At 36.8% G+C, this 115,343-nt stretch carries 85 protein-coding genes and 1 pseudogene (2 of these 86 cut by a window edge); 43 read left to right on the forward strand and 43 right to left on the reverse strand.

Features of this window, described 5'->3' with window-relative positions; all coding sequences use genetic code 11:
- The 9 genes from ABD676_RS09330 to ABD676_RS09370 form a co-directional block, all read right to left on the reverse strand.
- Window positions 1–381, reverse strand: partial view of a hypothetical protein gene (locus tag ABD676_RS09330; RefSeq protein ID WP_344674400.1) — the 5' portion only. Its footprint begins 348 nt before the window's first position; only the first 381 of its 729 coding nucleotides appear in the window; the start codon lies at window positions 379–381; its stop codon lies beyond the left edge, outside the window.
- Between the two features lie 12 nt (window positions 382–393).
- Window positions 394–1,971, reverse strand: a complete 1,578-nt coding sequence (locus tag ABD676_RS09335; protein ID WP_344674401.1) for a RagB/SusD family nutrient uptake outer membrane protein — start codon at window positions 1,969–1,971, stop codon at window positions 394–396.
- 5 nt (window positions 1,972–1,976) lie between these two features.
- A complete protein-coding gene (locus ABD676_RS09340) occupies window positions 1,977–5,114 on the reverse strand; it encodes a SusC/RagA family TonB-linked outer membrane protein (RefSeq protein ID WP_344674402.1) in 3,138 nt (1,045 codons plus the stop codon).
- A gap of 27 nt (window positions 5,115–5,141) precedes the next feature.
- A complete protein-coding gene (locus tag ABD676_RS09345) occupies window positions 5,142–5,828 on the reverse strand; it encodes a DUF5007 domain-containing protein (protein ID WP_344674403.1) in 687 nt (228 codons plus the stop codon).
- Window positions 5,829–5,859: 31 nt separating this feature from the next.
- Window positions 5,860–6,195 carry a DUF5007 domain-containing protein gene (locus tag ABD676_RS09350; RefSeq protein WP_344674404.1) on the reverse strand — a complete coding sequence of 112 codons (336 nt, stop codon included), beginning with the start codon at window positions 6,193–6,195 and terminating at the stop codon, window positions 5,860–5,862.
- On the reverse strand, window positions 6,195–6,857 hold the full coding sequence (locus ABD676_RS09355; RefSeq protein WP_344674405.1) for a hypothetical protein: 663 nt from the start codon (window positions 6,855–6,857) through the stop codon (window positions 6,195–6,197). The genes ABD676_RS09350 and ABD676_RS09355 overlap by 1 nt, the downstream gene beginning before the upstream one ends.
- 16 nt (window positions 6,858–6,873) lie before the next feature.
- Window positions 6,874–8,415, reverse strand: a complete 1,542-nt coding sequence (locus ABD676_RS09360) for a RagB/SusD family nutrient uptake outer membrane protein (protein WP_344674406.1) — start codon at window positions 8,413–8,415, stop codon at window positions 6,874–6,876.
- A gap of 10 nt (window positions 8,416–8,425) precedes the next feature.
- Window positions 8,426–11,374, reverse strand: a complete 2,949-nt coding sequence (locus tag ABD676_RS09365) for a SusC/RagA family TonB-linked outer membrane protein (RefSeq protein ID WP_344674407.1) — start codon at window positions 11,372–11,374, stop codon at window positions 8,426–8,428.
- A gap of 605 nt (window positions 11,375–11,979) precedes the next feature.
- Window positions 11,980–13,464 carry a TlpA family protein disulfide reductase gene (locus ABD676_RS09370; RefSeq protein WP_344674408.1) on the reverse strand — a complete coding sequence of 495 codons (1,485 nt, stop codon included), beginning with the start codon at window positions 13,462–13,464 and terminating at the stop codon, window positions 11,980–11,982.
- Window positions 13,465–14,169: 705 nt separating this feature from the next.
- Here ABD676_RS09370 and ABD676_RS09375 point away from each other — a divergent pair.
- The 3 genes from ABD676_RS09375 (at window position 14,170) to ABD676_RS09385 (ending at window position 17,864) form a co-directional block, all read left to right on the forward strand.
- The gene (locus ABD676_RS09375; RefSeq protein ID WP_344674409.1) at window positions 14,170–14,340 is read left to right on the forward strand and encodes a hypothetical protein; all 171 of its coding nucleotides are present in this window, start codon (window positions 14,170–14,172) and stop codon (window positions 14,338–14,340) included.
- Window positions 14,341–14,350: 10 nt separating this feature from the next.
- Window positions 14,351–16,120 carry a hypothetical protein gene (locus tag ABD676_RS09380; protein ID WP_344674410.1) on the forward strand — a complete coding sequence of 590 codons (1,770 nt, stop codon included), beginning with the start codon at window positions 14,351–14,353 and terminating at the stop codon, window positions 16,118–16,120.
- A 718-nt stretch (window positions 16,121–16,838) separates the two neighbouring features.
- Complete coding sequence (locus ABD676_RS09385) at window positions 16,839–17,864, forward strand: LacI family DNA-binding transcriptional regulator (protein WP_425565283.1); 1,026 nt, start codon at window positions 16,839–16,841, stop codon at window positions 17,862–17,864.
- Here ABD676_RS09385 and ABD676_RS09390 read toward each other — a convergent pair.
- Complete coding sequence (locus ABD676_RS09390) at window positions 17,851–19,425, reverse strand: MFS transporter (protein WP_344674412.1); 1,575 nt, start codon at window positions 19,423–19,425, stop codon at window positions 17,851–17,853. The genes ABD676_RS09385 and ABD676_RS09390 overlap by 14 nt on opposite strands.
- 305 nt (window positions 19,426–19,730) lie before the next feature.
- Here ABD676_RS09390 and kduI point away from each other — a divergent pair, with 305 nt between their 5' ends.
- The 15 genes from kduI (at window position 19,731) to ABD676_RS09465 (ending at window position 43,677) form a co-directional block, all read left to right on the forward strand.
- Window positions 19,731–20,576 (forward strand): 5-dehydro-4-deoxy-D-glucuronate isomerase, encoded by an 846-nt coding sequence (gene kduI / locus ABD676_RS09395; RefSeq protein ID WP_344674413.1) that lies wholly within the window; start codon window positions 19,731–19,733, stop codon window positions 20,574–20,576.
- Window positions 20,554–21,705 (forward strand): DUF4861 family protein, encoded by a 1,152-nt coding sequence (locus ABD676_RS09400; protein WP_344674414.1) that lies wholly within the window; start codon window positions 20,554–20,556, stop codon window positions 21,703–21,705. Before kduI ends, ABD676_RS09400 begins: the two co-directional genes overlap by 23 nt.
- 9 nt (window positions 21,706–21,714) lie before the next feature.
- Window positions 21,715–22,485, forward strand: a complete 771-nt coding sequence (locus ABD676_RS09405; RefSeq protein WP_344674415.1) for an SDR family NAD(P)-dependent oxidoreductase — start codon at window positions 21,715–21,717, stop codon at window positions 22,483–22,485.
- Window positions 22,486–22,551: 66 nt separating this feature from the next.
- Complete coding sequence (locus ABD676_RS09410; protein WP_344674416.1) at window positions 22,552–23,772, forward strand: glycoside hydrolase family 88 protein; 1,221 nt, start codon at window positions 22,552–22,554, stop codon at window positions 23,770–23,772.
- A gap of 931 nt (window positions 23,773–24,703) precedes the next feature.
- Complete coding sequence (locus ABD676_RS09415) at window positions 24,704–27,682, forward strand: SusC/RagA family TonB-linked outer membrane protein (RefSeq protein WP_344674417.1); 2,979 nt, start codon at window positions 24,704–24,706, stop codon at window positions 27,680–27,682.
- Window positions 27,683–27,700: 18 nt separating this feature from the next.
- On the forward strand, window positions 27,701–29,299 hold the full coding sequence (locus tag ABD676_RS09420; RefSeq protein WP_344674418.1) for a RagB/SusD family nutrient uptake outer membrane protein: 1,599 nt from the start codon (window positions 27,701–27,703) through the stop codon (window positions 29,297–29,299).
- Window positions 29,300–29,320: 21 nt separating this feature from the next.
- Window positions 29,321–30,019: a hypothetical protein gene (locus ABD676_RS09425; RefSeq protein WP_344674419.1), complete on the forward strand. Its 699-nt coding sequence runs from the start codon at window positions 29,321–29,323 to the stop codon at window positions 30,017–30,019.
- Between the two features lie 7 nt (window positions 30,020–30,026).
- The gene (locus ABD676_RS09430; RefSeq protein WP_344674420.1) at window positions 30,027–31,028 is read left to right on the forward strand and encodes a DUF5007 domain-containing protein; all 1,002 of its coding nucleotides are present in this window, start codon (window positions 30,027–30,029) and stop codon (window positions 31,026–31,028) included.
- 32 nt (window positions 31,029–31,060) lie between these two features.
- Window positions 31,061–34,225: a SusC/RagA family TonB-linked outer membrane protein gene (locus ABD676_RS09435; protein ID WP_344674421.1), complete on the forward strand. Its 3,165-nt coding sequence runs from the start codon at window positions 31,061–31,063 to the stop codon at window positions 34,223–34,225.
- Window positions 34,226–34,242: 17 nt separating this feature from the next.
- Window positions 34,243–35,760 (forward strand): RagB/SusD family nutrient uptake outer membrane protein, encoded by a 1,518-nt coding sequence (locus ABD676_RS09440; protein ID WP_344674422.1) that lies wholly within the window; start codon window positions 34,243–34,245, stop codon window positions 35,758–35,760.
- Between the two features lie 4 nt (window positions 35,761–35,764).
- On the forward strand, window positions 35,765–36,478 hold the full coding sequence (locus tag ABD676_RS09445; RefSeq protein WP_344674423.1) for a hypothetical protein: 714 nt from the start codon (window positions 35,765–35,767) through the stop codon (window positions 36,476–36,478).
- Between the two features lie 33 nt (window positions 36,479–36,511).
- Complete coding sequence (locus tag ABD676_RS09450) at window positions 36,512–38,215, forward strand: DUF5008 domain-containing protein (RefSeq protein WP_344674424.1); 1,704 nt, start codon at window positions 36,512–36,514, stop codon at window positions 38,213–38,215.
- A gap of 21 nt (window positions 38,216–38,236) precedes the next feature.
- A complete protein-coding gene (locus tag ABD676_RS09455; protein WP_344674425.1) occupies window positions 38,237–39,973 on the forward strand; it encodes a LamG-like jellyroll fold domain-containing protein in 1,737 nt (578 codons plus the stop codon).
- Window positions 39,974–39,979: 6 nt separating this feature from the next.
- Window positions 39,980–41,917 carry a M60 family metallopeptidase gene (locus ABD676_RS09460; protein WP_344674426.1) on the forward strand — a complete coding sequence of 646 codons (1,938 nt, stop codon included), beginning with the start codon at window positions 39,980–39,982 and terminating at the stop codon, window positions 41,915–41,917.
- A 65-nt stretch (window positions 41,918–41,982) separates the two neighbouring features.
- Entirely contained in the window at window positions 41,983–43,677 is a 1,695-nt protein-coding gene (locus ABD676_RS09465; RefSeq protein ID WP_344674427.1) for a LamG-like jellyroll fold domain-containing protein, read from the forward strand.
- Window positions 43,678–43,847: 170 nt separating this feature from the next.
- On the opposite strand, the gene ABD676_RS09470 is transcribed toward ABD676_RS09465, so the two are convergent.
- Complete coding sequence (locus ABD676_RS09470) at window positions 43,848–44,051, reverse strand: helix-turn-helix domain-containing protein (RefSeq protein WP_344674428.1); 204 nt, start codon at window positions 44,049–44,051, stop codon at window positions 43,848–43,850.
- Window positions 44,052–45,010: 959 nt separating this feature from the next.
- On the opposite strand from ABD676_RS09470, the gene ABD676_RS09475 reads away from it, so the two are divergent.
- Entirely contained in the window at window positions 45,011–45,187 is a 177-nt protein-coding gene (locus ABD676_RS09475) for a hypothetical protein (RefSeq protein ID WP_344674429.1), read from the forward strand.
- A 49-nt stretch (window positions 45,188–45,236) separates the two neighbouring features.
- Window positions 45,237–46,814, forward strand: a complete 1,578-nt coding sequence (locus ABD676_RS09480) for a hypothetical protein (RefSeq protein ID WP_344674430.1) — start codon at window positions 45,237–45,239, stop codon at window positions 46,812–46,814.
- Between the two features lie 475 nt (window positions 46,815–47,289).
- On the opposite strand, the gene ABD676_RS09485 is transcribed toward ABD676_RS09480, so the two are convergent.
- Entirely contained in the window at window positions 47,290–49,536 is a 2,247-nt protein-coding gene (locus ABD676_RS09485; RefSeq protein ID WP_344674431.1) for an alpha-L-fucosidase, read from the reverse strand.
- 388 nt (window positions 49,537–49,924) lie between these two features.
- Between ABD676_RS09485 and ABD676_RS09490 the strand changes: the two genes are divergently transcribed.
- From ABD676_RS09490 to ABD676_RS09505, 4 genes are read left to right on the forward strand one after another with little or no spacing between them, the layout of a single operon-like run.
- Window positions 49,925–50,626 (forward strand): ABC transporter ATP-binding protein, encoded by a 702-nt coding sequence (locus tag ABD676_RS09490; RefSeq protein WP_344674432.1) that lies wholly within the window; start codon window positions 49,925–49,927, stop codon window positions 50,624–50,626.
- Entirely contained in the window at window positions 50,607–51,554 is a 948-nt protein-coding gene (locus tag ABD676_RS09495) for an HlyD family secretion protein (protein WP_344674433.1), read from the forward strand. Before ABD676_RS09490 ends, ABD676_RS09495 begins: the two co-directional genes overlap by 20 nt.
- Window positions 51,555–51,559: 5 nt before the next feature.
- On the forward strand, window positions 51,560–52,693 hold the full coding sequence (locus tag ABD676_RS09500) for an ABC transporter permease (RefSeq protein ID WP_344674434.1): 1,134 nt from the start codon (window positions 51,560–51,562) through the stop codon (window positions 52,691–52,693).
- A 2-nt stretch (window positions 52,694–52,695) separates the two neighbouring features.
- Window positions 52,696–53,973: a TolC family protein gene (locus ABD676_RS09505; protein WP_344674435.1), complete on the forward strand. Its 1,278-nt coding sequence runs from the start codon at window positions 52,696–52,698 to the stop codon at window positions 53,971–53,973.
- 61 nt (window positions 53,974–54,034) lie between these two features.
- Here the strand turns inward: ABD676_RS09505 and ABD676_RS09510 are convergent, their stop codons facing one another.
- Complete coding sequence (locus ABD676_RS09510) at window positions 54,035–54,253, reverse strand: hypothetical protein (RefSeq protein WP_344674436.1); 219 nt, start codon at window positions 54,251–54,253, stop codon at window positions 54,035–54,037.
- 231 nt (window positions 54,254–54,484) lie between these two features.
- On the opposite strand from ABD676_RS09510, the gene ABD676_RS09515 reads away from it, so the two are divergent.
- Window positions 54,485–54,679: a CsbD family protein gene (locus ABD676_RS09515; protein ID WP_344674437.1), complete on the forward strand. Its 195-nt coding sequence runs from the start codon at window positions 54,485–54,487 to the stop codon at window positions 54,677–54,679.
- A gap of 88 nt (window positions 54,680–54,767) precedes the next feature.
- Here ABD676_RS09515 and ABD676_RS09520 read toward each other — a convergent pair whose 3' ends face one another.
- Both ABD676_RS09520 and ABD676_RS09525 read right to left on the reverse strand, forming a co-directional pair.
- Entirely contained in the window at window positions 54,768–56,105 is a 1,338-nt protein-coding gene (locus ABD676_RS09520) for an SWIM zinc finger family protein (protein WP_344674438.1), read from the reverse strand.
- A gap of 5 nt (window positions 56,106–56,110) precedes the next feature.
- Entirely contained in the window at window positions 56,111–59,242 is a 3,132-nt protein-coding gene (locus tag ABD676_RS09525) for a DUF6493 family protein (protein ID WP_344674439.1), read from the reverse strand.
- A gap of 177 nt (window positions 59,243–59,419) precedes the next feature.
- On the opposite strand from ABD676_RS09525, the gene ABD676_RS09530 reads away from it, so the two are divergent.
- Window positions 59,420–60,430, forward strand: a complete 1,011-nt coding sequence (locus tag ABD676_RS09530; RefSeq protein WP_344674440.1) for an aldo/keto reductase — start codon at window positions 59,420–59,422, stop codon at window positions 60,428–60,430.
- A 37-nt stretch (window positions 60,431–60,467) separates the two neighbouring features.
- Here the strand turns inward: ABD676_RS09530 and ABD676_RS09535 are convergent, their stop codons facing one another.
- Both ABD676_RS09535 and ABD676_RS09540 read right to left on the reverse strand, forming a co-directional pair.
- Window positions 60,468–60,677, reverse strand: a complete 210-nt coding sequence (locus ABD676_RS09535; RefSeq protein ID WP_344674441.1) for a hypothetical protein — start codon at window positions 60,675–60,677, stop codon at window positions 60,468–60,470.
- A gap of 63 nt (window positions 60,678–60,740) precedes the next feature.
- Window positions 60,741–62,225, reverse strand: coding sequence for a glycoside hydrolase family 130 protein (locus tag ABD676_RS09540; protein WP_344674442.1), 1,485 nt, complete (start codon window positions 62,223–62,225; stop codon window positions 60,741–60,743).
- Between the two features lie 171 nt (window positions 62,226–62,396).
- Here ABD676_RS09540 and ABD676_RS09545 point away from each other — a divergent pair, with 171 nt between their 5' ends.
- Both ABD676_RS09545 and ABD676_RS09550 read left to right on the forward strand, forming a co-directional pair.
- Entirely contained in the window at window positions 62,397–63,617 is a 1,221-nt protein-coding gene (locus ABD676_RS09545; RefSeq protein ID WP_344674443.1) for a glycosyltransferase family 4 protein, read from the forward strand.
- 15 nt (window positions 63,618–63,632) lie between these two features.
- The gene (locus tag ABD676_RS09550) at window positions 63,633–64,709 is read left to right on the forward strand and encodes a hypothetical protein (RefSeq protein WP_344674444.1); all 1,077 of its coding nucleotides are present in this window, start codon (window positions 63,633–63,635) and stop codon (window positions 64,707–64,709) included.
- On the opposite strand, the gene ABD676_RS09555 is transcribed toward ABD676_RS09550, so the two are convergent.
- Complete coding sequence (locus tag ABD676_RS09555) at window positions 64,706–64,897, reverse strand: hypothetical protein (RefSeq protein WP_344674445.1); 192 nt, start codon at window positions 64,895–64,897, stop codon at window positions 64,706–64,708. The genes ABD676_RS09550 and ABD676_RS09555 overlap by 4 nt on opposite strands.
- A 155-nt stretch (window positions 64,898–65,052) precedes the next feature.
- Entirely contained in the window at window positions 65,053–65,931 is an 879-nt protein-coding gene (locus ABD676_RS09560) for a DUF808 domain-containing protein (protein WP_344674446.1), read from the reverse strand.
- A gap of 234 nt (window positions 65,932–66,165) precedes the next feature.
- On the opposite strand from ABD676_RS09560, the gene ABD676_RS09565 reads away from it, so the two are divergent.
- The 3 genes from ABD676_RS09565 to ABD676_RS09575 all read left to right on the forward strand — a co-directional run bounded on the left by ABD676_RS09565 (window position 66,166) and on the right by ABD676_RS09575 (window position 68,705).
- Entirely contained in the window at window positions 66,166–66,858 is a 693-nt protein-coding gene (locus tag ABD676_RS09565) for an SOS response-associated peptidase (protein ID WP_344674447.1), read from the forward strand.
- Window positions 66,859–67,017: 159 nt separating this feature from the next.
- Entirely contained in the window at window positions 67,018–68,166 is a 1,149-nt protein-coding gene (locus tag ABD676_RS09570) for a calcium:cation antiporter (RefSeq protein ID WP_344674448.1), read from the forward strand.
- 83 nt (window positions 68,167–68,249) lie between these two features.
- Entirely contained in the window at window positions 68,250–68,705 is a 456-nt protein-coding gene (locus tag ABD676_RS09575) for a GyrI-like domain-containing protein (RefSeq protein ID WP_344674449.1), read from the forward strand.
- A gap of 55 nt (window positions 68,706–68,760) precedes the next feature.
- Here ABD676_RS09575 and ABD676_RS09580 read toward each other — a convergent pair whose 3' ends face one another.
- Both ABD676_RS09580 and ABD676_RS09585 read right to left on the reverse strand, forming a co-directional pair.
- Entirely contained in the window at window positions 68,761–71,292 is a 2,532-nt protein-coding gene (locus tag ABD676_RS09580; protein ID WP_344674450.1) for an ABC transporter permease, read from the reverse strand.
- Window positions 71,289–71,957, reverse strand: coding sequence for an ABC transporter ATP-binding protein (locus tag ABD676_RS09585; RefSeq protein WP_425565284.1), 669 nt, complete (start codon window positions 71,955–71,957; stop codon window positions 71,289–71,291). The genes ABD676_RS09580 and ABD676_RS09585 overlap by 4 nt, the downstream gene beginning before the upstream one ends.
- Before the next feature lie 40 nt (window positions 71,958–71,997).
- Here ABD676_RS09585 and ABD676_RS09590 point away from each other — a divergent pair, with 40 nt between their 5' ends.
- The gene (locus ABD676_RS09590; RefSeq protein WP_344674451.1) at window positions 71,998–72,684 is read left to right on the forward strand and encodes an arylesterase; all 687 of its coding nucleotides are present in this window, start codon (window positions 71,998–72,000) and stop codon (window positions 72,682–72,684) included.
- Between the two features lie 65 nt (window positions 72,685–72,749).
- Here ABD676_RS09590 and ABD676_RS09595 read toward each other — a convergent pair whose 3' ends face one another.
- Window positions 72,750–73,202, reverse strand: coding sequence for a hypothetical protein (locus ABD676_RS09595; RefSeq protein ID WP_344674452.1), 453 nt, complete (start codon window positions 73,200–73,202; stop codon window positions 72,750–72,752).
- Between the two features lie 172 nt (window positions 73,203–73,374).
- On the opposite strand from ABD676_RS09595, the gene ABD676_RS09600 reads away from it, so the two are divergent.
- A complete protein-coding gene (locus ABD676_RS09600) occupies window positions 73,375–74,913 on the forward strand; it encodes a SulP family inorganic anion transporter (RefSeq protein WP_344674453.1) in 1,539 nt (512 codons plus the stop codon).
- 181 nt (window positions 74,914–75,094) lie between these two features.
- On the opposite strand, the gene pstB is transcribed toward ABD676_RS09600, so the two are convergent.
- From pstB to ABD676_RS09675, 15 genes are all read right to left on the reverse strand, one after another.
- A complete protein-coding gene (pstB, locus tag ABD676_RS09605) occupies window positions 75,095–75,841 on the reverse strand; it encodes a phosphate ABC transporter ATP-binding protein PstB (protein WP_344674454.1) in 747 nt (248 codons plus the stop codon).
- Entirely contained in the window at window positions 75,831–76,688 is an 858-nt protein-coding gene (gene pstA, locus ABD676_RS09610; RefSeq protein WP_344674455.1) for a phosphate ABC transporter permease PstA, read from the reverse strand. The genes pstB and pstA overlap by 11 nt, the downstream gene beginning before the upstream one ends.
- The gene (gene pstC, locus ABD676_RS09615; protein ID WP_344674456.1) at window positions 76,678–77,568 is read right to left on the reverse strand and encodes a phosphate ABC transporter permease subunit PstC; all 891 of its coding nucleotides are present in this window, start codon (window positions 77,566–77,568) and stop codon (window positions 76,678–76,680) included. Before pstC ends, pstA begins: the two co-directional genes overlap by 11 nt.
- On the reverse strand, window positions 77,558–78,433 hold the full coding sequence (locus ABD676_RS09620; RefSeq protein ID WP_344674457.1) for a PstS family phosphate ABC transporter substrate-binding protein: 876 nt from the start codon (window positions 78,431–78,433) through the stop codon (window positions 77,558–77,560). Before ABD676_RS09620 ends, pstC begins: the two co-directional genes overlap by 11 nt.
- 822 nt (window positions 78,434–79,255) lie before the next feature.
- On the reverse strand, window positions 79,256–79,726 hold the full coding sequence (locus tag ABD676_RS09625; RefSeq protein WP_344674458.1) for a DsrE family protein: 471 nt from the start codon (window positions 79,724–79,726) through the stop codon (window positions 79,256–79,258).
- A 4-nt stretch (window positions 79,727–79,730) separates the two neighbouring features.
- Window positions 79,731–80,297 (reverse strand): TlpA family protein disulfide reductase, encoded by a 567-nt coding sequence (locus tag ABD676_RS09630; protein ID WP_344674459.1) that lies wholly within the window; start codon window positions 80,295–80,297, stop codon window positions 79,731–79,733.
- Between the two features lie 18 nt (window positions 80,298–80,315).
- Entirely contained in the window at window positions 80,316–81,407 is a 1,092-nt protein-coding gene (locus ABD676_RS09635; protein WP_344674460.1) for an efflux RND transporter periplasmic adaptor subunit, read from the reverse strand.
- An 8-nt stretch (window positions 81,408–81,415) separates the two neighbouring features.
- Window positions 81,416–84,568, reverse strand: a complete 3,153-nt coding sequence (locus ABD676_RS09640) for an efflux RND transporter permease subunit (protein ID WP_344674461.1) — start codon at window positions 84,566–84,568, stop codon at window positions 81,416–81,418.
- Between the two features lie 10 nt (window positions 84,569–84,578).
- The gene (locus ABD676_RS09645) at window positions 84,579–85,928 is read right to left on the reverse strand and encodes a TolC family protein (RefSeq protein WP_344674462.1); all 1,350 of its coding nucleotides are present in this window, start codon (window positions 85,926–85,928) and stop codon (window positions 84,579–84,581) included.
- Window positions 85,929–86,122: 194 nt separating this feature from the next.
- Window positions 86,123–86,521, reverse strand: coding sequence for a hypothetical protein (locus ABD676_RS09650; protein WP_344674463.1), 399 nt, complete (start codon window positions 86,519–86,521; stop codon window positions 86,123–86,125).
- Window positions 86,522–86,665: 144 nt separating this feature from the next.
- On the reverse strand, window positions 86,666–87,292 hold the full coding sequence (locus ABD676_RS09655) for a Crp/Fnr family transcriptional regulator (protein ID WP_344674464.1): 627 nt from the start codon (window positions 87,290–87,292) through the stop codon (window positions 86,666–86,668).
- A gap of 11 nt (window positions 87,293–87,303) precedes the next feature.
- Entirely contained in the window at window positions 87,304–88,683 is a 1,380-nt protein-coding gene (locus tag ABD676_RS09660; protein WP_344674465.1) for an MBL fold metallo-hydrolase, read from the reverse strand.
- Window positions 88,684–88,736: 53 nt separating this feature from the next.
- Window positions 88,737–89,042: a rhodanese-like domain-containing protein gene (locus tag ABD676_RS09665; RefSeq protein ID WP_344674466.1), complete on the reverse strand. Its 306-nt coding sequence runs from the start codon at window positions 89,040–89,042 to the stop codon at window positions 88,737–88,739.
- A gap of 72 nt (window positions 89,043–89,114) precedes the next feature.
- Complete coding sequence (locus ABD676_RS09670; RefSeq protein ID WP_344674467.1) at window positions 89,115–89,528, reverse strand: DUF6691 family protein; 414 nt, start codon at window positions 89,526–89,528, stop codon at window positions 89,115–89,117.
- 3 nt (window positions 89,529–89,531) lie between these two features.
- Window positions 89,532–90,080, reverse strand: coding sequence for a YeeE/YedE family protein (locus tag ABD676_RS09675; protein WP_344674468.1), 549 nt, complete (start codon window positions 90,078–90,080; stop codon window positions 89,532–89,534).
- 161 nt (window positions 90,081–90,241) lie between these two features.
- On the opposite strand from ABD676_RS09675, the pseudogene ABD676_RS09680 reads away from it, so the two are divergent.
- From ABD676_RS09680 to ABD676_RS09710, 7 genes and pseudogenes are all read left to right on the forward strand, one after another.
- A pseudogene (locus tag ABD676_RS09680) lies at window positions 90,242–91,024 on the forward strand (sulfite exporter TauE/SafE family protein).
- 161 nt (window positions 91,025–91,185) lie between these two features.
- Window positions 91,186–91,509 carry a DUF4342 domain-containing protein gene (locus ABD676_RS09685; protein ID WP_344674469.1) on the forward strand — a complete coding sequence of 108 codons (324 nt, stop codon included), beginning with the start codon at window positions 91,186–91,188 and terminating at the stop codon, window positions 91,507–91,509.
- A 584-nt stretch (window positions 91,510–92,093) separates the two neighbouring features.
- On the forward strand, window positions 92,094–97,367 hold the full coding sequence (locus ABD676_RS09690) for a translocation/assembly module TamB domain-containing protein (protein WP_344674470.1): 5,274 nt from the start codon (window positions 92,094–92,096) through the stop codon (window positions 97,365–97,367).
- On the forward strand, window positions 97,333–99,660 hold the full coding sequence (tamL, locus tag ABD676_RS09695) for a translocation and assembly module lipoprotein TamL (protein WP_344674471.1): 2,328 nt from the start codon (window positions 97,333–97,335) through the stop codon (window positions 99,658–99,660). The genes ABD676_RS09690 and tamL overlap by 35 nt, the downstream gene beginning before the upstream one ends.
- A gap of 155 nt (window positions 99,661–99,815) precedes the next feature.
- Window positions 99,816–100,760: a malate dehydrogenase gene (locus tag ABD676_RS09700; RefSeq protein WP_344674472.1), complete on the forward strand. Its 945-nt coding sequence runs from the start codon at window positions 99,816–99,818 to the stop codon at window positions 100,758–100,760.
- Window positions 100,761–100,944: 184 nt separating this feature from the next.
- Window positions 100,945–101,580 (forward strand): hypothetical protein, encoded by a 636-nt coding sequence (locus ABD676_RS09705; RefSeq protein WP_344674473.1) that lies wholly within the window; start codon window positions 100,945–100,947, stop codon window positions 101,578–101,580.
- A gap of 138 nt (window positions 101,581–101,718) precedes the next feature.
- The gene (locus tag ABD676_RS09710) at window positions 101,719–102,171 is read left to right on the forward strand and encodes an aspartyl protease family protein (protein ID WP_344674474.1); all 453 of its coding nucleotides are present in this window, start codon (window positions 101,719–101,721) and stop codon (window positions 102,169–102,171) included.
- Here ABD676_RS09710 and ABD676_RS09715 read toward each other — a convergent pair.
- The gene (locus tag ABD676_RS09715) at window positions 102,138–103,367 is read right to left on the reverse strand and encodes an MFS transporter (protein ID WP_344674475.1); all 1,230 of its coding nucleotides are present in this window, start codon (window positions 103,365–103,367) and stop codon (window positions 102,138–102,140) included. The two genes, ABD676_RS09710 and ABD676_RS09715, sit on opposite strands and share 34 nt — an antisense overlap.
- Window positions 103,368–103,633: 266 nt before the next feature.
- Here ABD676_RS09715 and fsa point away from each other — a divergent pair, with 266 nt between their 5' ends.
- The 3 genes from fsa to rnr all read left to right on the forward strand — a co-directional run bounded on the left by fsa (window position 103,634) and on the right by rnr (window position 107,504).
- On the forward strand, window positions 103,634–104,293 hold the full coding sequence (fsa, locus tag ABD676_RS09720) for a fructose-6-phosphate aldolase (protein WP_344674476.1): 660 nt from the start codon (window positions 103,634–103,636) through the stop codon (window positions 104,291–104,293).
- A gap of 89 nt (window positions 104,294–104,382) precedes the next feature.
- The gene (locus tag ABD676_RS09725) at window positions 104,383–104,847 is read left to right on the forward strand and encodes a Fur family transcriptional regulator (protein WP_344674477.1); all 465 of its coding nucleotides are present in this window, start codon (window positions 104,383–104,385) and stop codon (window positions 104,845–104,847) included.
- A 527-nt stretch (window positions 104,848–105,374) separates the two neighbouring features.
- Complete coding sequence (gene rnr / locus ABD676_RS09730) at window positions 105,375–107,504, forward strand: ribonuclease R (RefSeq protein ID WP_344674478.1); 2,130 nt, start codon at window positions 105,375–105,377, stop codon at window positions 107,502–107,504.
- 104 nt (window positions 107,505–107,608) lie between these two features.
- On the opposite strand, the gene ABD676_RS09735 is transcribed toward rnr, so the two are convergent.
- The 5 genes from ABD676_RS09735 to ABD676_RS09755 form a co-directional block, all read right to left on the reverse strand.
- Window positions 107,609–107,770, reverse strand: a complete 162-nt coding sequence (locus ABD676_RS09735; RefSeq protein ID WP_344674479.1) for a hypothetical protein — start codon at window positions 107,768–107,770, stop codon at window positions 107,609–107,611.
- An 88-nt stretch (window positions 107,771–107,858) separates the two neighbouring features.
- A complete protein-coding gene (locus ABD676_RS09740) occupies window positions 107,859–109,457 on the reverse strand; it encodes a discoidin domain-containing protein (RefSeq protein ID WP_344674480.1) in 1,599 nt (532 codons plus the stop codon).
- A gap of 187 nt (window positions 109,458–109,644) precedes the next feature.
- Window positions 109,645–111,486, reverse strand: coding sequence for a RagB/SusD family nutrient uptake outer membrane protein (locus ABD676_RS09745; protein WP_344674481.1), 1,842 nt, complete (start codon window positions 111,484–111,486; stop codon window positions 109,645–109,647).
- Between the two features lie 11 nt (window positions 111,487–111,497).
- Entirely contained in the window at window positions 111,498–114,911 is a 3,414-nt protein-coding gene (locus ABD676_RS09750; protein ID WP_344674482.1) for a SusC/RagA family TonB-linked outer membrane protein, read from the reverse strand.
- 129 nt (window positions 114,912–115,040) lie between these two features.
- Window positions 115,041–115,343 carry the final stretch of a FecR family protein gene (locus tag ABD676_RS09755; protein WP_344674483.1) on the reverse strand. It continues 852 nt past the right edge of the window, so only the last 303 of its 1,155 coding nucleotides appear in the window; the start codon falls outside the window, past its right edge — the gene reads right to left on this strand; its stop codon occupies window positions 115,041–115,043.

The raw sequence follows: 115,343 nt of genomic DNA on the forward strand, positions 1-115,343 counted from the left end.
ATCTTTTAGGAATAATACCTTATTGAAAATGTATAAGGAGAGGTAAGATTTCCAGATATCTGGATGAATCTGCTCTAAACGAACAACTGTATCTTTACCATTATCATATAAAAACTTATTTAAGGCATTTACCGAACGTTGAATGGTATAATCAGGAGCAGCAAAGAAACTGTTTGGGTTCTTATCTATGAACTCCTCCATACCTGCTAGTTTTATCACCTTGGAAAGGGAGTCAAACAAATCAGGTCGGCTATGTATAAATTCCAATGAGCTACCATCAAAAACACCCTTTTGTACTCCGGTATCATGGAAGTAATCCTTCTTACAAGCTACTCCTAAGAATAAGGTTCCAAAAAATAAGATTGCTATTATCTTTTTCATAAGGTCAAATAATTAATTGTTCCAAAAGGTATTTAATACCATTTCTGGATTGTTTAATAATGCTGATCTATCAATTGGCCAAGTCCAAGCTCCCTTAGCAAAGTCAGAAGATAAAATCGGGTTTGTTGTATAAGCTGGATTTGTTGCCTTTTTCGTACGAACTAAATCAAAGAAGTAATGGCTTTCACCAAACAATTCTCGACTTCTTTCAAACCAAATGGCATCCTTAAGTTCATCCAAACTCATAGCACTGTTCAATGCACTTGCTTCCGCACGATTACGGATAACCATTAATTTTTCATATGCTGGTCCTGGCTGATTTAGGTTAGCATAAGCTTCTGCCTGCAATAAAATACAATCAGGTAGTCGAAAAACAATCTGGTTATTATTAGGCACTAAATCATTGATTGCCAATTGGGCTTTAGTATGGAATTTTTTACAATCAAAATAAGTAGGATTATTAGGAATAGAAGGATCCATATCGCCGTTAAACCACAAAGCTTTTCGCTTATCAGGTTCGTTTAATGGATATAATTTATTCATATAATCGATATCATATTTTACGATTGAGTAAAATATTTGGGCAGTATTGGATACCCTACGAGATTTAACCATCTGCGCAAAAGTCAAAGCCCTATTGAATACTTCTCCTGAGAAATTTGAATTTTGGGTAATCTCAAACAATCCTTCTTTTGAACGCCCCTGGAAGACCGTCTCAATGTTGTCTATGTTCACCAAACCATACGCATTTTGGTTCTCATTCAGTAGTTCATCACCTAAAGTAATGGTACGTTGGTAGTATTCATCCTTTTTAGATTCTGAAAACCCAGCTAACCACATATTGGTATGCATCATTAAAGCAATTGCTCCACCACGTTGGGCACGACTCCCTACTTGTGCATTGTTTGAATATGTCCATGGAAGATCTTTATAATATTCAGACATATCCTTGTCGATGTTGGCTAATACTTCCAACATATTGGTACGACCAATAACCTTATCAAAATATGCTTCAGTATAATAAGGTACATCTCCGAAAACACGAACTAAAAAGAAATAACATAGATTACGGACAAATACCGCTTCAGCTGTGTATTGCTTTCTTTCACGTTCAGACAAATCAGGTCCACCCTCTTTATTTATCTCAACTACAGCAATATTTGCTTTTTGAATAATTTGATAAAAACCAGACCAACGCTTTACAAGATCAAAGCGGGCAAAATCTCTATGAGGAAAAGCAGGTAAGTAATCATATTCAGATATATTGTAATAATTATATATTTCATCTAAATCATTAGTTCTCAATAGAGAAAACATTTTATAGGCCTTTAAATCATCGGGCAAACTGGGATGGGCAAACACGACAGGTGCAGCACGAAAATCGCCAGTTGCTGCTAAAAAGATGCTTGAAGTCGTTGTCGCTCTGAAATCATAAAATAAGCCTTGCATATACATCTCCACATCATTACGATCTTTCCAGAATTCATTCCCAACTAAATCATCGTAAGAACGAACATCCAAGAAACTCTTTGTACATCCTCCGAACACTAATAAGGAGAACAGGCTAAGTGTGATTATTAATTTCTTCATAGCTCTTAAAATTGAATGTCTAAACCAAATGAAAATGTTCTTGCTCTAGGGTATCCATTAGAGCTATCGTATCCTAATGATGTCATCAACTCCGGGTCTGGACCAGAATACCTGGAAAAAGTATAGATGTTGTTAGCAGTTAAGGATAAACGTGCAGAAGAAATGTTCCAAATTCTTCTTAATAATTCTTTCTTGAAATTATAGGACATGGTCATGGTATTGAATTTAAGATATGACCCATCTTCCTGGAATAAAGTAGAGTTATGACGGAATGCATCAACAATAGTCGCTCTACGGAAATCAAATGGATAAGGAAAATCAGGATTACTAGATCCATTTCCATAATAGTTATACATATCGATAGGCACCAAGGAAGTTGAAGCACCAGGATTATAATAATTCTTAAAACGATCTGCTAATGCAGAGTTAATCACATCACGTTTCATCAAATAAGAAAAATTGGATAACAAGGACCATTGCTGATATTGTAGCGTGATGCTAAAACCACCAACAATTTTCGGCTGAGAGTTACCTGCAATTACTAAATCCCGTTCATCTAAAATATAATCTTTATTCAAATCTGTAAATATTGGATCACCGGCACGGAAGAAGTTATCCGCTCCAGTATTAGTTCCAACCCGATATCGCAAGCCTGTAGCAGGGTTAACCGGTACATCCTCATCAGTTAAATAAACACCACGGTAGTGATAAAGCACATTAGATGTCGTATTACGTCCTAAACGTTTCAAAATATTGGTATAACCACCTGCTCCAAGCATCTCTTGTCTGCTATCATTTGCTAAACGCGTCAAATAATCATTGTTAATCGCTACGTTAAAATTGATCGATCCTCTCCAGTTGGTATTTTTAAAATTAGGACGGTAAGAGAATGAAAACTCATTACCAATATTTACCATCGCTTGGGTATTCAATTTTATAGCTGAAAATCCATTCACATCAGTTAATGGCACATTTACCAACTCATCATCTGTCTGTTTATAATAAAATTCATAAACGAAGTTGAAACGGTTATTAAACATCGAAATGTCTGTACCAAGGTTAAACGTGGTGTTTGTAACTGGCAATAAATTGGTGTTTGGAAGAGTTGCTAAATTCAATGAAATAGCTGGATCACCATTATAAGTTCCTTGAATTAAAGAATAACGGCCAAATGCATCATACCTTGTACCAACTGGCACAATATTTCTACCAAGTGAAGTACGAATGGAAGCTTCATTTAACCAATCAATTTCTTTTACAAAATTCTCACGATGAATATTCCACCTTAATCCAACAGAAGGGTTGATAGTCCATGGTTTTTCAATGCTTCGAAGCGATGAACCATCCATACGATAGGATCCTTCCACAATGTATTTATTATCATATTGATAAGTGAAAGCAGCAGCATAAGATAGAGATCTTGATTCCGACTGGTTCTCTAATGTTCCTCCAGTAGATTTTGTACTGCTGTATCCAATACCCGATTGAATATGGTCATTTCCTGTTCCAATAATACGCATGGCTTCTGAAATATTATTGGCAATACGCATCTCGTGGAATGCATAAGCAGATATATTGTGTTTCGGAGATAAATCCTTACTGTATCTTAATAAGTTACGGTTGTAAATACTATTATTATTGGAACGGAATACATACAATAAATTACTTCCTGCATTTAATAGTTCAGGCGTAAATTTATCTTGATGCTGAATATTATAGGCATATTGACCTGTAGTAGAGAATCGTAATCCTTTCAGGATTTCATATTCTATATTAATATTGGTTGATAAATTTCCAGTCTTATTATCCGATTCCATTGCTGTTGCCAACAAGGCATCATAACTACCCGCGAAAATAGAAGGTGAAGGCAGTAGCGATGAGGTATTGGCACTACTAGCCACCCCCTTTTGTTGGTAAGCATTTCCAGATCCTAAACTATTGCGTACTAAGCCTCCATTTACATAAGCTGAAATCAAAAATTTATTATTAGGGCGGAATTGCATATTAGAGTTTAGGTTATACCTGGTAAACCCTGTATTTGCTATAATTCCATATTCTTTCGAATAACCAGGTGCCAGCTTATAGTTAAAGTTCTGGTTACCACCACTGATATTTAAGTTTTGATTTGTATTAAAAGTGTTCCCATAGAAATAAGACTGCCAATTGGTGGCATTATTATAATAAGGGTTAATTGAATCGGCTAACATAGGTGTGTTATGGATCAACTTTAAGCCATTCAAATAAGAAAGGTCATTATTTAGAATAGAATAAATACGAAGATCTCTTTCTCCTTTACCTCCAATAACATCACGTAACCTAGGAACAGTATTCAAGAAATACCTAGATGTATAAGAGATCATAGGAATTTGAGAATTTCCACGTTTAGTAGTTACCAAGATAACACCATAAGCACCTTGCGCACCATACAATGAAGTTGCTTGAGCATCTTTTAAAATGGTCACAGATTCAATATCATCAGGTGGAATCATTGCCAATGGAGAAATACCTGTTCCCTGAGTTTGGAATCCATATTCGAAGTTATCTGTATTCTCGATTGGCACCCCATCTATTACGAATAATGGCGATGTGGAGGTCACATAAGCATCCGGTCCCTCTCCTACGATATTTGCCGTATTTACACCTCGAATATTAATACTGCCTGCCATACCAGGTGTACCTGTATTTAATTGTACATTTAAACCTGCAGCTCTACCTTGTAATAAATCAGTGAAGTTAGCTGCTGGAGCATCTTTAATATCGTCCATCTTAATCACAATAGCAGATCCTGTAAGTGTTTCTTTCTTACGACCCACATATCCAACAACAACCTCTTCTATCACATCCGTTCTGGATTTCATTACAATCTTTATCTCCTTTTCATCTGTAGGAACTGTGATGGTCCGTGTAACATAATTTAAATGTCGAATGGTAACAGTTTTTATATTCACTGGAACTGAAACACTAAACTTTCCATTTAACCCAGTATAACCATATGCTTTAGCATTATTAGTTGTCGCAATGGTAATATCTGAAATTGGATCACCATTTTCATCCACAATAACACCATGGAATTTACGCATTTGAGTTTGCGCAAAAGTTGAAAAAAAGCAACCTAGTAGAACTATTAATAGTAATTTTTTCATAAATTAAGTAGTCTTTAAATGGTCAGATTAATCGTTTTCAAATTTTGGACTTTGTCCTCTGAACCAAAACTGGATTTCCCAGTTCCCCTCTTGATAGATTGCAAATTGATGTCCCAAACTTGCCTCTATATTCTTCCCATCCTTCCCTAGACGGTCATACCGCAATTTAAATCTTGCCTGATCTCCAGTAGTATTGGTAAATTGCGTAGGTATACTCACTAAAGGAATGGGATAACACACCTCATAAATCACTTTGCCACCCTCGAACCTTGGATTAAAACCATGCACTAAATTCTTAAAGTCTGTCTTTGAGAACTTTTGGATATCAATCACTTTCCCAACTGAATCAATCACAGAAATGGTTAATGTTTTTGAACCACTAGTTTCAGATACATTTCTTAAAAAATAAACCTCTACTTCTAGATCAGCACCTTCTTGATGTCCAGAAATATTTTCCTTAATTCCTGGATAAACAAATGGATTTCTTAAAATTCCAGAATTCTCATCCATATCAATAGGATTATAAGGCCTTGCTCTTTTAGCCTGAAGTTTTAAATTTCTAAAATGCTGTTTACCACCAGAATTTTCATATTCTATGTCGAATAGATAACCCTGATGAGGATAGGTATGTATTTCAGGATAATTAGGTGTGTTCCAAAATGTTAAATTGCCATTTTTCTCACTAATCTCCATAAAGGAATGATATTCTACCACTCGCTTCTTTTCGATCTCTTCAACCGAAGTTTCATTTGCCAGTATATTGATTCTTCCAGATCTTTACGGCATATTTCTCTTGCAATTCTGGTGCTGGCAATCCTTCAAAGGTGCGAACATTTTGTAAACGAAAAGTCAATGGTAATGAAGAATTCTTACCTACATTAACTAGATTTTGAAAGTATTCAGTCTTACCTAAGAATGGTTCAAATTTGGTCCTAGAAATGGATATATCCTTTCCTAGATTATCTAAATCTTCTGGAATATTTGACATACAACTATTCAAGAAGACGGCAAATAATAATGGAAGCGAAGTCCATACAATTGCCTTGCAAATATTTGGTTTCAAATTGGTCTCTTTCATCATTATTTAATTAATGTCTTAGCAATTTTTCCATAACCAAATTCATGGTACGGGTTCAATACATGTAGAATTCCGTTGTTACTTTTTATATCCACCAATTCTGTAGTAGCTTTCAACCAATCCTTTTCAGTTGTTAAACCATTGGTATCATTTAAATCAATTTGTAATTGTCCGATATTTTGCAAACCTGAAGCTGTAGAATTAAATGCTCGAATATTCATGACGTAGTCCTTCTTATAAGAAGGGATACTAAGTCCATCTTTTGATTCTAACAAGGTATTTGTGGAATACTCCTCCACCATCATATAACGGTACAGTAAACTATCTATCAATTCAATGGGAATATCCTCTAAATACATTGGACCTAATTGTCTTTGCTTTCGCTGGGCGTTAAGATTGTTAATGGCAATCTCAAAGGATTTATTTGATGGAGCGAAAAAACTAATCCCTTTTTCTGAGTCAAGGAAAGTCTTCAACTCAGGTAAATAATCCAAAACAAGAATTAGAGAATCGAATTTATGTGGCTGTTTAGAAAGGTAGCTATAAATAGACCCATCAAAAGTTTGCTTTTCATTGTAATCATAATAATGATCATCTGATTTCTTACAACTCCCAATAAAGTATAAACAGGCTATTGGAAACAGTATATATAGTATGTTTTTCATTTTCATATTTCTTCCTTTATTTCCAATATTCATTTTGAGTAATTTCTGAGTTATTCTTTATCACGACAGGAGCTATCGGCCAAAGGAATTCACCTGAGGCTATTTGATTCAGTCTTTCCGGATTGCTCTTCAACTTGTAGAAACGTTGTAGGTCATAAAAACGCCATCCCTCTCCTAGTAGCTCTTTACGACGTTCTTTAAATATTTCATCCATTAAAGGTCTTCCAGGTTCCATGGAGATGGAATATGGTGTCGCCTTACGCATATTTTTAATCCTATTTAACATCACCACCGATTCTCCTGTTCTACCCATAGCAGCTAAAGCCTCTGCGCGTAGTAAAACGATCTCCTCTAAACGAGTAAAAATCAAATTAGAACCAAACTCTGCGAACTTACCATCCTTGATGATATTGATCTTGCAGAACACCGGATACAATGATGCTATGTTCTTGAAATAAGCTTCATTATATAATCCAGAGGATGCAATAAATCCGAATCGCTCATCATATAAGTCTTGGAAAATGGAGGTGATACTATCGCGGCTTACATATAGGTCTGGTTGAGTCTTATTAATAAATGGTGCTGCTAATACCAATTGTTCAAAATGTCCGGTATTAGATGCTTCCAAATTGGTATAGGAACCTGAGATACTAAACAATTGTGAAGGCTCATACGCATTAGAGAAAACCCCTGTAATACCCGTTAATTTGTCAATTCCGATATCAGAGGTATTTAAATTCCCATTATATTGAAGATTGGCAGAAACAACATTATCAAGAATGAACTTAGTGTAAGCATCTACATCAATGTATTTCCCTTGCCATGCTGCAATATTTGCCATGATGGCATAAGCTGTAGACTTATTAAAAAGGATGTTTTTCCAAGTTTTTGCCAATTCACCATAATACTGCTGATTGTCAATACCATATTGAAAAGGTAAATATTCTGTAGCCTCCATCAATTCATTTTGTGCAAACTGTAAGACTTCTGTGGCATTGGTTTTCTTGAATTTTGGGAAACCCTCCGAATTGTCAAAAGAAGCAGTAATCAATGGAACATCTCCCCAAATCCGCACCATGTAAAAATATGTGAAGGCACGAATTAGTCGAGCTTGCGATACATCGATAGCCAGGTTATCACGCGTATAACGACTATCTGTTTTGATCACCTCAGGAGCACGTTCAATAAATAAATTTGCCGCATTGATGACCGCATAAAAACGCTTCCAGTTGGAAAGATCTTCAATTAATGGAAAAGACTTCTTTAAATCATTTTCAACAACAGCTTTCAAATCTTGTCTTGCAGTAGACTGAAAATCTCCCATTCGAACTTCCCCATATATCCAGTGTGCATTATTGCCAACCATAGCTGAGCGGAGTAGACCATATATACCTAATAGTCCACCTTTGGTATCGGAAATACTTTCCCAATGTTTAGCCTCTGGTGCAATTTCATAACTTGCAATATCCAATTTCTTATTACAGGAAATAAAACTTGCACTGCATAAAAATATCAGGAGGAAAAAGCAAATAATCTTATTATAAACCATGTTATTCATAACTTTAGGGTTAAAAATCTAATCTAAATCCTGCAATTAAAGACTGCGTTATTGGTAATCCATAGCCATCATAGACGCCATTGAAATTGACCATTTCTGGGTCATTACCGGAAAACTTAGTCAAGGTGAACAGGTTATTAGCAGTTAGGTAAATGATACTCTTTTTAATACGCGCCTTCTTTGGAAAAGCACTAGCCAAGTCATAGCCTAGGCTTACTGAACGTAACTTCAAATAGGATGCATCTTCCAAAAAGAGATCTTGATTTACTTGATATGGCATGGTGCTACTCCATACGTTATAGATTGGGTAGTTAGCTGTCTCTATTTCCTGTTGCCATTGGAAGATTTCACGAACAGAGCCCATATCATTCTGTCTTGCTCCGTCAATAAAGTTGTAGAAATTAGAAGCACGCTTGTTTAGTGCCTTATTTCCAAGCGAGAATGCTAAAGAAACATCCAATGTGAATTTATTATAGCGGAAAGCATTTTGGAAACCACCATAGAAATAAGGTGTAAATCTTCCTTTTAAGACTTTATCATCCTCTGTAATACTGTAGTCAGCATTTTGGTCAACCCATTTTGCATCACCTACGGAAAAAGCATTACCACGGTAAGATAAGGGTAGATTTGTTTGAGGATTCACAGGTACATCGGAAGCAGAATTGAATATTCCATCGTTTTCATATAACCAGAAAGAATCTATTGGTTTTCCAACCTTAATTAAATGTCCGCCATTTTCTATTTCTTGTAAGCCTGATGGCAAAGCAGAAACTTTATTACGATTTAAATTGGTAGACAAATAAGAAACCCAACCGAATCCTTTATCTGCTTCTTTTTGCCTTACAATATCAGCTTGAACAGAAAAATCAATACCCTCATTGCGAACAGTTAATCCGTTTAAGAACTGTCCTGCATATCCATATTCTTGCGCGATTGGCACTAGAGTAATTTGATTTTTAGTGTCCTCACGATATACAGAAAGATCAAAATTCAAACGATTCTGTAGAAAAGATTTCTTGACGTTTACCTGATGACGATCAGCATAAGCCCATTTCAAATCGTATCCAACCCATCCAAAAGAATAACCTCTAGATAAAGTCGCATAACCATAATATGAAAATACACTAGGGTTTTCTTGCCAACCTAGGTCAGATTGGTATTGAGGTCCTGTTGCAAACTTGCTGCTAAAATTAGGCTTACCAATTCTAGAGAACCCATAGCTTAATTTAAATGCTTCGTTACTATTTAAATCTTTCGATAGATCATATTCTATTCGAGCTGCCGGACTAAATAACCAACGGCTATCCGGTTGAACAGTAGAAGCACCATCACTACGTAAAATCGCTTTTAAGGATAGTTTCTTTTGATAAACATATTCAAACTGTCCATATAAAGAATGTAAATGGAACCTTTCTCGATTATTCCAACGATAAGTAGTTAATGCAGAATTACCAGTCAACTCTTCATTCTGTCCACTTACTATATTTTTACGGATATAATCACTTGGACCATTATATACTCTAGAATATAAATAACGGTATAAATCTTCTGAATAGTCCGAACCTACCGTCGCATAAAAATCATGACCTGCAGCTAATACCTTATTATATTTCAATTTATTGGAGAACACATATCGTTGTGTATAGCCGTTATAAGCGGACATATAATTCACACCATCCATTAAAGCTTTTGGATAGAATAAATTCCTATTCCCCTCTTGATAATCCAACATGAAGGAAGTTGAAAACTGAAGGTTTCTAAGAATGTCAGCAACAATATCCAATCGACCTTGAATAAAATTGGTATTATTATCATCAAGACCTAGCTCATCATAAACATTCAACATATTACCATAAGCAGCCTTGTTTGGAGAAATAGGGCTTGATAAATCTGGTATGTAATCCATCTCTGAAAGACGGTCTCTAATATTTTTATTGCGATTGCGATCTAGTTTTCGGGCATTTATATAAGAACTTGCTTTAAGCCATGTAAATGGCAACATTTTGATACCAAATAATACATTATAACGTTTCAACTGCGTTTCATCAGCAGTACTTCCATTCTTGGTATGGCCTGCATAAAAGGTAAAATTCGCTCGTTGATTTCCACCTGACAAATTAAAATCAACGTTATACGAAATAGGATTTGAATAGTACAAATCACGCCAATTTGAAGGACCATAATAGACTTCGCTATTTTTATCCTTCAAGTAATTAGGTGTTTTTTCTATCTCTTCTTGCGTAGCATATCGCTCATAAAATGTGTTTCTAAATTGACTTTCATAATCAGCATTAATAGGTGTAACTATTGGTTTTGAACCCATACCAAAATAGGAATTCACACTAAACTGCGTTCTTCCTGAAGTAGGCTCAACTGTTGTAATCCAAATTGCACCATTTACTGCCAAGGGTCCTAATTCAGCTAATCGAACAGGATCCTTTATAATTTCAATAGATTTGATGGAACCAAAATCGATGGAATTTCCATAATCTATTGCAGGGCCAATACGATTGAAATCATAGCGTTGAATATCATAAGCAAAATTGCTTTCATATGGAACAGGAATTCCATTGACAAAAATAGCAGCTTGATTATTAATAATATCCTTATTATTGAATTGAGGCGATCTTATGCCACGGATCAACATGTTTTGATAGGCTCCGGGCTCACCAGTTGGTGTTTGATTATACAAGCCTGAAACGCGGCCTTTTAACATCTCTGCCAAACTAGAAGAAGTCGTTTGTTTTAAATCCCGAATGACCACTCGCTCTGGAAGGTAGTTGAATGTTGTTCTTCCAGGACTGTTTCTATCTTGACTTACAACATTTCCTAAAGAATCCTGTACAGAATTCCCTGCTCCTGAGCTTTCTTGGATTTGACCAAACAAAGGACTGGAAAGAATCGTAAAATGAAACAAGCTTATAGCAAGTCCTCTTTTCAAACTTTGGGATCTTATCATAATTTGGTTAATTTTTTTAGGCAATACAATCTGCTAGGTTAGTAGCTTAATCTGTATCTCGAAACGTTAGTGTGAACTTTTCGATTTAATTAATTTCGATAAAAGTACATTATAATCAGCTTTTCACAAACCGCATTAGTAAATTCGATAAATATTTCAGTTTTATATTTTAAATTAAGCTAGTTGCAATAATTTTTCTTAAATTAATGCCATATTCAGAAATATTTATCGTAAATGATTAACATCAAAAGAATTTTTATCAGAAAAAGGTGTTAAAAGCAAATTTATACAACATTGTTAATCTAAGCGCAATAAAACACTAATATTAGGTTAATTAAATACTAATTATTTATTTATAAAAGGATTGAACTTGATTTTATTAAATATCAAAATCCAAAAGCCTACTAAAAACCACCCATCTATTACTATTTCTCATAAACATTTAGCAATTCAAGCCCTTCGGATACCTCATAAAAAACAAGTCCAGAATCCATAAGTGGACATATTCGAAAATTTCAATTCTAATTCTTGGACATCCACCTAGCAACAAATAAAAAGAGCACCCATAAAGGGCGCTCTTTTTCAACTTAACAACGATTTAAACTTTAAATCGCTTTTAAAATATTGATTTTGGCGTCTGTTTCTGACACGACACTTTTCACGTCTGAAGTTGATCCCGAATATTTGAAACGAATTTTTCCATTTTTATCAATCATGACTTTGGTCGGCAAAGCCTGCACTCCATAAAGATTTCCAACATTCGGTTTTTTAAACTCTTTGTTATCCAACAAAACATGGAAGGAATAATTATTTTTAGTCATTAATGCTTCTACATTCTTTTTATAATTAGCATCAGATTCAGAAGTATTTATAAAAAGAAAAACAACATCTGAATCATTTTTATATTTATCTACTGCTGCCTGCATTCCAGGGAATGAAGCGATACATGGAACACACCAAGTTGCCCAGAAATCCAATACGACAATCTTTCCTTTGTAAGCAGAAAGCGAAACCTCTTTACCACTTAAATCAACCAAGGTGAAATCAGGAGCCACCTCATCAACCATAGATGCCTTTACCGCAGCAAGTTTATTCACTTCCGCATTCGCTTTCAAAGCGTCCGTGTATTCACTAAAAGCTTTATTTGGATACAATTTTTTATACACCGGCTCTAACATAGCAAAGTATGCTGCATTATCACCAGTAGACCCTTTCAACACCTCATCCAAAAACTTAAAGGCCTCTTCATTGCGATTTAATTGAGCTAGAGATTTAAAAATCGTCTCATTAGTTGCCCAAGAACCCATACCCTGACCCATATTCTTCATATCCTCTACTCTTGCCAAAGCCTCTTCTGGTCTATTGTTGCGCATTAAAGCCTGTGAATAAACTGATAAAGCGCTACCCAAAAACACCGTTTCATTGGCCTTACCCGTTTTCCCGCTTGCAATATCATAAGCAACCTGGGAAATGCGCAATGCTTCTTTATCCTCGTTTTTTCTTAACAAAGCACTTGTTGCTTGGATTCTAAGAAAAACCTCTGCATTGGTTCTACCTTCAAAATCCTTTAAAATCTCATCTATCTTCCCATAATTCCCTTCACTCACATATTTACGGATCACATCTGCTGCAAACAAGTCATAGGGATGCTGTTTTGCACCTTCTGCAAAGGTATTTCGAGGGAATGTAGTTAAAAACTTTCGGTACTCATTCTCTAAGTCAGCTCCACCTAAGGTCTTCCTTTTAGGTTCTATTTCTTTCAAATAAGCCGCTCGAGCTTGAATGCCTTTTGGAAAACGCTGAAGAAGCTCAGCTTTAACAGAATCAGCAGTCGCATCCTGTCCTAGCTTCTTATACAACATAGCAGCATAATTAACATATTCTTCGTTCGCATTTACACGCATTGCCTGTAATTCCTTCATCAAAGAAGCAGACTTCGCTGGATCTGAACGCTGGTTATACAAATTCGCAATCTGAGGCATTAACTCAGTCACCGGCAAGTTCTTGTTCGTGAGCTCCTGCCCAGACAACAAGTTAACCCCTAACAGCATTGGTACAAAGGCCAAGGGCTTCATAAATTTTGTAATCATCAGTTTATAATTTTAAAAGCATCAAATGTAGAAACTTCCAATGACTATTATTAACCGACCATTAATTTGTTACACAATCTATTAATTTTTAAAACGAAACATCAACGATTAACCATAATTATAATAATATTTCTGATTTAAATATATTTATTAATCAAATTGTTATTTTTAAACTATTAATACCATTTCAGAATTTGGCTATCTCTCCTTCAAAACCTCGCTAAAACATAACTTATCCTAAAGCAAAACCTAAAGAATATTTATTAAAATTATTAATAAACAAAGATACTTTATGTAAAATTTAAATAATAAAAATATACATAATATAAGGCTCAATCAACTATTAAAGGTGTTTTTCTAACAAATTGATTTCCCTACCCATACCTTTTGTTACATAAAATAATACGGTTAAAAAAACATGAAATTACTTTATTTCAAATTTTAATAAAGCAGATAAAAAAGCCCCTACCATATGTTTAAACAGATATTAAAATTCTATAATTTTTATCCAATGTGAAATTTTTTCATTAAAAAACATCAAAATCAAGTGTAAAAAGCAATTAAAATGTAATTATTTGCTTACAAGTTTATAAAACAAACTGTTACATGAGTTAATATTATATAATTTTGTAAAAAAAATAAAGGTATCATCACTAACAATGTAACCAGGGTTTTGGTCACATTAAAAAACCATCCAATAAAAAAATGAAAGAAAAATACATTAGACCTGAAATAGTATTAGTAAAAATTTATTTGGAAGACTCATTGGCAGCAGGGTCAAAGATTTCTGTTTCTGGGGGCAAAAACACGGATTATACACCAGAAGTAGAGGATTGGACGACTCCTGACACAGAAACTAATGGCTTTGAATTTTAATCTACCTAATATGAAATCAAACACAATAAACCAAATAGCGATTTATACTTGCTTTTTTATTTTATTTACCTGCTCCTGTAAAAAAGAAAATGGAAATAGAGGTGTAATTCCCAAAGGAGATTTAATAGGTCTATCATTTTCTTCAAGCATTGAAGGTGAACTACAAGACCATGAACTTGGCCTTAAAGCCTCAAATAGAAATTCGACAAACCCTTATGAAGCGCTAGGTACTTTAACTGGGAATTTTCAAAATCAGGATTTCGAAGTCGCTACTTTTGTAAAAAACCCGAATTTACCTACTAGTAATTCGATGGATAAAAAGGCGCAAAACAGCAATCAATTATCGGATAAAAAGAATTCAATTAAAGCAAGTACACCCATGAATACAGGGGTTAAATACCGAGTTTATCTACGCAATAGAACAACTGGTCACTGGCAAACCAAGGTATTTTCTTCTAATTCAACGTCCAATCAAGACACTATTGGAATCTACAATTATTACAGCTATGATTGGTATGCCTACTCTAATAACACAACATCAAACAACGATGTTCCTGACATCCGCTCAGGAGACAACCTTGAAGTCATGAGTGATAACAAAGACCTGCTTTGGGCAAAGGGCGAAATATTAGCAAGTACAGCAACTACCAATCAAAGGCTAGGCATCACATTCCAACATAAGCTAGCTCGAATGCAAGTAAATATTGATTATAGAGGTCTCTTTGTCAACAGCATGGCAAGCTATGATTTCAATTTAGGTCTTACTGGTTCAAGCCCTACCTTTAGAAAAGGAAAGCTGAATCTCACAACTGGAAATTTTGTTTCTGGAAGTCATCAAAATTATGCTCCAGCGGTAACTCCAACATTCCCTGAAGCTGGTTATTTGGATAGACAAACTTTTTATTTTTATTCTTCCGAAGCTAAAACTTTTGGATCTGTAAAAGTAAGTTACACCAGCTTAGATTACACGACATATGATGGAAAAAACATTACCTATGAAGAACTTGACAACAAAGTGTTTTCGGTAATTGGCACTGGACCGAATAACATTGTCACCACTATCGGAGGAAACACCATCATCAATTTTATTTTTATTGAATCTTCTGTAAGATCGGGGACTGGTACAACAAAGTGGGCTCGCGCGAACCTGTATTACGAAGGAGATAATGCACGTAATCCATATCGTTTTCATAGACAAACAACACAAATCGGGAGTCCACCAAACAACAGTCACGTACCTCGGTTAAATAAAGTTCCAAATAGGGATATGTTTATGAAAAATCATAAAAAACCAGACACCTACGCCAACCGGCCAGCAAACGACAGAACCAATCAAACAATTTATCCCCTAGGTGATCCCTGTTCTGAAGTTTTACCAAAGGGAGCTTGGAAAAAAACAAGTCATGAAAACTTTACAGAATTCGTTAATTCGGTACCAAAACCTTTAGGAAATTATAATGGCGATTATTTTAAAGGTATTACCCATGTGGTAGGTGCGTATAATGGTAGTAACGCATCTTATCCTTTTGATTCTCCTTATGTTATTTTTGAGCGTAACGGCTATATAAATAATGCAGATTTAGTTGTCACCACAAACAATGGCTATTACTGGTCTGATCGGAATCCAGGCGATGGAGCTGGCCAAATCGGAAGTCTGTTATATATTGTAGGAAACAATTTTTGGCCAATTGGCAGTCCAGCATGGAATATTAGTGTGGTTGATCAAGGTAGTCATACGGCAGCAAGTATTCGTTGTGTGAGAACATCTTTATATCAATAAAGAAAACACACAACCGAACTTAAAGTGAAAAAAAAGGCTATGGCGAAAATTCATAGCCTTTTTTCGTTTATTAATTTTGATAGTGTTTTCCGGAAAAGCAACACTTTTTATTTGGAAACAAAAAAGACTTGAAAACAGAACTTCAACCTCCCCTTTCTTTCAAATTTCATTTGTATTTAACTGGGGTTTGGCTTGACTTCGCTTCGATACTCTTAGGGAATTTCTAAGGATCTGATAGGGATCTCCTTCGGATCTCGTTCGCTTCTAACCGAACGAGATCCGAAGGAGATCCGAACAAGTTCCGAAGGAGATCCGTTAGAGTATCGAATAAAACCCCTAGAAAAGTACTAGAAAAGCCCTATTATCCCCAAAGATTAATAGTACAGACAACTTCTTAACTAAACTCCAGTAAATCCATGTTTAAACATTGAACCTAGAGATTTGCGTATTGTTTTGAAGGCTTTCCAAAACAAATAGTAGTTTAAGGATTAACGAAAATTCTTGTTTAGTAGGATGAATTTGTATATTTATTTCGTCTGAAAGAAAACAACTAAATAAATCACGGTATTTCCACAAGAAACAATAAATCACGCCATCAGGTAATATCACAATGATATAGTAAGATTTCCAGGCCCTATTTAAAAACAAACATTCGGATTGAAGCCAACGGAATGAGCTTCAGGAAGAGCTTTTCATTTTGACGATTATTTTTTCAAGCATGAAAAATATCACCTTAAAAGAATTAGCTAAACAGTTAAATCTATCAATATCTACTGTTTCAAAGGCCATCAATGACAGCCACGAAATCAGTAACGAAACAAAACAGAAAGTAAAAGAATTAGTAAATGAGCTGAATTATAGACCTAACATCGTTGCAAAAAACCTCAAAACTGGCAGAAGCAATACCTTAGGTTTGATCATTCCCTTTATTACAAATCCTTTTCAAACCCAGATTTTAGAGGGTGCACAGCAAGCTGCAGTTGACCATAATCTAAATTTGATTTTCATGCAAAGCAGTGAGAATACCAAATTGGAGGAAGAGGCAGTTAATTCTATGGTACAGCAAAACATTGACGGAATTATCATTTCGGCCAGTGCAAATACCAATGAACAATTCCTGCATAAAATGATCAAGCAAATACCTACTGTTCTTGTTGACCGTATCGACTTTGATGTACCTACGCATAGGATAGGTGTAAACAGCGAAAAAGGAGCATTTCTAGCTACCCAACATCTTATAGAAAAAGGTAGGAAAGAGATCGTAGCGATTACAGGAAAAAATATTGGGGTTAACCAAAAAAGGCTTTCAGGTTATAAAAAAGCACTATTGGCAAATTATATTGAATATAATCCGGCCAATGTGATCAATGTAGAATATGGACAGCACACCAAGGATATGGTGAAAAATCTTTCCATTATTTTAGAACGTAAAATGAAAGATTATAAAAACCCGATTGGTATTTTAGGTATTACAGACACATTGACTGTTAACACCTTAGGGATACTTGCAAAATTAGGCTACCGTGTACCAGAAGATGTAAGCGTCATTGGATTTGCAAATACCGAATATGCCGAATCATTAAATCCGTCTTTATCCTCTATTTTTCAACCAGCAAATGCCATGGGCTATCAAGCAGTTGAAAAATTATTGGAATTAATCAATCACAAAAATTCGGATATGGATGATTTTGATACCCTTTATTTGGAGACCGAATTAATCTTACGCAATTCTACTTCAGATTAACTGTTTTCATTTTCGGTACGAGCAATTTCATAACGACCCAAGCCATTAAATAGGCTACGGCACAAATGGTAAAAATGATCATATATCCTTTTTCAATACCATTTTGCACAAGTGTGCCTTGTTTTTCGAGTAGTTTTAAGAATTCGTCCAAATTACTTACATGATGACTTTGGAATAGGGATTTAGCTTGCTCAGCATTTGCAATTTGTGGGTAAGCTTGAATTAGTTTTTGACCATCTACACTGGTCCAATTTTTCTCTGCGAAATCGAATAATCCGCCAGATATCTTATTGATGAGGTAAGCACCGATACCACCAGCAAGACCACCAATACCTGTAACAGTCGCCACGGCACGTTTTGGAAACATATCACCTACTGTTGAGAACAAGTTAGCAGACCAAGCTTGGTGAGCAGCACCCGCTACACCGATACACAATACAGGAATCCAAAATGATATATGTCCGAAGGGTTGAGCAAAAAGTACAACTAAGGCAAAAAAAGCAAAGATTAACATAGCACGCATACGTCCTGCATAGGGATCCATACCTTTTTTCTCGACAAAATAGGTAGGCATCCATCCTCCAATTATGGATAACAAAGTAATCAGATAAAGGACGAACAAAGCAATTTGACCTTCAAAGTCAGAGGATTTAATGCCATAAACAGAACTTAAATAGGCAGGCATCCAAAACAAATAAAACCACCATACACCATCGGTCAAAAATTTACCAAGTGCAAACGCCCAAGCTGGCCGGTGCTTTAGAACACTGCCAAAAGTCACCTTCTCAGTTTTTATGGGAATAACCTTTTCTGGGTTTGCTGTTTCTGTTTCTTCATCTTGAAGGATATACTTTAGCTCCTCTGCATTCACCCGTTTATGGTTTTCGGGCCTGTCGTACATAAATTTCCAGAAAATCATCCAGACAAAGCCTAAGGCGCCAATAATGACAAATGACATCTCCCACCCATAGTACTTGGCAATCGTAGGAATGGTCAAAGGTGCCACCAGTGCTCCTATGGTTGCTCCAGAATTGAAAATACTGGTCGCGAACGCACGATCTTTCTTCGGAAAATATTCCGCAGTAACCTTTATGGCAGCCGGAAAATTCCCTGCTTCTCCAATAGCTAAAATCAATCGAGCGATAATGAAAAAGGTTACACTCACCGAAACGACGCTGGATATATTCGCAACGGTACTGATAATATCAGCAGCTTCTTTAAAACCCACTAACCATTGCCCTGTGAGAATACCCGATGTAACCATCCCTGAGAAGGCATGTAAGATCGCTCCTACTGACCAGATACCGATGGCCCACATAAAACCTACCTTCGTACCTAATCTATCAATTATACGGCCTGCAAATAGCATGGAGACAGCATAAAAAATAGAGAAAAGGGCGGCAATATCACCATAATCCTCATTAGTCCAATGATATTCTACGGCTATAAAATCTTTCCAGGTTAAGGAAAGTACTTGTCTATCTAAATAATTGATGGTCGTAGCAAAGAAAAGCAACGCACAGATGTTCCAACGGTATTTACTGATTTTATCTGATATCATATGGTTCGGATGTACATCCTTATTTTATGGTTAAAAAGCATCCGCATCCCTCATTTTTTGAAATAATATTTTCATGAATGATAAGTCTCATTACACCTTAAATCATAGGAATTTCTAGTTTTTAGGGAACGATACGGTTTATAATATGTTCAATAATATACATTACAATTTGAATCTACTAATACTTTTTACTCAATCGTTTTCGAAGGTTCATAGAAACCGTGATTTAAAGCGATCTAATTGCTCGAAATCGTTTTCGTAGTTATTGTACCATTTGCATCATAAAGCCTCCTATATTTAGAATTATGACATTAAATTTTGAAAATAGGTACGCCCTGGGACCTAATGAAACCAAAAACCTAGATACAAAGGGACTAAGAGATAATTTTCTTATTGAGAATTTATTTCAGCCAGGTAAAATTAGCTTTACATATAGCCATTATGACCGTTTTATGGTGGGTGGATGTCAACCCATAGAGACGGCTATCACCTTGGAAACCATTGACGAGTTATTGAAAATGCCAAACTTCTTAGACAGAAGAGAAATGGGCATTATCAATATCGGTGGAAATGGGAAAATCATTGTTGATGGAGAGGAATATGAAATTGCTTTTAAAGATGCGCTTTATATAGGTAAAGGTGCAAAAAGTGTTCAATTTAGTAGTAAGGATGCTACGAATCCTGCCAAATTTTACTTGAACTCTACCCCTGCTCATCAAGCATACCCAACACGAAAAGTCACCAAGCAGGAGGCTAATCAAATACGTCTTGGGACAGTGGAAAATGCCAATAAGAGAACAATAAACCAGATTTTATTACATAAAAACATTGACACCTGTCAGCTTCAAATGGGATTAACCGAATTGGATTTAGGTTCAGTTTGGAATACCATGCCTGTACATACCCATGATCGCAGAATGGAGGCATACCTTTACTTTGAATTGGATTCAAGTCAAGCAGTGTCCCACTTTATGGGAACCATTGAAGAAACACGCCATATTTGGGTAAAAAATGAAGAGGCGGTGCTTTCTCCACCTTGGTCCATTCATTCTGGTGCCGGCACAAGTAATTACTCGTTCATTTGGGGAATGGCAGGTGAAAATTTAGATTATGATGATATGGACAAATATGAGATTTCTGCCATTAAATAAAATCAAAAATCGGATATGCTCTGTAGCAGCTTTGTGCCTAATTTTATTTCTAACCAAGGATGTACAAGCCCAGAAGAAAATCGCCTTACATAATCCTACAAATGCGAGTCGGGAAGAACTGATTTCTATTCCATATAAAAAGTATAGTCAGGCATTTGGTTTAGATAGCAATTTCCAAATTAAAGATGACAAAGGAAATTTCTATCCACATCAGTTGGAGCGATTAGGAGAAAGCAATGTTCAAAATGTTTTGATTCTGGTGAATATCCCTGCAAAAGGAAAATTGGAATTGCACCCAGACTTTTCAGAAAGTACCTCATACCCGCCAATGACCTACGCTAGGAAAGTTCCTGAACGATTTGATGATTTTGCTTGGGAAAATAATGTTGTAGCTTTTCGCATTTATGGCCCTGCCTTAGAAGGTAGACCTGATGATGCACAAGGTATAGACTTTTGGGCTAAGCGGACTCCTAATCTCATCATAAACAAATGGTATAAATCGGAAGATTACCACCAGGATCATGGTGAAGGTTTGGATTATTATAGTGTGGGAAAAAGTCTAGGATTAGGAGATGTAGCCGTTTACTTGCAGGATTCCATAATTTACGGTAAGCATTATCGAACACATAAAATTTTAGATAATGGTCCTTTGAGGACGACATTTGAATTGACTTATCCGGAGGAGAATTATCAAGGTCAACGAATTCAGCTAAAGAAGACTATAAGCCTAGATGCAAATAGTAGATTTAATCGAATACAAATTGAAGTCAACAACAAGGACAAATCATCTACAGCAATTGTTATTGGTCTTGTAAAACGAAAAGAAAAAGAGCCAATTTTTCTGTTAGGGGACAAAAATAATTATTTGGCCTATTGGGAACCTAATATGAATAAAAATGGCCATACGGCTACTGCAATAGTTTATCCAAGCAAAATAAAAAGTAACTTTATTAATTCACCTCTTCAATTCTTAAATAGAATTGTTGTTTCCAACAAGACTCCAATAACCTATTATTCTGGAGCGGCATGGGACAAAGAAGGTAAAATAACGGATAGTAATACTTGGTTTGAATATGTAGATCAATTTGCGCGTTCAAGAAAAGAAGCTATTCGAGTAAAAATAAAATAACAATCAACCATGAATACCTTATCATTATTCGATTTACAAGGAAAAACAGCCTTGGTAACGGGCAGTAAAAGAGGCATTGGAAAAGGAATGGCAGAAGCATTAGCGGAGGCTGGTGCTGATATCATTGCGGTATCTGCAAGTTTGGAATTAAAAGACTCTGCGGTCGAAAAAGCCATCTTAGCTCGAGGTCGTAAATTTTGGGCTTACCAATGCGACTTTTCCAAAAGAGCAAATCTTTATGCTTTTATAGACCAAGTAAAAAAGGATCATCCTAAAATCGACATTTTAGTTAATAACGCTGGCACCATATTAAGGGATCCTGCGGCACATCATTCTGACAATTATTGGGATGAGGTCATCGAAATCAATCAAACAGCACAATTTATCCTTACAAGAGAAATAGGTAAGGAAATGCTAAGTAGAAAATCGGGAAAGATTATTTTTACAGCTTCCCTATTATCCTTTCAAGGAGGAATAAATGTTCCAGGCTATGCAGCCTCAAAGGGGGCAATCGCTTCTTTGACGAAGGCATTTGCAAATGAATGGGCAGCGCAAGGTGTAAATGTTAATGCCATAGCTCCTGGTTATATCGCGACAGATAATACGGAAGCATTACGAGCCGATGAAGATCGTTCAGCCAGTATATTAAGTCGAATACCAGCAGCACGCTGGGGAAATCCAGAAGATTTTAAAGGCCCCATAGTTTTCTTGGCATCGGAGGCCTCAAATTATGTTCACGGTACGATACTAACCGTAGATGGAGGTTGGATGGGTCGTTAAATCGCATAACCCTGATTCAATATCCTAAAAATGAAATAAATAAAATAATTACCTTTTATAATCCACATGAAAAAGATAAAACAGATTATGCTCTTTTTGGCATTAGCAGGTTGCACACAACCTATTTATGCACAAAAACAGGCAAAATATGCACTCGATAAAACCTTTATCGATCAACAATTAGTTAAATCTGCAGAACAGATCAAAACCTTAGCTGCAGTCACTCCAGTTGATAAATTCCCGCAAACTTTCCGCAATGGGAAAAACGTATTCTCCAGTTCCAGTTGGTGGTGTTCTGGATTTTACCCAGGAACCCTACTCCTACTTTCTGAAGGCACTCATGATGCATCATTATTAAAGCTCGCCCAGGAAAAATTAAAGTATCTTGAGAAAGAACAATTTAATAAAGGAACGCACGATTTAGGATTTATGCTGTATTGCAGTTTTGGCAATGCCTTAAGATTAACGAAGGATACTGCGCAATATAAACCCATCTTATTAAATGGTGCTGCATCCCTAGCCTCTCGTTTTAGTACGAAAACCCAAGTTATTCGTTCATGGGATCATGGCCCATGGAAATATCCTGTGATTATCGACAATATGATGAACTTGGAGTTCTTGACTCAAAGCAGCAAGCTAAGTGGCGACCAAAAATATTATGATATTGCCGTTACGCATGCAGATAAGACGCTTAAAAATCATTTCCGCAAGGATTTCAGTTCCTACCACGTCATAGACTATGATCCGAATACCGGAGAAGTACATGCTAAAAAAACGCATCAAGGAGCTTTTGATGAATCAGCTTGGTCTAGAGGACAAGGTTGGGCTTTATACGGATTTACGATGATGTATAGAGAAACTAAAAAGAAACCATACTTAAAAAGAGCTCAAGAGGTTGCTAATTATATTTTGAGTAATCCTAATCTACCTGAGGATTTAATTCCATATTGGGATTTTGACAAGGATAAAATATCCAGTGACAACAAAATGTATAAAAATAAAGATTTAAGAGATGCTTCAGCTGCAGCCTTATACGCCTCTGCGTTGGTTGAGCTAGCTGAATACAGTAAACCAAAACAGGCTAAGCACTATTTACAAGCCGCTGAAACCATTATTAAAAACCTTTCCTCCGATGCTTACTTTGCGAAAAAAGGTGAGAATGGTGGCTTCTTATTGAAGCATAGTGTCGGTGCTTTACCTCTAAATTCTGAGGTGGATGTACCATTGAGCTATGCCGATTATTATTATGTGGAAGCCTTATTGAGGTATAAGGAATTATTGAAATAACTCATTTGCTTTTAGGGGAATTGAGATACTTAAAAAAATCTTAAAACAAAGGAAGGCAAAAGCCTTCCTTTTTTGTGCTTAATCCATACTCCAAAACTGGACAAAGACTTCTATTTTGCTAAAATTTCCTTACTCTTTTTCAATAAAAATTCAGCCAATTTAGTGCTCTAATTGCTCTCTAAATTTTGAACTAATTGGGTAAAATTACTGATTAAATATATTTCCCAAAGACAGAATCAAAACATAGCTTAACTCACCTACAATTAAAATAACAATATTGGGAATAAACTTTTATAACTCATCTACTATAATTCACTAGTAATTCTAGCAATTTCAACAAAAAAAATTTTCTTAGAATTGATAGCTTTTACACGTTACAATATTATGTCATACATAGTCAAGCAATCGTTTGCGTTATTTTACGCAAACGATTTCGTTGCTAAAATTTTAGGTATTTATGTATAACTTATAGTATACTTGTCTAAGAAGCCTAAAGATTTGGACCGAATTTTCGACCTAAAGCTAACCTGGAAAAATTGAAAAATCACCGAAGGCTTTAATAACTTGATTAAAGAATTGCAATAGAAAAATTGTATTAAAAAGAGAGATTAAAACGAAGGATTTAAGCAACTAACCGAAATAAATAACCACGAAAAAACAAGAAACATAATACCGAATAAGAAATAAGGTTCCTAAGAAGTAATTTAAACACTCAACCTAAACCCATTTTATTTTACTTGCTCTTAACACGACTTCTTAGACCTTTAAACAAATAAACAAAACAAATAACCAAAACTAATTTAAAAGCACATTATGAAGAAAAACCAAGAAAGAGAGCCAACTGGATAAAGAACAAACCTAAAGTTACCAGAGTAACAACCTAACTACTGGTAAGATCTACAATTTATTAACAATACATAAACTGGAAAAAATGGTAAAAACTTCCATAAGTCTTTCTATTGCCTTGTTTTTAGCAGTTGGAGGTCTCGCACATACGCATGCTGCAGACAAACCAATTTTTCGGAGTTCAAATAGTACGTATAGATCCACCTTGGAGACATCAGCTATTGACACATCCAAATACAATGCAAAAACAGACACCATAGGCCAGATGATGAAGGCCTTACAAAAGTTCAAAACAGCTAAAGATAGTATTAACATTCGGGAGGCGATTGCTGTTCCGAATTTGTCATTACAACAGATTGTCAAGGGTCATTTAGCTGGACTTTATGTTCAAGAACCGAATGGAGAACCGGGGACTGAACAAAGCATGATTATTCAAGGCCCATCGGGCATCTTGTTCTCGAAAAAAGACATCTATGCATTACAACCTGCGGTATACCTGAATGGTGTCCCTCTAGTACAGGATAATCCTTTTGCATTTGATGTTCAGAAGTATGATTACAACCGTGTTGGTCCTGCCAACAACTTATTGGCACAAGTCAACATCAGTAACATTCAATCTATAGTTGTAGTAAAAGATCCATTCGAATTGGCGAAATTGGGTCCAAATGCAGCGAATGGAGCGGTTTATATCACGACAAAGAATGCCAAAGCAGGCGTTCGTGATATCAGCTTGAATAGTTACTTCGGGTATGTGACAGCACCGAAAGTATATACCGTAAATGGTGAACATGAAAATAATTTCAGAAGACCATTCTATCAACAGTACGCCAGCAAGGAACAATATGATAATTACTCCTTGTATTTACGTGACTCAACAAATCTAGCCTATTTTGGTCCTTCTAATTGGAACGATTTGTATTACAAAAATACGCCTACCTTTTCGGCGGATTTAGGTATTACCGGTGGAAATGATCGTGCTAACTTCCGCTTTTTTGGTTCAGGAACTAAAAACGCTGGAAATGCCGATGATACAAACATTGATCGATACAATGTGTTTTTCGGAATCAACATGGCACCATTTTCTTGGTTAACCGTATCAAGTAATGTCAATGCAGTACGCTTGGATAGAACCCGTAATAAATCCTTGCGCGATAGATTTGCAGAAACACGTTATATACCAGATTTATCCACTCCGCTCTCCCCTAACAAAGACAACTTTGGAGTTTACTTAGATGAGAGCAAGAAAAATGTCGATAATAACCGTACCACTACCTTAAATGGAAACGTGACTTTAAGTTCTAAGCTTGACAAACTAACACTAGCATCAAGCTTGATTTTCGATTATAATGAGGGAGTTCGGGATTACTTTACACCTTCAACATTAATGGATGGCGTAAGTTATATCTCAACTTATTTCGGTTATAATCAACGTTTAATTTTCCAGAATACCATCGGATATGATTTTGAATTCAATGAAGATCATAGCTTGGATTTAGAAGCAGGACATGTTTATCAAGGCGACACATACAAATATAATTATGCTCGTGCTTATAATGGGCCAAATGATTATGTAAAATTGGTATTCGTGAATCCGGGAGAACCTGGAGACGGTTACTTAAATGCCTTAAATGCAGGTAACTTCTATGTATTCCGTTACATTGACAAAGAGGTAAACAACCTACTTTCTTTCTATGGCTCAGCGAGATACAAATACAAGGATTTATTTAGCATCAATGCATTAATCCGTCGTGATGGAAGCTCAAATGGTCAGCCTGATAGCCGTTGGTTAACTACTCCAGCAGTGAGTGCAACCTATAATCTAAAAGAGCAATTCTTAAAGGACAACACTTTCTTCAATCAATTAAGTTTAAATGCAGGTTGGGGCCGCAATATCCGTATTTTCTTGGATGACCGTTATGCTGCAGGTCCGCAATACCGCACAGAAAGTGGTTGGTATGAAGAGCCAACTATTCCAGGATATGGAGGTTTAGTAGGAATTAATAGACCTTATAACAGTGGATTTATTGGTTATGGAATTAAACTTCCATATGCAGATAGAACCAATATCAGCTTAGATGGAACGTTTTTTAACAACCGCATGAATGCCGCTATTTCTTTATACAACAGAAATGACAAAAATCAGTTGGTTGGAGTGCCAGTTCCATTGGAGTCAGGTTATAGCTTGAACTACAAAACAGGAATGGAAGTCAATAATAAAGGATTAGAATTCTTACTGAATGGACAAATTTTACAAAACCAAGATAAGTTAAGATGGAACTCTTCCATCAATTTAAACTACAACAAAAACGAAGTTACAGCATTACCTGATGGCTTAACTGAGCTTATCAATGGCGATAACAAGTTAGAAGTTGGTAAACCTATAACGAGTTACTGGATCTATAAGAACCAAGGTATTTACAATAGTGATTCAGAAGTTCCAAACGGACATACTTTCCACGGAATTCCTATGTTTGCCGGTGACCCAAGATGGCAAGACCTAAATAACGACAATCGTGTAGACAATAATGACAAAGTCTTAGAGGGAAATCGTATTCCTACTTTGATTGGAGGCTGGAGCAATACATTCTCTTACAAAAACTTTGATTTAAACTTCCATTTCTTCTTTGCGACTGGACATAAGATCTTAAATCAATACCAATCGACTAAGTATGACTTCATTAACCGTGAATCTGGAAATGATATCACAGCTGTAAAAGAAGTATCCTCATGGCAAACTTCAGATAAGGAATTAAGCTACCCGATTTATAATCCTTGGAGTGATGTTAGCCCGTACCGCTTAGATCAAGATTTATTCTTGGAAGATGCGTCGTACTTAAAGCTTCGTTCCATCACTTTAGGTTATGATTTCAAAAATATGCCATTCCTAAAGAATTCAGCAGGAAACTTCAGACGAGTTTATCTATATGCTACAGCCCAAAACGTATGGACCCTATCGAAGTTCTCAGGTGTAGATCCTGAATTAAGCAATTTCAACGGTGTATATGATGGCGCGAATTTGACTATTCCAAGAACATTTGTTTTGGGATTGAAACTGGATTTATAAGAATAAACAAGTACTATCATGAATTTATCGATTAAAAACAATTTATATATCCGTAGAGTATTTGCTGGTGTCGGCATGGGCCTATTGCTATTAAGCGCAGGGTCATGTAGTAAAATTGACGACGCGCCTTCTACCCGTCTAGCTACTGAAGAAACGAACTGGAAGACGTTGGAGGATGGCAAGGCAAACTTGATGTCCATCTACGGCCTATTGCGTTCAGCCACAGTTGCCGATAATGGCCACTGGCTAATGGGGGATTTACGTGAAGGTGATTTTACCATTACTACTCGTGCGGACCTTAAAGCCATTGTAAAGGGGCAATTAAACGCTTCATACCCGGTAATAGACCGCATCACAAATTGGCGTCGCTTTTATGCGGCTATCAATGCTGCAAGTCTATTCATCGAACGTTCAGGTGAAATTCTAGAACTTGACCGTCGATACACCAAATTAAACCACGATGTTGATGTGGCTCAAGCAAGAATGCTGCGTGCATTTGCTTACTTCTACATGGTAAGGATATGGGGCGATGTGCCATTGATTACATCATCACATGATGGCAATTTCATCAAGACCGAACGCACCTCGCAGGAGCGAGTATTAGGATTTGCGACTTCCGAGTTATTAGCAGCAGCAAAGGTTGTTCCTTTCCGTTACGGAGGTACAGACCCTATCTATCCTGGTCAGTATTATGGTGGTGGATGGGCTAGCTGGAATGGAAACGTGTATACCCGTCTTTCAGCGTATATTCTATTGGCTCATATTGCCGCTTGGCAAGGAAACTATATTGATGCAGCTACCTATTCAAAATTTGTATTGGACAATCAATCTACGCAATATTATGTAGATGGTGCCAATCCATTAGATTACATCAATATGGATGCCCTTACTGAAAACCAAAATAACATGAGTCCATTTGCTTATAAGCGTGCGACAGTTATGGTGGGTTTTCCATTTGAAGCAGGTAACGGACTTTCAACTGCCAATGGTCACATTGAGCAACTTATCCTAGCCTCTCCTTTTATTCCAAAATCAAAGCCGGAGATGTTTGTCAACAAAGACAGCATCATCAACATCTTCACCAATCCTAAGGATTTACGCTTTAGTAAAGATCCGGTATCTGGTTTTTATAGAACAAATTACTTCTATGGTTTTGAAACCGAGATGCCAATCTTCAATAAAATCAAGGTGTTATACCCATCAAATACATCAGGAAATGTAACCTTATTCTCTTCTTCCTTAGTATTCAGCCGCATGGAGGAAATCACCTTGTTAAGAGCTGAGGCCTTGGCAGCATTAGGAGATATCTCAGGGGCATACGATGCGTTGAACAAGGCATGTAACTTAAGAGGTATCGTCTATTCTACAGAAAATTCTCCAGATGTTTTAAAGGCAATTTTTGAAGAACGTAGGAAAGAATTAATGGGTGAAGGTTGGAGATGGTATGACATCATCCGTTACCAACGTTTGAAAAAATCCAATCAGGTATTTGCAACTAAAAATGGAAAAGACATGACCTTCCAAGAGTTTGAATCAGCCGGAGGTATCTACTGGCCAGTTTCAAAGGATGTGATCAATGCCAATTCCTTAATCACGCAGAACCCTTATTGGCAATAATAAAACCTAAAAATGATGAGTATGAAATACCTAAATATAAGAAATACGTTGGCCATTTTGCTGGGTATGGTTGCTTTATGGTTTTCCTCTTGTTCCAAGAGCGATTCTCCATATTATGATTATGAAAATCAGGTGCAATCTTTCGACGGAACTGCATTAGCATACCTCAAGGCTCAACCTGAAGGAACATTTGATTCTTTGCTTTTGGTCTTAAACCGTTTTCCAGATTTGGAAGACTCTTTAAACAACCAGAAGGTTACTTTATTCGCTCCGGTGAATGAAAACTTTGTAGCGGCTCTAAAGTATTTGAATTTATCACTTAAAGCTGAAGGTGAAGCACCTTTGACCCTGAGCACAGTAGATGCCGATCAGTTGGATACCCTAATCTGCCGTTATATCATCCGTGATGTAAAAACTACAAATGATTACATCCAAGAGTTAGACGGATTGCCTTTAATGTCCATCAAGTTTAATTATCCAATGCATGCCCGTTATGTCAAATTAAGCGCATCAGGCTTTGTGCAAGGAGGAGCAAGTTCATTGGACTTTAGTAATCCCTTTGGATCTGACTTGGTAAAAGATTGGATTACGAGCAGAGCGACAACAGTTAATATCAAAACCAACAATGCAACCATCAACATCCTATCGCCTACGCACAACTTTGGATTTGATGAATTTACGGATCGTATGAAATTAATTGAAGATGAAGATAACTTATAATAACCTTATGAAGATTGGTGCATGCTTAGGTATAGCCCTCTTGGCATTTTCATCTTGTAGAAAGAACTTGCCGGAAGAGCGATTATCAATCGCCAATGACTCAAAATATACGCAGACGATATTTAAACCTGTACTGGGGAGAAATACCTTATTTAACAATATTTTTCAATATGGTAACTCCAGTAAGCCATTGGACTTCAAGATCGTCAATATGCGAACTTTCGATGGAAGCCCAGCACCTGAGCTGACAGAGACTTATCCTGTTACGGTGTGGAAGGGAATCTATAATGGAACCGAAAAATCCATTGAGGAAATCGAGGCAAAACGTACCATAGAGAATCATCCATTATTTGAGATTAGACCTCATTCAGGTGATTTTATCATGTGGGCAGCAGCAAATTCCAATATGATCAAAGCACAACCTGATTCAGGTTATGTATTTGATGTGGAAATGTCGAATTCAGGAGGTCGTCGTTACTTCCAGAATCTACGTGTTATGCCATTGCGCGAACGCCCTTATGAACCTTCCAATTTAGACCCGATTACAGGGCAAGGAACATCCATCTCAGTAAACCCAACGAGTATTTTTATGATGGGCGAACGTGGTCAACCGCTTAATACAAGAGATGATGTACAAGTGCTTTTCAAGAAAACTGGTAAAGGAAATAGTTTGACATTCAAGTTTATTGACTCCTTGTCTAATCCTATTGACCCGAACTTATTTGATGAGACAGATTGGGCCAACTTAGTCCATGGCTTTAACATGAAGAAGGATGATAAAATGGTTCGTTATGACGTGGCTTATCCTATTCCATTGAGTAGTTACCCAACGCGCTACACGATTCCATCTGGAGATCAGGCTCAAGTAGTTTTCCGATTCAGTAGAATGGCTTTCGGAAATGTCTTCCAGAAGAACTACATGACCTTCAATTTCAAGATTTTCGAGAAAGCAGATTGGGAATTGACATTTTGGTTTAAAAGGGACAAACCGAAGTTTGACAACGATTAGTTTCCTATCCATTCACATTTAAGACTATTTCAATGAAATATATCAAATACATCATAGTTTTACTGCTTTTCCATATGCATGATGCGGCTCTTGCTCAACAACGCATAACGGTAAAAGGAACAGTATACGATAGTTCTACCTCCAGAAGGGAAGCAGTAGCTGGTGCTACTATCCTCAGCAATGGCTCTTCTGTGGGAAGTACAGATAAAGATGGTAAGTTCAGCATCAATGTACCTAATAATGCTACGCTGACCTTCCGTTTTGTAGGTTTTGAACCGAAATCTGTTAAAGTAGAAAATCGTACTAATATCATGGTCGGCTTAAGTCCTTCCAGCAATACAATTGAGGAAATCACGGTAACATCGGGTTACCAAACAAAGAGTAGAACCTTAAATACCGGTGCTGCAGTTACCATTTCTGGTAAAGACATTCAAGGTCAACCAGCAGGTGATGTAATCAGCTTACTACAAGGTAAAGTTGCAGGTTTGAATATCCAGAACAATACAGGTGCTCCGGGTTTCCGTGGTTCTGTAACTATCCGTGGTATCTCTAGCTTAAACGTTACTGGCGAAGGTAACTCGGCATTCTTGACACCTACTTCACCATTATATGTAATTGATGGGGTTCCAGTAGATGATAATGCTGACTTCTCTTATGGTTTCCAACAAGCAGGTCCAGGTGTATCACCAGCATCACAGATTCCACCTGAGGATATCGAAGATATTACCGTATTGAAAGATGCAGCAGCTACTTCCATGTATGGATCTAGAGGTGCCTACGGTGTAATTCTAATCACCACAAAACGTGGTAAATCCAGAGTACCAGTAGTTCGCTATAATGGTTCTGCATTTATGTCTTCAGTGCCTCAATTGCGTTCTGTAATTGGTGGTAAAGAAGAACGTATGCTACGTATTCGTCAGATCTTGATGAATGATACTTCGTATAACCATGGTTTGGATTTGGTGAACTCTACGCCTTTCCTATCCGATAGTTTGAATGCTTATTATAACAATTCTACGGATTGGCAGTCTTACTTTTATCGCCCAACATATAACCAGAACCACAACTTAAACGTATCTGGTGGTGATGTAAAGTTCAACTATAAAGTTGCCTTAGGTTTATATGATGAAAAAGGTATTCAAGAAAACACGGGTTATGCTCGCTATAACTTGAATATGAACATGATTTATAATCCTGTTACGAAGTTTAAATTAGAAGCTTTATTGAACAATTCCATACAGCGACAGCGAATGGGAAGTGGAAATGGATTATTGAACCAAGGGGTTGCATCAGGGGGAGCTTCTTCATCCTTATTACCTCCACCATCCTTATATTCTTCTGTAAACTCTGTTTTAGGAGCCCTTAAAACCGATGATGACAATAAGGTATTGGTAACTTCTGCTACTATGAATATTTCTTATGATTTCTTTAAGAACTTTAAGGCAGCATCTTATTTGAACTATAATGGCCAATCGGGAACTAAAGATAACTTCTCCCCTGCTGCATTAAATTCAAATCAAGCTCAGTATTATACTTATAATGATCGCGCAACAACACTTTATAACCGTAATCAATTATCGTATGTATTCGGGTTTAAGGATAATTCAAAAGATGAAGAAGATGCGCATAGCTTCTCTTTATTCGCATTCTCTGAATTAAGAGCATCTTTCTTTAAATCAGATGCCATGCTGAATGACCGTGTGGTAAATGATCAATTGCGTGGTCCATTCACCAACATGACGAATTACTTAAGTTCAAAAGGTGGTACAATTGGTTACACTGACTTGAGAACAGTTGCTTTTGCAGGTCAATTCTCTTACAACTACAAGCAACGTTATGTATTGGATTTGAATTACCGAATCGACGGTCTTTCAACCAACGGCCCTAATGCAGGTTATAAGAAAAACCCTTCCATTGCGCTTAAATGGAACTTTGATAAAGAGAAATTCATGGACAACCTGACTTGGTTAGACTATGGTGATTTACGCTTTAGTTATGGTTCCAACATTTCTCCAAATGGTAATATCTACCAAGCTTATGGTAAATATGTAGGTGGTAACAGATACAACAACAACAACACTGTTATTTCTGATTTAGGGACTTTACCTAACCTAAGTTTAGAGCCATCAAAAGCGACAACTTATAACTTCGGTATTGACTTTTCGATCTTTAATAACCGTTTCAACATCATGATGGACAGTTATTACAAGCAGAATGACCACATCTTTAAGAAGAAACAAATTTCTGAGGCGAATGCCTTCCGTGAGATTGCTTCTACCGAGATTAGTAACGTCAATTATGGTTGGGAATTCCAAGCTACTGCGAGACCTTTAAGTCCTACTAGTCCATTTAAATGGTCACTTTCAGGAAGTTTCGCTATTAACCGTGAAGTGTTGGCTAAATTACCAGATGGTTTAAGAGAACAAATCTATGTTGACCCAGGATTAGGACAAGATATCTATTACCGCTTAGGACTTAACTCCCTATCAAACTTCTTGTTCAATACAAAAGGAGTTTATGCAAATAATGCAGATGTTCCAGTTGACCCTGTAACAGGTCTTCCATATCGCGTAGGATCGAATGGTCTTTTGAATTACTTCAAAGCAGGTGATCCAATTTTCACTGACTTAGATGGTAACTACATCTTGGATAACAATGACCGTGTTATTGCAGGTAACTCACAACCAGCTATTACTGGTGGTTTGATGAACTTGGTTCAATTCAAAAACTGGAGTTTAGAGGTTAACACGTCTTTTACTTTGAAGCGTGACATTCTAAACAACAACTTGGCTTCTCAGTTTGCCATGTTTGGAAATCCTACAGGAATGGGTGGTTTAGTGCCAATTTCGGAATACAGCTACTGGCAAACAGATGGCGATGTGGCAACCTATCCTAACCCATTTGACTTTGTGCGTAATGCCTTATTAAATCCATTCCGTATTAACCAGACCTTATTCCAAGAGGACGGATCTTATTTTAAATTAAACTCGGTGAAAGTTTATTACAACTTTAACCAAGACATGACGAGAAGATACGGTATGAACAGAATCAGTGTCAACTTTACAGCAGCAAACTTAGGATACATCTCTCGTTATTCAGGTCCTAACCCGGAGAACGTATCAGCATTAGGTAGAGATTTCTCAGGTGGATATCCATTACCTAAGCAGTTTACATTAGGTTTAAATGTTGAATTCTAACAATTAGTATGATGAAGATGAAAAAATTAACAAAGCTCATTCTCTTAGGGTCCTTGATGTTTGGATTCACAGCATGTGATAACTTCCTAAATGTGACACCAATCGATGCCCTATCCGGAAATAATTTTTGGAAGACCAAAAAAGACGCAGAAAGCTATATGGGTGGAATCTATACCAGACTACGTTCAAAGGTTGGTAATAGCATACTAATCCCAGCATTGGACATGCGCGCTAACTTTGTAAAAGTAGTTGGAACCATTGATAACAGTGGAAATGGTCCTGTAAATAATGTAATCAACAATAACTTAAAACCAGTATTCAGTGGAGGTTCAACCTATGACAACCGCTTTAAGGATGTCATGAACTGGAAAGGATGGTATGATGTTATTGCCGCAAGTAATATCTTAATTTTTGAAATCGATAAAATTCCATCATCGGAGTTATCGGATAAAGACAGAAGACAATATAAAGCAGAGGCTACTTTCACTAGAAACCTAAGCTATATGTTCTTAATCAAGATATTCGGCGATGCTGTGTATTATACCGATGCTTATCACAGCGAGGCTTTACCAAGGATGAATCAAGTTGAGGTTGCTAAACTATGTATTGAAGATGTCAAATCGGTAATAAACGATTTACCAGTGAAATATTCTGACAATGCTTCTACAGGCTTTAGGCCAACTAAAGGTGCTGCCATAGCCTTATTAATGCACCTTAATATGTGGGCTGCTGCTTGGGATGAGACGGATAAGAATCAGTATTATCAAGCAGTCGTAGACTTAGGTCAAGAACTTGCTTCTTATACCGATTATCAGTTATTGCCTCTAACCATTGAGAATACCAAGAAAATCTTTAAAGGTAAAACATCAGAGAACTTGTTTGGTGTGTTGCAGGAGTATAACTATGGAGAGACCTTTGCAGCGTTTGCAAATCCTTCATTTTTCTTCTCCCACTACCCCTATCGTGGCCAAACTTCCAAGACTACGAGCTTTATGGCCTATGAAAAGGAGTACATTGAGAAGTTATTTCCTGTAGCAACTCCAGATGAACGTAGAGCTATATGGTTTGAAAACATGAGCTCAGACAACAACACCTTCCAATTGAAGAAATTCATTAATATTTATTCAACAGGTACAGGTGCTAACCTAACAGTTAATAATGATGATTCAGCTATCATCTTCCGCTTGCCGGATGCCTTATTACTCGTGGCAGAAGCACATGCAGAATTAGGAAATGAAGATGAAGCAAGAGGCTATGTTAACCAGGTTAGAAATGCCGCAGGAGCACCAGCATTTACGTCCAGTGGCCAAGGATTGAAGGATGATATCTACAAAGAGCGCTCGAGAGAGTTAATCGGTGAAGGCCATTTCTTCTTTGACTTAGTAAGAACCAAGCGTGCCGTTAGTACAGAGTTCTCCAATGCTATTATTCCTGTAGGAAACTTCAATAGTGGAGCTTGGACATGGCCATTGATTATTTCTTCTCAGGAGGCAAGTGCGAACCCAAGTTTAATCGGTAATACTTTTTGGAACTAAACTTATGAAAAAACAGCATTTTAATATAGGAATATTAGCGGTAGTCATGATAATCTGTTTTACAGGTTGTAAGAAGTACTACTTTGACTCAGGCATACATGATCCAAAATTTGAAGGTAATACCATTCAATATATGGAGCAGAAGAAGCCATTCTTCGATAGTACCTTAATGGTTCTTGAACTGGCTGGTATGAAACAGGTCGTTCAAAATGAGGAAGTAACCTTTTTTGCCCCTCCAAGTGGATGTATTACCCGTGCCGTATTGGGTTTGAACAAGTATTTACAATTCAATGGTAAGGACACAGTGAAGCAATTGGATCAAATTAAACCAGAAGTATGGAAGAATTTGATCTCCAATTATATCTTCAAGGGTAAAAACCTATTGAAGGACTATCCACAACGTGATACCATCTCTTATGTAGCTTATCCGGGGCAGAACTACACCAGTTATGGAGGTCGAATTATGAATATTGGTGTCATCTTCAATGATGCAGGAGGCGTTCAATATGCAGGTTACAGACAATTGTTTTTAGCCTATATACCGGACTTATCCAATCCACAGATTGCTTTACGCAATATCCCTGTGGCTACATCCGATATTCAGACGAATAATGGGGTTATGCATGTGCTAAACAGAAAGAAACATACCTTCGGATTCTTTGTAGATTCCTTTATCGATCAAGCGATCTCCGCAGGTATCACTCCCTTAACCCCTTAAGAAAACAGGTATTAACATAAATATTATGATTCCATGTTAACATTAAAGAACTATAAATTAAACCTCTTTTCCGCTGCTATCCTTCTGTTTAGCTGTACCTTCTTTGCATGTACAAGAAAAACAGAGCTTGCAGAAGACCCATATGCTGGTGGTAAGCAGGTACTCGACATCAACTTTGTGACGAAGTCCACAGAGCTTGGTACCATAAATGCCGGATCTCAAGTATCCTTAAAGGTCAAAGGCTTAATGAAATACAAGGACAACTTCAAATTATTTGTCAATGAAATTGAAGCCGAAGTATTGAATTTTACAGATAGCACCATTGCTTTCCAAGTTCCACTTACTGCAAGTACAGGAAGTGTATGGATCACTGCGATGGATCAAACCTTCTTTGGTCCTATTCTAACCGTAGGTGGAAAAGTATCGGTAGATCGTTCATTTAAAGTAGTGAATGGTGCTGGTCGCCTGAATGGTGGTGGAGCATCCACTGTATTTGACATCGAGCAATTACCTTCAGGACGCTTTTGGGTAACCGGTGCCTTCAATAACTTTGAATTAAAAGCCACAGAAGAAAAACCTAATGCTGGTATTGCTCAGACCGATGCCGATGGTGCTTATATTACCAACAATATTGACTTTGGTAAAGGTGTTGTAGGTGGTGCTGGTATCATTTACTCCATCAGCAGAATTACTACGGGACCTTATAACGGTAAATTTATTATTGGTGGTAGCTTCACAGCATTCAATAGTACAAAACCAAATAAGCAAATCATCAACAATGTTACCCGTTTAAATGTCGATGGTAAGTTAGATACCATGAAAACTTCCGATCGTGATATTGCTGGAAATTCATTGGTACCTATTGTGAACCCTAAACCAGAGGAAACATGGAAGAATAATGATACTGTTCCTGCCTTCAATGCAGGTGTAGATGGTATGGTCCGCAAGGTTTTTACTTTCGGTGAGAAGGTATATATCTTAGGAAACTTCCAAAACTTCAAACGTATCTATTATCCAAACTCTACTTATGACGATAAGGTATATGACTATACCCGTATGCGTCAAATGGTTCGTGTCAATGCCGATGGCTCTCTAGACTCTACATTTCATTACCTGAAAAACATCAACCAAAGTGGTATAGCTGGGGATGGAGCTATTATTGATGCAACCATGCAAGCAGATGGAAAATTAATATTGGTGGGTAACTTCCAAAACTACAACGGTGTATCTGCAAAACGTATAGTACGTCTAAACTTGGATGGATCAGTAGATCAATCTTTCCAGACAGGTACAGGTGCTGATGGAGACATCTCCTCTATCCGTTTTAATAGTACCACTAACAAATTTGTCGTTACTGGTAATTTCACAAAGTTCAATGGTAAAAGTGTATCTGGCGTATGTTTATTGAATGCCAATGGTTCTGTAGTTGACTCGTTCAACACACAAGCCATTACAGGTGGTGGAGTTACTTGGGCAGGACAATTAAATAATGGTAAAATCATTGTCTCTGGTACTTTCAATAAATATGGGGATTACCTACGTCAGGGATTTATGATCCTTGAAGATGATGGAACATTAAAACCAGAATATAACAATACTGGTGGTTTCCAAGGTAGAATTTACGATATGGTTGAGACCTCTGTGGCCAATGGAACTAAGGTTATCCTAGTTGGGGATATCGTTCGTTTCAACGGTACATTGCCTAAAAACCTGTTGCGTATAACCATTGCCAACTAATTACATCTTAATATACTAGATATGAAAAAAAGAAGAAATTTACTTCAAGGGATCAAGTTGTTTAGTGCATTAACGGTGGCTATTACAACTTGGAGCTTATCAAGCTGTAATAAAGAATTTGCTAATGTGCTCCCTGAGCCCTCTGAAAACGACACAACAAACGTCAATGACGGTTCTAAGCGTGTCTTATATATCATTATGGATGGTGTTAAAGGATCTGTTGTTGAAGAGATTGCTCCCAACAACTTATCCTTAATAACCGAAAATTCTATTTACAGTTATGATGGTCTTGCTGATAATCACCGAAATGCATTAACCTATGCGGGTGCATGGACTTCCATGATGACTGGATTAGATTATACTGTTTCAGGTGTTACGACAGAAGATTTTGCCGGCTTTAATAACAATACCAGCCCTTCGATCTTCACGCGATTAAAGAGTGAAAAAAGAAACTTGGAAACTGTTTCCATCAGTTCTTCAGCTAGCTTCAATGACCATTTAGCTATTGATGCCACCACTAAGAAAACACTTGCTAATGATGAGGAGGTAAAATCAGCAGCTATTGAACAAGTATCCAATGGCAATGCATCGGTAGTATTGGCTCAATTCCATTCTGCTGAACTTGCTGCAAATAATGATTATAGCCGTAACAACGACGCTTATGTAGATGCTATCAATAAATTAGACACCTACATTGGTGAAATTCTTACTGCATTAAATAACCGTAAAACCTTTCATAAAGAAAACTGGTTAGTGGTAGTAGCCTCAAGTAAAGCTGGTGGTCCATCAGGTGGTCCTAATGGTTCCAATATCTTTGCAGACGGCTCAAGAAATACCTATTTGGCATTTTATAACCCCAAATTTATTCCAGTGGCTTATGAGAAACCAAATGTAAATGCTTTACCATATTCCGGTACTACAGCAAAATATGTAGGCGCAGGATCAAATGCAACACAATCAGATCCTAATGTTGGAAACTTTGGTGCTGACAAGGATGCTACCATTCGTTTCAACATCCGTTGGGATTACGGTTCAACCTTCTACCCTAGCTTTTTAACTAAAAGAGCATCTTTTAGCCCAGGTGTGGTCGGATGGACATTCTTCATGGAATATGGAGGTACAGTTGGATTGAACTTTAGCCAGTCTGGACAAGGAAACACGCAACGCGTGCATACCAAATATATTGCAGATAATAATTGGCATACCATCGCTGCCCGTTTTTATAAAGAAGGAAGCACAAGATATGTTGCCATATATGTTGATGGTGTGCCTGCGCCAGGAGGTCCCTTAAATATTACAGGATTAGGAAATATCAATACCACTAGTCCATTGCGCCTAGGTTCTATTGGCGATGGAAATGTTAACTGTATGATTGCTGATTTAGCGATCTACGATATGGCCATTCCAGAAGCAGATTTATTATCTAAAATTAAAATCACACCTATCACCTCAGAGGTTGACCCATACTATAACAGACTTGTTGGCTATTGGCCAGGTATGGAAGGTTCTGGAAAAACCCTTTCAGATGTTACAGGAAAATCTGCTCCATTTAATTTAATGGGAGCTATCAACTGGGCATCTTTCAGTGACATTTCACCGAATATTTCTCCTGCTATCTCTCCATCAGCATTTCGTGCAGTACCAAACAATGTGGATATCCCAACCATGATTTACTCTTGGATGAATATTGCCATTCCACAAAATTGGGGATTAATGGGTAAGTTTTATATTCCATCGATCACATTACCTAAAGATTAACCGACCATGAAAAAGAAAAATTATCTCTATAGCTTACTACTAATTACCTCGCTACTGGGTGTTTCCTCATGCGAGAAATACGGTTATTTTGTTCCAGATGGTTACCCAGAATATGATGGTAATACGCCTGGCGGGGTCATTGACACCAATATGAAGCAGATTGACAAGTCTATGTATGCTAAAGCTCGTGTATTCCCTGGTTTAGTTGATCAATCTGAACCGCGCGTACAGAATGCTAAGTTTACCTTAGACTTGAATTTCACTAAGCAGACTACACAAAACCTAAAGATTAATGTGGCACCAGAGCCTCAATTTAGTACAGGTTATTATGCTGCACCTGGTGAATTAATTAAGATTGAAGTCCCTGAAGGTATTGAAGGATTGACCGTTCAAATCGGAGGACATACAGATAACCTAGGAGGTAAATACCCACTATTGCGCGATCCAGTAATCTACATGCGTCAGCGTCTTTATGCCGGTGCAAACTATGTGAGAAACCTATATGGTGGAACCATCTACATTCGTGCAGATAGAGCTTATGCAAACCCTGTTGAATTTACCATTACCAATGCCGTAGTATCTCCTGACTTTGTATTAGGGCAAAGTACAGATGCGGATTGGGTAACTAAAGTAAAAGCATCAAAAGTTCCTTGGTTAGAATTACGAACAAAACGTGTTGTATTCCTTATCCCGCGTGATCGTGTTATTAAAACGTTCAGCTCACAAGAACCATTTACTAATCCTACTGCTGTCTTGACAAAATGGAATGATGTTTTTGATCATGACTTCAACGGATGGATGGGCCTATCAGATGATGCTGCGGACGAGAAAGATCGCAGTCCTCAAGGTGCTTGGCGTGGCGTATTGGATATTCAATTATCTGCAGGATATGGCCACAATGGTTTCCCATTTGTTGGTTTAAATGATGCTGAATGGTTTGGAGCCATGACAAGTTTGAACTCCATTACTTCTAGCAGAGGTATGTGGGGATCCTACCACGAGTTTGGACACAACTGTCAACAACCAAGTGTGTGGTCTTGGAGTACATTAGGTGAAACAACCAATAACCTTTTCAACTTCAAAGTAGCTAATCGTATTGGTGCAGATTACAAAGTGATGCACCCTGCGGTAACCAGTGGATTTCCACAAGCAATAGCTTATGCAAGTACGGCTGGTGGATCTAAAAACTTTGATGCCGATGCTGCTATGAACGACCCATTCAAACGAATGACTCCATTTGTACAGATCTTTGAGAAATACGGATACGGTGCCATGACACACTTATATACCGAAGCAAGACATGCACCTCGTGGAAATCCGAATGATATTACGAAGCATAACTGGGTCTATGAAAAGCTTTCTGACTATGCAAAAGTAGATTTATCACCATTCTTTGATGCTTGGGGAATCAGCTATAGTGATATCGTGGCTCAACGTGTAGCATCAAAATATCCGCTATTGAAAAAAGCAATTTGGGAATATAACCCATTGACTAAAACCGGAGGAGATAATGATATCGTTTACAAAACCTCGGTAACCTATGTGAGCTGTCCAGCTCAGGAAGGTTCCGTAGCTAACTTAGTAGATGGAGATCCAAACACTTTCTACCACTCCAAGTATAGTAATATCGGCCCTACAGAGTCTTATCCATTCTCTTTTGTGTTGAATGCTGGTGCTAATATGCCAATCAAAGGGATATATTTTAATGCTCGCCCAGGAGGCAATAGACAAGGTGACGGTAAGGAGTTCGAGGTGTATTACAGTCGGAACAACATAGATTTCACCATGGTTGGAGCTGGTGTATTACCAAACAACAATAGTCGATTTGAATATATCTTCCCGAATGGTAATATCAATGCAAAATACTTCAAAATCATTGTGAAAAATGGATATACCGGCAACGCATATGTGGTATTTGGAGAAATGAATTTAATAAAACCATAAAAACTTGCATGAAGAGCTGTTGATTAATTTTATCGATCAGCAGCTCTATTTAAACAGCTATTCAAATGAAAATATATAATAAAATTCTAACCAGTATTTGTCTACTTTCCGCACTTGCCATTGCAAGTTGTACCAAGTATGACAATCCTCCTCCCGTGTTTGAGGAACTGAAAGACATGACGAAGGCTCAACGTAAGGTACTTTTGATAAGTATAGATGGGCTAAGCGGTCCAATGCTTGAAAAAATAGCTCCGCCTCAGATTTCTGCATTAAAGAAAAACTCGAAATATGCTTACAATACCATTAGGACAGAAACTCCAGCAGCGGGTTGGGCATCTATATTAACGGGAACTGCCTTGGCAAAGCATCAAATTGTCAATAATGACTTTGAAAGAGATCAAAACGACGATAACCATGAACATGGAGATGTCACCTCTTACCGTAATGTATTGGACTATGTCACACAATACAAAACGGTAAAAACAGCAATGGTCTCGCCTTGGGATGAATTACGCAACTATGTTAAAGTGGCTGATTATGCACCAATTGTCAATACGGATCAAGCAGTTAAAGACAGCACCATCGCATTAATTAAAAACAATAAAAGCTTAGGAACCATCTATGTGAACCTAAGAGATGTTGTAAAAGCAGGCGATCAAGGCGGTTATTCAGAAGAAAATAGCAGTTTTAAAGCTGCAGTATTAAAATCTGATGAATATGTTGGTGAAATCATCAATGCCATGAAAGCAAGAGAAAGCTATGCTAGTGAAGAGTGGCTAGTGATCTTGACTACCAATATGGGTAAGCAGAACACCGATATTGACGATGGATTTATTATGCTATATAATCCATTGTTCAAAGAATTCAAACTGGAAAAATCAGGCTTCAATCCAGTGCAATTCGACAACAAGACAGGTAGAGCTACCCTACATGATCCTGACAATCGTTATGATGCAGGAGAAACGAAAAGTTTCACTGTGCAAATGGATGTCAAATTCAATAACCCCGTACCGAATGGTTATTCCAGCTTCTTTAGCAAGAGTACAAACTTAGGTGGTCAGAACATCACCGGATGGCAATGGAACTTCTACCCTAGTAATGGTCAATGGGCTGTAACTGTCGGTGGATCGAATAACGGTGGAAGTGGAAAGCAGCAAATTAACTCACCTAACAATCCGGGAACCGGAGTGTGGAGAAATCTAATTATGACGGTGGAATATGTGAATGCTAGCACCAGAAATTTAAGTCTTTATATGGATGGAGTGCATCAGGCCACAGCTAACATCAGTTCCAGAAAAAGCCTAAGCAGTTTAGAAGATCTACGTGTGGGTCATCGCCCAGGAGATAATGACGTGCCAACGAACTTCTCAGCGGCTAACTTAACGTATTATAATACAGCTTTATCTGCAACAACCATTAAAGATAATTTCGGATTAAAGGATATCAGCAAACACCCGAATTTTGCCAATATCATCGGTTATTGGCCAATGGATGAAGGCACTGGTAGTCAGTTCTTCACAGGTATCCCTGGAGCACCAAACTTATCGTTGTCCGGCAAATACAGCTGGATAAATCTCGGAGAGAACTATCCTTCAGGAACCGTAAATCTTCCTGTAACATCCAATATTTCAATCCCTACTACTGTCAATGATATTGCTCCATTAACCCTTTACTGGATGCGAATTGATGTATTAAGTGATTTTGGTATGGACGGAAACTCCTACCTAAACAATTTTGAACTGGAATTCTTAAATGATTAAGGGCTGTTTTATTAGTGGTTTAATGATTGTCCCAATTTTCTAATTATTATTAGATTCCTTTTCAAGAGCCCCTCTGTTTTCAGTCAACCGAAACATTGGGGCTTATTTTATGCTGTCCTACCCTTACTTAGGAATGTCTATCAAATAATCTGGTTCCCTTTCTATCTAAATCAATCTCTATATTCTAAGAGATCTCCCGGTTGACATTCTAAAACTTTACATATTGCTTCTAGGGTCTCGAACCGAACCCCTTTAGACTTCCCTGTTTTCAAGATCGACAAATTAACTGTAGTTATTCCTAGTTTATCGGCTAAATCTTTACTCAACATCTTTCGCTTTGCAAGCATGACATCTAAATTGACAATTATTGGCATATATATATTTAAGATCTTGATTGATTTACAAATCTAAGCCTTGTAAACCCTAATCCAAAGGAAATAAATTAAATTTTATTAAAAATATTAACAAATCATAAAACAATATGAAGCGTATAGGTTTCAAAATAACAACCTAAAATTAAAACCAGCATTATATCAAACTTATAGTGCAAAGTCAATTTCCTAATTAACAGTATGCATCAAATTCACACAGGTAGCCAATTAATACAAGTTAGCAAAATAGTCAACGGAATAAAGGATGAAAAATACAATAAGACCAATTATCAAAAAATTAGCTCAAAATACAGTAGTATTATATCTACAATTTTTAAGGCTCTGCTAAACCGAATTGGCAGTTTCTGTTAACATTTATTTTCCAAATAAGAACACAATAAGTGTTTTAAAGTTAATTTAAACAAACTATAACGAAAGCATATATCATATTCTGATCCAAAAAATGTACCTCATTTTAGGTAACAAGGTATTTAATTTGATAGCATCAAAACCTTCTTTTATCTGAATTTTAAATCACAAGATTTATTTATTTTTAGTCAATAGAATCTTCTCATAATCAAACTAAAAACAACAGACTTTCATAATCAAAAACCCCTATTTTTCCCTATTTGACAAGTCTATTGTTATGTTGATTATAGTTGAAAGTTAAAAAACTCATTAAATGAAATTTTTAATAATACTTCCAAATATTTATACAAATATTAAGTAAACATCCTCTCCATTAAGAGACTATTAATATCAATTTTAAATGAAGTTAATATCACTGTAGATTAAAATATCCTAATAATTAATAATAAAAGTTTAAACTCACACTACAAATAGAAGACAAACAGCTACAAATAGTGACAGTCATCATTTTTAACCACTAAAAATTGCCGAAAATTGTATCCGTTAATCACACGTTAACAGCTATTATTTTAGAATACAATTTCATACTAACGATGAAAAAAATAAGTAATCAGGGGATTTATAAATCACCTACCATTCAGATGATCAAGATCTATACAGAAGAAGGATTTGCTGCTGGATCTGCAAAAGTACGCCCACACGACGATAAGAATAAAGTATATGAAGAGTGGCAGGATCTACCGGATGACAATCGTAATATAGATTGGTAAACCCATTCAAATTATTTTTTTACTCTAACTATTAATTCGATTACGCTCCATGAAAACGAACATAAAAAATTTTAATAAATACAGCCTATTATTGGTATTAGGCTTTATATTCTTAAGTTCCTGTAATAAAGAGGTCGAGACGGCAGTTTCAAAAGGTGATGGTCTTGTGAAGGTATCCATGGCTTCCTTTGAATTTGAAGAGAGTGATGAACCCAAGGAATCAGGCAATCAATCTAGAAGCAACGGTTTATCAGCTAAGGCTCAAACATTAAGTTTGGGCGATGACATGAAAATGGAAGTTTCGCTTGAAAGAGACAGCTCTTCCTTGACAAATACACCAAGACCTCGTGGGATGAAAGCTGCAGCTGTAACCAAACCCCTTGAAAAAGGTGTGCAATATAAACTTTTAGTTTATAATGAAAATGGGACATATAATACATCCAAAACTTATACTTATGGTAATGAGTCAACAGATGCTCCTATTCTTTTAGATGCAGGTAAAACCTATATTTTTGTCGCTTTTTCTATAAATGACAAGACTAAAGTTCCAGAAGTTACTGGTCATACAAATTTATCAACTGCTACCATCCCTGATGTCAAGACAGCATTAATGTATTTTTATAAAAAGCTGAAATTAGTTGATGGAGAAAATTTGTTAAATATTGTATTAAAACACCAGTTCAGTGCGGTTACTACCAGTTTAAATATGAACCCGAATATGACAGGTGCCATTACGACTATTACATCTCCATTTTTTAAACCTACGAATGCCTCAGCATCTTTAAAATTGGAAAATGGAGCATTGACTTATGGGGCACAAAATACCACGGCTGTAAAATTTGGTGATATACCTACCGGAGGACTCCGTTCCATTAAAAGTGAACAAACTTTCATTATTAGTCCAAATACTAGCACAGCTAGTTTGAATTTCAAAAATCTAGTTATTGATGATGAACCGAAGAGTAATTTCAGCATCCCTAACATTAAATTCGTACCTGGAGCCCGCTATAATCTAAATATCACTTTCCAAGCTTGTACACAGGATGTAACAGGGGGGCAGCTCTTAAACTGGGATTTTGATTATTATAAGGAAAAATATTATCCATACAGAACGTATATAATAAAAGACGGTAAACGTTATTACCGCGGTGATGTTATTGATATGACAATTACTGCTCCTGCTGCTGATTATGGTTTTGTTTTTGACATTACAGAATTGGATAACTCCATGAACATGGAATTGAATAATGTAACGATGGCTACACAAGAGATTCAATTTGAAAAAGGGGCATCCTCACCTCAAAATATCCGATTCAAAGATGGAAGTTATTTTCAGGGCGTGAATGTTGAAGGTGGAACCGTTCCTGCGATTTATAACCTAAGAGGAGCAAAAGCAACTCCTATGGTAAAAGTTGTAATCAGTAAACTCGGAGAAGTAAGATTGTTTGCATCCAAGGTAAACAATGGCCCACTTTACGAATTAGAATTATTCAATGGAAATACTTTTAACAAATTCGTATGGAATAAAACCGGTCAAAACGTTGTGAAAATCACACAAAAAGTCGATCAAAAAACAGTTCTAAAAGGATATGGCTCGGGTAAAACTAAAATTCCTTGTAGTAAATAAGCATCCACCTTTGCAAATAAGATAAAAGTTTACAAAGTATATATTAAAAAAATAGAAGAGCGAAACGATCGCTCTTCTATTTTTTTTTGCGGATTATTTCTTGCTACCAAACTCCATTTTCCTCCTATATTCCTTTGATATTGCTTTGATACACTTACGGAATTTATTAGGATTTCATAGGGATCTCCTTCGGATCTCGTTCGGTCGGAACCGAACGAGATCCGAAGGAGATCCGAACAAGTTCCGAAGGAGATCCGAATAAGTGTCGAAGAAAACTCCTGTAAGAGACGTTTAGACATCAGACTAAAGACACCTGAAATAGATGTGAGATATGAGACCACTTCGCTGTTAGATATGAGATAGAAGAAAGGATAAAGGGGAATGGAAAAAGGAAAAAACAGACTTGTCATTTCCGACTCAGAATAACAAGAAGAGTTTCTACATTCTTTTTTAAGCCTTTGGACTTTTTCCCTTTTTACTTATATACTTCCCATTCAGCAACGCTCAAGGTGTTGTCTCCACCTGCTATTTCTATGGCTTCAACCTTTAGATATCTTGCTTGGACTGACTTCCCAAATCGGAAGGTACGTGTGGATGGATCATTTATTAAGTTACCAAATTCAAATATGCCAATAGTCTCCCAGTTCTTTCCATCCAGGCTTGAAAGTAATTTCCCTTTCGCCAACATCCCTTTCGTGTTTTGCTTTTGTGGGGTATATGCAATAGCTGAAAACTGCTCCTGCTTTCCTAGGTCTAAAGTAAAGGAATGTGTGCCTGCAGAAGAAAGGGACTTCCAATAGGTTTTATCATTCTCATCGAAAAGGAATTCTCGCTTATATTTTGGATCTTCAGAACTGACTTCTATAAGCCTCCAAGCATGCTTAATCAACCCTAATTCCTTTTGGCTTATTACTCCCCTATCACCATCTTTTGTAATCGCAATTGCTTTTATTTCTCTTGCATCACTAATAAATGGTCCGGTATATAATGATGATTTTTCATCAGGTGTTGCCCCATCAGTGCTGTAATAAATTTGATAATTGGCTTTCAGGTTTTCCAGGCTATTTTGGCCATGAGGTTTCCATCCAAAATCATGTTGTTTTGGTGAAATGCTAATTAAGCCTGATGCATTACGATGAACACTTAATTCTGGTGGACGGCTGTGCGCATAATAAGCCCCTACTTCGGCTAAAACAGGGATAGCACGGCTTTCTAATATTCTTAAACGGAACTTTTTAGCTTGAATTTCTTGAAATCTTAAGATCCTTTTATAGCCGACGTTACTGGAAAGTGCAACTTCCTCCCATTGACCATCGACCCAAGCATCCAGCGCAAATCGTTCAATCCGTTCCCCATGTTTATCTATCGCTTCTTGAATGACAAATCGATTCGTCAGAATTGGCTTTGCAGCCTCTAAAATAATTTCACCCGTATTTTGTTTCAGGCTATAATGACTTGATAATTTGCCATCAACTAAAGAAAAAGGTAATTTTCCTTTTAACAGTAAATTCTTAGAATAAGTATTTCGGATACGGTCACCGACCTCTTTTAATACCCGGACATCCTCATCGGAGAATTTTCCTTCCCGATTTGGCGGTACATTTAACAGAAAAATAGAGTTTCCTCCTACCGAACGCTCATAAATATCAAACACATCATCCGTACTTCTGACCTTCTGAAATTTGTCATCACGATAAAACCATCCTTCACGAATGGAGGTGTTTGTTTCCGCCGGTTGATAATGAAGAAATTTGGCATTTGCCAATTGCTTTCTACTGCCTAGATCCTCTTCTCGCATATCTTTATGAGCTGCTAAGCCATGAGGGTCGGCTTGGAAAGGAATAACATTCCATTCGGTCTTTCGAGTTGCCCCAGCCTCATTGCCGCACCACCTTAAATCCTCCTTACCAAATATAATGGCCTTCGGCGCCAAGGTGTGAATCAATTCACGCCAAGCAGGATAATTATATTGCTGACCACCCTTTGTTTTAGGATGAGCACCATCAAACCATACTTCATGAATTGGACCGTATTCCGTCAGCAATTCAAATAATTGATTAAGAAAATATTCATTATAATCATCCAGTTCGAACTGGAAAGTCTTTTTATTAGCAAAAGGTCGACCTTCTATTTTGCGGGGTATTGTTCTTAATGTGGCTTTACTCAAGTTTCCGTATAAGCCTTCGGGATTTTCGATCTGGTAAAGATCTGCTGGAGATAGATACACACCTAATTTTAGACCATATTTCTGACAAGATTTAGAAAGATCTTTCATAATATCACCTTTCCCACCTTGAAATCCAGTAGACATAATTCCTTGTTTGGTGTATCGACTTTGCCAAAGCACAAAGCCATCATGATGTTTTGCTGTGAATATCACTTTTGTAATCCCAGCAGCCTTCATGCTCGCACACCATTGATCGGTATCTAAAGTCTTAAGATCAAATATTCGAGGATCTTCTTTTCCGTCTCCCCACTCCATTCTCGTAAAGGTGTTTGGTCCAAAATGAATAAAACTTATAAATTCATCTTGGAGAGCTTGATATTGAATAGCTGTAGGCACTACATGAGCAGCCTTTTCCAATAGTTTCTCTGGACTATCCTGCGGCTCAATAGCGTAGGTGTTTTTCAACGGTAATGTATTTCCAGGAAGGATGTTTTGGGCATGTACAATAGGTAAGCCTATTCCTAATAAGGCAATTAAGGTTAAGCGAGATTTCATCGTATGGTAATTAAACTAAGCATGAAAATAGGTAGATGGTTAGAAATCTACCTTATGAACCACAGCTCGACTCGACATTACACAGCAAATCCTAGAATTTGATTAGTCGAACAAGAGCACAACAAAAAGGAAAAAGGGTTTAGGTTGTTATGCTTTATTTTGAACTCATCATTGATAATGTGGTTCATAAGATAATTTCTAAGTGTAAAGCTAGAAAATAGCATATTTAAAAAAGTACATTATTTTACCTATTTAATAAACTTTATTACCATGTCATACATAACAATAATTTAAACAATCCAGAAACAATCGATTAAATCGGTTAAAAGGAGCAGAAATACCTTGTAAAAGATCGTTTAGAACGTTTTATTTCCTAATTTTAGAGAATATGTCTACAGAAATTGTACGCTTAGAAGCTGTAGAGAAGATCTACCAAACTGGGGAGAATTACATTACTGCTCTGGATACAACCGATTTGGTATTCGAATCGAATAAGCTCACACTGATTATGGGTCCTTCAGGATCAGGTAAAACAACGTTATTATCAATTGTTGGCTGTATCATCTATCCGACCAAGGGTAAAGTCTTTTATAAAGATAAGGAAGTGACTAAATTGTCTGAAGATGAATTGGCGGATTTACGTCTGCATGAAGTTGGATTTGTGTTTCAGCAATTCAACTTGATAGAACCTTTGAATGCTTTAGAGAATGTAGCACAACCATTGATACTTCGTAATATTCCAAAAAAAGAAGCAAAAGAAAGAGCAGAAGGTGCTTTAAAAGCTGTCGGTTTGGAGGATCGTATGGGCAATCTACCTAAGAAATTAAGTGGTGGACAGAAGCAACGAGTAGCAATTGCTAGAGCCTTAGTGGGTAATCCATCGATGATTCTCTGTGATGAGCCTACCGCATCATTGGATGCGAAGAGTGCAGGCATTATCATGCAAGAATTAAAAGAGTTAGCAGAAGAAGGCAAGGCCGTAATCATCGTCACGCATGATCTTCGTTTAAGAAAATATGCTGATCGTGTAATTTATGTGGAAGAAGGTAAAGTTTCAAATACCATTAAAAATGAAGAAGATTATAAATAAGCAATTCATCTATATACTTATACTATTTTTTACGTTATCAGCCTGCAAAAACAAGGAGAAGGATAAGGTTCAAAAAAGTAATGAACAGATCCTAAAGGAAGTAAATGAGGTATTAGGAATTGGAAAAGTTGTTCCAGAGGCAGGCTGGCAACAGGTTTCCAGTACAGAATCTGGAACAATACAAGAGATATTAGTGGAAGAAGGCGATTCAATTTCAAAGAATCAAGTATTGATACGCCTGAAACCTAATTTAGAGAAGCTCGATATCGAAGAGGCAAAGGCAGCATTGAATCGAATAGTAGCCAGCAATCAAATAGATGTAAAAGATTTAGAGCGTGAGGAGATCAAATCAAAACAACTGAAAGAGCGCTACGATATCTCCAAAAGACTGGTAGAAAAAGGTGCCGAAACACAGGAAGTATTAAATGATGACCTTCGGAATTGGCAGATACAGGACAAACTTGTTTCTGGATTACGAGCTAAATTAAAGGCTAACCAGGCTAGTGAGCAAGAGCAGATCATCAACATTAAAAAAAGTAAAACCAATTTAGATAACAGGCAGATCCTAGCCAGTGCATCTGGAATAATAACAGAGTGGCATGCCGTACTTGGTGAATCCATTCAAGCAAATAGTATATTAGGAAAAATAGCTGACCCTAGCCAATTAATTATAGAAGCAGAAGTAGATGAGTTGTTCGCTGATCGACTGGCATTAGGTCAGCAGGTTCGATTGACTGTAGTAGGTGGTGGAAAGCAATTAGCTGTGGGTAAAATAAGTTATCTAAGTCCTACACTTTCTAATAAGTCTATTCTCTTTGAGTCAGCAAATGAAGGTGAAGACCGTCGAGTAAGAAAAATAAAAATCAGTCCAGATCAGCTCAATAATTTGATTATTAATGCTAAAGTGGAGTGTCACATTAAACTATAAGAAGCATGTTATTATTGGCATGGAAATTCATTCGTTTTGATCGAGCAAAGAGCATCGGTATTATTACAGCAATTGTAATAAGTATCTTTTTGATTGGTCAGCAATTGAGTTTACTTTTCTTTTTAATGGGGTTAATGGGTAATCTGGTTAGGAATGCTCCAACAGCAGATGATCAGGTTTGGGTCATTGAAGGTCAAAGTAGAAATATCAATTCTATAAATGCCATAGACGCTCGACTTGTACAAGAAATAGCCTCTTTGCCTGGAATAGCAAAGACAGAGCCTATTATCCTTGCTCCTGGACAAGCTACCTTCTTAGATGGTAAGACAGCAGGAATAACTTTAGTTGGTGCTTCAGCTCCTGGATTCTTAATGGGTCCTAAAGAAAGCCGGATAGAAAAAGGAAACATAGAAGATCTCATGCAGCCCTATAGTGTTTCGGCAGAATATTTTAATGCACAGACTTGGGAAACGGATTTGTTCATTGGAAAGCCAATTGAAATCAATGGAAAAAGTGCCAAAGTAAGTGTCATTACCATGAACGCTCAAGCATTTGGAGCTTCATTTATGTATACAGACATCAAAAATGCCCGTTATTTTGGAAATGTCCCCAATTCGCAGGTAAGTATGATCATGGTCAAATTGAAAGATAAAAAGCAAAAAGAAAAGGTCATCCAAACCATTAATCAGGTGTACCCTCAATTAAGGGCTTGGGATGTTGAAAAACTCAAGAACTCTACAGTAAAGGAAATATTAGTTTCATCTAACATGGGGATGAGTTTTGGCACTTTAGTCGTTTTTGCGATGATATCTGGCTTCTTCATTATTGGTTTGACCTTATATTCTTCTGCATTGGATCGTATTAAGGATTATGGGACACTAAAAGCTATCGGAGCTAAGAAAGGCTATGTCAATAAACTTATTGTAGCACAAGCCTTCCTATATGCCTTCATCGGATATATCATTGCTATGATGCTTATTTATGGATTTAAGTTTGGCGTCGCACAAAGTGGATTACAAATCAATGTATCGTTTTTATTTGCCTTATTTTTACTCATCCTAACGATGATTATATCTATCGGTGGTTCTCTATTTGCTGTCCGGAAAATTGCTAAGCTCGAACCGGCCTCTGTATTTTAAACATGAAAAGAGTTATTATTTACATATTCGCAATTCTACTTCTCCCAGGTTATAGTCTGGGCCAATCTTTAAGTATTGAGGAATTATGGCAACAAGCTAAAACAAGCATAGGCTCTCAGCAAAAGGATGTAGAACTTGCATCAAAAAGACAAGAAGAACTTGTATTGCGTAATAATCGTCTACCCTTAGTTTATGGAGATGTTAATTTACAGCGCAATATCATTATCCCCACTACTCCAGTACCTGCCATAGCATTTGATCCAAATGCGCAAGAGGGTGCAATACTCCCCTTAAAATTCGCTACAAAATGGAATTCCCGGGCGGGAGTACAATTGGAGTGGGATATTTTTAACCCGAGTAAAAATGCTGATTTGAATAAGGCTAGAATTGAAACGAAGCGAGCAATTTTGAATCAAGAACTAGCCCTAATTCAATGGAAGAAGGATGCTACATTAGCTTATTGCGCCAGTGTACTAGCCAGCGAGCAATATAAATTGGCCTTAGAAGATTCCATTACCCAAGCATCATTAGTAAAAATCATGAATACACGTTTTGAAGAAGGTCGCGAAAAACAAACAGATTTATTTGCCGCCTTTCAAGAAATGGAACGTAAGATTATTCAACGACATGAAGCATGGTCAGTTTTAATGGAAACAGATCTCGATTTAAGAAAGATGTTAGCCAATCAAAACTTGACACATTTAAGTTCTGATTTATCCAGTATTCAAAACCTCTTGGAAAAGGAAAGATTCCCAGATCAGCAATTAGAATTATTGCAGTTAGATCAACAATTAGCAACTTACGAAATCAGGGAGACCAAACTTGCTAAACTTCCAACAATTACACTCAACGGATTTTTTGGAGCTCAATTCTTCAGCAATGAATTTGATCTTTTTGAACGAAATCATTGGTATGGAAACAGCTTTGCCAACATAGGTGTAAAAATCCCTATATCAGCATATTTCACCAATTCTGCTTCGGTTAAGAAGTCACAATTACAAGAACAATTAACGGTATTGAAAATAAGGGAACAGGAAATTGAAGAAGCGACAAAAGATAAAAAAACAGCAGCTAAAATATGGTCAGCAAAACAAAAGATTGCAGGATTAGAAAGAATAGTTGATTTAGCTGAGAAGGAAAAAAACCTACAACTAGAAGGCGTTCAGATTGGAAGAACAATACCTACTGAATATTACCGAGCAAATCATTCATGGATTGCAGCAAAGAAAGAATTGTGGCAGGCAGAATTTGATTTAGTTCAGGTATTATTGAAGCAATAATGTACATCAATAGAAATGGAAAAAGCTCAATATGTTGAGCTTTTTGTGTTTTGTGGAACAACTATTCTTCATAAAGTCGTTCAGCGCTAATCCCCATGTCTATCAATTGCTGGATTAGTGAAGCACCCAAAACATTAATTCCTCGAATGGATAATAAATAACCATCAATGTAAGGTGCAATCTGCCATTCATTAACATTATGGTATCCTTCCATAACATTTTTTACTTGCGCCAGCTGAGATTGGGTAGCGGTCATGATCTCGATTTTTAAGCTTTCCATGATAATATTCTCCTATGTAATAAATAATAGTGGTCTTGTCTAATTGAGTAAACCGGAACCAAAACCAATCATACTCAACAGTTTAGCGTACATTAATTTATTAAAAAACCCTCAAGCTCACAAGAAAGTGTGAAAAAAATTACAATTATATGCAGATTCAATTTTTTAAAATAATTTGAACTAAAAGCGTTCAAAGTGCATTCAACTATTAAAAACGAAAGGAGAATTATTATGGAATCATTAGATTTTAAAGGCAGATGGGACATCATCAAAGGCCGGATTAAAGAGGAACATCCTGATCTAACCGATGAAGATTTATCATACGAAGAAGGTAAAGAGGAAGACGTATATGGACGTTTTCAACAACGTTTTGGTAAATCAAGAGAAGAAATTCAAGATTGGTTTAATAAGTTAGATAAACGTTAAGATTTAGGAGTAAGCTTGATGTGAAAGTTGCAAGGCTAGAAGATTCTTCTAGCCTTGTAATGTTATGCTAATAAAGCACATCCTTAACTTAGGACTGAGCTGCCATTTTTACGGCTAAAATATGTTTACACAGTCCTCTCTTACCTTGATGATTAGTAAACCAATTGCAGGTACAGCGACTTTGATCTCCTTGAATAATAACTGTATGTTTTACGCCTGTACCTTCTACCCTAGCCTCTATATAATCCGGTGATTTTTTAATAAATTCTATAGCTTCTGTACTGAGTAATCTCTTGGCATTCTTTAATCTCGGATTTAAGGATAATATTCTTTCCATTTTGAAAGGCAATCGGCGATAATAATGCTGCTGTTGTGCTAAGTCATAACCTAATAAACCAATTGAAGAAAGTGAACCGGTAAGTGTATCCATGCTGGCAAAATCAACATCATGCTCAATAGACAACATGGTTGGATCAAACAACTCATTAGATTTCAATAGGGAATTAACTGCCATGACCCATTCATCAGGAACTGCCTGAATCATATTTTCCAAGACATTTCCTTCACCAGAGAATCCTCGATAACTGTCAGGGGAAAGCGATAAAGTCAAGCGCATATTTCCAAAGTCAGCCACAAAGGAACAGCTTTCTCCATTCGTTTCCTGATAGACTATTAACTGTTGAATGTAAGGCAATATCCCTTCTAATAAGCGTAGTCGTTGAATGCCACCAATACGTACTGCATCTTTGCTAGCAATAGGTGATAGTACAAATCGATTAGCCCGTTGAATTAGATAAAATTCTCCTTTTACATTTCCCTTGGGTATAGCTTGAAATAGTTGAATTACTTGTATCTTATTCAATCGAAATTTTTCTTCCATCCCTGCAAGGTATAATTGTACGGATGTTAAGCCTTTTATCCAACGAGGTGGCAAGGTTACTTTTTTCTCCTTTACCGTGCCTTTATCGGTACTGATGGAAACATCTTTACTGCCAACACCTAAGACCATTTTCTCCGTTTTCTTTACAGCATTTAAGGCATTTAGCATAGGTTCATTGAAATCAACATTGGTAGTTCCGCTAGCTAGAAACTCGCCATCAATAGCATCCTCCAGCAAATCTAATCGAGCATATACGCCATTACAGGAGGAAAATCCCTCAAAGCGTATCTGATCAGTTCCCGCAGATACAATTGGATCACGCAGGCTTGGAGGTATGGGACCAAAACTTGACCGTACAACCTTGGATAGTGTCAGTAGACATTTAGAACTGGTTAAAGGATCAGTCAGGTTACCCCAAAAGAAACAAGGCACATTATTTATCTCGGTAATTTCTGCTTGATGCGCTAGAACCAATTGTTGAATACCAGATGATTGTTGTAAGCTAGAATGCTGTTTATAGGTAATATCAAGATCAACTGTTGCCATAGTAATTAGTTTAATATTTTCTTAAGTAGACTGTTTAATGATTTGTAAGCCTCAAATTTCTGAATACCGGCTCTTAGCTCATTGGATAATACATAATTTTCCTTCTGTTGCAGATCGTAGAAAATTTCAATCAATTTCTTTAGGTTGGTAGGCATAGTTTCTTTGATTTGTACACCTTCAAAAACTTGACCTAAGATCAATAGAAGTGCATGATTGTGTTTGCTGGAGATATCCTTTACTTGCGAAAGTATATCAGCAAAACGTCCTAAAGGTCCATAATCATTATTTAGTAAGGTAATTAGATGATCGGCAAAATCTTCATTTGGTAATCGATTAGACTCAATTATTTGAATCAAAGTTTCAACAGCGTGAGCCCGTACCTCCTTTTCAAGGGCAAAACAACTACAAGCCAAAAAGAGACAGCTTTGTTTATCAAAATTATAAAAAGGATAAAGCATCTCTTGAAGCATATACTTGGCATCTTTAAATCCCCAAGTCGACAACGTATTATAGCAGGTATTATAAAACAAAGCCATAGCTTCTGCATTTAAGGGCATGACGCTATGAACAAATTGTGTATCCAACCCATGAATATAATAACCTATGACACCTTTCTCACCTCTGAAGTAAATATCCTTGCTATACAGAAAGGTATTAGGGTATTTTTCATGCTTTGGGAACTCCAATGTTAATTTATAACCATCAATTGTCATTTCATTCTTTTTGGTGGAGTAGTTATACACTTGATGGTAATCTGGTTGGAACTCTATCTTTGGGCGGAATGGTTTTATTGCGAAGGGAGCTTTTGCCAAGCGGTGACCTTGAAATTCTTCAAAAATACCTTCAGGATATTGACTTCTAGCTACCGTAGCCCACACCCCTGACATAAACACATCGGCTTCGTCTCCTACAATATTCTTCAACCAGGATGATTTGTGAAGTTCCAAATCATCTGACAAGCCGAAGCTATATTGTAATACTGCTTTTATTTGATCATTTTTTATTTGCTCTAATTTATCGTTTAGCCCTTCTACTTGCTCTTTTGGACATCTGCTTAAGGCAATAGATAAATCCAATAAATCTATTTGGATAGCAGCCTCTTGATAAGCTAAAATACGATCTAAAAGTACCTCGGCAGCCACCCAAAATGGGGCATGAGTGGGCAAGCTCAATAAGGGTAAATTAATCCCCTTAGCAATTCTATTTTGAATGAGAAAACCAAGATCATTAAAAGAGCCAACTACTTTAGAATAATTGTAATATTGTTCTTGAAAATATTTAGGTGCATTTGGTTTATAATAGATTTGAACAAAATTAGATACGAATGCCTGAAAAATTGTAGATGATTTGTTGTTGTTATTCAACTGCTTAATAAATGGCTCTAGTTGTTTTTTAAAGTCTTCTGGAAAGTCTGCATAATTCATCATCCATGCATTCATCAAGATTTCTATTTGAACAAAATCCACTGAATGAATGACTTCCCCTACCTTAAACAATATCTCATTCCAATCGCTAGGATAGCTTAACTCATCTTGTAGCCGAACAACCGGTTCAGGCGCAAAGGTATAAGTATCCTTTTCACCAGGATTTAAGACTGCTAATAACTCCTCTTCGGTATAAGAGGTATCATTAGACTGCATCAACCCTTTTAAATCGGTGCTTATGGAACCCAGCATCTGCGAAGAATATAGCATTAATTTATCCGACAGTTCTGAAGATGCTTTTTTCTGATGTTTTAAGATAAATTTAGCAGCACGATCTTGTAAACCTAAATCAGGTATCATAAAGGTATCGGCTACTAAATCATTAATAGCTTCTGTATATTCTGGTCTCGTCTTTAATAGCTTATCGAATTGAATCATTAAGGTTTTCACTCCTGTTTTAATATCTGTCCGCATGAAGACTGGTTTTACCCAATTTATGAATTCTTTCAAATCAAATTTTGGATGTGATATAACAGGCTTTAGAAGATTAATCGCAAAGTTTATAGGTGCATTATGATCCGAATGGAATAGTGGAAAAACCTGATGTTGATGATTAATTACATTATCATCATTTTCTATCAAACGTTTAATCAAATCTCTATAGTATGATTTTAAATTATTATTCCAATCCTTCGTTTGGATCTCTAGTGAAGATGAAATAATAAATGCTCGATCAATTTTATTTTCAGCAAGTAATCTATCAAAGATCAGATCCCAAAATAAGATTTGTTTTTCTTTCTCATATTCATAGAGGTAATAACTATTTTGAATGGCACTTTCATAGTTAAATATCAATGGAACATCACGTGTATAAAAAGTCTCATCGGCTATTAATCGATCAAGGATGCTATCTAATACCTTTGGGTTATTTGATATACGGAAATTCTGCAAACTACGGACATAAATTTCTGGGTCATGGTTTAAATGACCAGCATCTTCCAACTCACGAAATCCATAATATTCAAAACTTAACCATTCATTCTTTCGCATTTGGTCCTTCATGTATGTTGTAATCCATTCAGGTTTTGCCCAAGTTAGAATGTCCTGTATATCTTTATCCTTATATGTTTTTAAAATATCAAATATTTCTGTCCATGACCCTGTATCTGTTTGACTAAAAGCGGCAAGAGCAATGGATGCTATCCATCGTTGTTGTTCATCTGTACCACGCTGTCCCCAGGTGTAGCGTTTATCTGTTAAATATTGAGGTTCTGCCTTTAAATCAATATAACTTAAGTAAAAGCGTTTTGCGGCTTTAATCTCTTTCTTGATGAATTCCATATTCCCCTTCCCATACTCCTCCAAGAATGGGATGATATCTGCAATATTGGGACGTTTAATTAATTCATTAAAACTATTACGAACGTCTTCCTTACTATATTTTGAAGAACTGCTCTTACTATTGGGTTTGCTGTTCGTACTTTTCTTCTCTGACAAATCAACAGTACCATCCTCCGAATAACCTTTTTTGGTTTTTTCAGCTATCAGTTTCTCCGCATCTTTAATACACGCTTCTTCAGAATCAAAGCTTTTGGTTTTACTTTGACCATCAGTACCATTTCTTCCATAAGTAACGGTGTGCTGTACACCATCAGTTTGAATCTCCCAGAATTTATCGGAATTTCCATCAACGTATTTTAGATGCTTGAACATGTAATTGATTATTTGGTTTCTATACTACTAAAGATAACGAATTCACCTTTCCTGTAAGTATATAATCACAACTTTTTTTCCTTCAAATTAAGCTTAGTTTAAAACAAAACTTTATAGAACATACTGAGCATAAAGTTGTTCTAACATTAATCACTTTAATACTTAAAACACATACGCATGAATAACAAAATCAACATGAAATATAGACCGAGTAGTAAAATAGGATTAGGAGGAGTGGCTATTGGAAATGGTTTTGCAGAACATAATGATCAAGATTGCTTAGCGGTTATGGAAGCAGCATGGGCTGCTGGAGTACGATATTTTGACACCTCTCCGTGGTATGGTTTAGGCATCAGCGAACATCGAATGGGCATTTTTCTTAAAGACAAAGCAAGGGATCAATATGATCTTTCCACTAAAGTAGGCCGTATACTAGAACCGCATGAAGACTTTAAGAAAGATGGATTGATGTGGAAAGGCAAAATGAACTTTACCTACCGCTACGATTATACAGCAGAAGGTACTCGAAGAAGTGTCGAGGATAGTCTTCAAAGGATGGGTTTATCATCCATTGATATGGTATTCATTCATGACCTTTCTGAGGACAATCCTGATTTAGGAAAAAACTGGGAGCACTATTTTGAAATTGCACGAACGGGTGCCATGCCTGAATTAATCAAAATGCGAGAAGAGGGAATAATTAAAGGTTGGGGATTAGGTGTGAATACCATAGAGCCTATGATAAAAACAATGGAAGTCTCTGACCCTGATATTTTCCTTTCTGCCTGTCAATATTCATTAATCAAGCATGAGGATGATTTACATCAGGTATTTCCTGAGGCAGCGAAAAATGGGATTTCAATTGTTGTTGGAGCGCCATTATGTGCAGGCTTTTTAGCCGGCCAAGACCGCTATCTATACAATGGAGATTTCCCTGCAGGTGTAAAAGAAAAATTAGCCGCATTAACTACAATAGCAGCAGAATATGATGTTGACTTAAGAACTGCGGCTTTACAATTTGCTGCAGCACCCGATGTTGTTTCAGCAGTAATACCTGGAGCGAGTTCTGCAAATCAAGTTGAAGCAAATACGTCATCCTTTCATATTAACATCCCTGGTGAATTTTGGGACAAACTAAAAAGAGAAAAGTTAATTGATGAAAATGCCCCTACTCCTAAAAAGAAGTAAGGGCATACAATTATTTAATTCCTTCAGATATACTTACTTATTTGCCTTTATCCTTTTTCCTTTCTTTAGGGAATACATTGGGATCAGGCATTTCATTTAATTGATCTACCTGTGGATCTACACCAGCTTCAGCATCTAAATCTTGCTTCTTACGCACTTTTTCAATCACCGACGTTAAAGCTTTTTGTTTTTTTTCACGGTTTTCTTTTTGTATTCCTACATCCTTATTTTCATTTTTGGTCGCCATAATTTTCTTCTCATTGATGTTCAACTAAATGAACAAAATTAAATTAGAATCGTTGAATCAAATTTATTTTTTATTACGCACCTGATCTTGTAATAAACTGGAAAGTAATTCATCCAAACAAATGGTAGCATAAGTTGACTCATGATCCGAATAGGCATAGGGCAATATCAAATGATTATTGTGGATTATCTGACCGCATGAATAAAGTACGTTAGGGACATAACCATTACGCTCTTCCTCTGTGGCATAAAGCAGAGGCTGTTTTAATTTCCCGATTACTTTACTTGGGTCTTTTAAGTCCAACAACATCGCACCAAGCGTATATTCCCTCATGGGTCCAACCGAATGTGTTATAACTAACCAACCCTCATCTGTTTCAAGGGGTGAACCACAATTTCCTACTTGAATAAATTCCCATGGATATTCAGGTTCAGAAATCAGAATGACGTCCTCCTCCCAGTTGGTTAAGGATTCCGAATAGGTGATGTAATTATTCTCTCCGTCAATTCTACATAACATTGCATATTTGCCATTTATTTTCCTAGGGAACAGTGCCGACCCTTTATTCTTTATGTTGCCATTGAGGGGTTGAACCTTAAAGTTCACAAAGTCTTTTGTGGATAGTAATTTCGGCAATATTGAAATACCATCGTAAGCTGTATAGGTCGCATAATAGGTTGCTTTTCCTTTATCATTAAGATATCGGACAAATCGAGCATCCTCAATACCGTTCTTCTCCGTATCACTTATGGGAAAGATAACTCGTTCAGAAATAGAGGTATCTAAAGAATAAGATATATCATAATGAGAAGATGCTAACCAGAGCATCTGCTGCATGAGAATTTGCCCATTTGGGGTTAGTTCATTCTCCAGCTTTATTTCCTTTACATAACGAACTAGCTCATCATATATGAATGTATCCGCTAGTTTACTTTCGACCACTTGATAAATATCCTCCTCGGGTTTATGCAATTGTACCAATTTCTCCAAAAAGTCCTTCTTTTTGTATCTGTAATTCTTGATATGCTTTGGCTTTTCCAACAAAATTCCAACTTCATCTAACTCAATATTGAGATGTTTATCAATAATTCCTGATCGAAATACAATAGATGACAAATGCCCCTCTCCTACAGCTCTGAAACTCAAAACAATTCGACTCTCTCCCTCTTGTGTTTGTGATTGATCTGGAGATAATACGATTGAAGGATTAAAGTATGCTGCAGCCTCTATAGAATATTCCATGGTAAAGTAGGAGCCAATCAGCATTTTATCGACATTACTGAGTTTAGTTTTATCAATCTTTAATTCCTTTAAAGTAGGTTCCATCAGGTTGTAATTACGCTCTAATACATGGAGCACACTACGATGTCTTCGTGCATAATTTCGTAAAATCTGTGTTAATAGAAGAGTTTTATCCTCTTCGGACATTGCCATAACCCGCTTAACTATTTTTACAGAGCGTTCAGGGGATAGATTAAATCGTCTTGCTAATACACGATCTAATTTTGGTCTAAAAAATATATTTTTCCTATTAATTGTTATACCCATATTTTAAGTGTTTGAACAAGCACGCTTTATATTAATAACGGTAAATTCTTCAGGATGTTTAGCAATTGTCATAAAATTTAATATTTCTCTTATTCATTGAACAAAAACTACCACCAACTGTTCATCAAGCAAGAACCAAGAAACCCTTGGTTATTTGAGAAGGAGAAAAAAATGAGAATACTAATTATCGGAACGTATTTACCTAGGCAATGCGGTATTGCCACTTTTACACATGATTTATATCAATCTTTAATTAAAAACAATCAACAAGTACACATTCTGGCTATTCAGAATGGAACAGAAGGACATTTCCCGAAAGAGGTTGTACATACCATCGAACAGCAAAACAAGCAAGCCTATTCAAATGCTGCAAAATGGATCAATAAACAAGAATATGATGCTTGTATCTTGCAACATGAATTTGGAATTTTTGCAGGTGATGCAGGAAACTACATAATTGAATTAGCCAAAGAAATACAAATTCCATTAATTACCAATCTACATACGGTATTAGAAAAACCTAATGCTCATGAATATACCGTTGTTCGGGAATTAGCTCAATATAGTCGTAAGATAACTGTCATGACCCAAAGAGCGATAGATATGCTTTCTGAAGTCTATGAAATACCCGCTGAACTATTGTATTTAATTCCGCATGGTATTCCCGAATTTAAAATTTCTTCGCAAGAGGCAAAGGAATATTTAGGATTGGAAGATAAAACAGTCATGTTATCTTTTGGTCTTTTAGGTCGTGGAAAAGGATTTGAAGTGGCAATAGATGCCGTTTCCAAAATCAACTCAGATAATTTTGTTTATATCATTTTAGGAGCAACACATCCTAATGTTCTATTACAAGAAGGTGAAAGCTATAAAAACGGTCTTATGCAACAAGCTGCAGATTTAGGATTGAATGGAAAAGTAATATTCGTCAATAAATATGCTAGTGATAGTTTGCTTCATACGTATTTAAAAGCATGTGACTTGTATGTCACACCATACCCTAATGCCAATCAAATGAGCAGTGGAACTTTAACCTTTGCTTTAGGAGCAGGTGCTGCCGTATTATCAACACCTTATTGGTATGCTAAGGATCTCTTAGCAGATGGTCGTGGATGTTTATTCGATTTTAATAATCCCGATAGTTTAGCCGACTGCATCAATAACTTATTGGAAAACCCTAAATCCATGATGGAATATCGTAGGAAGGCTTTAAAGTTTGGGAAATCCATGTCTTGGACTAATGTAGGCAAGAAACAGATTAAACTTATTCAATCAATTACAACTGCGAAAAGTGTAAAAAAGTCTGTGGTTAAGGAATTAAATGCCTTAAAAAATATAATTCAACCTATTAACATTAAGTTATTGGGACAAAAGAGTGCCATCAACCACTAAAAGGAGAAAAATACTTTGGATTTACAGCTTATAGACAGCCTGTTAGATGATTTCACTAATCAAGTTCCAAAACTTGACCTAAGTTATATCAAACGATTAACGACATCAACTGGAATTATTCAACACGCCTCATTTAATATTCCAAATTACCATCATGGTTATTGTTTGGATGATAATGCTCGTGCATTGTTGTTACTCTGCCTGGCAAACAATGCTAAAGAAATAGAAATAGATACAGCACTAATTTCCTGTTATTTATCCTATATACATTATGCTCAAAATTCAGACGGTTCCTTTAGGAATTTCATGTCTTATGATCTTAATTTTTTGGATAAGCAAGGTTCTGATGACAGTCTTGGAAGAACCATCTGGGCATTAGGGACTGTCCTTGCTTCAGATACACTTTTTGCATTTCATCAAATAACCCAAGAAATATTTAACAAAGCTTTACCTCATCTAATAGAGTTAAAATCGCCAAGAGCAGTAGCTTATACGATCTTAGGACTTGCAAATTATTTGGAAACTCATCCTGATGATGAACATGTACTTGGGGAAATATCCACATTATGCCATTTTTTAGCATTAGAATTCAATGTTTGTGCAGACGAAGAATGGTCATGGTTTGAGGAAATCATCTCTTATGACAATGCTATTTTGCCTTTAGCCATGCTGAAAACAGCAAGAATATTAAACAATGAAGAGTGGCTGAATATAGGTTTGAAGAGTTTTACCTTTTTGGATCAAATTCTTTATCGCAAGGAATATATATCTACAATAGGGAACCAATCTTGGCATGCTAAATCTAAAGATATTAGCGAATTCGGACAACAACCAGTAGAAATCCCAAGTATCCTATTATTATACCAAGAAATAGAAAAAACAAGTCCTTCTAAAACCTGGCAAAGCAAAATAAAATTAGCTTTTCTATGGTACTTGGGATGGAATGATAAGCAACTAAGTCTATATAATCCAATTGATAAATCCTGCTATGACGGATTGGAAGATTATGGTGTTAACCAAAATCAAGGTGCAGAAAGTAATATTGCTTTTTGGATGTCGTATATATTAATAAAAAGTAATATCAGCTCTTAATTTCTTGTCATCAGTTCATAAATGGCATAAATAATTGCCATAATGATGATAGCAATAATAATCGTTGTACGAATATTTAAAGCCGCTGGCTTATCATCCTTTTCTTCTTTTACCACCTCAGGCACCTCATTGGGATCTACAGATTCAGCAGCATTGATGCGTTCTTCTTCTTCATGTTCCTTTTTCATATCTTCTTAGTTTAATCTGTAAATAGAACAAATAGAAAATCATATTGTTCGGTGTATACCTCAATTAGGGTACTAAACAAGAATTTATTTATGTGTTTTAAAAAAACAAAAAGCATGTCTTATGGACATGCCTTCTGATCTTTTCTTTAAGATATTTAATGCGCTTTTGGCTTAGACCCTATCATTTTCTGAAACAAGGTAACTATTGCTACTACAACTAAACCTGCAACTAATCCAACTCCAAATTCTTTCACTATACTTGGAATATTTGGTAAAAAATGATGGAAATAATCAATATTATGTACAAATATACCTCCAGACACCAACAATAGTGCAATAGTTCCAATTACAGCCAAAGCTTTAATAATGATAGGTAAAAGCTTTACTAAAGCATTTCCTACAGCATTTCCAAAACCTTTATTGTTTGATTTTTTGATGAGACTATAGCCAAGGTCATCCATACGAACAATTAAAGCAACTATTCCATATACCCCAACAGTGGCAATAATGGCTACTACAGAAACTGTAACAATTTGAATGGCCATTGACTGATGCAATTCTTGAACAGCCCCTAGCGCTATAATCACAATTTCTACGGATAATATAAAATCAGTAGTAATAGCAGACTTAATCTTTTTATTTTCGGCTTCCTCTCCCTCTTCTTCTTGCTCCTTTACCACTTCAATAGCTTTTTTCTGTCTATGAAAAATATAATGTATGATCTTTTCTGCTCCTTCAAAGGCCAAATAAAAACCTCCTAATATCAAAATATACTTAATTGCTACTGGGAAAAAGGCGTTGAGCAGTAATGCAATCGGAACAATAATCAGTTTATTAATAAACGACCCTTTGGTAATTGCCCACAGAACTGGAATTTCTCTTGATGCTAAGAATCCAGTAGCCTTTTCAGCATTTACCGCCAAATCATCTCCTAAAATTCCAGCTGTCTTTCGTGTAGCGATTTTCGCTGCTACCGAAACATCATCCATTAACGCTGCTATATCATCTAGTACTGCAAATATCCCTGAAGCCATATCTTTTATTTTTTTCCTAAAATAAAACATCTAACAGAAATAACAGCCTTGAATTACTTTTTTTTATGAAATAAATTAGGATTTATCTTACTAAATGTGACCTGTTATGTACATTATTTAACTCCTTATTCCAGCTTATTATATCAATTCGAAATTATTATTCAATAAATACTAATCTAGAAACATATATTTCTAGGTTTATGAGTATTTCTGTATTTTAGATAAAAAACGCATATGTGTTATCATACCGGTTCTCCCTCTAAATCTGATCTTAAGAATAAGTACCCCAAGAAAAAGGTGGTATATGAACTTGATAAGGAAATCTTTCATGTGTCTGGATTTACCAGACCCTTCCTTCCAGTAACATTAAATAAAAATGCAGATACCATAGAATCAGCTCGCTGGAAGTTAATTCCTTTCTGGGTGAAGTCCGAAGAAGATGCTGCTAAATATGCAAACACCTTGAATGCAGAAGGTGAAAGTATCTTTGAAAAAGCATCGTATAAAAATTACATCAATTCGAATAGAGGTTTACTTTATGTTACTGGGTTCTATGAACCGCATCAGGTAAAGGGTTCCAAGCAAACTGACAATTATTTCATTTATGCCCCCGAAAAAAAGATTTTAACTTTAGGTATTGTTTATGCTGATTTTTTAGATCAACAAACTGGTGAAACCTATCCTACCTTTTCCATCATTACCACACCTGCAAATCCTTTATTGGAAGAAATCCATAATGTCAAGAAAAGAATGCCTCTTATTATTCCTGAGGAAAAACAAGATGAATGGTTATTTGCAGATTCTAAAGAACGAATTCAAAATTTAATAAAACCTTACGAGGGTGAACTCGGAAGTCATCAAGTCTATCGTGTTACTGCGGCTAGAAATGAAGATACTAATATACCCGAAATACAAAATCCTATTTAACAATTAGATAATTAAGTATTTATCGATTTATTTTTTAACATATGTAAAAGATTATAAGCAGTGAATAGCGGATTTTTGTGTCGCATTCAAAGTAATAACATGCTGCTGCCCTAAAATGTCCAATCTATTTTTAGGGCAGCGCCTTTTTAAACAAGAAACATGAAAAAGTACATTTCTAGAATTTCGACATTAAAATTAATCGCTGTATGGATCATGGTCATGATCTTTATGTTCTTCTCTAAGCAGATAACAGGTCTTTACAGCCAACCTATCATTGCTATTACCCTATTCCTTATTGTATTAGGAACCATCATTACTGCTGCCTTTGCTGTTGTAAAAGAGGCGGATGTATTGGCGCATAAGCTTGGTGAACCTTATGGTACATTGATCCTAACTTTATCCATTGTTTCCATTGAGGTTATTTTGATCGCAGCTATGATGTTCGGCCCTACAGAGGCTCCAACTATTGGAAAGGATTCCATCTTTTCTGTCATGATGATCATCATGAACCTGGTAACTGGACTCTGTTTACTTTTGGGTGGACTAAAATATGGTGAACAAGAATACAATGCACCAGGCTCACTAACCTATCATGGTATGATTATCATGTTGGCAGGTATTGCTATGATGCTTCCCAATTACATTGTTGGACAAGGGAATGGTGAATTTAGTCAAGTACAGGCAATCAGTATTTCATTAGCTGTTGTTGTCGTTTATACTGTCTTTTTAGTTTTTCAAATGAAAGGCTACAGACATCTTTATATGCAACCTGCTGTTGGTAGCATGGAAATCACATTTAAGGAAGCTAAAGCAGCTCAAGCTCTAGAAGCAAATGCTGAAGATAAAATTTCAAAGGCTGAGTTATTAAGCAGAACAGTAATCTTGTTATTTTGGATATTACCAATCGTTTTATTATCACATAATTTAGCTAGTTTGGTCGATTTTGGTATTACAAGCATGAACTTACCAACCCAATTAGGTGGAGTATTAATTGCCATAATTGTATTTACACCAGAATCAATTACTGCTGTAAAAGCAGCTTTGAACAATGAATTCCAACGTGCTATTAATCTATGTCATGGTGCTTTTGTATCTACTGTGGGATTAACAGTTCCTTGTGTGCTTACCATCGGATTGTTAGCTAATAAAACCGTACAATTTGGTATGACCGGTCAGGAAACAATCCTCTTTATCATCACTTTGGTGCTTAGCTTATTTACTTTTCAAGGTAAAAGAACCAGCCCTATCTTTGGTGTCATGCAATTGATGTTGTTTGTGATTTTCGTACTGTTAATTTTCCAACCATAAGCATATAAAATTTTTATAAGGTTTTATTGTTGACAATAGGTTGTCATTGCAGACTATACCTTTGAATCATAAAATATAGAATTATGAACAACACTAGATTACCTGAATTTTATTTGATCGGGATTAAGATCCAGACTTCAAATCAAAACGGTCAAGCCATGAAAGATATCCCAGCTTTATGGGAACAATTTATGCAAGCCGATATGCCAAATATTATCCCTAACAAGGTAGATCAAAACATATACTGTGCATATACTGATTATGAATCCGATTGGCAAGCGCCATACACCTGTTTTTTAGGATGTAAGGTAAATAGTTTAGATGAAATACCTGAAGGTATGCACAGCTTACTAGTTCCCGCTTCAGATTATTTTGTCAAAAAAGTGGAGCAAGGACTATCGGGTGAAATAATAGGTAATGCATGGAATGAAATCTGGCAGAGCGACTTAAAAAGAAGATATACCGTTGACTTCGAAGTCTATTATGAAGAGTCCAATCAACCCGATCAGGCTAAATTGGAAATCTACATTGCCATTTAAATAATAAAGCTCCATGATTAAAACCTTGGAGCTTTTTATTTTGAATAAGTTTCTATTAATCTCTTCGAAGCGCCTCTAATGGTGATTTATTTAATACCGAAAGGCTATTAATTAATCCTACTGCCACGGTTAAAATGCTAACTAAGAAAATAAGTAAGGTAAGAAACATAAAGTCTGGGATGAAACTCGTCTTAAAGACAAATATGGCTAATAGATTACTTGCCATTAAGGCAATGACAATCCCTGTACATGCTGCTAAAAGGCCTAAGAATAAATACTCGGCAATGGTAATCCAATAAATCTGCTTCCTGCTTGCACCTAACGTACGCAATAATACATTCTCTTTAATTCGTTGAAATTTACTAATTCGAACGGAGGCTATTAATACAATTATACCAGTCAAGATGCTAAAACCACCAATAAACTGAATGATAAAGCCTATCTTATTCAATATATCATTTAGAATAGTCAAAACAGCATTCATGTCTAAGACAGACACATTGGGAAAATCAGTCACTATCCTTTGTTGGAATGCAACAGATTTTGCTTCACCTTCAACCTTAGTCATCATCAAATAAAACTGAGGAGCCTGATCGATACTTCCCTTAGCAAATACCACCCTAAAATTCGACTGAAACCTATTCCAATCCACTTGACGAATACTACTTACCTTTGCAGGAATCAATACCCCTTGAACATTAAAAAGTATTTTATCGCCAACTTTTGCTTTAATGTTTTCTGCGTAATTCTCATCCAGGGAAACAGAAGCTGTATCATTCGCAGCAACCTTTCCAATCCATTTTCCAGAAACTACTTGCTCTGATTTACTCAAACTATCCCTATAAGTAGCACGTATTTCACCACGAAAAGCTCGACCTGATTGCTCAATCGTTGAATCAGCAACTACATCTTTTAAGGTAACACCATTTATATTCTCCAATTGCATGGTTACAATCGGTACATCTTCCACAATTTCATATCCTTCTTGATGAGCCAATAGCTTTAAAGAGTCTCTTTGGGAAGGTTGAATATCAAACATCAACATGTTTGCATTATTTTCTTCAGCAGAAAGAGCAACTCGCTTCATCAGCATGTCTTGTACTAAAAACAAGGTAGCTATTAAAGCTGTACCCAATCCGATGGAAACCAATAGAATAACAGTTTGGTTGTTTGGTCTATACAAATTCGATAAACCTTGCCTCCAGACATATGACCAATTCTTCGGGAAATAACGGCGTATTAAAAATGTAAAAGCTTTAGCTACGCCAAATAGTAAAAAGAAAACCAGAAGTAAACCAAATGTAAAAGCCAAAGTTTGCATCCAATTATCCATTTGCATTCTAGCAAAAAGAAGGATAAAGCCTAATATGGAAGCATAAATTAAAATGACCCAACGATCTAGTTTTTTCTTAGCATCTTGATCATTCATCCGTAAGGAGTTCAAAGGCGTTACATCACGTACAGATAACAAAGGGGCTAAAGCAAATAAAACTGCTATAACTAATCCTAGGCTTACCCCTTGTAAGATTGAGGTCCAAGATATGGAGGTGGAAAGTTCAACAGGCAACACATCCTGCAATACCAATGGAATAAGATATTGCACCAATGCTCCTAAAATTGATCCTATCAGCCCACCTAATAAACCAATACCTGCAAATTGAATTAAGAAAATAAAAAATGCCTGTTTAGCCTTCGCTCCCAAACAGCGCAAGATGGCTACAGAAAGTAATTTCTCGCGCACATAAATCTGAACAGAACTAGAAACCCCGATACAACATAACAATAAGGCTACGAAACCTACCAATTCCATAAAACTTGACATGTCGGCAAAAGATCTACCTGTATTCTCCTTCGTACTTTGTATGGTCGACCCTCTTAACTGTAAAAGTGTTAATCGATCCTTCCATTGCTCCATTTTTTTATCAATGCCAAAGTTTGTCGGCAATTTGAAATAATAATGATATTCTATTCGACTACCAACCTGTCTTAAACCCGATTCTGATAATTGATCCAGAGGTACAAAAACGCTTGGCGCCATACTACTTGCCAAGGCAGTCTGTCCAGGTTGTGCATGTATGCTACCCAATATTGGAAAGCTACTTTTCCCTAAACGAGCTAGATTACCGACCTGTTCTTGAAATTGGAGCAATACCGCATTTTCAATATATAATCCTTGTTTCTTTCCAAAGGCAGCATAAGAACCCTTAGGTCTAGTTTGAACTTCACCGTAAAAAGGGAATTGCCCATCTACAGCTCTTACCTGAACAAAGCGAGAGCCTCCAGACTTCTCAAATTGAATCATGGACATAAAGCGCTCTTCTCTGGCAAAGTCTTCACTTAACGATTTAAGCGAATCAATAAACTTCATTGCCTCTTCAGTCGGTTGTTTTCGGCTCTCCAGTTCTAAATCAGCACCTATTAACTGAGCAGCTTGTTGGTCAATATCCTTTTTAAGATTTTCATTAAAAGAATTCATAGCCACCAAGGAGGCTATACCGAGAATAATAGAAGAAATAAATAAAAATAATCGACCCCTATTTTTGCGGCTATCACGCCAGGCCATTAAGAAAATCCATCGCCAGTTCATGCAATTCTTCCTCCTTTTATTGGAATAATCTGTTGCGTCTTGGCTGCCAAATCCAAATCATGCGTTACTATCACTAAGGTAGTTCCGGACTCCCTATTCAATTCAAAAATCATATCCTCAATGCTTTGACTTGTTTCAGCATCCAAATTACCGGTAGGCTCATCCGCAAACAATATTTTAGGTTTATTGGCAAATGCCCTTGCTATTGAGACACGCTGTTGCTCCCCTCCAGATAGTTGAGAAGGATAATGACCTGATCGATGGCCTAAACCAACGCGTTCTAATAAAGCCTTTGCAGTCTGTTCTTGTACTTTTATACCACGTAATTCTAAAGGCACTAATACATTCTCCAAAGCTGTTAATGTGGGTAGTAGTTGAAAATTTTGAAACACAAATCCTACATGTTCATTACGGATAGTAGCTAATTTGTCCTCATTCAAACCTGTTAATTGAATACCATTTAAATGAATTGTTCCGGAGGATGGTTGATCCAAGCCCGCACAAAGACCGAGCAAAGTTGTCTTCCCACTTCCTGAAGGTCCCACGATGGATACAGTAGCTCCCTCCTCTATTTCAAAATTAATATCCTGTAAAACCGGAATTGATGTCCCACCTAACATAAATTGCTTCGAAACATGGGATACTTGCAGAATCTTTGTTGCCATAAACAATAAATGTAATGCAATTTTTCAATAAATTAGAAGAATGAAAAAGATTGCAGTACCCTTCTTGATTTGTTTTACATTCATATTATTTACCTATTGCGGGAACCCCACAAACAATAGCAACGATGTAGCACAGGATTCAGTTCCTGAAAGTACTTCCAATGCCAAGGATAGCACAAAGAACATATTATTCTTCGGAAATAGTCTCACAGCAGGCCTTGGACTTAAAAATCAAGAAGAAGCCTTCCCTAACCTTATTCAACAACGGATCGATTCCTTGTCATTAGGTTATACTTGTATAAATGCTGGATTGAGCGGTGAAACAAGTGCTGGTGGTAAAGATAGAATTGATTGGTTACTCAAACAGCCAATCGATATTTTTATTCTCGAATTAGGCGCAAATGATGGATTAAGAGGCATAGCTCCTACAAGCACCTACAACAACCTCGCGACTATTGTCGATAAGGTTAAAGCCGCTTACCCTGATTGTAAACTTGTTTTAGCTGGTATGAAGGTTCCGCCTAGTATGGGCGACACTTACTTTAAGCAATTTGAGGATATCTTCCCAAGACTTGCAAAGGAAAAGAATATGACTCTTGTTCCATTTTTATTAGACGGTGTGGCTGGCATTAGCAAACTTAATCAACAAGATGCGGTACATCCTACAGCTGAGGGCCAACATATACTTGCGGATAATGTTTGGCAACATCTAAAAGGATTATTGTAGTAAAATAAAAAAAACAGGCGTAAGGATAAACCGAACGCCTGCATGTATATTACATTTTGAGACAACTATTTCAACATAACTCTTGAGGTAGCACTGCCAATGTCTACTGTTGGAAATGCTTGATCGTAATCTATCACTACATCTGTAGAATCCACAGTACCATTACCATCAGAATCCCAATCTAAAGAAACATAATAATGAACCCTATCCGTATCCTTTACCTCTGGTTTAATTAATGATTTATGATTCGCAGGCAAATCAAAATTCACGGTAAATGGTAGACTCCTGGTTTCAAAGTTCACACTCGCCACCTCGGTAGCAGGAACATCTGCAACTTGATCAGGAACAGCAAATAGAATAGCCTTTCCTGCCTTATTCTTGATCTCACCATTTGAATTACCCACGAACTCAACGGTTACTTTGGTCGATTCAGCATCGGCTGAATTTGTTTTCTGCTGGTTCATACAGCTCATAAAAGCTAGGGAAGAAACCATTAATACTGCGATCGTTTTTTTCATATCTGTGATTATTTAAGACTAAAATAAGTAATATTTTTATTATACATTAATATTATTAATTATTTAACACTCTGATTTTCAAAAACACCGCTCATTTCACACTTTCGATTCAATTTCTGTTTATTCTTGTGAAACTTCTTCTTCTAGGTATATTTGCAACAAATTAGAGCACATGGCAATTTTTCAATTAGACATACCTAAAAATATCAATTATAAAACGGAAATCCTTGCCGGACTTACGGTTGCCATGACCATGATTCCCGAATCACTTTCCTTCGCTATACTTGCAGGCTTATCACCCATCACTGGCTTATACGCTGCATTTTTAATGGGCTTGATTACTTCTATCCTTGGAGGACGACCAGGAATGGTTTCTGGAGGGGCTGGTGCTACGGTCATTGTATTAATCGCCTTAGCTGCCCAACATGGGGTAGAATATCTTTTTGCAGCGGTCGCTCTTGCAGGCATATTTCAAATATTAGTAGGTGCCTTCCGACTTGGAAAATTTGTTCGACTTATCCCACAACCCGTCATGTTTGGATTCTTAAATGGATTGGCAATAGTCATCTTTATGGCTCAAATGGAACAGTTTAAAGTTCCTGTTCATGGGGTTATGCAATGGATGGCTGGAGTTCCGTTATTCATTATGCTAGGCCTAACAGCCTTAACCATTGCTTTAGTACTTATCGTCCCTAAAATCAGCAAGGCTATCCCTTCTTCTTTGATCGCTATCTTAGTTGTTTTTGCGCTCGTTCAATTTACAGGAATTGAAACAAAGAAAGTAATGGATATTGCCTCCGTTTCTGGGTCTTTCCCCAGCTTTCATATACCCCATGTGCCATTCACCTGGGAAACATTAAGTATTATATTTCCCTATGCTTTAGTTATGGCAGCAGTAGGTTTGATTGAATCACTCCTGACCTTAAGTATGGTCGATGAGCTGACTAACAGCAAAGGGAGTTCCAATAAAGAATCCATTGCCCAAGGAACCGCCAATATCATCAATGGCTTTTTCGCCGGAATGGGTGGTTGCGCCATGGTAGCACAGACGCTTGTCAACATCTCCGCAGGTGCTAGAACACGATTATCATCCTTCATCGGAGCCATAACCATATTATTCGTCATTTTAATTGCTGCACCATTCATTGAACTCATACCCATGGCTGCTTTAGTCGGGGTTATGATGATTGTTGCCATAACTACCTTCAAATGGGGATTTCTACGGATGTTCAATAAAATGCCAAAATCCGATATGTTTGTAGGGGTCTTAGTGGCAGGGATTACTGTGGTACTTCATAATCTAGCACTTGCAGTCTTTGCCGGAGTAATAGTCTCCGCACTTGTTTTCGCTTGGGACAGTGCTGTCCGCATCCGAGCAAGAAAATCAGAAGATGAATTTGGAAATAAAATCTATGAAATCTATGGCCCACTATTCTTTGGCTCCAGCAGTCATTTCTTGGACAAATTCACACCGAAAGAAGATCCAGAGCGTATTATCATCGACCTTAAGGAATCACGAGTGGTCGACATGTCTGCCATCGATGCCTTACATAAAATCAGCAATAAATATGCGCAAATAGGGAAAACCGTTGTGCTCCGACACCTAAGCGAAGACTCCATCAAACTCCTCCAAAATGCCAAAGGCCTTATTGAAGTCAATATCCAAGAAGACCCAACCTATAAGGTAATGCCTGGGAAGGTGGTGGAATAGATTGGGGACCGCTGCGCTATTAGATTTGAGATGTGAGAAGTGAGATATAAATGAGGGAAAGATTTACAGCGGTCGAAGCATGCTTCGACCGTTTATAAAGATCTATAAAAACTAATTCGCCAATAGGTCTAATTACTCTGTACTAAATACTAAATACCGCCCGCAGGGCCCAGGTCTCCCCTTACCCAAACTGACCATTAATATAATTAGCAGTCATTTCATTTACCGGATTAGTAAACAATTGCTTGGTTGGTCCTTCTTCTTTCACTTCCCCTAAATACATGAATACTGTCTTATCGGCAATACGTTGTGCTTGTTGCATATTATGCGTCACAATAACGATGGTATATTTCTCTTTCAGATGCATGATTAAATCCTCAATTTTCAAGGTACTTACCGGATCTAATGCTGAACACGGCTCATCCATTAAAATCACCTCTGGACGTAATGCTACGGCACGAGCGATACATAGACGTTGCTGCTGTCCACCTGAAAGACGTGTTGCAGGCATCTTAAGATCATTTTTAACCTCTTCCCATAAGAATGCTTCACGTAATGCCTTCTCAATGATGGTTTTATCGTGAGGTAAATTATTGATCTTTAAACCGTAAGCAATATTATCATAAATACTTTTCGGGAAAGGATTAGCTTTCTGAAAAACCATTCCAATACGTTTTCTAATCTCTGTAACAGGAACCGTTCTAGAATACAGATCCAGATCCTCTAACTGTAATTTCCCATCAATTTTCGCATCCGGAGATAAATCATGCATGCGGTTAAAAGAACGCAAAAGCGTACTTTTTCCACAACCTGAAGGACCAATTAATGCGGTGATTTCATTTTCAGCAAACTGAACATTGATGTTATTTAGGACATGTTTCGGTCCAAAACTAATATTTAAATTCTCGGCAGATAGCTTAGTTTTCATTTTTTCTGTACTTGTAACGAATGTAAAATGCGGTGAGATTCAATAGGAATACGACAATGATTAATACTAATGCAGTTCCGTAAGCAATTGGTCGAACTTCTTCGATCGATTGGTGCTGTGTAGAAAGCATATATAAGTGATATGGCAAGGCCATAAATTCCTGATTTATAAATCCACTAGTGCCATTGATGTAAAATGCCGCACCCGTAAAGAGTATCGGTGCTGTTTCACCGGCAGCTCTCGAAAGCGTTAATACAACCCCTGTCAGGATACCAGACATCGCAGAAGGAATAATCACATCTTTAATGGTCTCAAACTTTGTTGCGCCTACGGCTAATGCAGCCTCACGCGTACTGTTTGGAATACGCATCAATGCTTCCTCTGTTGTTGTAATAATATAAGGCAAAGACAATAGACCCAAAGTCAGACCTGCCGCAACTAAGGAGGTTCCAAATTGTAGGGCTTGAACGAACAAAGCCAAACCAAATAAACCATAGATAATGGAAGGTACTCCGGAAAGGTTACGAATGGATGCTCTAATCGTCCGTGTCAACCAGCTGTCCTCCGCATATTCCTGTAAATAAATTGCACAACAAACGCCAAATGGAATGGCAAAAATAGAAGTAATTAAGGTCAGCAATACTGTACCAATAATTGGCGTAATGATACCTCCTCTGGTCATTCCATCCGATGGAACCTTGGTTACAAAATCCCAAGAGATGACTGCTGAACCTTTGGAAATAATTTCCCAAAGTACAACAACTAAAAAGAAACAGACTAATAGAGTACTTAACAGTAAGGTTCCCCATTCGATAATACTCGAGAACCTAAAAGTTTTATTGCGCATGGTATTTTCTAAAGCGGTTAATAAAATATTCACCCAACATATTTGCACCCAGTGTCATTAGGAATAACACCGTTGCAATAGCATAAAGAGCAAAGTAATGAGTTGTTTGATATGGAACTTCACCCATCTCGATGGCGATTGTAGCCGTCATGGTTTTAACCGAGTCAAACATACTCGTAGGTAAGATAGAGGCGTTTCCAGTTGCCATTAATACGGTCATGGTTTCACCAATGGCACGTCCAACACCAAGCATGACCGCAGCAATAATACCGGGCGCAGCTGCAGGAATAACCACCTTAATCAAGGTTTCCCATTTGGTTGCTCCAACAGCGAAACTCGCCTCCTTATACGTCTTAGGAACAGCATGAATAGCATCCTCTGCCACCGTGATAATGGTCGGCAAGGCCATTACTGCCAATAGGATAGCTCCATTCAAGGCGTTTAATCCATTCGAAAGATCCGCCATATTTGCAATCCCAGGGCTCACAACAACAATTCCTAAGAAACCGATTACAACCGAAGGAATAGCTGCAAGCATTTCAATTGTAGGCTTCAGAATGTTTTTCAGACGCGGACTAGCATAATCAGCGATAAAAGCTGCAGTACCAATACCTAGAGGTATAGCAATTACCATTGCTCCCAGGGTTACTATCGTGGTACTTAGAATCAATGGCACCATTCCATATTTTGGAATCTTGCCCGTAGGATTCCATTCCATACCGGTTATAAAATCCAATGGCTTAACATCTAAAAAGAAAGAAATAGAGTTGTAAAGTAACATCGCTAAAATCCCGCCTAAAAGTGCCAATACCAATAATCCTGTTGCTTTAAAAATATACTTAAAAACAACATCCAAGGTTAATCTTGACTTATATTTCATTTTTTTGGTTTTCTAAGATGTAATAGCCATGGTCAGAAATCAATTTGCGACCAAGGTCACTGCGTTCGAAATTGATAAAAGGACGTACTTTCTCCCAAGATTTAGCAAGAATGAATTGATAGAGCGGGCGTTGGAAAAAGTAAATCCCTTTATTTATTGCAGTTTGATCAAGTGGAGAGACAGGGCCAATGGCATCATTCTCCTTAATCTTTAATATTTTTACACCTTGACTAGCAGAAGGGTCATGCGCTACATAACCAGCTCCAACATAGCCTAATCCAGTTTTATCAGCCTTCACACCCTCCAAGATCTGTGCATTTCCAGTCATCTCTTTGGCTGTATTTGAAAACTCAATCTTTAATTTCTTCTTTACAAATGAATGGGTACCAGAACTGCTCTGACGACCATAAATATTAATAGGTAACTCAAAATTGGCTACTTCTGACCAATTCTTAATCTCCCCAGACAGAATCTTTCCCAAGGTCTCTACATCAATCTCCTCCAAAGGCAAATCTTTATGAACAACAAAAGCCGTGGCATCTTCTGCAAATACAACCGTCTTCACATCAATATTCAACGCTTTAAATTGTTCCTTTTCCTCATCGGAAAGCGGTCTCGAGGAATTGGCAATATCTGCTTGTCCATTCATTAATGAGGTAATCCCTAAACCTGAACCACCACCAGAAATGGCAATGTTAAAGTTAGGATCCAATTTCGTGAAACGCTCCGCCAGATTGACCGCCAAGTTAACCTCCGTATCGGAGCCCTTCATCTTGATGGAATTCGTATTATTGCTGCAACTAGAAAACAGCAAAATCGTAGTCAGACATAAAAATGCCCCAAAGTGAAAACTGTATTTTCTCATCTCCACAAAAATGAAAAACCAAGATTAACGTAATGTTAAGGGATTATTAACGTATTGCCTACTTTAGCTGATTATGTTAGAAAAATGTAAAAATTTTATTAAAGTAAGATTAATTCATTCAATTTTCGGTCAGATGTACCCTACAGCACCCGTGAAAACAAGCGTGGTGATAAAAATGGATTTATCAAAATCAATTTGCTCCATCCTTTAAACAAATTAATCTCCCCGCAAATACCTCCTAGAAAACAACAATATTTTTTGGCGATCTCCATATCGATCTTAGCTGGTAAACCTTTCTACTTTTCCCTTTTTCCCTTTACAAGTTCTACTTTTTCCTTTCCACTTTATGCTCGCTTTTGTCTGTTGTCTTTATACTCATTACTCCATACTAAATACTATTCCAATGGGGTTTTCTTTGGTACTCTTTCGGATCTCCTTCGGAACTTGTTCGGAACTTGTTCGGATCTCGTTCGGTTAGAAGCGAACGAGATCCGAAGAAGATCCCTATCAGATCCTAGGAAATTCCTTAGGGTTCTCGAACTCAACCCTAACCAAAATCATCCCAATCCCCTACTAAATGCGAATCAAATAAAAGTGGAGTGCATTAGATTTCTCAACTTGGAACTTGGTTCTCTCAGGAAAGATAAATGGCAAATAAAAATTAGGATGGGGAAGCAGGAATGCTGTTGTGCTATTGTTATTCCAGCGTTTCTAGTAAAATAAAAAGCTGCTTTTATGAACAACAATAATTGTTTTTCGTAAAAGCAGCTTAAAATCTTTAGTTAATATAAACGAAAGTAATTTGGAGAATTTACATTGGTATTAGGGTTTAACGATTGACCATCCTTGCTTGTTAAGGATAATCAATTCACCATTACCACTTGGGGTATAACCAATAAAATCCCACAATTGATCATTAGTATATTTTCGTTCTTCCAAAGAATTTAGGCATTGAACGACACGTACACCTTTTGCAATTAAATCTTTCAACTGTTCTTCGTAAGGATTTTTTTTCAGCATAACTTCTGTACCCCCCGAGAAAGTAACCAGTTCAACTTCTAATTTATCCTTTAATCGAGTGTCTTTCAACAGATTATTGATATTACGAAAGGTTTTTTTTACGATATCTGGATTATCCGTATCCAATTGATAAACTGCCTTATAATGATCCTCCGATGCCGTAGCACCCGTATAGTTTTTGTTTTCTGCTAGAAGTTGCTCTTTATCTTGAGCATGCCCCTCATTAGCATATAATCCTCCCATCAATACCATAATTACGAGTAATTTTTTCATGCTTTTATTTATTGTTCTCCTTAGTCAGGTCGATAAGTCCTTGTTTTAGTTTTTCAGAACCGAAATCCATCATACCAACTTGTTTCCCTACGATATCGCCATTTTTAGCTAAAATTACGGTCACAGGGATGGAGTTACTCGCCAATTCTTCAGGAAGTTGGGAGTCTAGGGTAAACAAAGGTAAAGTGTATTTGTTTTTCGCCATGAATTGAGCCGCTTTCTCAATATCTTGATCCACTTCAATTGCCATAAACACGATATCCTTTTCATTGGCTAATTCATTTGAGAGCTTTTGCAAGGATGGTAATTCTTTAATACATGGCGGACACCATGTCGCCCAAAAGTTCATAACGACAACCTTTCCTTTTAGATTTGCCAAGGAAACCGTTTTTCCATTGATATCTTTAAAACTAGCATTCAAACCTTTATCAACAGCTTCCTGTGGGTTTGCCTGCGTAGTTTCTTGTTGCTCTTTCGGTTTTTCACCTTCGTTTTTAGGTTGGTTATTACCACATGACCAGGTCAGGATAGCTGCAGCGATTAGACCTAAGGTTAAACTCATCTTTTTCATATGCTAAATTTCTATAGATTATTTTACAATTTGAACTATTTGACCATTATTTATTTCTTCAGATGCCTTTTTCACAATCTGATCTTGGGGTTGAAGCGATCCAAAAACCTCAGTTAACTCTGCGGTTTGTTGTCCTAATTTCACAGGAACACGTTCAATTTCCTTGCCATCGATTACCCTTAAGACAAAAATACCCGATTGGCTCTGTATTACGGATGAGGTTGGGACAAACAAAGTGGGATGATCACGTTTTAATTTTAACTGTACATCGGTATAATCACCACCATTTAATTCTTCTTTTGCATTAGGAACATCAAATTCCAAGGCTAGTGCACGCGTTACGGGATCAATTACTTTGGCATTACGTTTTAATTTAGCTTCATAATTTGTACCGGGCTTGCTTAAGACTGTAAATGCAGCTATGGTATTATCCGAAACAGACTGTGCATGTACTTCCGGGACAGTCACTTTTAATTTAAGGCGCTTATTCTCGACTAATCTAAAGAATGGTAATCCTGTATCTCCGATTAAAGCACCAACAGCAAAATTTCTAGCCGTGATGATACCTGAAAATGGTGCACGAATTAAAAGATACTCCTTCAATTGGTTGGTCTTTTTATGTGAGTATCGGCTTTCTTGTAATGCTGCACTGTCACGCAACATGGCTCCATAAGCTTGTTCCAATTCCAACTCAGACACTGCACCTACATTTTTATCCTGTACCTGTTGTAATCGATTATATCGTCTTTTACTCACCACATAATTGGCATCCAGTTGCTGTGATTTGGCTTGATCTGCCGTTGATTGAATATCCATCTCTGGCGCTTCTAACACCGCCAATACCTGACCCGTTCTTACTTCATCGCCAACATCGACATGGATCCTTTTTACAAAACCCTTAACCTTGGCATAGACATCCAGACTTTCATAAGGATGAAGTTCACCTGGAAGTTTCAAGTCATAAGTAGGTTGTTGTTCTAGAGGTTGAACCACCTGAACCTGAATTGAAGAAGTACCTTTTTCCCCACTTTCCTTTTTATCGCTTTCCTTGCTGTTCGCTTGACATCCTGCCAAGAAGACTACAGCCGCAAATAATGTTAATATTTTCATTGTTGATTTTATTGTTGATAGAATTTACTTGCCACATCATCAGGATCCAATGAAGGTTCCGTTTGAGCAGCTTTTTTCATAATAAGTCCGAAAATTAATGGTACGATTAGTAGAATAGTAGCCGTAGAGCTTATTAACCCTCCCATAACGGCTTGGCCTAAAGGAGCCACTTGTTCTCCTCCTTCACCCATACCTAAAGCAATTGGAAGCATACCAGCCAACATGGCCATGGCTGTCATTAAAATAGGTCTGAACCTGGATTTGGCAGCAACCAATGCTGAACGAGAAGCTGTTAAACCTATCTTCTTTCGATACCATTCAGCCTGATTAATCAAGAGAACTGCATTGGAAATCGATACCCCTATGGACATAATCATACCCATGTAGGATTGCAAATTCAATGTACTACCACCAATCCACAGCATGATTCCACTACCTGCAATCACTGCTGGAACCACCGATAAAATCACAATGGAAATACGGAGCGACTGGTAATATGCAGACATCATAAAGAAGATAACAACGATAGCAATGGACAATCCAGAAAGAAGACCAATCAATGTTTCCTCCAAAAGAACCAAGGATCCTTCCTTCCAAACACGGATACCTTTAGGAGCCTCGCCTACTTTCTCTAACACTTGATCCAACATCTTATTGGCAGCACCTAAATCTTTCTCGTGTACATCTGCGATAATACTAACATATCGATTTGGTCCACGGCGATTAACCTGAGCTGGTGCATCTTTATAACTGATGCTTGCGATATCTTCCAATAAGGGAAAACTACTTCCCTTTTTCACAGGAATAGCCTTTATATCCTCAATAGATTGTGTCAGATTTTCTGGAACTTGTACCTGAACCTGAAAGACAAGACCTGATTTAGGATCTACCCACAGGTTTTTGTCCGTAAAACGAGTTGAAGAAGTGGTTGCGGATATATTCTTGGAGACCTCTTGTACCGTCAAGCCAAATTCAGCTAAACGGCGACGATCAATTTGAATATCTATAGTAGGATATTTCAATGGTTCTGCGATCTGAAGATCTCGAACAAATGGATAGCTCGCCATCTCCGCCTTTATTTTCTCGGCATGTTTTACTGCATCCTTCAATTGTGGGGCACTCACTTTTACCTCTACTGGTGTCATTGAACCTTGGCTGATGATTTTCTCCATCAACTCGATGGGTTCGAAATTATAAAGCAATTCCGGATATTTTTTGGTGATATGGTCTCGGACAAACTCTTTGAACCCATCGGTATTCATTCCTAACTTCTTCTTATCTAATGATAATTGAAGGACTGCCTCTCCAGTACTGGAGGTAAACAAGAAAATAGGATTAATCGGATTCGCAGAAGGATGCATTCCAACAAATGCCGAACTGATTTTCACACTTTCATTTGGTAATTCTGCCTGTAAGGATTTTGTTAATGCCTTAACCGTCTCTTCTGTCCTCTCCAGGCGGGTTCCATCCGGCATTCGCAAGCGAAGCTGAAAGTCCCCTCCTTCTGATTTCGGCATGATTTCAGTTCCTATAAAACCAATAGTCAGGAAAACCAGAATGCTGGCCACGATCAAATAACTAAAAGTGAATGTTTTTGATTTGGAAAAACGATTACGCAAATTGAAGACATACTTTGTTGAAATACGATCTTTAAATGATTTCTTCGGCTTTCCTTTAGGTCTATGTTTATGCTTCATTATCCAATTCGCCATAATGGGCACAAAGGTTTGAGAAGCAATAAAAGAGGCTATCATGGCAAAAGCTACTGCCATGGAAAGCGGCATAAACATATCACGTGGTATCCCTTCCATCATAAAAGCCGGCGTCAATACCGCTAGAATACTCAATAGAATAAGCAATTTGGCCGCAGATATTTCCAGTAAAGCATCTAGGATAGCTCTGGCTTTTGCTTTTCCCAGCTCCATATGCTGGTGAATATTCTCAATGGTAACCGTCGCTTCATCAACCAGAATACCAATAGACAAAGCTAACCCGGAAAGCGTCATAATATTGATAGTTTGCCCAAAAAAGTGCAAGGTTATGACACTGGATAAAATAGCAATAGGGATGGTGAGTATTACAATGAGAGCCCCCCGAGGATCTCGTAAAAACAGGAACACCATTAATCCGGTCAGTAAAGCCCCCAAGACTCCTTCAAAGATCAAATTACTTAAGGAGCGTTGGATATAAACCGATTGGTCAAAGGCGTAATTTATTTTCACTCCTTCTGGCAGTAAGTTTTCTAACATTGGCAAAGCCTTTTTCAGGTTATCCACGGCATCCAGAGTTGAAGCATCGGGCTTCTTAATAATCGGAAGATAAACTGAGCGTTTGCCATTAATGATAGAATAACCTACTGTTTGGTCAGCTGCGTCCATCACGGATGCGACATCCCCCACTAATACCGTACGTCCATCTACTGACTTGACGGGTGTCTGTAAGAACTCTTCTACGCCTGAGGAAATGGAATTGACAGGAGCCATCATATTCTTATCACCTATCCGCACGTTTCCTGCTGGCGAAGGGATGGAGTTCTTGGTAATTGCCAAAGTAATTTCTTCCGGACTTAAGCCGTTCGCTTTCATTCGTTGGGGATCGATATTGACCACCAAACTCCGCATATTACCACCAAAAGGCGCCGGAGCAGTAATACCTGGGATGTTCACAAACATGGGCCTAACCTTCGTAATTGCCATCGTCTGTAACTCCGTAACGCTATGTACATCCGAATCAAAGACTAATTGACCTACAGGTAAGGAACTGGCATCAAAACGTACCACCATAGGCGGCACTGCTCCTGCAGGCAAGAAGCCCATGGCTCGAGATACCTGCATGGAAATCTCAGCCGATGCTTGAGACATATCTGTCCCGGGGTAAAAGCTTAACTTCATGAGGGTTAAACCTTGTACACTCTTAAAATCCAATTCTTTAACCCCGTTAACAAAGAGTAGAACTTTTTGAAACTCATTGGCCATAAAACCATCCATATAAGCAGGTGAGAGTCCACCATATGGCATGGCAATGTACATGGCCGGAGATTCGATCTCCGGGAAAATATCAACTTTGACCTTTTTAATGACAGGCCAAGAAAAATAGGCTATTGCTAAAACAAACATCATGATAGCAATAGGCTTGCGTAGTGCAAATCTGATTAAATTCATAGTCTATTGCTTAAAAATGATGAAATAAGGTATTAAAATCTGCCTGATGATAGCTTAACACTACATACAGCTTCCAATAATCCATGTAGGCATTTAAATTTTGTTTTTCAGTCTGAAGCAGTACATCCTGCACTTGCAACAGTTCAGAAAGATTGATCAAACCGCCTTCATATCGCGCTTTATAAAGCTGGTATGCTTCTTCTGCTTCTATACGGCTTTTATTAGATGCATCGATACCGCGTACTGCAGCATGTAATTGTGCTTGAACATTCTGCAATTGACTGGAAAGTTCATTATTGATCATCTCTTTCTCTAGATTAACATTTCTTTGCTGCAATTGGCTACTGCGTTGTTTCGAATTGGATTGCCACAAATCCTGCAGGCTCCAAGTCATTCCTAATCCTACATAATAGTTGTTGGCAAAATTGTCATATAATTGACCATAATCTGTTAAGGCTACACCCGAAGAATTAACTGAACTACTTCGACTAGCTAAACCACCTAAAAGCATGATTCTCGGTAATTTACCCTTTGCTAACTTCTTTTCTTGCAGGGCCAACATATTGGCTTCTTCATCCTTGATGAGCAATTTCGGGTGCAAATTCACACCTAAATCTTGATGATCGATCAAGCTTAAGAAAGGACTATTAGTTTTATAAGGGGACTCTTGAAAAGTTTCTCCTGTAAATTCGTGAAGGAGAAATTTCGCTCCTTCAGCCTGACCTTCCAAAAGAGTCAAATTACTATGAACCTGATTTAATGCAGATTGAGCTAATAAGGAGTCAGCTCCAGGTTTTACACCTGCCTTTGCCAAGCCTATTGTCAACTGCAAAATGGATTGGTATCTAGCATTGTGTTTATTAAACCAATCTTCAAGAACCTGTAAATATTGATAGTTCAAATATCGTTCAGCAAGTTTCTGCTGAATTTGTATTTCGAATAAGCGTTGATCGGTTTGGCTTTGTTGGATTTGCGATCTCCCGATTTCTTTATCCAATTGCTTCTTCCCGAAATTAACGATATCCCAATTCATCGTACTTGACAGAAAATGGTTGAAAATAGGATCGCTATTACTAGCATTACCATTACTGTTTACTATACCTGGAAGAGGTAAGAATGTACCTGAGGTTCCTGATAGGGAGCTTAAGCCTTGTTGAGCTTGTACTTGAACCTGCGGTCGGTATTTTATTAATCGGTCCAAACTATCTTGTTTGGCCATAAGAATCTGTTGCTTTTTAAGGTCAAATCCTTTGTAGTGAGAGGCTGTCTTTTCCCATAAATCTTGTAAAGATTGCCCAAAAGCAACTTGATTTATAAAGATCAATAATAGCCCTATGAAATGTTTCTTTGATAAAAACATAAAGGTCTTTTAACTTGTAGATTAAATAAATAGACTAATTTTTTATCCCGGCTTTTGAGGATGAAGGCAGTAAATAACACTTGGGTTTATTAGATTCCATGGCAATAGGAATCCTCCATACACAGGTATACGAACTGCAGGGTCACTTGAGCGAAAATGTTCAAGTAAAGCCAAATAAATAAATTAGGGGAAGTCTACAGGTTAAGTCTTCTTATCTGAATTAGGGAAGGATTGCTTTTGAGCTTGGCCGTATTCCAATTTACAAAAATGCTTTCCTTTTGAGGAATGAAAAGCGCTAATAGGAACACGAAACCAAAGGACAGCAAGAGCGGTTGGAATTGGAATTCCGCGCTGACGGCCTGAGTACCGTTGTTAAGTTCAATAGCTGAGCTACAAAAATCCACCATCTGATCAACAGATGCATCTATACGATGAATCTTATTGTTCTTTAATTCGATGTGGGAATCAGGATTGAGACTCTGCTTAATAGAAGCTTTCAACGGACAGGAAGTCAACACAAACAATAGTACAATGCCTAGCACCTTGGCTAGCATACTAAATTGTTGGATGGACTTAAAATTGGTTTCCAGCATGCTACAAAACTAAGGCTAATTAGCTAATAATAAAAATTGTAAGGGTATTTTATTGGATTGTATTCACTTTTTGACGATTAGATTATGTATTGGATAAAAAAAAATCGGTAAAGTTTTTTTTCTTACCGATTTGTAAAAGATCTTTTAGACCAATACTCGTATTTCATTTCGCAAGAGGACTATCTTGTCTTCATTCTCGAGTTTCTTGAGTATCCTGGAAACCACCACACGTGAGGTATTTAAATCCATGGCGATATCTTGGTGGGTGACGGTCAATATTCGGTCGTTTGTCAGACGCACCTTTTCTTTTAGAAAATTCATGATCCGTTCTTCCATATTAGAAAATGCCAAATTATCAATCGCACCTAACATTTCATTCATTCTTGAGGAATAGCTATTCAATATAAAATTTCGCCAAGAATTATATTTAACGAGCCATTCATTTAGGAAGTTATTGGGAATCATAGCTACCGTTGTTGGCATTTCAGCTTGCGCACGGATTTCGCTTTTCTTATTTCCCATGCAACATGCAATAGACATGGTACAGGTCTCGCCTTGCGCGAGGTAGTATAATAGCACCTCTCCTCTATCTTCATCCTCTCGAACGATCTTTATAGCTCCGGTGAGTAACAAGGGCATAGAACGGATATATTGCCCGATATCGACAATTATATCACCTACTTCGAAAGACTTTATAGTAGCAACCGCCTCAATCTCTTCGATTAAGGCGGGCTCTAATATCCCGGTATATGCTGTTTCTATCAAACTCATATACTAATTTACTATTTTACAGTTGCTTTTCCGTTTTTCTTCCAATCCAAAAAGCTACCTGAATAATTGTAAAGATTATCAAAACCATTCTTCTCCAGGAAGGAGTATGCGATGGTTGCACGGTCACCAGATTGGCATTGGATAATAATGTTTTTATCTTTGATATCCGTAGGTAGATTTTTAATGAGTTTTCCAATGAAACGATGTTCCGCACCCGGAATACGCTCAGCCTTAAACTCGGAGTTTCCACGAACATCCAATAATACCGTATCCTCCTTATCTTTCCATTCTTCAACGGTATCTGCATCAACGATCTTTGTTTTCACCAAATTAGCACCATCTAAGTTTGTCACAAAGGCTTGAATATTATCCAAACCAATTCGCATAAGTTTACGGGTAATTTCTTCTTGCGCACCTTCATCGGCGATAACAAGTAACTGATCATCATAATTCAACACCCAACCCGCCCAATTTGCCAAGGCCTTATTGTTTTGAATATTGATGGAACCTTCCACATGTCCTTGGGCAAACTCATCTTTATGACGGGTATCCACTAAAATTACATCGTTTAATTTTTCTGCTTCCGTCCAAGAAATAGTTGGATGTTTCGGTACTTCAACTAAAAGAGGACGATCGACCTTATTTAACTTCTTCATCATCGCGAAGTAATAAGGAGCTTCCGGTTGATCACTTAATAAGTAATTTTTGAAACCTTCATAATCATCGCCAAATTGGAATGCCCAATTTCTAATTTTCTCATATCCTACAGTACTGCTAGGTACAGAGCCCAAAGCTTTACCACAAGCGGAGCCCGCACCATGGCCAGGCCATACTTGAATAAAATCAGGTAATGCTGTAAATTTCTTTAAGGATTGGAACATCTGCTGCGCACCTAATTCTTTCGTGCCCACCATTCCAGCTGCTTCCTCCAGCAAATCAGGACGACCAATATCACCTACAAAAACAAAGTCGCCAGTAAATATCATCACCGGCTCATCAGATGCAGGATGATCACGTAGTAAGAAGCTGATGCTTTCAGGAGTATGTCCTGGTGTATGCATTACCTCTAATGACAAATTACCTATGTTGATTTTATCGCCTTCCTTAAGACCGATATGAGGGAACTCATATTGCCAATTATCACCACCTTCATCGGATAGGTATAATTGTGCGCCGGTAGCTGCCGCAAGTTCTCGCGAACCAGCTAAAAAGTCAGCATGAATGTGGGTCTCTGTAATATGCGTGATAGTCATGTTATTCTGTTTGGCGATTTCCAAATAAACATCGATATCGCGTTGAGCATCAATAACTATCGCTTCATTTTTAGCTTGACAACCTATAAAGTAACTCGCTTGTGCAAGGGTTTTGTCGTATACTTGTTGAAAAAACATTTCTCTCCTTATTTTAGATTTAATAATACAAATTTAATTTTAATTGAGACGAGTTATTGGTGGTTTTTCCAATTTATATAACCACCTTCTAAGTCATAAATTTCTGTTGCTCCCAAAGAATTTAAGATTCCTGCAGCCATATTGCTTCGCATTCCTGATCTACAAAAAACATAAATAGGTTTATCCAAATTTATTAAATCCTTCACTCTTTCAATAAATGCAGGTGAGTTTACATCCAGGCAGATTGCGCCATTAATAGTGCCGCCTTGAAACTCTCCAGCAGATCGTACATCAATTAATTGCACAGGCTCATAATTAACTTTTGCCTGAAATTCTTTGTATGCTAATACTTGTATCATATTCGTTTTTTTAAAGTACAAATTTACCCAGAACAATATCTGATATCGGTTACTTTTGTTACGTTCGCAAGATTAATGGGGCAGCTTATCCTTTATTAAACCATACAAATATGTACCTAGAATGGCAAATCCTGCCACAATTAGCATGGGATACATACCTGCACCAATAAGCACGAATATAGGTCCGGGACAAGCGCCTGCTAAAGCCCATCCTAAGCCAAATAGGATTCCTCCAATGAGATAACGAGGAACTGATTTTGCTTTCTCGGCCATACTAATGGGTTGACCTTTGGCATCCTTGGCATTGCTGCGTTTGATAAAATAAAATGCTGTAACACCGATGGCTAGTGCAGTTGCCATAAATCCAAACATATGAAAAGATTGGAAATTGAACATTTCATAAATTCTGAACCAAGATGCTGCTTCAGCTTTGTACATAACGATACCAAAAAGTACCCCTAATAGGATATAAATAGATTGTCTCATTGTCTAGAATATTAAAGGGAAAAGAACGTGGACCATGGTAAGACCACCGATAAAAAAGCCAATAACCGCAACCAGGGATGGCCATTGCAAATTACTAAGTCCTGAAATGGCATGTCCCGAGGTACAGCCACCAGCATACCGAGTACCAAAACCAATTAATAGGCCCGCTACTGCTAATATTAGCACATTTTTAATAGAAAGCTTTCCGAATAACTCGGTTGGTGCAAATGCAGCTCCTGCAGATTCAAAACCCATCGATTTTAACTGCGCTACAGTCTCTTCAGAAATTGCCGGAACTTGATTGGTTGACAAGAAATTTGCCGCTAACAAACCGCCAATAACAGCTCCTACAAGAAAAAGTAAGTTCCACCTTTGACTTTTCCAGTTAAAATCAAAAAAGCTACAAGACTTTCCAGCACCCATCATGGAACAGATATTTCTAAAGTTTGACGAAAACCCGAAACTCTTTCCTAAAAAAACCAGTGCAATCATGATCAAGGCGACCAATGCCCCTCCCACATACCAAGGCCACGGCCCCAAGATAATTTCCATAGTGTGATAAATTTTATGCAAAGTTAAGGATTAGGACAGGGCACTTAGGTAACCTATGTTACCAAAATATGATTCAAATCATAATTTTTACCTACTGTAACCTATGTAACCAAAACTAAAAAGCATTTCTTACAATTTTGTGCCTAAATTTAGAAGACATGATGGAATTAATAGGATATATCGCTTCAATAGGAATAGGGATCTCTTTAGGTCTAATTGGAGGTGGAGGGAGCATATTGACAGTCCCTGTGTTGGTATATCTTTTCCATGTTGAGCCATTTCTGGCCACGAGTTACTCCTTATTTGTTGTCGGCAGCACAAGTATGGTGGGTGCCATCCCCTATTTTAAGAATAAACTTATAGATTTTCGCACAGCCTTATATTTCGGTATTCCTTCTATTATTACAGTTTTCCTTACCCGACATTATTTGATTAATGCTATTCCAGATGAATTATTTGAAGGTGGGGGAATGGTTGTTACCAAGAATATGGCCATTATGTTATTTTTTGCCTGATTGATGTTGTTTGCATCTTACAATATGATCAAATCCAAGGAGATTCCGCAGGAAGAAAAACCTATTCGTATTCTTCCCTTATTAATACAGGGAACAGCAGTAGGTCTAATTTCTGGGTTGGTAGGTGCAGGTGGTGGTTTTCTCATCATTCCAGCATTGATAATTTTCGGCCAAATGAGCATGAAAAAGGCTGTAGGAACATCCTTGTTAATTATATCTGCAAATTCATTGATTGGATTTTTAGGCAAGATGGATGTAGAGGGAATGAATTGTGGATTTATGCTGGGGATATCAGCCATTGCCATTATCGGAATACTAATCGGGGCTAAAATGAGCCAAAGAATAGATGGTAAGAAGTTAAAACCAGCTTTCGGATGGTTTGTCTTGGCTATGGCGACACTAATTTTGTTACAAGAATTATTCAAATAAAAAATCTTTAAGGTATTTTCACCGAAAATAATCGGTCAATCACCGAAAAATAAATTGACTTAACCTATTTATCGCACCAAGTTATGTGCTGTTCGCTTACCTTTGATATACAATTAAACGCGAAAGCATATAGAAATTAAACAAATAAAAACAAAAGAGTTATGTCAATTAAAGAAACATTTACCGTAACTGGAGAGAACTTATTAAAGAGAATTAAGGAATTAATTGCTGAAGGCAATGTGACAAAAATTACCATTACTGATAAAGGCGGAAAAGAAATCATGAATTTTCCAGTGACTTTAGGAGTAATCGGCGTTGTATTAGCACCAATATTTGCTGCAGTAGGTGCGATTGCAGCTTTATTAACTGAGTGCAAAATTACTGTGGAACGTACAGACAAATCTGAAGAAGCTGAACATACTGAAGCTGCAGAGCCAACGGCAACAGAAGAAAAATCAGAAGGTACGAACATTGAAGTTCACTAAGCTTAAGAATTAATAGATTTTTAGATTTTACAATGAAAGAGGTCGACACGCATGTGTCGACCTCTTTTAGCATGGGTTAACTAAGTATTAGACTATAAATCAAGATTCAAATCAGTTTCTATCTGACCAACAAATTAAATAGTTTTATACAATTTCCATCAAATTCAAAATGTTCTTTATTATCATTACACTCCCTTCCCAATGTATAGCCACGGAGCTATAGCATGTCTATTAAAAACCCTTATTATTCTCGAGTTAATTTCTCTATTAAATCCAATAAACTGGTAATTAAAAAATACGAATTGACAATTCAAAAGACCTTTGATTTTACATTACATATTAACTTTTCAAATTCATTCAGGGCACAAAGTATTAAAAACAAATCGAATAGCTAGTTATGTTTTACATTAATTCAATTAATCGAAATTAAGCAGAAGGTAACAAAACTATGTATAATTCCCTTTCAAAGGCTATATTTGTAAGATGAACAAAGAACTTATTTTGAATGATTATTAAACAAAATAGGTTACAATTTGTTAAGAAAAGGTATATATTACTAACAAAAACAAGAACATTCGCTCGCTTTGAATAGATTTGGCCGTATTGCATTAAAAACTATCCTATGGATAATTGGTTCCGTTATTGCCCTCTTACTATTGGCGATTTTTCTCATTCGATTACCAGCAGTCCAGAACTATGTGGTAGGGAAAGTCACCACATATCTTGAAAACAAACTTGGCACACAGGTAGATATCGGCCATATCAATATAACATTCCCGAAAAAACTAGTCTTAGAAAACGTTTATTTTGCTGACCAATCTAAGGATACCCTATTGGCAGGAGAGGAATTGCGCGTTGATATCAATATGTTCAAATTATTGAAGAACACCGTTGAGATTAAAGAATTTGAACTAAAAGGTATTACGGCAAAAATTAACCGAACCTTACCAGACAGCACGTTCAACTTCAGTTATATTGTTAATGCTTTTGCTTCTGAGAAGGAAAGTGCCCCTACAGCAGACAGCTCTTCTGCATTAATTTTTGACATAGATAAAGTTAATTTCGAGCGAATAAAATTTAAGTATAAGGATGATGTAATTGGCACTTCTGCGGATTTAAACTTAAATAAATTTGACACGCGTATAAAGCGTTTTGACCTCAAAAACAATATGGCGTTTGATATGCCTGTTGTAAATATTGATGGGTTGACAGCTGTTATCAAGCAATGGTCTGTAGCCACGGAGGCCGAAGCACCAGATGCTTCCGATTTTGGAATTAATGATCCATCCGTTGAGGCAAATTCACTTCTTCCTGACTTAGGCATTAATACTATAAACCTCAAAAACATCTTCGTACGATACGATGATGAGGCGGGTAATATGAAAACCAAATTTGATATCAAAAATTTGGTTGCCAATGTTGAACAATTAGATTTGAACAAGGAAATTGTCAAATTAAAAGAAATCAAATTAGACGATTCCGAATCGGAAGTTATATTAGGCAAAGTCAATAAGAAGGCAGAGATAAACAATAGCGATTCAAGCTCCGTTAATTGGGTTGTATCGGCTGAAAAACTTGTAATTGACAAGACAAAATTTTGGTTCCGAGATGATAATCAAGCACGCACAAAAGGATTGGATTATTTCAATCTAAAAATGACAGACCTTGCTGGGGTGATGGACGATCTTTATTATTCATCAGACTCGATTTCCGGAAAGCTAACCAATCTAACGGTTAAAGATCATTCTGGCTTTAATTTAAAACAGTTAAAAGGTGATTTTATCTATGGAAACCAAGGTGCAACGGTTAAAGATTTATTGATCGAAACTCCAAATACCTTAATTCGGGATGAAATTGTTGTTTCCTATCCTTCCCTTGATGCGGTTTCGAAGAATCCTGCAAGCATGCTTATTTCTGCGAATATTAAGAAAAGTCATATTGACATGCGCGATATTCGTTTTCTAGCACCAGATTTGGAAAAACAAGAGGTTATGCGACCTCTTATGAATAAGAAGTTCTACATTGATGGAAAAGTAACTGGAAAGCTTAATGATTTAAATATCCCAAGGTTTGAATTTAAAACCTTAAAAAACACACATGTCATTGCTACTGCCCATATCAAGGGTTTGCCTGATATGGATAAGATGTATTTAGACATAAATATCAAAAAATTAGTTACCGGAAGAAGCGATATTAATCAATTGGTTGCCCCATCTCTTCTACCAGATAGTATACAATTACCAAGAAACATTAGCCTTGCTGGTACTTTTAAAGGAGGAATGACCGGCTTTGATGCAGATTTAAAATTAGTTACTGAACAAGGTAATGCCACAGTGAATGGTAATCTAAAAATGGGTCGTGACACCACATATAATGCCTTTGTGACGGTAGATAATTTCAATTTAGGAGAATTTCTTAAACAGGATTCTGTATTAGGATATGTTGCGGCATCGGCTCAAGTAAATGGTACTGGACTTAATCCGAAGACCATGGTAGCTGACATCACTGGTACATTGGATCGTTTTGATGCACTAGGCTATGGTTATCATGATATTAATTTTGATTTGACAGCTAATCGTGGAGACATTTCAGGAACGATTAATAGCCCAGACCCTAACCTTGATTTAGACGCCAGCATTACTGCCGATATGAGTGGCCGCTATCCTAAGATTTTTGCAGAAATGATGATTGACTCCGTTAATTTCAAGAATTTGAAGTTAATGGACCAAAACCTCAGATACCATGGAAAGATTACAGCTGACTTTGAAACCTTTGATTTAGATCATCTGAATGGATCACTAAAGGTGGTAAATTCTTCGATTGCGTATAACGATGACCGTTATGTATTGGATACAGTAGCATTAACTGCTATTGCCGATACCAGCAAAAACACCTTGCTTCTGAGTTCTGAGTTCTTAAATGGTCACCTAACTGGTAAGTATAAATTAACGGAATTAGGTTCATCTATTACAGATATTATTCGAACCTATTATAATCCATCAAATGATCGTACGGTATTAACTTACAGTCCTCAACAGTTTGAATTCTCTGCTCGCCTAAATAATGCCCGGATCATTCGTGATTTCTTACCTGATTTGGAGCGGATGGACGATATTACTTTAGATGGTACATTCAATAGTCAGGACAGAATGGTTATGGCCAAATTATTGGCACCTAAAATTACTTATGCTGGAACAGAAGTAGAAAATATCGGTTTAGATATTATTACCGCGGACAGTACCTTATATTACAACACCTTGATCGGCCATGTTAAAGTCAATAATATTGAGCTAAATAATACCGTTTTAAGTGGTAATGTAGCGAATAACATTTTAGACTTTGGTCTTTGGATAAAGGATAAAGAAGAAAAGGAGCAATACCATCTAGGTGCTGCTATGAATGTGACAGCTAATAATTATAACTTCTCTTTAAAAGAAGATGGTTTAATGCTGAATTATGACAATTGGGCCATTGACCCAAATAACAAGATAAGTTTTGGGAAAGATGGTATTCGTGCTACAGCATTTCGTTTAACGAATGATGGACAGGAGTTGACAATTCAATCCAAGGATTCCACCTTGAACTCCCCTATTGATCTTAACTTTAATAATTTCCGAATAGAAACCTTTTCTCGAATGTTGGATTCCGAAAATCTAAATTTAGGAGGTGGAATTAATGGTACTGCAACAGTCTCCAAATTGGAAGCAAATCCAGTATTTGTTTCTGACCTGACCATTGATAAGTTCTTCTTTGGTAAGGATACGATCGGAAATGTGTTAGTAAAAGTGAACAACATTAAAGAAAACACCTATTCGGCAGACGTACGCATTACGGAGAATGGAAATGATGTTCAGTTAACTGGGGATGTTATTATTCCTGCTGAAGGCGATATGCAGATTGATGCCACTTTGGATTTAAAACCTATTACGGTTAAAACCATTGAAGCATTCAGCTTGGGCAACTTAAAAGGTAGTCAAGGTGATTTGACAGGATCTTTAAAAATAACAGGTACAACATCAGCGCCACGTATTAATGGAGATTTGACATTTAATGATGCGATCATCAATGCATCGATGTTAAATTCAAACATGAAAATCGATGGACAAAAAATATATTTCAATAACCAAGGGATTACGTTCCGTCAGTTCAACATTGTAGATTCAAGGAATAATGTTGCGAGGATAAATGGTAGTATTCGAACAACTACTTATACCGACTTTGACTTCAATTTGAACTTAACAACAGATGATTTTGAAGTTATGAATTCTACACGTGCCGATAATGACATGTTCTTCGGTAAAATGTATTTAACATCGAATTTACGTGTGACGGGTAATCTTGACAAGCCAAGGATTGATGGAAATGTCAAAGCCAATGAGCGTACAGATTTCAATTTCATTGTTCCTAATGATGATCCTGGTGTTGCTCAACGCGATGGTGTAGTCAAATTCGTGGATAAAAGTGATACAACTAGAGCAAATGTTTTTGCGCAATTGGATTCCATGACGAAGGTATCAAGTACCCTATCTGGTTATGATATTGCCTTGAATTTAAGTACAGATCGAGAAGCGAAATTTAAGATTATTCTAGATGAAGGAACAAAAGACGCTTTAAATATCCAAGGGGTTGCCGAAATCAATACCAGTATAGACGCCAATGACAAAATATTTATGTCAGGAACATTTACTGTAGAAGATGGAGATTATACCTTCTCCCTTGGACCAATATCCAAAGACTTTAGATTCCAAAAAGGTAGTACTATTACCTGGAATGGAGATCCTTTAGATGCTCGATTGAATATTACAGCAGTTTATACGGGTAAGTTTGCCTCTCTAGAGTTGGTTCAAAACCAAATCGGATCTGAAAGTCAAAACTTATATAAACAACGTATCCCATTCAATGTATTGTTAAAACTTACAGGTGAGTTGTTCAAACCAGAGATTAATTTTGATATTGACTTAGATGAGAGCAATGCCATTGTTTCTCAGGATGTGGTAAGTAAGGTAAATATTGCCTTATCGAATATTCGAGAAGATCCGGCAGAACTAAACAAACAGGTGTTTTCACTGATTGCCTTGGGTAGATTTATGTCGGCAAATCCATTCGAAAGTTTATCTGGAGGAGGTGCTGAATCCATGGCTAGAAGTACGGTAAGTTCATTCTTAACTTCTCAATTGAATAATTTGGCTTCCGACCTTATTAAGGGAGTAGAGCTTGATTTCAATTTGAATTCGGAAGAGGATTACTTAACTGGAAATGCGCAAACTCGGACAGACCTAAATGTGGGTATTTCGAAGATGTTGTTTGATGACCGTCTAAAAATTACCATAGGATCTAATTTTGAGGTTGAAGGTAATACACGACCAGGTGAGAAGGCATCAAACATAGCGGGTGATATATCCTTAGATTATCAATTGTCCAAGGATGGTCGATACTTTGCACGTGTCTATCGGAAAAATCAGTACCAAGCAACACTTCAAGGTCAGTTTGTGGAAACGGGTATTGGTTTCATCATCAATATGAGTTATGACAAATTCAAAGAGTTGTTCATGAATTCTAAAGCACTTCAAGAGTATTACAATACAGATACAAGAGGATTCCGCAGAAGGTTTGATGTTGAGCGTATGGAGACTGACACCTTATACCGCGATAGTGTTCGATTGGTAATTCGTGATAGTTTAATGCGTGTTGACCCGGAATTCCGTAAGCGAATGGAAGAGCGCCAAAAACAAGAAGAGTTGAAAAAACAACAACAAGATAGTACACAAAACAAACCTGATACGACTAATCGCATTAAAGAGTCGAATCAATCAGCTATAAAGAATGAAGAAGAGGAAGGAGGAAACAATGAAGATTAAGTATCTATTAGGGACAATCTTTGCAGCCGTATTGGTTACAAGTTGTAATCCGACTAAATATCTTGCTGAGGGGGAAAAGTTTTATACTGGTGGTGATGTCGTGATTCACCACGATAGCATGTCTCAAGAAAATAAGGAGGCTTTTGAAACTTCCTTAGAGGAATCCCTCCTACCTAAACCCAACAGTAAGTTGCTTGGGGTATATTACAAAGTAGGTTTATGGAACATGGGTGGTGGACCAGACAGTACGAATAACTTTATCCGTAAATGGTTAAAGAGAAACGGACAAGAACCTGTGAAATTAGGGGATGTTAATCGGGAGTATAATGAGAACTTATTACGGGGGAAAATGGAGAACTTGGGTTTCTTTAATGCACAAGTATCTTCCGACACCTTGATCAAAGAGAAATATGCTTCTGTTCGTTACGACGCTTATCCTGGAAAAATTTACCGTATCAATAAGGTAGTTTTTGATGTGGATACCATGACCAATTTAGGTTGGCGAATCAATTATCCTAGTAATCGCTCCTTGCTTAAACCTGGTAATAATTATAACTTGGATGTGATATTGAACGAACGTGATCGGATTGATGACGATTTAAAACATAATGGTTTTTATTACTTCAGCCCAGATAACATTCTTGTTGAGGTGGATAGTACCATTGGAGATCACAAAGTAGACATGTATGTTACGGTGAAACCTGAAACTCCTGCAAAAGCAAGAGAGCCCCAATACATAGGTAATGTTTATATATTCGCTGATTACAAGGAGACATCATCCACCAATAGAAGAAGAATACCGAGAAATACCGAGAAGTTTGATGACAAGTATTACATTGTTGACCCTTTGAAGAAACATCGTAAGAAAGTTCTTGCCAATCATATTTTTATGAATCCTGGAGATAAGTACAGTCGCTGGAACCACAATCAGACGATTAACCACTTGGTGAACTTGAATGCCTATAAATTCGTAAAAAATGATTTTGTAGATAATCCAGATTCTACAAATCATTTGGATGTATATTACTATTTAACACCATTACCGAGTCGTTCTATTCGCTTAGAATTAATAGGGAAGACAGCTGCAGTATATAATGGTACAGAGGTAACAGCAAACTGGACGCTTCGCAATGCATTCAAGGGATTTGAAACCTTAAACTTATCGGTTTTTGGAGGATATGAGACACAAACTGGTGGAAATGTCAATCTAAATTCCAGTTATATACGTTATGGTGCGGAGGTTGGAATTACTTGGCCAAGGTTATTATCTCCTTGGAAATGGGCTCCAGTAAGACGATATATTCCTAAAACCTTCCTAAAAGCAGGTTACGAATTTTTGAATAGAAGGACTGCCTATACCCTAAACAGCATGACCTTAAACTATGGTTATGCCTGGAAAGAGAATGAGCAACGAGATCATAATTTGACCTTAGCGGAAATTATTTATGTGCAACCAAGAGGTATATCCGATGAATATCGGGCTCAAATGGATACCGTTCCTACCTTACGCCATATTGTAGACCCGCAGTTTTCTTTTGGTCCGAACTATGTCTTTACCTTTACCAATACCATGGATAACCATAAGAAACACACTTTTTATGCAAAGGCTGGTTTAAATACTTCTGGTAATATTCTGGGATTAATTCAAGGGGCAGACTATAACAGTGGGAAAATAAAACATATTTTTGGCACACCTTATTCGCAGTTCATCAAAGCTGAAGCAGATATGCGCCATTATTTGAAGTTGTCTGCAAACTCGACTTTAGCATCTCGCTTGATGATTGGTACTTCTTACTCTTATGGTAACTCCCGTTCCTTACCTTATTTAAAACAATATTATACAGGAGGTCCAAATGGGCTCAGAGCATTCCGAGCACGATCAGTAGGCCCGGGATCTTCCCTACCTGAGAACATCGGAGAAGAGAACTTCTTTGCTGATCAAACAGGTGATTTTAAATTGGAAATGAATACAGAATATCGTGCTAAGATTGCTGGTATGCTACATTGGGCAGCCTTCATTGACGCAGGGAATGTTTGGCTACAGAACAAAGACGACAATAAACCAGGAGGTAAATTATCCAGTAAATTCCTTAGCGAATTAGCTGTAGGTGGAGGTGTTGGTCTTCGCTTAGACTTGGACTTCTTGATCGTACGTACCGATTTTGCCATTCCGTTTCGTGTGCCCTATCGTCCTACAAATGACCGTTGGGTATTTAAATACATTGATATTAGGGATAGAGATTGGCGAAGAGATAATTTGGTATTCAACTTAGCAATCGGTTATCCATTCTAATCTTTGGGAATTAGATATTATTAAAAAGAGCGACAAATATGTCGCTCTTTTTATGTGATTCATATTATAAACGAGGCATTTCTAAGGTTCGAAACAATAGGTAAGCTGAATAATTTTTAGTAGATTTAAAGAGTAAACATAAATACCTTAAAAGTATGAAAATAACGGTCGTAGGTGCTGGTGCCGTTGGAGCAACCACCGCAGATAATCTAGTAAGACGTAATATTGCTGAGGAAATCATCCTATTGGATATTAAGGAAGGATTCGCAGAGGGCAAAGCCCAGGATATGATGCAGACTTCTGCCCTATTAGGATTTGACTCTAAAATCAAAGGCGTTACGAATGATTACCTATCGACGGCGGGCTCTGAAGTAGCCGTAATTACTTCAGGTATTCCACGTAAACCAGGAATGACCCGTGAGGAATTGATTGGCACCAATGCTAACATTGTAAAAACGGTTGTTGATAACTTGATCAAACATTCTCCAGATATCATTATTCTTATCGTTTCTAACCCAATGGATACGATGACTTACTTGGCATTAAAATCATCAGGTTTGCCAAAAAATAGAATTATAGGAATGGGTGGTGCTTTAGATTCAGCAAGATTTAAATACCAATTAAGTGATAAATTAAATGCTTCAGCAAATGATCTAAATGCTATTGTTATTGGAGGACATGGCGATACAACCATGATTCCATTGATAAAACATGCTACTTGGAATTCAGTTGCAGTTACTGATTTCTTAAATGAAGATGAGCAAGCAGATATCGTTAAAAAGACGATGGTTGGAGGTGCTACATTAACCGCACTAATTGGAACTTCAGCTTGGTATGCGCCAGGAGCTGCTGCTGCTGCCATGGTAGAAAGCATCGTTAAAGATCAAAATCGTTTATTTACCGCTTCAGTATATTTAGAAGGCGAATACGGACAAGAAGATATAAATATTGGTGTGCCTGTCATCATCAACAAAAAAGGATGGGACAAAATCGTGCCGATGAAACTTTCAGCAGAAGAGGAAGAATTATTCAAAGCAAGTGCTGATGCAGTTAGAAAAATGAATCAGGTCTTATTTGATGAGGGTGTTCTTAAGAAATAGGAATTCCTTTAAAAATTTGAATAAAATATATAAAGCTCCAATTCTGGAGCTTTTTTCAGTATATATTTTTTAGCGTTTTGCCTTTTAAACCTTCTGGTTAGTTAATACCAAGGTAAATTCTTAAAACATGTTAATTTTAATTTTTCACATAACGAAACTTATATTAAATAATTAACTTTGAGGCATGATTAAATACATCTTTTCAATACTTAGCTTTTTTATTTTTATAAGTTTTCTACAAGGCCAAGAAAAACAACTATTAGGGGACCGAGAGATTTCGATCTACAAAGTTGAGATTAAATCCAAAGAATGGAAATTCAAAGGAAATCTACTACAAGTAACACCTGAATACCTTTTAATTGAACAAAAGGAAGGTTCTAAAAAGATAGCAGCCAAACAAATAAAAACCATTAAGGTAAAATTCAGTCAAAAGAAAAATGTACCGGTATTCAAAAATATAGCTCAAACCGGATTAGATATAATAAGTGATCCAGAATTTGGACAAACTAGATCTTTACGAGTGGCAGACAAGCCAAATGGGGAACCTAACTACATTCAAGAAAATGAGAGCCCATTGGGAGAAAGATTATTAGTTGGTACTGCTGTAGTAACTGGAGCAATTATAGGAAATGAATTAGCCAAATTAGCACCTCAAGCTAGCATAGAAAAGTTTAGGATCAATTTCTCGTCGGATAAATACTTGGAAAAAATGGATGATTTAGCGATGTATAGTTCCTATTTGCAATCTTCTCCTGAATATGAAACAGTATTAAGAAATAGGCTAAAGGCTGCAATGGAAAAGAGGAAATTAAAGATTTAGGATCGTGAATTGATTCCTCGAAGGACATTTTACGGTATTAACTTTGTAAAATATAAACCTGGAAAGCCTTCCATTTCAATTAAAATAATATTAGACTTGTGAATAATTCGAAATTATAAGTTATTCATTTAAGATATTATGCATAAAATACCCTTTGAAAGGATCAATTTACAAGCAGACGGATACCACATCATAACAGAAGTAAGGCTATTTGATAAAACATTTAAATTAGTCATTGATACAGGAGCTTCGAAGACCGTTTTAGATAAAACAACCTTATTAGAATCGGGAATTGCAGAGGATAATTTTGAAAATACGGATATTTTATCAACCGGATTAGGCACGAACTCCATGGAAAGCTTCATGCTAACCATTCCAGAAATCAAATTACAAGACTGGAATATTAAGAATTTTACTGTAGCTGTTTTGGATTTAAGTTCAATTAATTTTGCTTACAATCAAATCGGATTAGAACCTGTCATCGGTGTACTCGGAGGAGATATTTTGCAACAATATGGTGCTATCATTGACTATAAAAAGCAAACACTAACGCTAAATCAGCGTAAATTAAGCTTAAATAATCGTCGTTGAATATGTAATCGCAAATAGATATAAAAGCCTATTGCGATTAAAATACCGCAACCACCCATAATATATAGTGTGGTTTTTAAACCTATAATTTCTGCAATTGCCCCAGTTAACAAGCTTCCTATTGGAAATATTCCTTGGAATGCCATCACATAATAGGACATGGCTCTCGCTCGATAAGCAGGCACTGCATGCGTCTGTATGTAGGTATTAATGGATGAATTTTGCATCATCATCGAGAAAGATACAGCTCCTGTAAAAAACAATGCCGAGGGAAGATAATGTGCATAAGCCAATAAAACCAAGGCTACTCCCATTAAAAAAGCAGCAAACATGATGCGATATCGAAGATTTTCACCTGCTTTTAGTCTTGCCATATTAATAGCACCAACCATTGCTCCTAATCCGGCAGCACTCTCAAACCATGAAAATGTACGTTCATTTCCTTGAAATAACTCACGAGCTACTGCAGGTAATAAGGAAGTATATGGAATAACAAGCAGACTGGAGAAGGTTAAAATGATGATGAGTGAAGCAATATGTGGTGATCTTTTGAGGTAATTAAATCCTTGTACAAATCCCTGATAAGCACTTTCATTGGGAACAATAATGACTCGTTCTTTTACATTCATCAGCATTAAACAGATAATGACAGGGATAAAACTGAGGAAATTCAAGGTAAAACAAGCCAATTCACCGTATACAGATAATAAAAATCCACCAATTGCTGGTCCTACCATCCGAGCAGCATTAAAAATTGAGGAGTTTAATGCAATTGCATTCGGTAAATCACGTCTATCATCTACCAATGACACCAATAAAGCTTGCCTACCAAGTACATCAAATGCATTGATAACACCTTGAATGAAGCCCAAAATAGATAGGTATAATACCGATTCCATTTTGAGAAATACCACTAATGCTAATAAACCTGCTTGAATCATTAAGCCTATTTGGGTGGTAAAAACAAGTTTATATTTTTTATGCCGGTCTACAAAGGCACCAATAAATGGTGAAAGAACCAAGGATGGTAGAAGGGAAATAAAGGATACAAAGCCTAACCAAAATACAGAATCTGTCAATCTATAGACTAACCAACTAATGGCTATACGTTGCATCCATGTTCCTAAAAGGGAAATGGCCTGTCCAATGACGTGCAATCTGTAATTCGGATAAGCAAAAGATCTGAATATCTGCATTTAACTGAAGGATTCTAAATATATGCGTAAATCGAACTCTAGGAACCGAATAGTTAAAAGTACGGTTTTTTAAGAAGTAATCAGTCCCTCCATTCTTAATACAAATTAAACCATACAATTGTTGCAGAAATATGAATTAAGCTCAGATTTTCATCGCTGAAACACTGTATTTATTTCATTCTTAAAACAATATACCTACCTTTGCATGGTCAAAGCCAATTGGGGTTGACAAAAATTGACAAACATTTTAATCAACATTTTATATCATGAAATTTTTTATTGATACTGCAAATCTTGAACAAATCAAAGAAGCACAAGATTTAGGCGTTTTAGATGGTGTAACGACCAACCCAAGCTTAATGGCTAAAGAAGGTATTTCTGGTGAAGAAAACGTAATTAACCATTATAAAGCCATCTGTGCTATTGTAGATGGTGATGTAAGTGCAGAGGTTATTTCCACAGAATTCGATGGAATGATCAAAGAAGGTGAAGCATTAGCAGCTTTAGACAGCAAGATTGTAGTAAAGGTCCCAATGGCCAAAGATGGTGTAAAAGCGATTAAATACTTCAGCAAAAAAGGTATTAAAACCAATTGTACATTGGTATTCTCTGCGGGTCAAGCATTATTAGCAGCTAAAGCTGGTGCTACTTATGTATCTCCTTTTATCGGTCGCTTAGATGATATCTCGGTAGATGGTTTAGGCCTAATCGAAGAGATCCGTGAGATCTATGACAACTATGGTTTTGAGACACAAATCTTGGCAGCATCAGTGCGCCACAGTGCACATATCTTAGGTTGTGCTAAGATCGGAGCAGACGTAATGACTGGTCCATTATCAGCAATTTTAGCTTTGTTAAAACACCCATTAACAGATAGTGGTTTGGCACAATTCTTAGCTGATCACGCGAAAGCAGCAGGCAAATAATTGCAGCTTAAAAAAGGATAAATGAAGGCCTCCTATCCATCAAGGATAGGAGGTTTTTTATACGCAGTATTTTTCGTAATTTTAACTTTATGAAACGTGAGCAAGACAACGAAATTAGCAAAGAAAAATTAGAAGAATATAGCCAACTTTTAAAGGCAAACCAACTTAAAATTACCCAACCAAGACTTCGGGTTTTAGATAGTATTTCAGATAAATCAACAGCTGTATCTCAACCTGAACTGGAGAAGATATTAGGCACCGAAATTGACCGTGTAACACTTTATAGAATTCTCGCAAGCTTCGAAGAAAAAGGTATTCTTCACAAGGTATTTGACCTTAATGGAACAGCAACATATGCGCTCTGTTCAACCAAATGTTCGGCACACCATCACCACGATCAACACGTACATTTCATCTGTTCGGTATGTAATTCAGTCTTCTGTCTAGATGAAATTTCGGTACCAAAAATTAATCTCCCAACGAACTTTAGCCTGCACTCTATTGCTATAAATGCAGTCGGTTTATGTGACTCCTGTCAAGAAAAAGATGCATAAACTATAACCATATCCCTTCTTTTTTGATCTACTGACTATATGGATAGTTTACTATTCCTATTCCTAGAAACAGCCAAATACACCAGCTAAAACTACTAAATATTTATATGCTAAAAATTAGCAAAGAAGTATTTAAATATCTATAAAATAGATTATTAGTAATATATAATAGAATTATACATTTATCATATAATCTTTAGCAAATCAACATACACAAACAGATAAAACAATTAGTTACCTGATAATCAAATGCTTAATAAAAATATACACATTAAAATATTTAGCATTATTAAATATAATTAAATAATAATCAGATTATTACATTAGCTAAAATATAGTATTAATACAATTTTCATATACACAATTCATTTTCGTACTAACTCTTGTTAGCAATATCATTTTTTGTGTATATTAGTTTCATCAACAATGACGGAGCAGCAGACGAATCTCAAGATGCAGTTTCGAATGATTGGCTCCCACTCCTACCCTATCAAAAAACAAAAAGAGGTAGCAGATAAAACGCAACTATGAAGTCAAAAAAAGAGAACCCCTACAAAGAAGTCCTTACCCAACTTATCGTCGACATATTTGAAAAATCCGGAAACCATGCTTTGAACTATAAGCAGGTAGCAGCGAAGTTAAACATATCGGATACGGATGCTAAAGTTGCCATTGCGGACATCTTAAACGACGCCTCCAAATCGGGACTATTCGAACAACCTGAACGTGGAAAATTTAAACTTCGACAGCTTGCAGTTTATGTCACAGGAAAGGTAGACATGACAGCAGATGGTTCTGCTTATATTGTTCCTGAAGACGAGTTCGAAAATGACATATATGTCGCCCCTAGAAAGCTTCGTCAAGCCCTTCATGGAGACATCGTGAAAGTCCATATTTACGACCGTAAAAAAGGTCGTAAAAGAGAAGGTGAAGTAGTGGAGATTGTTCAACGATCAAAGACTGATTTCACCGGTACAATTGACATTTCAAACAGCTATGCCTTCTTCCTTCCAGACGACAGAAAGATGCTTCATGATATCTTCATTCCATTGGATAATTTGAATGGAGCTAAGGATGGTGAAAAAGTCGTAGTCTCCATTATCGAGTGGCCGAAGAATGCAAAGAATCCTATAGGTCGGGTAAAAACCGTTCTTGGTAAAAAAGGAGAAAACAATACGGAGATGAATGCTATCCTTGCTGACTTTGGATTTCCATTGGAGTTTCCAAAAGCAGTGGAGGAAGAAGCGAATTCCATATCCGATATCATCAGTGAAGAAGAAATCAAGAAACGTCATGATTTTCGAGAAACAACCACTTTCACAATTGACCCTGCGGATGCGAAAGATTTCGATGATGCTATTTCCTTCAAGAAATTAGAGAATGGAAATTACGAGATCGGAGTCCATATTGCAGACGTTTCTCACTATGTTATTCCAGATAGTAACCTAGACAAGGAAGCTTTTGAAAGAGGAACCTCAGTATATTTGGTCGACAGGGTCATTCCCATGCTCCCTGAGCGACTTTCTAACAACTTGTGCTCACTTAGACCTAACGAAGATAAACTTTGTTTCTCGGCCGTATTTGAGCTTGATGAGAAGGCAAATGTGATTGACCAATGGTTTGGAAGAACTGTTATCCACTCTGACCGTAGATTCAGTTATGAAGAAGCGCAAGAAATCATCGAAGGAAAAGAAGATCCTTTATCAGAGGCTATTTTAAAACTTAATGAATTGGCTTTTATTCTTCGTGAACGGAAATTCAAAAGCGGAGCCATCAGTTTCGAGACAGAAGAAGTGAAGTTCTTATTGGATGACAACGGCAAACCATTAGGCGTTTATACAAAAATCCGCAAAGAAGCCCACAAGCTTATTGAGGACTTTATGCTATTGGCTAACCGAAAAGTTGCTGAATACATAGGAAAACAAGGTAAGGGAAAAAATAAACTGACTTTTGTTTACCGATTCCACGATGTGCCAAATACGGAGACTTTAACTAGCTTCTCTCAATTTGCTTCTCGTTTCGGACATCGCCTAAGTTTCAGATCGGATAAGGAGACTGCAAAATCATTAAATCAAATGATGGAGAAGATTGAAGGGTCTAAAGAACAGAACCTTTTAACCTCCCTTGCTATTCGTTCCATGGCAAAAGCCATTTATACCACAAAGAAAGCATCACACTATGGTTTAGCATTTGATTATTATACCCACTTTACCTCTCCTATTCGTCGATACCCCGATGTTATGGTTCACCGATTATTGCAATATTACCTGGATGGTGGTAAAAAGGTGAATTCAGAACATTATGAAAAAATGTCTGAACACTCCTCACAGATGGAAAAGAAAGCTGCAGAGGCTGAACGTGCATCGGTAAAATACAAACAAGCGGAATATTTACAGAATCAAATTGGAACAGAGTATATCGGAATCATTTCTGGAGTTACCGAATGGGGTATGTATGTAGAAATCGAAGAGAACAAATGTGAAGGGATGGTTAGATTACGTGACATCACGGATGATTTCTACACTTTAGATGAAAAGAATTACGCCATCATTGGTCAAAGAAAGAAAAAGGTTTACCAGTTAGGTGATGAAGTTCAAATTAAAGTAAAGAAGGTTGATTTGGATAAAAGACAAATTGACTTTACTTTGATCTGCTAATGCTAAACATTAGGATAAAAGGAAAGCAGCTACAATTATTTGCAGCTGCTTTCTTTTTTTAAGGGAATTTTGTTCAGAATCACTAAACAAAAAAACCTAGTGAATTACTTCAAGATGTCTTGTTGAATACGAGCTAGATTCATTTTACTGGATTTAGCAGGTTTATATAAGTCTGCTTTTTTAAACCAATCCCCTTCCATCTGATAGAATCCTGCAGGTGGAACAGTCTGTCCATTTGAGTAGGCTATATCAGCCTTATCAGACATTACTTGCCTAAAGAAATAAACTTTATCGGATTCAAATGTTTCAGAACCTGTTCAGCAGGCTAATGATTTTTTTCATTTATGCTTATTATTAATATAAATTCAATTCAGCGATTGTTGCGTGAGTTTTGCCTTCGTAATCGCTAGATGTGGTCAATTTAATGTATTGGAAAGTTTTTGATCCATTGAAACTATAATACTGACGACCATTTAGATGACCAACATAGTCATCGACTTTTGTCCAGGAATTGCCATCGTTACTGATTTCAATTTTAAAATTCTTAATCTTTCCACCATTTCCAGAATTATCATGTCTATTAAGATAGGATAAACCTTGCGCTGTAACAGCTGCTGCACCAGTACGAATAGTTACATAGTGCGGATGTGGGGTCGGTGTAGTCCATGAAGTATGCCAGTAGGTATTATCATTTCCATCTAACATTTTCGAAGCTTCTAAACCACCTTGTTGAGAAGAATAGGCTATAACTTCCCATCCAGTTCTTGATAACATTGTTCGATCTCCAAAATCAACAACAGGCTGATCATTTACAAATTTGAATGGATAAAACACACTGGTTTTATTTCCATTCTCATGATGGAAGAATATCTCCAAGGAATACTCCATATTGGCTTTCGTTCTGAACTCTGAAACAGGCATTTTTACGCTGAAGGTATTTCCTGCACCAGGGACAGTAGTAAAGGTAATGGATTGGTAACCCTGTGGATCTGTTGCCAAAATATTTTTAAAGGTTATATGCTTTACGGTATTTGAAGCAGCATAAGTGCCATTAATGACAATCTCATTGTTCTCAACCTTTGCTTGAATGGTATTCACTTTAGCAGTAACAGGTTCGTAGAATGTTTTTGTTTCCTTGCTGAATACTTGACAGTTGTTCAAGGTTGCAGCATCAAAAAAACTCAAATACGTCGGTGATTTACCATACGTATAATTTCCGCTTCCCATTAGGGTCATTCCAAATTGCGGATCATTAATTTTTGACGCGGAAGGGCCATTATGCGGCAAGTTAATACCATGTCCCATCTCGTGTAATAGTCCACCAATATAAACTGTAGCTTTTTCACTTATTGTCCCACCTTTTCCAAGATTCTCTTGTTTCATACCAGGATAATCTAAAGCATAACAAGTTCTACCAACCCCATAAAAAGGCACTTCATGACCAATCTCTTCGCCTTGATCTAACTTTTTATTTGTTGCAGTTAAAATCAAGTAGTGATCACTACTTTTGGCAGTAGGATTGTCCTGAAAATACTTATAAAACAATTCTTCAATTGGTTTATTTGTAGCATAGGCAATTGCATCCTCTGGACCACGAATAAGGTGAATCTTTACTCTTGTATTTTCTTTGTTTTTTAGGAGTCCATAAGTTTTGTCTCCAAAACCCCAGTGCTTCATCCATTTAGAAAAAAAGTTCTGTCCTTCGATTAAGATTTTAGAAATTCGTTCTTCGTAATCTGGATTCGGTGTAACATCTTTTGGGACAAAATAAATCACGTTCAGATTATATTTATAATCTGAAGAATAAGTGATCTCCTCTTCCGGTTTTACCGGTGGCTTTGGATCTGGTTTAGCTGGATTATCTGTGGATTTTGAACAAGCGCCCAAAAAGCCAATCAATATCAGTAGTAGGTAGGTTGATTTGATTAATTTTACAGATTTGTTTAACATCATGGAATATAATTAAATGTGAAATTTATTAAAATCCCTGTTTGTTTGTTTTTTTATTTGTTTGGTGATAGTTTGTGTGTGTTTTAAGCGAGCGCTTCCTTGTTCTTATAGAACAAATATAAAAATATCCTATAATGAAAAAGATAGCCGCCTAAAGACGGCTATCGGAAAGAATCAAAGATAACCCTAATTACCAGTCAGGATTTTGCACTAGATTTATATTATTATTAACGTAGGTCTGATTGATAGGAAGAAGATAATGCTTTTTATCAAATATTAATTCTTTCTTTTCTAACACCGTAGGTTTATAGAATTCCTGAGCTGTTTTACCTCTTGAATATAATCCTTTCAGCCCATTTCTGTCGGTAGCATAATAACTTTCTGCTAATTTCCAACGTTTCAAATCACGGCTCCAATGACCTTCAAACATCAACTCAATCATTCTTTCACGTTGAATGGCTTTTATTAGATCAGCACCTGCAAGATTACCATTTGCTTCAAAAATACCAGGAATTCCCGCACGCGTTCTAACAGCATTGACATATTTCAAACCATTCGCATCTAAGCTGTTTGAATAATTCGCTGATGCCTCAGCATAGTTTAAATACAATTCAGCAAGTCGAACAATTGGAAAAGGATAGTTTGTTTGTGTGAATGCTGTTGCATCAACACGAGTGTCAGGGTGTACACCTTTTTTTATAGCATACCCAGAAAAAAAGTGGTCAGAAGTAAAACTCTTCATTCCGTTTGTTTCACCAGCTCTCAACAGCAATGTGCGTGTAGAGCTAGATATTTCATATTTACCACGGTCATAACCAATATAAGCATAGAATCTAGGCTCTCTTTCGGTATGTAATTTTATCGTCTCTTGTCCAGCAGGAAGACCAGAAGCCATTTGATAACGGTTATTCCAATCATAATTCGGATCCTTATCGGCTGGAATACCATTTTTAGAATAAAACAACTCAACAGCTGTCAAGGTAGCGGCTAAAGCTCCATACGGAGGACCTGTTCTCCATCCGATTGGAATAGCAATATATTGGAATGAAGAATTTGCATCATCCGATTCTCTTTTTCCAGAGTATCCCCATAAAAGTTCGGAATTCCAAGGGTCTACCATTTGCCAACGAGTATTCATCACTGCTTTATCAAATGGATTAGTAATATTTGTTTTTGTATACTCATAAAGTTTACTTCCAACTTCTTCAGCCATTAAAATAGCTTTTTGAGTTTCATCCATCGCTTTTTTCCATTTTTCCTTATCGAAAGTCAAATTAACTAACTGTTCTCCATCCTTGTTTTTGAAGTTGCTATAAAATTCAGAATTCCCATTCCAAAGTGGGCTTGCAGCAGTTAAATACATTTTTGACTTTATTGATTGAGCAGCAACTTTCGTTGCACGGCCAAGATTTGATACATCAACAGTTCTAGGTAAATCCACCATGGCTTCATCAATTAATTTTGCGATAAAAGCTACACATTCATCATAAGGGCGTCTAGAAAGTGACATTTCCTCTAATGATGCTGTAGTGGGTATTTCTTTGTCAATCAATACTACTGGACCATAGTGCTCCAATAAGTAAAAGTGAAAATATGCAATAAGGAACTTAGCCTCTGCAATCCAAACTTTCTTCTTAGCATCGTATTCTTCTTGAGAAATAGTCAATGGCTTTACTGACTCGATATTATTTAGAAAAATATAAGCCTGACGGATACCTCGGTAGTTATTAGCCCAAATATCGTTAACAACGGAGCTCGGATTATGATCACCTTGTTGAAAACGGATAAAGTTAAAATAATCCTTCGTCCAGTGATTTGAACCAACCATTTCATTGGTTGTTGCACGATCAACATCATTACGAACATGATTAACTTGCGGGATAAAACTATAAATTGAATAAACGAAATTCTCTGCTGTATTTTCGTTTCTAAATTCGTCTGCTAATGTCGGGGAGTCATCTGGTACTACATCTAAGTAATTACAAGAAGACAAGAAAAGACTAGCAAATAGATATATAAATATTTTTTTCATTTGTCGATAGATTATAAGCTTAATTGAACACCAACTGCATACACACGTAGGTTTGGATATTTCAATCCATTACCACTTCCTAGTTCAGGGTCCCAATTTTTAAATTTTGAGAAGGTTAGTAAGTTTTGACCACTTAAATAGAAGCGTGCTTTTTTGTAATTATATCCTAACTCAGCATTTTTCAATCGTAGGAAACTACCATCATACGTCCAAAAATCAGAGGTCTTAAAGTTATTGTGATCACTAACTCCATCGACTAAACGAGGGTACATGGCATTCGGATTATCTTCTCTCCAGTAATCATCTGCAATAAACTGCAATAGGTTAGTTGCCTTTCCAGTAAATGGATGAATATTTGACATTTGTATACTAGTTTTTGCAACTCCTTGGAAGAAAAATGAAAAGTCAAAATTCTTATAACGGTTAGAAGAACCAAATCCATAAACAATTTGCGGAATTGTAGGATTGCCAAATTGCATTCTATCATTAGCATCTAACCTACCATCGTTATTTAAGTCTTTATACTTAATATCACCTGGCATAACATTACTTCCAACAGCCGGTGTTACAGTTGGGCTGTTATCGATATCTGCTTGATCTTTATATAGGCCATCTGATATATATCCGAAATATCTGTTTAATGGTTTTCCAATTTCCGTCAAATATGCGTAAGGCAAAATTGGTTCATCACGCTCAAGTAATTCATTTTTAGTATAAGTAAATGTACCTCTCAGATTCATGAAGAAGTTCTCATTCACTTGACGGTTATAACTTAAATTTGCATCAAAACCGGAATTTTTAACTTTACCAATATTTGCAAATGGCGAATTGCCAATAATACCGGTTTCTGCAGGAACTACACGACGTTGCATAAAGATATCACTACGTGTCTCCGTGAAGTAATCGGCATTAATGGTAAGGTTATTTGCAATGGTGACATCCAAACCTACGTTGTATTTGCTTCCTAATTCCCATTGTGCTCCTTTTGCTCCATAGGTATTAATCTGTGCTCCTCCGAAATCTGTTTGCCAAGTTTGACCAAACTTATAACGTAATGCATTTTGGGTGACCTTGTCTAAGTACGGGAATCTACTTCCTTCAATTTGATCATTACCTACTAATCCCCAAGATCCTCTGAATTTCAGGCTACTAATAACAGGTTTAATCGGAGTCCAAAACGCTTCATTTGAAATCAAATATCCTGCAGCAAATGAAGGGAAAAATCCATATCGATCTCCATCCTCAAAGTTTTCAGATCCATTGTACCCAAAGTTTGCCTCAAATAAATACCTTAAATCATAAGCATAAGTTACACGACCAGCAACACCATGATTACGGTAATTTAAAGTATTCCAATATTCACTATTAGTAGGTCCTTTCAAAGGATTGTTTACTCCATAATCGCGTTGCAAATAGGCAGCCATTGCAGAAACATCATGCTTACCAAATGATTTTGCCCAGTCAACAACTAAGTTAATATTCATTAAACGGTCACCAATAGAATTCGTTCCTGTAGATAATGAAGTATTACCGTTTGAAAGTGGTTGATAAGTAATATCATAACCACCAGTTTGAGAGTTCTGGGTTGCATTTGCGGCATAAAAGAATGGAACTGAAGATCTTGTTACGGCTGTATATGAATAGTTTTTAAAAGAAATTAATCCTTTTGCACTTAAACCTTCTAAAAGAAATCCTAATTTTTGATTAACCTCGAAACTCGCAATATTGGATGTAGAGAAACTGTTTGTATTTCCTTTAACCATATCAGCGTATGGGTTGTAGAATAAAGATTGACCAGCATTAATAATTGGACCACCTAAGCTATTTCCAAATCTAATATGCTCATCTCCAGGTTGTGCTTCATAATAAGGTAAAAAGCGAGCAACAGGCGATTCAAATAAACGAGTATAAATATCTGTTGATGAAATTGAAGACCCTCCGTAATCACGTAACTGAGAATTCAATCGAATAATAGCATTGGTATTATCTGTAATATTCACACCAATATTGGCGATCATATTATATTCCTTTTGACGGATGTTGTTATTAAATTTCTTTAATGGATCCGATTTAAGGTTACCATTGTCATTATTGAATGTTGCACTTAAGAAATAATCTGCTTTCTTCCCACCGCCAGCAATATTTAAATTCGCGTATTGATTTACAGAGAAATCCTTGAACATAAATTCTCTCCAATTAACATTCGGGAAAGCTACAGGATCTAAATTCTGTGCAGTTCCATCAATTTTTTCTTGAGAGAAAATAGGTGTAGCATTTGGTCGTCTATTTAAAACCGCAAAATTGTAGATGTTCATATAATCTACTGCATTAGCTAATTCAAATTGTTGAGTAGGTGCTGAGAAAGTATTATCTACACGAAAATTCAATCTCGCCTTATCAAAATCACCACCTCTTTTAGTAGTAACCAATAAAACTCCATTTGCCCCACGTGCACCGTATAGCGCTGTTGCAGAGGCATCCTTCAATACAGAAAAGTTATCAATTACCTCTGAAGCCAAGTTGTTCAAGTCAGCTTCACTAGATTCGATACCATCAATAAAAATTAGCGGACTTGTATTTCCTGCAAAGGTTGAAATACCACGAATCCAGAAATTGGAACCATCAGCTCCAGGTTCACCTCCTCTTTGCACAGCAACTACACCAGCAATTCTTCCAGCAAATGCATTACTTAATGTGGATGTAGGAACTTTTAAATCCTTTGAAGATACAGTTGAAATGGCACCAACAACAGAAACTTTCTTTTGTTGTCCAAAACCAACAACAACTACTTCATCCATTTCTTCTGATTGAGAAACCAAGGTTACATTTACTGAGCCACTAGAATAAGACACTCGTTTTGTTGTATAGCCTAATAATTTAAAATCAATTTGCGCTGTGCTTTTTGCAACTATCAACGTAAAATTACCACTAACATCAGTTTGTGTAGAATTAGAGGTTCCCACCTCATTTACCGTTACACTAGTTAATGGCTGTCCGTCGCCATCAACAACTTTTCCTGAAAACTGTAATTGTTGTTTCTCAGCTGTAAATTTATTGGCATCATTTCGTCTAATGACAACTGAATTGTTCAATACAGAATATGTAAAACCACCGCCTTGAAACACTTTATCAAGTGTCGTTTTTAGACTTTGATCCTTAAGATTCACTGTTGTATTAACATTGGCCAAAATCCCTTTTTCATACACAAAGCGCACACCAGTTTGTTTAGTAATACTATGTAATACCTGTTCTACTTTTGTGTTTTTAACTTGGAGGGAGATTTGACCTTTAGTAGATCCGTAGCCTGCCAACATGGAGACTACGATTAAAAGGCCTGTTAATTTCATCCTTAGAAGTGTTTTCTGAATCCTCCTATTGCCTTTTTTACCAGACAAAGGAATTTCAGAATAAAATAATTTATTCATAAATTAGTAAAGAATTAATGGTTTAAAACGTAAAACTGAATTCGATCTGTGCAGGGGTATTGGCGTACCTCTGCATTTTTTTTGTAGAGTCTATATCATAATTTATCCTCCTGTAAAACTGGTTGTTTTTTATTGTATTATAAGTTTTTCATCTTCAATGACATAATCAAAATTGGTGAGTTTCTTTAGAAGCACACATAACTCTCCAAGCGTAACATTCCTGTCAATTCCACCCATATATTTTTTCACACCTAAAGGACGTTTAATCACTAAGTCAACCCCATACCAACGCCTTATATCATCCAGAATTTCTTGAATATTCTTCTCATTAAAATTAAAGTAGCCATCTTTTATAGCCAGTGCCTCTTCCTCATTTTCCGATCTATCCATTTTCAAATGATTTCCTAGAAGCTCCACTTTTTGCCCAGCTAC

The organism is Sphingobacterium kyonggiense, assembly GCF_039536825.1.
GTDB classification, from domain to species: domain Bacteria; phylum Bacteroidota; class Bacteroidia; order Sphingobacteriales; family Sphingobacteriaceae; genus Sphingobacterium; species Sphingobacterium kyonggiense.

What these genes read in the sequence shown, in the direction of transcription:
- ABD676_RS09370 (WP_344674408.1), bottom strand. Translation starts at nt 13,464, where the DNA reads ATGATTACAAAATTTATGAAGCCCTTGGCCTTTGTACCAATGCTGTTA.
- ABD676_RS09465 (WP_344674427.1), top strand. Translation starts at nt 41,983, where the DNA reads ATGAAAATATATAATAAAATTCTAACCAGTATTTGTCTACTTTCCGCA.
- ABD676_RS09715 (WP_344674475.1), bottom strand. Translation starts at nt 103,367, where the DNA reads ATGCAGATATTCAGATCTTTTGCTTATCCGAATTACAGATTGCACGTC.
- ABD676_RS09335 (WP_344674401.1), bottom strand. Translation starts at nt 1,971, where the DNA reads ATGAAGAAATTAATAATCACACTTAGCCTGTTCTCCTTATTAGTGTTC.
- ABD676_RS09385 (WP_425565283.1), top strand. Translation starts at nt 16,839, where the DNA reads ATGAAAAATATCACCTTAAAAGAATTAGCTAAACAGTTAAATCTATCA.
- kduI (WP_344674413.1), top strand. Translation starts at nt 19,731, where the DNA reads ATGACATTAAATTTTGAAAATAGGTACGCCCTGGGACCTAATGAAACC.
- ABD676_RS09750 (WP_344674482.1), bottom strand. Translation starts at nt 114,911, where the DNA reads ATGAATAAATTATTTTATTCTGAAATTCCTTTGTCTGGTAAAAAAGGC.
- ABD676_RS09710 (WP_344674474.1), top strand. Translation starts at nt 101,719, where the DNA reads ATGCATAAAATACCCTTTGAAAGGATCAATTTACAAGCAGACGGATAC.
- ABD676_RS09365 (WP_344674407.1), bottom strand. Translation starts at nt 11,374, where the DNA reads ATGATAAGATCCCAAAGTTTGAAAAGAGGACTTGCTATAAGCTTGTTT.
- ABD676_RS09435 (WP_344674421.1), top strand. Translation starts at nt 31,061, where the DNA reads ATGAAATATATCAAATACATCATAGTTTTACTGCTTTTCCATATGCAT.
- ABD676_RS09580 (WP_344674450.1), bottom strand. Translation starts at nt 71,292, where the DNA reads ATGAACTGGCGATGGATTTTCTTAATGGCCTGGCGTGATAGCCGCAAA.
- ABD676_RS09595 (WP_344674452.1), bottom strand. Translation starts at nt 73,202, where the DNA reads ATGAAAAAAACGATCGCAGTATTAATGGTTTCTTCCCTAGCTTTTATG.
- ABD676_RS09505 (WP_344674435.1), top strand. Translation starts at nt 52,696, where the DNA reads ATGAAAAGAGTTATTATTTACATATTCGCAATTCTACTTCTCCCAGGT.
- ABD676_RS09515 (WP_344674437.1), top strand. Translation starts at nt 54,485, where the DNA reads ATGGAATCATTAGATTTTAAAGGCAGATGGGACATCATCAAAGGCCGG.
- ABD676_RS09500 (WP_344674434.1), top strand. Translation starts at nt 51,560, where the DNA reads ATGTTATTATTGGCATGGAAATTCATTCGTTTTGATCGAGCAAAGAGC.
- ABD676_RS09430 (WP_344674420.1), top strand. Translation starts at nt 30,027, where the DNA reads ATGAAGATTGGTGCATGCTTAGGTATAGCCCTCTTGGCATTTTCATCT.
- fsa (WP_344674476.1), top strand. Translation starts at nt 103,634, where the DNA reads ATGAAATTTTTTATTGATACTGCAAATCTTGAACAAATCAAAGAAGCA.
- ABD676_RS09375 (WP_344674409.1), top strand. Translation starts at nt 14,170, where the DNA reads ATGAAAGAAAAATACATTAGACCTGAAATAGTATTAGTAAAAATTTAT.
- ABD676_RS09405 (WP_344674415.1), top strand. Translation starts at nt 21,715, where the DNA reads ATGAATACCTTATCATTATTCGATTTACAAGGAAAAACAGCCTTGGTA.
- ABD676_RS09360 (WP_344674406.1), bottom strand. Translation starts at nt 8,415, where the DNA reads ATGAATAACATGGTTTATAATAAGATTATTTGCTTTTTCCTCCTGATA.
- ABD676_RS09485 (WP_344674431.1), bottom strand. Translation starts at nt 49,536, where the DNA reads ATGAAATCTCGCTTAACCTTAATTGCCTTATTAGGAATAGGCTTACCT.
- ABD676_RS09470 (WP_344674428.1), bottom strand. Translation starts at nt 44,051, where the DNA reads ATGCCAATAATTGTCAATTTAGATGTCATGCTTGCAAAGCGAAAGATG.
- ABD676_RS09350 (WP_344674404.1), bottom strand. Translation starts at nt 6,195, where the DNA reads ATGATGAAAGAGACCAATTTGAAACCAAATATTTGCAAGGCAATTGTA.
- ABD676_RS09460 (WP_344674426.1), top strand. Translation starts at nt 39,980, where the DNA reads ATGAAAAAGAAAAATTATCTCTATAGCTTACTACTAATTACCTCGCTA.
- ABD676_RS09655 (WP_344674464.1), bottom strand. Translation starts at nt 87,292, where the DNA reads ATGAGTTTGATAGAAACAGCATATACCGGGATATTAGAGCCCGCCTTA.
- ABD676_RS09665 (WP_344674466.1), bottom strand. Translation starts at nt 89,042, where the DNA reads ATGATACAAGTATTAGCATACAAAGAATTTCAGGCAAAAGTTAATTAT.
- ABD676_RS09355 (WP_344674405.1), bottom strand. Translation starts at nt 6,857, where the DNA reads ATGAAAAACATACTATATATACTGTTTCCAATAGCCTGTTTATACTTT.
- ABD676_RS09420 (WP_344674418.1), top strand. Translation starts at nt 27,701, where the DNA reads ATGAATTTATCGATTAAAAACAATTTATATATCCGTAGAGTATTTGCT.
- pstC (WP_344674456.1), bottom strand. Translation starts at nt 77,568, where the DNA reads ATGAAATATAAGTCAAGATTAACCTTGGATGTTGTTTTTAAGTATATT.
- pstA (WP_344674455.1), bottom strand. Translation starts at nt 76,688, where the DNA reads ATGCGCAATAAAACTTTTAGGTTCTCGAGTATTATCGAATGGGGAACC.
- ABD676_RS09625 (WP_344674458.1), bottom strand. Translation starts at nt 79,726, where the DNA reads ATGAAAAAATTACTCGTAATTATGGTATTGATGGGAGGATTATATGCT.
- ABD676_RS09660 (WP_344674465.1), bottom strand. Translation starts at nt 88,683, where the DNA reads ATGTTTTTTCAACAAGTATACGACAAAACCCTTGCACAAGCGAGTTAC.
- ABD676_RS09585 (WP_425565284.1), bottom strand. Translation starts at nt 71,957, where the DNA reads ATGGCAACAAAGATTCTGCAAGTATCCCATGTTTCGAAGCAATTTATG.
- ABD676_RS09540 (WP_344674442.1), bottom strand. Translation starts at nt 62,225, where the DNA reads ATGGGTATAACAATTAATAGGAAAAATATATTTTTTAGACCAAAATTA.
- ABD676_RS09560 (WP_344674446.1), bottom strand. Translation starts at nt 65,931, where the DNA reads ATGGCTTCAGGGATATTTGCAGTACTAGATGATATAGCAGCGTTAATG.
- ABD676_RS09425 (WP_344674419.1), top strand. Translation starts at nt 29,321, where the DNA reads ATGAAATACCTAAATATAAGAAATACGTTGGCCATTTTGCTGGGTATG.
- ABD676_RS09650 (WP_344674463.1), bottom strand. Translation starts at nt 86,521, where the DNA reads ATGCTGGAAACCAATTTTAAGTCCATCCAACAATTTAGTATGCTAGCC.
- ABD676_RS09670 (WP_344674467.1), bottom strand. Translation starts at nt 89,528, where the DNA reads ATGAGACAATCTATTTATATCCTATTAGGGGTACTTTTTGGTATCGTT.
- ABD676_RS09590 (WP_344674451.1), top strand. Translation starts at nt 71,998, where the DNA reads ATGAAAAAGATTGCAGTACCCTTCTTGATTTGTTTTACATTCATATTA.
- ABD676_RS09530 (WP_344674440.1), top strand. Translation starts at nt 59,420, where the DNA reads ATGAATAACAAAATCAACATGAAATATAGACCGAGTAGTAAAATAGGA.
- ABD676_RS09510 (WP_344674436.1), bottom strand. Translation starts at nt 54,253, where the DNA reads ATGGAAAGCTTAAAAATCGAGATCATGACCGCTACCCAATCTCAGCTG.
- ABD676_RS09630 (WP_344674459.1), bottom strand. Translation starts at nt 80,297, where the DNA reads ATGAAAAAGATGAGTTTAACCTTAGGTCTAATCGCTGCAGCTATCCTG.
- ABD676_RS09555 (WP_344674445.1), bottom strand. Translation starts at nt 64,897, where the DNA reads ATGAAAAAGGAACATGAAGAAGAAGAACGCATCAATGCTGCTGAATCT.
- ABD676_RS09480 (WP_344674430.1), top strand. Translation starts at nt 45,237, where the DNA reads ATGAAAACGAACATAAAAAATTTTAATAAATACAGCCTATTATTGGTA.
- ABD676_RS09400 (WP_344674414.1), top strand. Translation starts at nt 20,554, where the DNA reads ATGAGATTTCTGCCATTAAATAAAATCAAAAATCGGATATGCTCTGTA.
- ABD676_RS09675 (WP_344674468.1), bottom strand. Translation starts at nt 90,080, where the DNA reads ATGGAAATTATCTTGGGGCCGTGGCCTTGGTATGTGGGAGGGGCATTG.
- ABD676_RS09740 (WP_344674480.1), bottom strand. Translation starts at nt 109,457, where the DNA reads ATGATGTTAAACAAATCTGTAAAATTAATCAAATCAACCTACCTACTA.
- ABD676_RS09565 (WP_344674447.1), top strand. Translation starts at nt 66,166, where the DNA reads ATGTGTTATCATACCGGTTCTCCCTCTAAATCTGATCTTAAGAATAAG.
- pstB (WP_344674454.1), bottom strand. Translation starts at nt 75,841, where the DNA reads ATGAAAACTAAGCTATCTGCCGAGAATTTAAATATTAGTTTTGGACCG.
- ABD676_RS09455 (WP_344674425.1), top strand. Translation starts at nt 38,237, where the DNA reads ATGAAAAAAAGAAGAAATTTACTTCAAGGGATCAAGTTGTTTAGTGCA.
- ABD676_RS09535 (WP_344674441.1), bottom strand. Translation starts at nt 60,677, where the DNA reads ATGGCGACCAAAAATGAAAATAAGGATGTAGGAATACAAAAAGAAAAC.
- ABD676_RS09340 (WP_344674402.1), bottom strand. Translation starts at nt 5,114, where the DNA reads ATGAAAAAATTACTATTAATAGTTCTACTAGGTTGCTTTTTTTCAACT.
- ABD676_RS09620 (WP_344674457.1), bottom strand. Translation starts at nt 78,433, where the DNA reads ATGAGAAAATACAGTTTTCACTTTGGGGCATTTTTATGTCTGACTACG.
- tamL (WP_344674471.1), top strand. Translation starts at nt 97,333, where the DNA reads ATGAAGAAGAGGAAGGAGGAAACAATGAAGATTAAGTATCTATTAGGG.
- ABD676_RS09640 (WP_344674461.1), bottom strand. Translation starts at nt 84,568, where the DNA reads ATGAATTTAATCAGATTTGCACTACGCAAGCCTATTGCTATCATGATG.
- ABD676_RS09735 (WP_344674479.1), bottom strand. Translation starts at nt 107,770, where the DNA reads ATGTCTGATAAGGCTGATATAGCCTACTCAAATGGACAGACTGTTCCA.
- ABD676_RS09445 (WP_344674423.1), top strand. Translation starts at nt 35,765, where the DNA reads ATGAAAAAACAGCATTTTAATATAGGAATATTAGCGGTAGTCATGATA.
- ABD676_RS09645 (WP_344674462.1), bottom strand. Translation starts at nt 85,928, where the DNA reads ATGTTTTTATCAAAGAAACATTTCATAGGGCTATTATTGATCTTTATA.
- ABD676_RS09545 (WP_344674443.1), top strand. Translation starts at nt 62,397, where the DNA reads ATGAGAATACTAATTATCGGAACGTATTTACCTAGGCAATGCGGTATT.
- ABD676_RS09600 (WP_344674453.1), top strand. Translation starts at nt 73,375, where the DNA reads ATGGCAATTTTTCAATTAGACATACCTAAAAATATCAATTATAAAACG.
- ABD676_RS09490 (WP_344674432.1), top strand. Translation starts at nt 49,925, where the DNA reads ATGTCTACAGAAATTGTACGCTTAGAAGCTGTAGAGAAGATCTACCAA.
- ABD676_RS09635 (WP_344674460.1), bottom strand. Translation starts at nt 81,407, where the DNA reads ATGAAAATATTAACATTATTTGCGGCTGTAGTCTTCTTGGCAGGATGT.
- ABD676_RS09415 (WP_344674417.1), top strand. Translation starts at nt 24,704, where the DNA reads ATGGTAAAAACTTCCATAAGTCTTTCTATTGCCTTGTTTTTAGCAGTT.
- ABD676_RS09705 (WP_344674473.1), top strand. Translation starts at nt 100,945, where the DNA reads ATGATTAAATACATCTTTTCAATACTTAGCTTTTTTATTTTTATAAGT.
- ABD676_RS09725 (WP_344674477.1), top strand. Translation starts at nt 104,383, where the DNA reads ATGAAACGTGAGCAAGACAACGAAATTAGCAAAGAAAAATTAGAAGAA.
- ABD676_RS09380 (WP_344674410.1), top strand. Translation starts at nt 14,351, where the DNA reads ATGAAATCAAACACAATAAACCAAATAGCGATTTATACTTGCTTTTTT.
- ABD676_RS09440 (WP_344674422.1), top strand. Translation starts at nt 34,243, where the DNA reads ATGAAAAAATTAACAAAGCTCATTCTCTTAGGGTCCTTGATGTTTGGA.
- ABD676_RS09390 (WP_344674412.1), bottom strand. Translation starts at nt 19,425, where the DNA reads ATGATATCAGATAAAATCAGTAAATACCGTTGGAACATCTGTGCGTTG.
- ABD676_RS09410 (WP_344674416.1), top strand. Translation starts at nt 22,552, where the DNA reads ATGAAAAAGATAAAACAGATTATGCTCTTTTTGGCATTAGCAGGTTGC.
- ABD676_RS09700 (WP_344674472.1), top strand. Translation starts at nt 99,816, where the DNA reads ATGAAAATAACGGTCGTAGGTGCTGGTGCCGTTGGAGCAACCACCGCA.
- ABD676_RS09575 (WP_344674449.1), top strand. Translation starts at nt 68,250, where the DNA reads ATGAACAACACTAGATTACCTGAATTTTATTTGATCGGGATTAAGATC.
- ABD676_RS09450 (WP_344674424.1), top strand. Translation starts at nt 36,512, where the DNA reads ATGTTAACATTAAAGAACTATAAATTAAACCTCTTTTCCGCTGCTATC.
- ABD676_RS09570 (WP_344674448.1), top strand. Translation starts at nt 67,018, where the DNA reads ATGAAAAAGTACATTTCTAGAATTTCGACATTAAAATTAATCGCTGTA.
- rnr (WP_344674478.1), top strand. Translation starts at nt 105,375, where the DNA reads ATGAAGTCAAAAAAAGAGAACCCCTACAAAGAAGTCCTTACCCAACTT.
- ABD676_RS09685 (WP_344674469.1), top strand. Translation starts at nt 91,186, where the DNA reads ATGTCAATTAAAGAAACATTTACCGTAACTGGAGAGAACTTATTAAAG.
- ABD676_RS09745 (WP_344674481.1), bottom strand. Translation starts at nt 111,486, where the DNA reads ATGAAAAAAATATTTATATATCTATTTGCTAGTCTTTTCTTGTCTTCT.
- ABD676_RS09475 (WP_344674429.1), top strand. Translation starts at nt 45,011, where the DNA reads ATGAAAAAAATAAGTAATCAGGGGATTTATAAATCACCTACCATTCAG.
- ABD676_RS09495 (WP_344674433.1), top strand. Translation starts at nt 50,607, where the DNA reads ATGAAGAAGATTATAAATAAGCAATTCATCTATATACTTATACTATTT.
- ABD676_RS09525 (WP_344674439.1), bottom strand. Translation starts at nt 59,242, where the DNA reads ATGTTCAAGCATCTAAAATACGTTGATGGAAATTCCGATAAATTCTGG.
- ABD676_RS09520 (WP_344674438.1), bottom strand. Translation starts at nt 56,105, where the DNA reads ATGGCAACAGTTGATCTTGATATTACCTATAAACAGCATTCTAGCTTA.